The sequence below is a fragment of the Nonomuraea sp. NPDC050783 genome (assembly GCF_040802095.1).
GTDB lineage: Bacteria > Actinomycetota > Actinomycetes > Streptosporangiales > Streptosporangiaceae > Nonomuraea.
On sequence record NZ_JBFAHK010000014.1, the window covers coordinates 1 to 109,655 of the forward strand.

Consider the following 109,655-nt stretch of genomic DNA (forward strand, 5'->3'; position numbering starts at 1 on the left):
TGCACTCGGGAGGGTGTGGGAGAGTAGGTCACCGCCGGACAATCTTTGTGGAGGGCCTCGACGTTTAGCGTCGGGGCCCTTCTGCATTTCCGGGCATGAAAGAGGGCTGCTCCGGATCCGGAGCAGCCCTCTTCACGTTCCGGGGACCATGAGGTCGCCGTCGTCAGACGCGCTGCCACAGAGCAGGGACGTTGGGTGGCTCCCAGCCTGCTCGTGCCTGATGCCCCTGCAGGCACCGGTACGTCACGCCGTCATACGTGACCTGGTCACCCGCCTGGTAGGTCACCCCAGCCTTCCAGGTCGTGCCGCCCGGGGGCGGGCTTGTCGGGGGGTTCGTGGGCGGGGCGCCCGGGACGTTGAGGACGAAGTCGAAGGTCGCCTCCTTGCCGGTGCCCACCGTCCGTACGGTCATGAGCAGAGCGGGGTCGAAGATGGTGTCGGTGTTGTTGCGCGGCTCGCCGGGGAAGTAGAGCTGCGTCGTCAGGACGGGCCGGCCGGGGGCCTGGGCCTTGACGTGGATGTGGCGGGTGCGGCCGGGGTACAGGCCCGGGACGATGGTGGTGAGCTTGAAGGCGCCCTGGGCGTCGGTGTACTGGTGGCCGCGGAAGTTGTAGGTGACGTTGTCGTAGGCGCCGTTGTTGTCGGCCTGCCAGAAGTCGAGCAGGACGTTGGCCAGGGGCTGGCAGGCCAAGCCGAACACATAACCGCTCACGACCAGCTTTGTGCCCGCGCCGGGCAGGACCGTGCGTTGCGGTGAGTTGGGCTTGAAGTACGGGCCCTCGGTCTGCGGCGGGGTGGGGTCGTCGCCGTCGTCGCAGTAGGGAGTGGGGGTGAGCGGCCCGCCGCTCGCGGCGCTGTCACGGGCCAGGGCCGGCACCTGCCCGGCCAGTAAGGGGACCGGAGCCGCTATGAGAGCCGCTTTGAAGAGCGTCTTCCTGCTGATGCCGTCGCGCCCGGTCTGTTCGCCGGTACGGATGTTCTCGCCTTCCACGATTGCCTCCCGAGAAACGGCCTGCCGAGGGTGCGGCAGGCTGATCCCCAAGGTCGCAGCCACAGGGGCGGGCGGGTACCCTCCAATTTTCCATCCATCTGACGACATGGATCTGGATGGCGATCGGCCCCCGGCTGAAGCGCTACCGGCAGTCAGTAGGGTTGAGGGGTGGATTACCGTGCGGTTGAACGTGCGATCATGGAGCGCGGCGTCGAGTGGGACTTCGAGCCGACGCTCGACAGGATCGCGGCCCTGCTGGATGTGCTCGGCTCCCCGCAGCGGGCGTACCCGGTCATACACATCGCCGGCACCAACGGCAAGACGAGTACGGCGCGGCTGACCGAGGCGCTGCTCAAGGAGCGCAACCTGCGGGTGGGGCGGTTCACCAGCCCCCACCTCGTGTCCATGCGCGAGCGCATCACGGTGGACGGCGAGCCGCTGAGCGAGGAGCGGTTCGCCCAGGTCTACGAGGAGATCATCCCGTACGTCGAGCTGACCGACGCCCAGGGGCGGCGCATCCAGTTCTTCGAGCTGCTGACCGCGATGGCGTTCGCGGCGTTCGCCGACACGCCCGTGGACGTCGCGGTCATCGAGACCGGGATGGGCGGGTCGTGGGACGCCACCAACGTCGCCGACGGCACGGTGTGCGTGATCACGCCGATCTCCCTCGACCACACCGACCGGCTCGGTCCCGACATCCCCAGCATCGCCGGGGAGAAGGCGGGCATCATCAAGCCCGGCGCCACCGCGATCCTGGCCCAGCAGGAGCTGGCCGCGGCCGAGGTGCTGATGCGGCGCTCGGCCGAGGTGGGTGCGGTCGTGGCGCGCGAGGGGCTGGAGTTCGGGGTGATGAGCCGCGAGGTGGCCATCGGCGGGCAGCTGCTCACCCTGCGGGGGCTCAAGGGCGTGTACGACGAGGTCTACCTGCCGCTGTACGGCGCGCACCAGGCGAGCAACGCGGTGTGCGCGCTGGCCGCGGTCGAGGCGCTGACGGGCGGCGACGATCCACTCGACGCCGATCTGGTGCGCCAGGCGTTCGCGCAGGCGTCCTCGCCGGGCCGCATGGAGGTCGTGCGCCGCACGCCGACGGTCGTCATCGACGCCGCGCACAACCCCGGCGGCATGCAGGCGACGCTGGAGGGGCTGCACGAGGCGTTCGACTTCGCCAAGGTCGTCGGCGTGGTCGCGGTCATGCGGGACAAGGACGTCGAGGCCCTGCTGGAGCTGCTGGAGCCGATCCTGGACGAGATCGTCGTCACCCGCAACTCCTCGCCCCGGTCGTTGTCGCCCGACGAGCTGGCGGCGCTGGCCGAGCCGATCTTCGGCGAGGAGCGGGTGCACGTGGAGGACCGGCTCGACGACGCCATCGACCGGGGGATCGGGATCGCCGACGCCGCAGGGGAGTTCAGCGGCACCGGCGTGCTGATCACGGGGTCGGTCGTCACGGCGGGTGACGCGCGGCAGATGCTCAAGGCGGACGGCACGTGACGGGCAGCGACGTCCGGCCGATGCGGATGGCGGACGGGGACGGCGGGTGGTTCGGGTGAGCTTTGAGGTCACGCCGGGGATGCGCAGGCTGGGCGCCTCCGTGCTCGGCATGGAGGCGATCGTGGCCGGCCTGGTCACGCCGGTGGCGATCACCATCGGCGGGGTCGCGCCCGCGCTGGCGGTGACCGTCGGGATCGGGCTGGCCGTGTTGTGCGTCGTCGCCGCCGGCCTGCTGAAGAAGCCGTTCGGCTACGTGCTGGGCAGCGTGGCGCAGGTGCTGGCGATCGCCACCGGGTTCCTCGTGACGGCCATGTTCTTCCTCGGGGCGATCTTCGCGGCACTGTGGATCACGGCGATTATCGTCGCTCGTCGTGTCGAGGGCGCTACTTCCCGCTAAAGTCGGCCTACATGGCCGTCCCCCCGAACCAGCGGTCGCCTCGTCCGGCTGCGTCCCGACATCCCTGGCTGCTCGACACTCTGCTCGGGCTGCTGGTGGTGTGCGCGCTGCCGCTGGCGATCACCTCGATCCCCAACACGCTCTCCGTCGTCGCCAAGCTGCTGCCCGGCGGCTTCGACCAGGTCGCGCTGATGCGCACGCACGGGCTCGCCCTGCCCGCGCTCATGCTGACCGTGCCGTTCGCGGGGGTGGCGCTGCGGCGGGTGCCGGCCGCCCATCTCGTGCTCGCCGGGCTGGCGCTGGTGGCGGTGTCCGAGGCGGCGGGCGGGTACGCGGCCTCCGAGCTGCTCGTCGGTGTCGTGCGCGTGCTGCGCGGCGTCGGGGCCGGGCTGCTCGTGCCCGCCACGCTCGCCGCCGTCTGGGAGCGTGCGCCGGCGTTGCGGGCGCTGTGGGCCGGGACGTTCAGCCTGAGCCTGCTCGCGGCGCAGGCGCTGGCGCTGTGGCCGCTCGACGAGGCCGGCAGCTGGAAGGTGACGTTGCAGCCGTACCCGCTGGTGACGGGGGTGGCGCTGGGGCTCGCGGCGTTCTTCCTGCTCGCCTGGACGCTGCTCGGCCGGCCCGCGACCCCCGTTCCCCAGCCGCGGGAGCGCGGCCGGCTGCTACTGGTCGCCGGGCTCGCGGCGGGGATCGCGGTGGTGGCGATCAGCACCGCGAGCGCGGGGTGGCGGGCGCTGCCGGTGATGATGCTGGCGGTCACGGCCGTCGCCGGGCTGCTGGCGCTGGCGTCGGTCGGCGCGCCGGAGAGCCGCAGGGCCGCGTACACCCTGGTCGCGGTCGGGGTGGTGCTGCTGCCCAGCGCGGCGCAGGTGACGCTGGTGGAGATGGGCGGGCTCGGCGGGCCGGGGTTGCGCGGGTTGTGGGTGCCGTACGGGGCCGCGGGGCTGCTCGCGATCGCCGCGGCGGTGGTGGTGCGGCTGTCCGCGGTCGCCGCCGGGCGGTGGCTGGCGCCGCTGGGGTTGCTGGCGATGGTGGTGGGGTTGTGCTCGGTGCGGCTGGTCGTGCCGTCGGCCGACGGGCTGGTGCTCGCGGTGCCGTTCACGCTGCTCACGGTGGGGGCGGCGGTGGCGGTGACGGCGACGTTGCAGGAGGTCGGGATCGGGACGGCGGCGTTCGGGCTGTCGTTGTGCGCGGCCGGGACGCTGGCCGGGTTCCTGCTCGGCACCGGGGTGCAGATGTCCATGCTGGACGGGGTCCGGTCGGCGCAGGAACTGGTCGACAAGTTCGTGGGGGCGTTGCACTGGTGGGCGCTCATCGGGGGGTTCCTGATGGTGACGGTCATCGTGCTGGCCGCGGTGCTGGCCCGGCGGTCCGAGGGCGGGGCGCCGGCCTCCGGTGACGTGCCGCTCGCGGCGGCGCCGCCGGACGGCGCGGATGCCGTCAGGGGTAGCGAGGTGAGGGACTGCAGCGGCCGGCCGATCGGCGCGGACGGGCGGAAGTGGGGCGACGGGCCCGGGGCCGGCCTGCCCGTGCCGGCCGGGCGCGCCTCCGGCGAGCCGGGCGCCGGGGAGGAAGGGGAGGCGCCGGCGGTTCCGCCGCAGGCGCAGTCGCCCGAGGACGGCGGCACCCCGTAAGGCCGCCGGACGGCCGGTGGCGCGGGCGGCGTCTCGCGATGGCGTCTCGCGGTGGCGTCTCGCGGTGGCATCTCGGGAGCGGCGCTCCGTGGGCGGGCCGCTGGGGATCGCCGCCGGAAGCGAGGGTGCGGCCCTCGGGACGGTAAGCTGAGGGCCCGGCTACGGCGACGCGCGGGCCCATGCCCGGTGCGCGGCGTCCTCGCGGTGAGGCCGGGCGCCGGTAGCCGCGACCCCATTCTGTTCGAAGGAGAACTCCAAGTGTCCGAGCGCACTCTTGTCCTGATCAAGCCCGACGGGGTGAAGCGTGGCCTCATCGGTGACGTGATCTCCCGTGTGGAGCGCAAGGGCCTCAAGGTCGTGGCGATGGACCTGCGCACCCTCGACGCCGACACCGCCAAGGCGCACTACGCCGAGCACTCCGAGCGGCCGTTCTTCGGCGAGCTCGTCGAGTTCATCACGTCGGGGCCGCTCGTCGCCATGGTGCTCGAGGGCCCGCGCGCCGTCGAGGCGTTCCGCGCGCTGGCCGGCGCCACCGACCCGGTCAAGTCCGCCCCCGGCACGATCCGCGGCGACCACGCGCTGGAGATCGGCGAGAACGTCGTCCACGGCTCCGACTCGCCCGAGTCCGCCGCCCGGGAGATCAAGATCTTCTTCCCTGACCGGTTCTGACCGCCACTTCCAGGTGACGCGCTCCGCGCCGCTTTCCGGCCTCCCCCGGGAGGTCTGAGGGCGGAGCCGAGGAGCCTTCCGCGCCCGTACGGCCTCGTGCCGTGCGGGCGCTTTCCGTTTTTGTCGGCGCGGTCGCGTAGCGTGTGTGTCACGTGATCGGGAGTAGTTGCATCGAGGCTTTTACCGCATTCCAGTAGGCGTTCGGGTGTTGTAGCCCAATCTGGGCAAAATCGCGGTCGGGCTTGGGGCTGGAGATTTTTGAGAGGCGCGATGGCTCATTGCGTTCATCGGTGGGTACGTCACGTTACGATTCGAATTCATTCCGTAGTCATTCGTGAACGACGTTACGGAGGGCTCCGTTCCCCATGAGCAGCAAGCTCGCGTTCCTCGGCCGTGACATGGCGGTCGACCTGGGCACCGCCAACACGTTGGTCTACGTGCGCGGCCGGGGCATCGTGCTCAACGAGCCGTCAGTCGTGGCGATCAACACCACTACGGGAAAGATCGTGGCGGTCGGCATCGAGGCCAAGCGCATGATCGGCCGCACGCCCGGCAACATCGTCGCCGTCCGGCCGTTGAAGGACGGCGTGATCGCCGACTTCGACGTGACCGAACGCATGCTGCGATATTTCATCCAGAGGGTTCACCGGCGCCGCCACTTCGCCAAGCCGCGCATCATCATCGCCGTGCCGAGCGGCATCACCAGCGTCGAGCAGCGGGCGGTCAAGGAGGCCGGCTACCAGGCCGGCGCGCGCAAGGTCTACATCGTCGAGGAGCCGATGGCCGCGGCGATCGGCGCCGGGCTGCCGGTGCACGAGCCCACGGGCAACATGGTCGTCGACATCGGCGGCGGCACCACCGAGGTGGCGATCATCTCGATGGGCGGCATGGTCACCAGCCAGTCCATCAGGATCGGCGGCGACGAGCTCGACCAGGCGGTCATGACGTTCGCGAAGAAGGAGTTCTCGCTGATGCTCGGCGAGCGCACCGCCGAGGAGATCAAGATGGCGATCGGCTCGGCCTGCCCCGACGGGGAGGAGACGCACGCGGAGATCCGCGGGCGCGACCTCGTCAGCGGGCTGCCGAAGACGATCATCGTCTCCGGCGAGGAGATCAGGAAGGCGATCGAGGAGCCGGTCAACGCGATCGTCGACGCGGTCAAGACCACGCTCGACAAGTGCCCGCCCGAGCTGTCCGGCGACATCATGGACCGCGGCATCGCGCTCACCGGCGGCGGCGCCCTGCTCAAGGGGCTCGACGAGCGGGTCAAGGCGGAGACGGGCATGCCGGTGCACCTCGTCGAGAACGCCCTCGACTCGGTCGCGATCGGCTCCGGCAAGTGCGCCGAGGACTTCGAGGCGCTGCAGGGGGTTCTGGTTCCGGAGTCCCGGCACTGATGAGAGACTCGCGCCGGGCCCGGCTGATCCTCGGAGTGCTGCTGACGGCGGCCCTGCTCACCCTGACCGTCGACCACCGCACCGGTGGCGCCTCACCGCTGCGCCCGCTCCGCGCCGCGGGGGCCTGGATCTTCGGCTCGGCCGAGCAGTTCGGCGGCGGGGTGGCGCGGCCGGTGACGGCGTTCGTGCAGGCGGTGATCGCGGCGCCGGCCGCGCAGAAGCGCATCCAGGCGCTGATGGAGGAGAACGCGAAGCTGCGGGCCGGGCTGGTGACGGGCAGGCTCGACGCCGGCCGGGCGGGCGAGCTGAAGGAGCTGCTGGGGCTGGCCGGCGCCGGCGGATACAAGATCGTTCCGGCCAACGTCGTCGCGCGGCGGGGGCAGCCGGGGTTCGAGGACACCGTGCAGATCGACGCCGGCACGATGGACGGGGTTCGCCCGGAGATGACCGTGCTCAACGGCGACGGGCTGGTGGGGCGGGTCATCCAGGCCTCCACCGGCACCTCGACCGTGCTGCTGATCAGCGATCCGGCCTCGGCGGCCGGCGCGCGGCTGGAGGGCGGCAAGGAGATCGGGGTCGTGCACGGGGTGGGCGAGCACGGACGGCTCGTGCAGTTCCGGCTGCTCGACTCGACCGCTCCGCTCAACCGGGGCGGGCGCATCGTCAGCTTCGGGTCGCAGAACGGGCGGCCGTACGTGCCGGGGGTGCCGATCGGGGTGATCGAGCGGGTGGAGTCGACGCCCGGCGAGCTGACGCGCATCGCCTACGCCCGGCCGTACTCCGACCTGACCACGCTGGACGTGGTGGGCGTCGTGATCGAGCCGCCCAAGCGGGACCCGCGCGACGCGGTGCTGCCCGCGAAGGAGAGGGCGCGGTGATCAGAGGGGTCGCCTGTCGTGGGCGCGTGGTGATCAGAAGGGCTGTCCGTCGGGAGGAGGCGCGGTGATCGGGGGGTTGTGCGTCCTGCTGGCGCTGCTGGTGCAGGTCATGCTGGTCAACCGGATGTCGTTGCCGGCCGGGGGTGTGCCCGACCTGGTGCTGCTGGCGGTGGCCGGAGCGGCGCTGGGGCGCGGGGAGGTGCCGGGGGCGGTGCTCGGCTTCTTCGCCGGGCTGCTGGTGGACATCGCGCCGCCGGGCGCGCACCTGATAGGCCAGTACGCGTTCGTGCTGGCGCTCGTCGGCTACGTGGCCGGGCGGGGCGCGGGCGGGCCGGCGACCACCGTCGTGCTGTGCGTGCTGGTGGCGCCGCTGCTGGCGGCGGGCGTGAGCCTGCTGGTCGGCGACTCCCGGGTGACGTGGTCCACGCTGACGGAGGAGGTGCCCGTCACCGTCGTCTACACGCTGCTGATGTCCCCGGTCGTCATCTGGCTGACCACCCGCGGCACCCAGCCGAGGTACTCGACATGATCAGGATGCGGACCCGGCTGCTGGTGCTGCACGTCCTGGTGCTGGCGCTGCTCGTGGTGCTGGTCGGGCGGCTTTACCAGGTGCAGGTGGTGCACGGGCAGGAGTTCGTGACACGGGCGACGGAGACCCGCACGCGGACGGTGATCGTGCCGGCGGTGCGCGGGCAGATCCTCGACTCCTCCGGCCGGCCGCTGGTGCGTAACCGGACCGCGCTGGTGGTGTCCGTGGACCGGGCCCGGCTGTCCCGGACGCCCGACGGCGGGGCGATGGTGCTGACGAAGCTGTCGCAGGTGCTCGGCAGGCCGACGCAGGAGCTGCAGCGGAAGATCACGCCGTGCGGGCCGCGGGTCCCGAAGCCGTGCTGGACGGGGTCGCCCTACCAGCCCGTCCCGCTGGACGAGAAGGTCGACACCCGGGAGGCGCTGCAGATCCTGGAGCGGCAGGAGGAGTTCCCCGGCGTGACGGCGGAGATCCACTCGGTGCGGCAGTACCCTGGCGGCCGGGCGGGGGCGCAGATGCTCGGCTACCTGCAGCCGGTCACCGAGGAGGAGCTGGAGAAGCGCGAAGGGCTCAAGGCCGCCTTCTCGGGCGTCGACCTGGCCGGGCGCGACGGGCTGGAGTACGTCTACGACGACGCGCTGCGCGGCAAGGCGGGGCTGCGCCGGGTGCAGGTCGACCGGATGGGCAAGGCGCTCGGCGTGGAGGAGCAGGTGACGCCCGTACCCGGCGATCACCTGGTGACGAGCATCGACTCGCGCATCCAGGCGGTCACCGAGAAGGCGCTGGACAAGGCCATGAAGTCGGCGCCGAGCGCGGACGGCGGGGCCGCGGTGGTGCTCGACGCGCGGTCGGGCCGGGTGGCGGCGCTGGCCAGCCAGCCCAACTACGACCCGGAGATCTGGGGCGGCGGCATCTCGGCGCGCGGCTACCAGTGGCTGATGTCGGAGAAGTCGGGCAAGCCGCTGGTGTCGCGGGCGATCAACGGGCAGTTCGCGCCAGGCTCGACGTTCAAGGTCTCGTCGGTGACGGCGATGTTGCGGGCCGGCTATCCCCTGAGCGGCAGCTACAACTGCTCGGGATCGGTCAACGTGGGCGGACGGGCCTTCAACAACTTCCGCGGCCAGTCGCTGGGGATGATGAACCTGCACACGGCGCTGGTGAAGTCGTGCGACTCCATCTTCTACCGGGCGGCGTACGAGCAGTACCTCAAGGACGGCGGGCGCTACCCCAAGAAGAACCCGAAGGAGGTCTTCGCCAACACCGCCAGGGCCTTCGGATTCGGCCGGCCGACCGGCGTCGACCTGCCCGGCGAGTCCGCCGGCCGCATCCCCGACCGGGCGTGGAAGAAGAGCCTGTGGAACCAGACCAGCGCGGTCAACTGCGAGCGGTCGCGCAAGGGGTACCCGGAGGTGAAGGACCGGGCGCGGGCGGAGTTCCTCAAGCGGCTGGCGCTGGAGAACTGCACCGAGGGGTTCCTGCTGCGGCCCGGTGACTCGGCCAACTTCTCCATCGGCCAGGGTGACGTGCTGGTGACGCCGATGCAGCTCGCCCGGGCCTACATGGCGCTGGTGGGCGACGGCAAGCTGCGCAGCCCGCGCATCGGCTGGGCGCAGGTGCGGCCCGACGGCAAGGTGGTCAGGACGATCCCCGTGCCGGTGGTCGGCAAACTGCCGCTGAGCGAGAAGGAGCGGCTCTACATCAGGAGCGCCCTCAGCCAGGTCACCAAGGACGGCACCGCGGCCGGGGCCTTCGCCGGCTTCCCGATGGACAAGGTGCGCATCGGCGGCAAGACCGGCACCGCGGAGGTGTGGGGCAAGCAGGACACCTCGTGGTTCGCCTCGTTCGCGCCGGCCGGCAACCCGCAGTACGTGGTGGTCGTCATGGTCTCCCAGGGCGGCTTCGGCGCGCAGACCGCGGCGCCCGCCGCACGGGAGATCTACGAGGGCATCTACGGCATCAAACGACCGGAGGCGGTGCCCGGCGGGAGGATCACCACCAGGCTGCCGGCCTTCCGGCCCGACGGGACGGTGGTGCCCCGATGACCGCCCGCACCGTGGCCGTCCAGCGGCCCTCACTGCTGCGCCGGCTGGTGCAGGAGAACTCACCGATCCGCAGGCTCGACGGGCTCATGCTGGTGGCGGTGGCCGGGCTGTGCGTGATCGGCACCCTGCTGGTGTGGTCGTGCACCAGGACCTGGGCGCCGGGGTCCACGGGGCTGGTGAAGAAGCACCTGCTCAACGAGGCCATCGGGGTGGTGCTGTGCGCCATGGTGGCCACCGTGGACCACCGGGCGATGCGGGCGTACGCGCCGCTGGTGTTCGTGGTGTCGCTGGTCGGGCTGGCGCTGGTGATCACGCCGCTGGGCGCCACCATCAACGGGTCGCACTCGTGGATCCTGCTCGGCGGCGGCTTCGCGGTGCAGCCGTCGGAGTTCGCCAAGGTGGGGCTGCTGCTGGTCATCGCCATGTTGCTGGCGCAGCCGGCCGAGGGCGCCGACCGGCCGCGCGGGCTCGACGTGATCCTGGCGATCCTGGCGGCGGTGCTCACGATGGGGCTGGTGATGCTCCAGCCCGACCTCGGCACGGCCATGGTGCTGGCGGTGATCACCGCGGCCGGGCTGGTCCTCGGGGGCGTGCGCAAGCGGGTGATCGTGGGGCTGGTGGTCGCGGCGGCGCTCGGGATCTTCTCGGTGTTCTACTTCCAGCTGCTGGAGCCCTACCAGGTGGCGCGGTTCACGGCGTTCGTCGATCCGAGCGTCGATCCGCGCGGGGTGGGCTACAACGCCACGCAGTCGCTGATCGCCATCGGGTCCGGGCAACTGCTGGGCAAGGGGCTGCTCGGGGGAGGGCAGACGACCGGGAGGTTCGTGCCCGAGCAGCACACCGACTTCATCTTCACCGTGGCGGGGGAGGAGTTCGGCTTCCTCGGGTCGGCGGCGGTCGTGGTGCTGCTCGGGGTGGTGCTGGTACGCGGGCTGAGGATCGCCCGCAGGTGCGAGGACCGGTTCGGGACGCTGGTGGCCGGGACGATCGTGTGCTGGTTCGCGTTCCAGACGTTCGTCAACGTGGGCATGACGATCGGGATCATGCCGATCACGGGGTTGCCGTTGCCGTTCGTGTCCTATGGCGGCACGGCCACTTTCGCGAACCTCATGGCGGTGGGGCTGTTGCAGGCGATCAAGGTGCGCGGGCAGTCGTTCCTGTGACGGGGGTGGCGGGAGTGACGCTCGGCGGAGTCGGTACGGCGTTGCCGGATCTGGTCACGCCCGGACGCCGCTACCCTTGACGGTATGCCTGTCGAGTCGATTTTCCACCGCCTGGAAGCGCTGCTGCCCAAGGTGCAGAAGCCCATCCAGTACGTCGGGGGTGAGCTCAACTCGACCGTCAAGGACTGGGACTCCGCCGACGTGCGGTGGGCGCTGATGTACCCGGACGCCTACGAGGTCGGGCTGCCCAACCAGGGCGTGGCCATCCTCTACGAGATCCTCAACGAGCTGCCCGGCACGCTGGCCGAGCGCACCTACGCCGTCTGGCCCGACCTGGAGGCCCTCATGCGGGCCGAGGGCGTGCCGCAGTTCACCGTTGACGCGCACCGGCCGGTGCGCGCCTTCGACGTGCTCGGCGTGTCGTTCTCCACCGAGCTCGGCTACACCAACCTGCTGACCGCGCTCGACCTGGCCGGCATCCCGCTGGAGGCGGCCGACCGGGGCGAGGACGACCCGATCGTGATCGCGGGCGGCCACGCCGCCTTCAATCCCGAGCCGATCGCCGCCTTCATCGACGCGGCCGTGCTCGGCGACGGCGAGCAGATCTCCATCGCCATCAGCGAGGTCGTGCGCGAGTGGAAGGGCGAGGGCAAGCCGGGCGGCCGGGAGGAGCTGCTGCTGCGGCTGGCCGAGTCCGGCGGCGTCTACGTACCCAGGTTCTACGACGTCGACTACCACCCGGACGGGCGCATCAAGCGGGTCGCGCCCAACCGTCCCGACGTGCCCTGGCGCGTCCACAAGCACACCGTGATGGACCTCGACGAGTGGCCCTATCCGAAGAAACCGCTGGTGCCGCTGGCCGAGACCGTGCACGAGCGGTTCAGCGTGGAGATCTTCCGGGGCTGCACGCGCGGGTGCCGGTTCTGCCAGGCGGGCATGATCACCCGCCCGGTGCGCGAGCGCTCCATCACCACCATCGGCGCGATGGTCGACAACGGCATCAAGGAGTCCGGCTTCAACGAGGTCGGCCTGCTGTCGCTGTCGTCGGCCGACCACTCCGAGATCGGCGACATCGCCAAGGGCCTGGCCGACCGCTACGACGGCACCAACACCTCGCTGTCGCTGCCCTCGACCCGGGTCGACGCGTTCAACATCGACCTGGCCAACGAGTTCTCCAGGAACGGCCGGCGCTCGGGCCTGACGTTCGCCCCCGAGGGCGGCTCCGAGCGGATGCGCAAGGTGATCAACAAGATGGTCACCGAGGAAGACCTCATCCGCACCGTCACCACGGCCTACTCGCAGGGGTGGCGGCAGGTGAAGCTCTACTTCATGTGCGGCCTGCCCACCGAGCAGGACGAGGACGTCCTCGGCATCGCCGACCTGGCCAAGAAGGTCATCAAGGCCGGGCGCGAGGCCACCGGCAGCCGCGACATCCGCTGCACGGTCTCCATCGGCGGGTTCGTGCCCAAGCCGCACACGCCGTTCCAGTGGGCCGGGCAGGCCGACCACGAGACCGTGGACCGGCGGCTCAAGGCGCTGCGTGACGCGTTGCGCAGCGACAAGGAGTACGGCCGGGCCATCGGCTACCGCTACCACGACGGCAAGCCGTCGATCGTGGAGGGCCTGCTCTCGCGCGGCGACCGCCGGGTCGGAGCCGTCATCCGCGCCGTCTGGGAGGACGGCGGCAGGTTCGACGGCTGGAGCGAGCACTTCTCCTACGAGCGCTGGATGGCCGCGGCCGAGAGGGCCGGGGTCGACGTCGACTGGTACACCACCCGCGAGCGGGAGGAGAACGAGATCCTGCCATGGGACCACCTCGACGCCGGGCTCGACCGCGAATGGCTGTGGCAGGACTGGCAGGAGGCCGTCTCCGGCGGTGAGGTCGAGGACTGCCGCTGGACCCCGTGCTACGACTGCGGGGTCTGCCCGACCATGGGCACCGAGATCCAGATCGGCCCGACCGGACGGAAACTCCTTCCTCTTACGGTGGTCTAGCGCTCTCAGTGGGCGAGCCGTGCCTCGGCGTACACGTACATACGCCGGGGCGGCTTATCCTGAGACGAAGGAACTCTTACAAGGGAAGGACGACAAGCTCTGAAACCTGTTCCCGAAGGGCCTCCGCCCGCGCCCACGGTGCAGCGCCTGCGTGTGCGTTACGCCAAGCGCGGCCGCCTGCGCTTCACCAGCCACCGCGACATCTCGCGGGCCGTCGAGAGGGCGGTCCGCCGTGCCGGCATTCCGGTGGCCTACAGCGCGGGCTTCTCGCCCCACCCGAAGATCTCCTACGCCGGCGCGGCGCCTACCGGCGTTGCCAGCGAAGCCGAATACCTCGAGATCGCCGTCACCACGCCGTGCGACCCCGAGCAGGTCAGATCCGGTCTGGACGAATCGCTGCCGCCGGGGCTCGACGTGCTCGACGTCGTGGAGGCGGGTCAGGGTGGGCTGGCCGACCGTCTGGAGGTCTCCGACTGGGAGGTGCGCCTGTCCGGTGCCGATCGCGAGCTCGCCGAGGTGGCGGTGGAGAAGTTTCTCGCGGCGGGCACCGTGGAGGTCGAGCGCCTCACCAAGAAGGGGCTGCGGCGCTTCGACGCGCGCGGTGCCGTCCTGGGGCTGACGGTGTCCGAGGGAACAGAAAGAACCGCAGCTCAGGTGCGAGGAGAGCCGTGTGTCATACTGCGCATGGTTGTTCGGCACATGACGCCTGCAGTTCGACCCGACGATGTGCTCACAGGGCTGCGCCTTGTGGCCGACTTCGCGCCGCCGGTTCCCCCCGAGGTGACCAGGCTGGCGCAGGGGCCGCTCGACGCCAGCACCGGTGCGCTTGCCGACCCGCTCGACCTGGACCGCGACACGACGCGCGGCGGCGAGGCGGGACCGGCGGGTGAGCACGTCGGCGGTTGAGGACGCGCCCAGCATGAGCCGGGCACGACCGCTGACAGGACTTGGCGTCGGCGCCTCCGACATGGGGGCGCCGGCGGACAACTGAGACACGATGGCTCCCGTGCGGCGCGGCGACGCGCCCGGGAGCTGACGGGAGAGCGCCCGCATGCTCGACAACGAGCCCAACGCCGGGGCCACTGGCCCCGACGGGGAGACAACTGAACAGCCTACGGAGACCCGGCGCCGCCGCGCCGCCAGCCGGCCCGCGGGGCCGCCGCCCGAGCTGCCCGAAGAGCCGGCATCGAGACCGGTCACCGTTGTGGCCGCGAAGGCCGCGCCGTCAGTCACGGTGGCGGAAGGCGCGCCGGTGCGGGGCACCGTGGCACGCAGGGCCGCGGGGTCGCCGGATCCCGACGTCCTGGCGGCCGCGGGAACCGGGGCCGGAGCGGCAGGGACCGACAGCGGTACGGCTGCCGCCGGAGGGCCGGTCGCCGGTGCCGGAGCGGGGGCTGGAGCCCCGGCGGAGGGTACGGCGGCCCGCGGGGCCGGGAGCCCGGCGGAGGCCGGGGTGACCGACGCGGCGGCCGGTGCGATCGCCGAGGGCGGTGCCGAGGAGAAGCCGAAGAGGACGTCACGGACGCGGTCCACCGCCACGACGACGCGGCGGCGTACGACGAAGAAGGCCGCCGAAGCCGCAGAGGCGGCGGAGGCGGCGGGGAACGCCGCCGAGCAGGCCGGTGTGCCCGTGGGGGCCGCCGGGAGCGTCGCGGCCGGTCCGGCCGCGAGCGGTGCGGGCGGTGCGGCTGAGGCGGCCGCTCAGGCGTCTGCTGGGGTGCCTGGTGAGGCGCCTGCTGAAGAGGCCGCGCCCAAGCGGCGCACCAGGACGCGTAAGAAGGCGAGCGACGCGGATGTGACTGCGGAGGCCGCTGCCTCCGGCCAGGCTGCTGTCGGCTCTGGCCAGGGCGCTGCTGGCGCTGGCCAGGGCGCCGCCGGTGCGGGTCAGGGTGCTTCCGGCGCCGGAGGCGAGGGCGCTGCCGGCGCGGGTCAGGGCGCCGCCGGCATGGTGAGTCCAGACGAGGCCGCCACGGCGCAGGCCGTTGGCGCGGCCGGGACGCGGGCCACGGGCGACGCCACGGCGGGAGCCGCCGGTGGTGGCACGGCAGGTGGCGACGTTGCGGCGGGGACCGCCGGTGGTGGCGCGGCCGTGGCCGGTGGCGAGGTCGCCGGTGGCGAGGTCGCGGTGCCGGCCGGTGAGACGGCTGGGGACGAGGCCGGTGGCGCGGGGGCCGTGAGCGGTCGCGGCACGAAGGCCAGGACGACGCGGGCCCGCAGCACGACACGCAGCACGACACGCAGCCGCCGCGGAGCCGCAGCGCAGGCGGCGTCCGGCGAGACGGCGTCCGGCGAGACGGCCCAGGACGAGAGCACGCGGAGCACCGTGCCCGGCACCGAGCAGGACACGGCGGCCGGCGGCGCGAGCACCACGGCGGGCTCCACGGCCGGCGGTGCTGCTGCTGGCACGGCGGCCGGTGGTGCCGGTGCGGATGACGTGCGGGGTACGGCGGCCGGTGACGTGCTGGGCGTTCAGGACGAAGAGGACATCATCGAGATCCTGCCCGAGGACGAGCCGCTCGACGACGAGCCCGCCGGTGAGGACCTCGACGAGGAGCCCACCCCCTCCAGCCTGCTGGCCGACCCGTTCGGGTTCTCGGTGCGCCGCCAGGACGAGCCGGGTGCCGCGTTCCAGCGGCCCGCCGCGATCTTCGCTCCGCTGTTCCAGGCCCCCGACCCGAGCCAGGCCAAGCCGGCCGTGACCCGGCGGCCCGAGCCGCCGCAGCCGGTCGAGCCGGAGGAGGAAGAGGTCGAGGACCTCATCGAGGAGGGCGCCGGCGAGGACGAGATCGACGCCGACGTCTCCGAGGAGCAGGAGGAGGAAGAGGGCGGCAGCCGTCGCCGTCGCCGCCGCCGTGGCGGCCGCGGGCGCGGCAAGACCCGCGAGCGCGACGAGAACGAGGACGGCGAGGAGCAGGACGAGGAGGCCGAGGAGGAGCCGGCCGAGGAGTCGTCCGCGCAGGAGGAGGAGTCCTCCACCTCGCGCCGCCGCCGTCGCCGTCGCCGCCGGGGCAGTGACGACGGTGCCGAGCCGGCCACCGACGACCCGCCGAACACGGTGGTGCGCATCCGCGCGCCGCGCTCCGGGCGTACCGGGGCGCTGGAGACCGCCACGGACGGCGTGCAGAGCGTGCGCGGCTCGACCCGCCTGGAGGCCAAGAAGCAGCGCCGCCGCGAGGGCCGCGAGCTGGGCCGCAGGCGTCCGCCGATCATCACCGAGTCGGAGTTCCTGGCCCGCCGCGAGTCGGTGGACCGCATGATGGTGGTGCGCCGCCAGGGCGACCGCACGCAGATCGCGGTGCTGGAGGACGGCGTGCTCGTCGAGCACTACGTCAACCGCGAGGCGAGCCAGTCGTACGTGGGCAACGTCTACCTCGGCAAGGTCCAGAACGTGCTGCCCTCGATGGAGGCGGCGTTCGTGGACGTCGGCAAGGGCCGCAACGCGGTCCTGTACGCCGGCGAGGTGAACTTCGACACCGCCGGGATGGAGGGCCAGCCGAAGCGCATCGAGTCGGCGCTGAAGTCCGGGCAGTCGGTGCTGGTGCAGGTCACCAAGGACCCGATCGGGCACAAGGGCGCGCGGCTCACGTCGCAGATCAGCCTGCCGGGGCGCTACCTCGTGTACGTGCCGGACGGCTCGATGACCGGCATCAGCCGCAAGCTGCCCGACAAGGAGCGCACGCGGCTCAAGAGCATCCTGAAGAAGGTCATGCCGGAGAACGCGGGCGTCATCGTCCGCACCGCCGCCGAGGGCGCCTCCGAGGACGAGCTGGCCCGCGACGTGGCCCGGCTGTCGGCCCAGTGGGAGAACATCCAGAAGAAGGCCAAGTCGGCCAGCCCGCCGGAGCTGCTGTCCGCCGAGCCCGACCTGACGATCAGGGTCGTGCGTGACGTCTTCAACGAGGACTTCACGAACCTGGTCGTGCAGGGCGACGACGCCTGGGACACGGTGGACGAGTACGTCAAGTACGTCGCGCCGCACCTGGCCGACCGGCTGTCGAAGTGGGACGACGACCAGGACGACGTGTTCGCGGCGTACCGGATCGACGAGCAGCTCGCCAAGGCGATGGAGCGCAAGGTGTGGCTGCCGAGCGGCGGCTCGCTGGTCATCGACCGCACCGAGGCGATGACGGTCGTGGACGTCAACACCGGCAAGTTCACCGGCCACGGCGGCAACCTGGAGGAGACGGTCACCAGGAACAACCTGGAGGCGGCCGAGGAGATCGTGCGCCAGCTCCGGCTGCGCGACATCGGCGGCATCATCGTGATCGACTTCATCGACATGGTGCTGGAGTCCAACCGGGACCTGGTGCTGCGGCGGCTGCTGGAGTGCCTGGCCCGCGACCGCACCAAGCACCAGGTGGCCGAGGTCACCTCGCTGGGCCTGGTCCAGATGACGCGCAAGCGGGTGGGCCAGGGGCTGCTGGAGGCGTTCTCGACGCCGTGCGAGTGCTGCAACGGGCGCGGGCTGCTGGTCTCGACCGAGCCGGTCGAGAGCAAGCCGGAGCCGCGGGGCACGCAGGGCAAGATGGCCGTCGAGAAGGCGGTCTCCGACAAGGTTTCCGCGGCCAAGGACACCTCCGGCCGTGATACCGTGACCGGTGCGCTTGATGGCGTCCCGGCTGAGGACGACCAAGCGGGCCAGACTTCCGGCAGGGGGCGGCGACGCTCCCGCCGAGCCAAGTCCGCCGAGTAGCACTCGGCGGGCATCCGACGATCCGTCCGGTTCGCCTGGGGGGCCGTTAATCCGGTACCCTGGTGAACCGGTGCGTCAGGTGACGCGCCCTGTTGGCGCGCCTACTCGGTTCGTCGGTTCAGACAGGACCGGATGGCAGGCGCAGCATTCGGCGGCCGTCCTCACGCAGGACGGCTGTGGCAACAGCGAGTCAGTAGAAGGGTTCCGCGGTGTACGCGATCGTTCGTTGCGGCGGCAGGCAGCAGAAGGTCTCCGTCGGTGACGTCCTCGAGGTGGACAAGGTCGCCGGCGAGGTCGGCTCTTCGGTTTCGCTGCCGACGGTGCTCGTCGTCGACGATGGCGACGTGACCACCGAGGCGGGCAAGTTCACGGTCAGCGCCGAGATCCTCGGCGAGACCAAGGGCCCGAAGATCCGGATTCTCAAGTACAAGAACAAGACCGGATACAAGAAGCGCCAGGGTCACCGCCAGCGGTACACCCAGGTGAAGATCACCGGTATCGACCAGGCCTGATCGGGAGTTTGAGAGATGGCACACAAGAAGGGCGCGTCGTCCACCCGGAACGGCCGTGACTCCAACGCTCAGCGCCTGGGCGTCAAGCGCTTCGGCGGCCAGCTGGTCAACGCGGGCGAGATCATCGTCCGCCAGCGTGGCACCCACTTCCACCCCGGCGACAACGTCGGTCGTGGTGGCGATGACACGCTGTTCGCGCTGGCCGCGGGTCACGTGCAGTTCGGCGTCAAGCGCGGCCGTCGGGCCGTGAGCATCGTCCCCGTCGCGGAGTAGGTGCGGAGCAGTCTCCGCTCCCGTTCCCGGGGTCGTTGCACCATCGCGTCAAAAGGGGTGGATCGCGCGGGCGATCCACCCCTTTTCGCGTTCTCGTGGCTCGGGTAGGGCCCCGTTCAGTGAGTTGAGGAAGAGCCCCTGGTGGGGCGATGGAGGAGTGCTACATGCCGGACTTCGTGGATCAGGTGGTCCTGCACGTCAAGGCCGGTGACGGGGGGAACGGGTGTGCCTCCATCCACCGGGAGAAGTTCAAGCCGCTCGGCGGCCCCGACGGGGGCAACGGCGGGCGCGGCGGCGACGTGATCCTGGAGGTGGACCCCAACACCGCGACGCTGCTCGACTACCACCGCCGCCCGCACCGCAAGGCCGAGAACGGCAAGCAGGGGCAGGGCTCCAACCGCGACGGCGCCAACGGCGAGGACGTGGTCCTGCCGGTGCCCAACGGCACCGTGGTCAAGAACGCCACGACCGGCGAGGTGCTGGTCGACCTGGTCGGCGCCGGCACCCGGTACGTGATCGCGCAGGGCGGCCACGGCGGGCTCGGCAACGCGGCGCTGGCCACCACCAAGCGCAAGGCGCCGGGGTTCGCGCTGCTCGGCGAGCCGGGCGACGGGCTCGACGTGGTGCTGGAGCTGAAGAGCGTCGCGGACGTGGCGCTGGTCGGCTTCCCGAGCGCGGGCAAGTCGTCGCTGATCGCGGCGCTCAGCGCGGCCAAGCCGAAGATCGCCGACTATCCGTTCACGACGCTCGTCCCGAACCTGGGCGTGGTGACCGCGGGCGACACCGTGTTCACCGTGGCCGACGTGCCGGGGCTGATCCCGGGGGCCTCGCAGGGCAAGGGGCTCGGGCACGAGTTCCTGCGGCACGTCGAGCGGTGCGACATGCTCGCGCACGTCATCGACTGCGCCACCATGGAGCCCGGACGGGACCCGGTCAGCGACTACGAGGTGATCGAGGCGGAGCTGACGGCGTACGGGAAGCTGGAGGACCGGCCGCGCATCGTGGTGCTCAACAAGGCGGACGTGCCGGACGCGCGGGAGCTGGCCGAGCTGGTGGCGCCGGAGTTCGAGGCGCGCGGGCTGCGGGTGTTCACGGTGTCGGCGGCCACGCACGAGGGGCTGCGCGAGCTGACGTACGCGATGGGCGAGTGGGTCGCGGCGGCCCGGGCGAACAAGCCGGTCGAGGAGCCCACCCGGCTGGTCATCCGGCCCAAGCAGCTCGGGGACGCCGGTTTCGAGGTGCGGCGGGTCAACGAGAACCTGTTCCAGGTCACCGGCGAGAAGCCGGAGCGCTGGATCCGGCAGACCGACTTCAGCAACGACGAGGCCGTCGGCTACCTCGCCGACCGGCTGGAGCGGCTGGGGGTCGAGGAGGCGCTGGCCAAGGCCGGGGCGACGCCGGGGGCCGAGGTGGTCATCGGGCCGATGGAGGGCGGCTACGTCTTCGACTGGCAGCCCACGCTGAACGCCGAGTCCACCCGCCAGGGCCCCCGGGGCAGCGACAACCGCCTGGGCTGACCGGGCGGCCCCGTCACGGCCGCGGCGGGCGAAACCCTGTCAAGGCTGTGGCGGGCGACGCCCCGTCACGGCCGCGGCGGGCGAAACCCGGTCGTGGCCGCGGCGGCGGCTTGGATAGGCTGCCAGACGTGCGGGAACAGATCAGCTCAGCGTCGAGAGTCGTTGTCAAGATCGGCTCCTCCTCGCTCACCACCTCCCAGGGCACGATCGACGTCGATCGGGTGGACGCCCTGGTGGACGTGCTGGCGGCGCGGCGCCGGGCCGGGACACAGATCGTCCTGGTCTCCTCGGGGGCGATCGCGGCGGGCCTCGGCCCGCTCGGGCTGGGCGCGCGACCACGCGACCTGGCCACCCAGCAGGCCGCCGCCTCCGTCGGCCAGGGTGTGCTGGTGGCCCGCTACACCTCCTCCTTCGCCCGCTACGGCCTGCGCGTCGGCCAGGTGCTGCTGACCGCCGACGACATGATGCGCCGCGCCCACCACGTCAACGCCCAGCGCACCCTCACCCGGCTGCTGGAGCTGGGCATCGTGCCCATCGTCAACGAGAACGACACGGTCGCCACCGACGAGATCCGCTTCGGCGACAACGACCGGCTGGCGGCCCTGGTGTCCCACCTGATCCGCGCCGACGCGCTGGTGCTGCTGTCGGACGTGGACGCCCTCTACGACGGCCCGCCGAGCCGTGGCGGCGCCCGCCGGCTGGCCGAGATCCGCGGCCCCGAGGACCTCGCGGGCGTCGAGCTCGGCAGGAACGGCGCGGCCGTCGGCACCGGCGGCATGGTGACCAAGGTGCAGGCCGCCAGGATCGCGACCGGGGCGGGTGTCCCCGTGGTGCTCACCGCGGCCGCCCACGCCGCCCAGGCGCTGGGCGGGGCCGACGTCGGCACCTTCTTCCACCCCGGCGGCCGCCATCCCGGCACGCGCCTGCTGTGGCTCGCGCACGCCACCACCGGGCGCGGCCGGCTGCACCTCGACCAGGGCGCCGTGGAGGCCATCGTGGGGCGGCGCAAGTCGCTGCTGCCGGCCGGGGTGACGTCGGTGGAGGGCGAGTTCGCGGCGGGCGACCCGGTGGACCTGTGCGGGCCGCGGGGCGACCTGGTGGCCCGGGGGCTGGTCAACTTCGACGCCGCCGAGATCCCCGGGCTGCTCGGTCGTTCCACCCGGGAGCTGGCCACCGCGCTCGGTCCGGAATATGAACGCGAGCTGATCCACCGCGACGACATCGTCATACTGGAAGCCCACGCCTAGCACCGCTGGCGCCCGAACACGCTCAGCAGCCCGAAGAGGAGCACGCGATGTCCGAAGAGTTCCTGAAGGTCGCCCGCGCGGCACGAGAGGCCGCCGCCGAGCTGGCCCCGCTGCCGCGGGCGCCGAAGGACCGGGCGTTGCGCGCGATCGCCGACGCCCTGACCGCCCGCGCCGCCGAGATCGTCGCGGCCAACGCCGAGGACGTCGAGCGGGCCAGGCAGCAGGGCACCTCCGAGGCGATGATCGACCGGCTGCGGCTGGACGAGGCCCGCATCGCCAAGATCGCCGACGCGGTGCGCGAGGTCGCCGACCTGCCCGACCCGGTCGGCGAGGTCGTCCGGGGCGGCACGCTGCCCAACGGCCTGGAGCTGCGCCAGCTCCGGGTGCCGCTGGGCGTCATCGGCATCATCTACGAGGGCCGCCCCAACGTCACCGTGGACGCCGCCGCGCTCTGCCTCAAGAGCGGCAACGCGGTGCTGCTGCGCGGCTCCTCCAGCGCCTACTCCTCCAACACGGTGCTGGTACGGGTCATGCAGGACGCGCTGGAGGGCACCGAGGTGCCCGCCGGGGCGGTCCAGCTCGTGCCGGGGCAGACCCGCGACTCGGTCAAGGAGCTCATGCGCGCCCGCGGCCTGGTCGACGTGCTGATCCCGCGCGGCGGCGCGTCGCTCATCAACTCCGTGGTCGAGGAGTCCACCGTGCCGGTCATCGAGACCGGCGTCGGCAACTGCCACGTCTACGTGGACGCCGAGGCCGACCTCGACCTGGCCGTGCAGATCCTGGTCAACGCCAAGGCGCAGCGGCCGTCGGTGTGCAACGCGGCCGAGACGTTCCTCGTCCACCAGGACGTCGCCGGCGCGTTCGTGCCGAAGGCGCTGCGGGCGCTGGCCGAGGCGGGCGTGACCGTGCACGGCGACGAGCGCATCGCCGCTCACGGCGCGGACGTGGTGCCCGCCACCGACGACGACTTCACCGCCGAATACCTGTCCCTGGACATCGCCGCGGCGGTCGTCGACTCGCTGGAGGAGGCGGTGGCGCACATCCGGCGCTACGGCTCGGGCCACACCGACGCCATCGTCACCCGCTCGCAGCGGGCCGCCCGGCGGTTCGTGGCGCTGGTCGACTCGGCGGCGGTGGCGGTCAACGCCTCGACGCGGTTCACCGACGGGGGCGAGTTCGGGTTCGGGGCGGAGATCGGCATCTCCACCCAGAAGCTGCACGCGCGTGGCCCCATGGGGCTGCCCGAGCTGACCTCCACGAAGTGGGTTTACACCGGCGAAGGGCATTTGCGCACGTCAGAGGGTACGGTGGTGGCCGGTTGACCGGCGTGTCGGCCTGACCGTGGCCGGGTGCCACGGCTTGACTGGGGGGCATGGAGATCATCGTCGCCCTCGCCTTCGTCGCCGCGGTGCTGTTCGGCGCCGACCGCCTGCTGCTCTGGCTGGAGAGCCTCGGTCACGTCCACTGGCGCAGGAAGGGCCGCAGGCGGCTGTCGGAGGAGCCCACCGCCGGGCTCGACGCCATGCTCTCCGACCACTCACGCCGATAAACCCGCATGACCTCCGGCGCGCCGCGAGCGTTGATCGCCGTCCCGACGCTAGGGTTGTGTCCCTTATGGGCGCGCCGGGCGGGGAGGGACGGTGAGCAAGCTCGGCAAGGTCGGGCCGTACACCTTGGTCGAGCGGCTCGGCCGGGGCGGCATGGGCGAGGTCTACCTCGCGACCACCCGCCGGGGCGAGCGCATCGCGCTCAAGGTCCTGCACGACCTGGCCGAGGACCGGACCTCGCGCGTCCGGCTGGAGCGCGAGGTCCGCGCGCTGCGCAGGGTCGAGAGCCCGTACGTGGCCAAGGTGCTGGACGCCGATCTCGACTGCGCGCGGCCGTACCTGGTGATGGAGCACATCGAAGGCGTCACGCTGCTGGAGAAGGTGCGCCAGGACGGGCCGCTCGACGTCGCCGAGCTGGTGGAGATGGCGCAGGGCATCGCGGCGGCGCTGGCGATCATCCACGCGGCCGGGGTCGTGCACCGCGACCTCAAGCCCGGCAACATCATCATGTCCGCCCGGGGGCCGGTGCTCATCGACTTCGGGATCGCCCAGGTGCTGGACGCGACCCGGCTGACCATGACCGGCACCTTCCTCGGCACGCCCGGCTACACCGCGCCGGAGATCTTCGCCGACGAGCACGTCGACTCGCCCGCCGACGTGCACGCCTGGGCGGCGACGGTGGCGTTCGCGGCGACCGGGCGGCCGACGTTCGGGCGGGGGACGGCCGAGGCGCAGATGTACGCCGTGCTGAACGGGCAGGCCGACCTCAAGGGCGTGCCGGTCGAGCTGCTACCGCTGGTGCGCGCGGCGCTCAACAGGGAGCCCGGCAAGCGGCCCACGGCGGCGCTGCTGGCCGACCGGCTGTCGCGGCTGGCCCGGGCCACCAGCGCGCCGGAGACCGAGCCGGGCGGCGAGGCCCCCGAGGAGGGGCCGGCGCGGGGCAGGGGCGCGGAGGAAGGCGCCAGAGGGGAGGCCAAGCCCGCGCGCGGGCGGCCGAACCCGGCGGGCGCCGACGGCAAGGTGCCGCCGCCCCGCCGCACCGGGAACGACCGGACGCGCGCCGCCACCGCTGACGGCAAGGCCACCCCGTCCCGCGGCCGGCCTCCCGCCGACGGCACCGCCGCCCGCGGCCGGCCTCCCGCCGACGGGGCCGCCGCCCGCGGCCGGCCTCCCGCCGACGGGGCCGCCGCCCGCGGCCGTACCCCTGCTGACGGGGGCGCTGCCCGTGGGCGGACTCCGGCTGATGGGGCCGCTGCGCGCGGGCGTACTCCTGGTGACGGGGCTGCCGCGCGTGGCCGGACCCCTGCCGACGGTGGTGCCGCGCGGGGGCGGACTCCCGCTGATGGCGCGGCCGGGCGGGGGCGTGGTGGGAGCGGGGCGGACGGCGGTGTCGCGCGGAGCAGGATGGACGGGGCCGTGGCGCGGATCCGGACCGGCACCGACGGCAAGGCGCCCGTGCCGCGCGGCCGGGGGAGCGCCGACGGCAAGCCCGCCGGGCCGCGTGCCAGGATGGCCACCCCCCGCGCCCGGGCGGCCGCGGCGGTGCGGACCCGCGCGGCGGCGGCCCGCCCGCAGGTCAGGCGCGGGAGCGACGCGCCCACCACGCTGCCCGCGGGCAACGGCGCGCTGCTGCTGCTCGCGGTGCTGGCTGTGCCGTGCGTGGTGACCTCGGTGATCTGGCCGATCGCCTCCATCGCGATCACGGCCGCCTTCGTGGTGCTGACCAGGACGTTGTGGATGAACCACTGGATGGTCAGGAACCGCACCTCGCGGCGGGCCCGGGTGGCGCTGCGCGTGCTGCTGTTCCCGCTGGCGCTGGCCGGCGCGGTGGCCACCGCCGTGGTCTGGCCCGGCGTGCCCGTCGCGGTGGCGTCGGGCGGAGCGCTGTGGGTGACCGGCGGCGGTCAGATCGACACCGACTGGTGGCAACAGCCCGCGCCCGTGACGGTGGCGGGCGTGGTGTTCGGGATGTTGTGCGGCGGCATCACCGGGCGCGAGATCGAGCGGATCGGCGGGCGGCTGCCGGAGCTGCGCCGGGAGGGGCTGCGGGCGCTGGCGGTGCTGGGCGGGTTCGTCGCCCTGTGCGCGGCCGCCGTACGCGCCATCGCCCTCCTGCTCTAGCGCGCCTGCTCCAGCGCTTCAGAGCCTACTTCAGCGTCGGCTTCAGCGCGGCGCCCCGGGGGGCGTGATCTCCGGCCCGCCGGCGTCGGCGGGCCGGGGGCGCGGCCGATCACGCCGGCCGGCCGCGCAGGTGCCGATCGGCAGGTCAGCCCTGGCCGCCGTCGCGGCGCGAGAAACGGTTGAAGATGCGCTCGCCCGCGTTGACCGCGCCCTCGGCCACGTCACGCAGCACCCCGATGAACGGGTCCTGCGACTGCTGCCAGGACGCGCGGTAGGACTCGGCCGCGGCCTTGATCTCGTCGGTCACTCGTGCGTTGGAGTCGTCCTCCCGGCGCGGGTAGTTGCCGCCGAGGATGCTCTCGTACTCGCCGCTGCGCTGCCACTTGTCCAGCTCGGCCACGCGCACCACGGCGAACGGGTGCGTGGTGCCGAGCAGGTTGAGCACCTTGAGGAAGCCGTCGCGAAGGTCGCCCGCGGTGTCGTATTCCTGGTACTGCTCCAGGAACGCCTCGATGTTCATCTCGTGGGTGTAGTCGCCGCCGGCGAGCTTCATCAGCGCCCTCTTGCCCGCCTCCGGGTCCTGGCCGACGAGCAGGCCGCCGCGGTCAGAGGACAGCTCCGACTTGCGGTACCACTCCTCCAGGCCCGCGACGATGGCCCGCAGGCCGATGTAGCCGAGCGGGATCCAGGCGACGCGGGTGGCGAGGCGGGTGAGGATGTCGAGCATCGTCCGGTAGACCGCGTGCCCCGAGAGGATGTGGGCGGTCTCGTGGCCGATGACGAAGCGCTGCTCCTCCTCGTTCATGAGGTTGAGCAGGCCGGTGGTCACGACGATGAACGGGTCGTCGAAGCCGATGGCCTTGGCCTGGACCTGCGGGTCCTGCTGGATGTAGATCTCCGGGATCCGGTGCAGGTCGAGCGTGTAGGCGGCGTCTCGCCCCATGTCGTAGACGCTGCGGAACTGCGTCTCGCTGACGCGGACGGCCGACGCGAGGTACATCAGGCGCAGGCGGCGCTCGCTGATGAGACCGGACATCTGCTTGAGAACCGTGTCGAACCCACTCAACTTACGCAGAGCGACCAGCGCGGACCGGTCTGCGGGGTGTTCGTAGGCTCGGGACGAGATGCCGGGCAGTTGGACGCGATTGCGGTCCGGGGTGGTCGTCATGCCCGGCATGCTACGTCCGCAACCGAAGTGGCGCGCGGACATCGCGAAGGGGGGTCCCGTCGAGTTGTGGCACAGCGCCCGCGTAAGGTCCGTTTCATGATGAATGCGCCTGGGACGCAGGGGATGCGGCGCGTGGGGGTGATGGGAGGGACGTTCGATCCCATCCATCATGGTCACCTCGTCGCCGCCAGCGAGGTCGCCCACCATTTCGAGTTGGACGAGGTCGTCTTCGTGCCGACCGGACGGCCGTACCAGAAGTCCGGGCGCGAGGTCTCGGCGGCCGAGGACCGCTACCTCATGACGGTCATCGCCACCGCCTCCAACCCCCGCTTCTCCGTCAGCCGCGTGGACGTGGACCGTCCCGGGCCGACGTTCACCATCGACACGTTGCGCGACATAGCAAATATTTACGGACCGGACACCGAGCTGTTCTTCATCACCGGCGCCGACGCGCTCGGCGCGATCCTCGGCTGGCAGCAGGCCGGCGAGCTGTTCGAGCTGGCGCACTTCGTCGGCTGCACCAGGCCCGGCCACACGCTGCACGACCCGGGCCTGCCCGAGGGCCGGGTGACGCTGCTGGAGATCCCCGCGCTGGCCATCTCGTCGTCGGAGTGCCGCCAGCGGGTGGCCAAGGGGGAGCCGATCTGGTATCTCGTTCCCGACGGGATCGTCCAGTACATCAACAAGCGCGGGTTGTACCACGCCCACGGGTGAGGCTATCCGTGCCGTACGTGAGGGGTTTCGGCCTGGACGGGTACCCTCAACATATGGGCATGCTGCCGACACAGGAGGACAGACCCGTATCGTGACCGCATCTGACAGAGCCGTCCAGCTCGTGCGTATCGCCGCGGAAGCCGCGGCCGACAAGCTGGCCGATGACATCCTCGCCTACGACGTGAGCGAGCAGCTCGTCATCACCGACGCCTTCCTGCTCTGCTCCGCCACCAACGACCGTCAGGTCCGCGCCATCGTCGACGAGATCGAGGAACGGCTGCGCACCGAGGCGGACGCCAAGCCCGTGCGCCGCGAGGGCGAGCGTGAGGGCCGCTGGGTGCTGCTCGACTACATCGACATCGTCGTGCACGTCCAGCACGAAGAGGACCGCACGTTCTACGCCCTCGAACGCCTGTGGAAGGACTGCCCGGCCATCTCGCTGCCGGAGAGCGTCATGCAGGCCAACCTGCAGCGGGCGCGCACTTGAGCAAGCGCATCGTGTGTCTGCGCCACGGGCAGACTCTGTGGAACGTCGAGCAACGTTTCCAGGGGCACTCCGACATCCCGCTCGATGAGACCGGCGTCGCGCAGGCGGCGCGGGCCGCCTCGCTGCTGGCCTCGCTCCGGCCCACCCTCATCGTCTCCTCCGATCTGCGGCGGGCCAACGACACCGCGCTCGCGCTCGGCCGGTTGGTCCGGCTCGACGTGCACGTCGACGAGGACTTCCGCGAGCGCGGCGGCGGCCAGTGGGAAGGGCTGACGCGGGAGGAGATCGCCGCGCGCTGGCCCAAGGAGTACGCCGACTGGGAGGCGCCCGACGGAGAGGCCGTCCAGGACGTCGCCGTGCGCGTGGCGACGGCGATGCGCCGGTGGGCGGCCAAGCTGGAGGACGACGGGCTGCTGGTCGTGGCCTCGCACGGCGCGGCGCTGCGGCTCGGCATCTGCGAGCTGCTCGGATTGCCCGAGGAGCTGTGGCCGGCGATCGGCGGGCTGGGCAACTGCTCGTGGTCGGTGCTGCAGGAGGGGCGCAAGGGCTGGCGGTTGCTGGAGCACAACGCCGGCACCCTGCCCGAGCCCATCAGCAGCGACGACAAGCCGGACGCCGAGGTCTAGCAGGATCCGGCCGGGTCCTCGGGGCCCAGCCGTACGGTGCGAGGGCCGTGCGGCGCCGGGTCCTGGCCGGAGCGTGCCCGGGCCGGGGCGGGGCCGCCCTCCGGCGCGGGATGGTCCTTCAGCGTGATGGCGCTCGCGGCCCTGGTCGCCATCTTCCTGACCAGGTTCCGGTAGGGCAGGTAGGGGAGCATGCGCATCGCCTGGTCGCGCCACCAGATCTGCCGGCGCTTCTGGGGGACGAGGAACTTGTCCGCGCCCCTGGCCTGCTTCTGGCAGGTCTCGACGTAGGGGCGCAGCTCCTGCTCGTAGCGGGCGAAGGCGGTGCGGTGGTCGCCGGCGGCCGCGGCCAGCTCGCCGGCCAGCACGTACGCGCCGATCAGCGCCAGCCCCGTGCCCATGCCGCCCGGGCCCGGCGCGTAACCGGCGTCGCCCAGCAGCACCACCCGTCCGGCCGAGTACGCGGGCAGGACGACCTGGGCGGCGGGGGCGAAGTAGAAGTCCTCGGCGGTCCACATGGCCTCCAGCAGGGACGGGATCTCCCAGCCGAGACCGTCGAAGGCGGCGGCGACCAGCTCGCGCTGGCGGTCGCGGTCGCGGTGGTCGTAGGCGAGGGGCGGCGCGGCGAAGTCCAGGGAGGCCCGGGTCTCGCCGTTGGTCCGCATGATGGTGGCGCACCTGCCGGGGGCGCTGTGCATCACGCCCGCGCGGTCGAGCCCGTACGTGCCGGGCACCCGGAAGGCGGCCTGGTAGAGGCCCAGGTGGCGCAGCTCGGCCCCGTCGCCGCCGAAGGCCAGCTCGCGTACCTTGGAATGGATGCCGTCCGCGCCCACGACCAGGTCGAAGCGGCGGGGCGGCGCCTTCTCGAAGGTCACCTCGACGCCGCCGGGGGTCTCGGCCAGGGAGGTGATCGAGTCGTCGAAGACGTACTCGGCGCCGCCGGAGGCGTCGTGCAGGATGCGGCTCAGCGCGCCGCGCAGGATCTCGACGTCGCCGCTGAAGATCGCCGAGGGCAGGCGCGACCGGCGCCGCCCGCGCTCGTCCACGATCGTGATGTCGCCCATGTGGGTCTGGTGCTCCTCCACCGCCCGGCGGATGCCCATGCGCTCCAGGACCTCCAGCTGCGGGCCGCCGCGGAAGTCCACCGCCTGGCCGCCGGGGCGCAGGGACGGGGCCCGCTCGACGAGCGTGACGCGGTCGCCCCGGCGGACGAGCCAGTGGGCGAGCGCGGGGCCGGCGATGCCGCCGCCCGAGATGAGCACGTTCAGGGCGCGCATGGTGTCTCCTCCTGGTGGACGGGGGTAGTGCGGTGGTTTACCGTGTATGCAGACCGTAGGCAGGGGCCTGTTCAGCGGGCAAGATGAGGGTCTGGCGTACTAGTGCGCCGGAGATCCGTGAGATGGCGGGACGGCTCGCGGGCGTCCTGGCGTACTAGGGCGCTTCCGCGGAAGGGCGGGCACGTGACCAGGGCGGCGCACATCGTGGACGAGCTGCGGCGGCGGATCACCTCCGGCGAGCTGGCGCCGGGCGACCGGCTGCCCTCCACCCGGCGGATCGTCCGCGAGTGGGGCGTCGCCATGGCGACCGCCGGCAAGGTCCTCGGCCGCTTGCAGGAGGAGGGGCTGGCGCGGGCCGTCCCGGGGGTGGGGACCGTGGTGGCCGGGCGGGACGAGCGCCCTCCGGCCGCCGAGCTCACCAGGCGGCGCATCGTCCGGGTCGCGGTCGGGATCGCCGACGGGGAGGGGCTGGCGGCCGTCACGATGCGCCGCGTCGCCACCGAGCTGAACGCCTCCGCCATGTCCCTGTACCGGCACGTGGAGGGCAAGGAGGACCTCGTCCGCCTGATGGCCGACGCCGTCTACGCCGAGGACCCGCCGGCCGCCCGCGTGCCGCGCGGCTGGCGGCCCCGGCTGGAGCTGGCGCTGCGCCAGTTGTGGCGCATCCACCGCCGCCACCCCTGGCTCGCCCAAGCCGTCTCCCTGACCCGTCCCGAGTTCGTCCCCAGCGGCATGGCCCACACCGAGCGCCTGCTGCACGCCCTGGACGGCCTCGGCCTCGACGCCCGCACCATGCTGCACGCCGCCACGTCCCTGCTGAGCCTCGTCCGCGGCGCCGCCGTCAGCCTGGAGACCGAGTTGCAGGCCCGCACGGAGACCGGCATCACCGAGGACGAGTGGATCGAGGCCCGGTGGGCCGAGCTCGGCGCCCTCCTGGCGGACGGCGCGTTCCCGACGCTCGCCAAGGTGGTGGGGCAGCCGGACCTCGACATGGACCTGGACTCCATCTTCGAGTTCGGGCTGCGCGGCCATCTCGACGGCATAGCCGTCCTGGTGGCGCGGGCCCGGACCGGCCGTCGCGATTAGGCGAATCGGGGCGGATGGCTATATGCTCTCGGAGCGCCGCAACGGGTGGGCTCGGAGCGGTGACCAGGGGCTATAGCGCAGTTGGTAGCGCGCCTCCATGGCATGGAGGAGGTCTGGGGTTCGAATCCCCATAGCTCCACCTCATCGAGGGGAAACCGGGCGGAAGCTAGGTGGGAGCCGCCTCGGCGGCGGGAGACCGCGGATGGCGGTCCCGCCAGATCAGGAAGACGGCGCACGACACCAGCGCCCACGCCCCCAGCACCAGGAACGGCATCAGCCGCTGGTGCCCGCCGAAGTAGACGGCGGTGTGCTGGGCGTTGATCGAGGCCCCGGGCGGCAGCCAGCGCCCGATGGTGCCCAGCGGCGACGGCAGCAGCGGCCACGACACCGCCCCGCCCGAGGACGGGTTGCCGAGCAGCACCATCAACCCCCAGGTGGGCAGCATCGCCCAGCGCCCGAGGAGGGTGTTGAACATGGTGAACACCATCCCCGAGGCGAACATGGTCAGCGCCAGGATGAACCAGGACTCCAGCAGCGGCAGGTCGAGCGCGCCCAGCAGCCAGTCCACGACGGCCGCGATGGACAGCGCGCCCAGCGCCGAGTACGCCGCCGTGAACAGGATGCGCTGCCACGCGGCCAGCACCCCGGCGTTGACGCTGAGCTGCACCGCCCCGACGAACCCGATGATCACCGCGGCGAGGGTGATGTAGAACAGCGCCAGCCCGCGCGGGTCGCCCTTCTGCAGCGGCTTCATGTCCCGCACCGTCAGCCGCACGCCGACGCGCCGGGCCACCTGCGGCGCCGCCTCGCTGAGCAGCTGCGCCACCGACGCGCCGGAGGCGCCCGACACGTTCAGCGTGACGTCGTCCCCGCGCACCTCGATGACGCCGAAGACCCGCTGCTCCTCGACCTCCTGCCTGGCCTGCTCGAAGGAGCTCTCGAAGGACAGGGCGAGCGAGGCGTTCAGCAGCTCCCCCAGGCCGGTGGCGAACGCCTTGCCGCGTACGGTCTCGTGGCTGACCCCGACCACCGCGATCGGGACGCGGTGCGGGGTCGGGTCGGCCATGGCGTAGGTGTAGGAGCCGGCGAACAACCCCGCCGCGGCGGCGAGGATCAGCACGATCACGGTCGCGGGGAAGAACGGTGACTCCCTGAAGGCCGCCCAGCCGTGGCCTGTCCGTTCGTCCATGCCCCCACACGCTAGGCACGCGAGGGGCGCCGCCCGCCCGCTGACACGCGCCCCTGAGGGAAGTTTGGCCCCGCCGGCCCCTTCCTTGGCCACCGCCGGCCACCGCCGGCCACCGCCGGCCACCGCCGGCCACCGCCGGCTACAGCCGGCTCAGCACCCGCATGGCGTCCTCTTCGAGGCGCGCGAGGTCGCGGAGGATCGCGCCGGCCCGTTCGAGGTGCCCGGCGTCGCCGCTCTCCCCGGCCTTGGCGATCAGGGCGGAGACGTCCGTCCACAGGGTGGCCGCCTCGGCGTACAGCCGGTGGCCGGTACGCAGGCCGTCGCCGCCGACCAGCCGGGCGGCCTCGTCGAGGAAGTCGCGGTAGAGGGCGCGGAACAGGGCGCCGCCGGTGCCGCCGTGCTCCATGAGGAGAGCGGCCTGGGGGAGGTCGCGCCGCGGCTCGGCGGCGCGCGACAGCCACGTGGGCACCTGCCCGGCGGCCTTCCCGATGCCGCGGTGGCCGAGGTTCGCGATGGGGGCGGCGAGGAAGGCGGTGGCGCAGTCCCTGACGGCGGGGACGATCCGGTCCTGCCAGGGGACGGGGCCGGCCGGCAGGGCGAGGGTGAAGGAGCGGTTCCTGGCGGTCATCGGGCCGCGCTCGGCCCGCGCCCTGGCCAGGCTCTCCCGGCTGGTACGCACCGCGCCGCCCTGCTGGGCGGTGTCCACCAGGTGGGCGTCGTGCTCGTCGTAGCCGTACATGGCGACGACGTGGCCGCCGAAGTGCACCTTGGAGCGGAAGTAGTCCAGGTGGTAGCAGTCGAGCTGGAGGCCGACCGGCCGGCCGGCGTCGATGGGGGCGGCCACGTTGTCCCACGCCCTGCGCGCGGAGGCGGTCTCCTGGACCGTCAGCGTCAGCCCCAGCCTGGCGGCCAGGCTCCTGGTGAGCTCGAAGGGCTTGACGCGGCCGCCGAGGAAGGGGAACGGCATGCCCTTGCCGTCCCAGTAGATGAAGGACAGGCCCGCGCCCAGCCCGAACAGCATGGCCTCGGACAGGTCGAGCCCCTCGTGCCGCAGCAGCACCCCCAGCGCCGTCGTCTCGCAGTGGTGGGTGCCGCGTGCCTCGATGTCCTTCACGATGGTCATGCGTCGGTATCATGCCCTCTCCCACAGGAGGAGAGTCCAATGAACCCCGACCAGGCACCTCCGGCAGGGCTGCGCGCCCGCATCGCCGCACACGCCGGGACGGCCGGCTACGGCGCCGACGACCCGCTCGTGGTCGGCGTGCGGCACGGCGGCGCGCCGCCCGTCTTCCTGGCCCAGGGGCGGGCCGCGACCGGGGAGCCGCTGGCCGCCGGCACCGTGGTCTACGCCGCGTCGCTGTCCAAGCAGATCACGGCCGCCTGCGCGGCGCTCCTCGTCCGGCGGGGCCTGCTGGACCTCGACTCGGCGCTGACGCGGTGGTTGCCCGAGCTGCCCGCGTGGACGGGCTCCGTGCGGGTGCGGCACCTGGTCTCGCACACCAGCGGCCTGCCCGAGGGCGTCGAGTTCGACGAGCTCCACCGCGCGGGGCTCGACCTCACCACCGCCGCGGTCCTCGACGGGCTCGCCCGGTTCGACGGTCTCGCCTGCCCGCCGGGGACCGAGCACCGCTACAGCAACACCGGTTACGTCTGCCTGGCCGTCGTCGTCGAGCGCGCGGCGGGCCGGCCGCTGGCCGACTTCGCCCGCGAGCACGTGTTCGGCCCGCTCGGGATGACCGCCACCCGGTACTGGTCCGGCCCGGCCCCGCATCCGCCCGGAGCCGCCCCCCTCGACGCGCGGTACCCGGCGCCGCTGTCCCTCGGCGACGGCGGGGTCTGGTCCACGGCCGTGGACCTCGTCCGCTGGAACCAGGCCCTGGAGGGCGACGAGCTGGGCGTCTCCGCGTTCCTGCAGACGCCCGGCCGCCTGGACGACGGCACGCCGCTCGACTACGCCTGGGGCCTCGGCGTCCGCGAGTACGCGGGCCGGCCCGTCTACCAGCACGGCGGCAGATGGGCCGGGCTGTGCGCGCAACTCGTCCGCCTGGCCGGGCGGCGCTCCGGTTTCGTCATCCTCGCCCTGGACGACGACGAGGACCGGATGACCGCCCTGACCACGGCCGTGATCAAGGAACTCGCGGCCTAGCGGGGGCGGGGTCAGGTGGTGCAGGCGGCGCCGTTCAGGGTGAACGACGACGGCGCGGCGGTGTTGCCGCCGTGCGTGGCCTGGAAGCCGAACTGGGTGGACGCCCCGGGCGCCAGGGCGCCGTTGTAGGTGACGTTCCTGGCCGTCACCGCTCCCGAGGCCGGGGAGACGGTGGCGTTCCACGCCGAGGTGACCGCCTGCCCGGCGGGCAGCGTGAAGGCCAGCGACCAGGACGATAGCGGGGACGTCCCGGTGTTGGTGATCGTCACGCTGGCGGTGAAGCCGGTGTTCCAGGTGTTCATGGCGTACGCGACCTTGCACGCCCCGGGCGGCGGCGGGGTCCCGGTCGGCGTCTGGGACGGGCCGCCTCCGCCGGTGTCCAGGCCGAGGAAGGCGATCGCCATCGCGGCCATCCCGCCCTGCGGCAGGCTGTGCCCGACGCCCTGGAGGCTGATGCCCTCGACCGCGACGGTGGTGCCGGTGCCGCCGTAGCGGGTCCGGGTCCAGCCGGAGCGGGGCTGGTCGGTCATGGACGGGGTCTGGCTCAGGCCGTGGACGTTCGTCCACTGCTTGATCTCCTCGCCGAAGTTCGGGTAGCGCAGCGTCGCGTCCTCCGTGCCGTGCCAGAGCTGCATGCGCGGGCGCGGGCCGCTGTAGCCGGGGTAGGCGGCGCGTACCAGGTCGCCCCACTCCTGGGGGGTCTTGACGATCTGGCCGTTGGCGCAGGCGCTGTTCCAGCTCGACCCGTCGGTGGTGGCGAAGCAGCCGAACGGCACGCCCATGAACGCCGCTCCCGCCCTGAACACGTCGGGGTAGGCGCCGAGCAGCACGTTCGTCATCATCGCGCCGGAGGAGGCGCCGGTGACGTACGTCCGCTCGGGGTCGGCGTTGTAGCGCTGCTGCACGTACCTGACCATGGACACGATGCCGACCGGGTCGCTGCCGCCGTCGTGCCGCAGCGCCTGCGGCGAGGAGACGTCGAAGCAGGATCCGCTCCTGGTCGCCGACGGGTAGACGACGATGAACTTGTACTGGTCGGCCAGCGAGGCGAACTCCGTGCCGGAGTAGAAGGCGGGGCCGGAGCCCGTGCAGTAATGGACGGCGACGAGCAGCGGCGGGCGGGCGCCGATGCCGTCCGGCACGTAGAGGTGCATGCGCAGGTTGGTGGGGTTCGTGCCGAAACCGGTTACCTCGGTCAGCTGGGCCGAGGCGGCCGGAGGCGCCGAGATCAGCATCGCGGCGACGAGCGCCACCGCCGCGACCACGGCGCCGGCCAGGCGCGCTGACAGTTTCATCCGGGCTCCTCTCGATCGCCTGAAACATTGCGAGTGTGTGAAGAAACTTTCGGCATCGCAATGGGGCAGGCTGACGGGGTGCGGTGGCGGGTCTGTGAGCTGCGGGGGAGCGCGGATCAGCGGTTCTCGCCCGTGAAAGTTTCGGGGGCGCGGTAGCGCTCGGCGAGCACGGCGGCGGTGGCGGCGAGCCGCTCCCGCAGCTCGGCGGGGGCCAGCACCTCGACGTCCACGCCGAGCCGCAGGAACTCGCCCAGCGCGTGCTCGACCGACTCGATCGGCACCGTGACCCGTGTCCAGCCCGCCGCGTCCGGCGGCCCGGCCGTGCGCCGCGCCGCCTCCGCCATCCCCGGCGTCATGAGGTCGGGCAGCCGTTCCAGCCCGCGCGGCGACAGCAGCACCACCGCCTCGCCCCGCCGCAGCCGCGCCTCGAACGCGGTCAGGTAGTCCTCCCAGTAGGCCGCCAGGTCGAACCCCTCGGGCCGGGAGAACCCCTCCTCCAGCGCGTGCAGCTCAAGGATCTGCGAGACGCGGTAGGTCCGCACGCCGCCGTCCGCCCCGGCCACCAGGTACCACCGGCCCGCCTTGACCACCAGCCCGTACGGATCCAGCCGCCGCTCCACCTCCTGCGGCGCCTTCCACCGCCGGTACCTGACCTGCACCCGCCGCTCGTTCCACACGGCGTCGGCCACGGCCGGCAGGTACGCCACCGGCTCCCGCTCCCGGTACCAGGTGGGCGCGTCGAGCAGGAAGCGCTCCCGGACCCGCCCGGCCCGGTCACGCAGCTCGACCGGCAGCGCGGCCATCAGCTTGAGCTGCGCCGCCGTCACCACCGCCCCGAGGCCCAGCTCCGCCGCCGGGCCCGGCAGCCCGGCCAGGAACAACGACTCGGCCTCGTCGGCGGTCAGCCCGGTCAGGCGGGTGCGGTAGCCGTCGAGGAGCTGGTAGCCGCCGCGCGGGCCGGCGTCGCCGTACAGGGGGATGCCGGCGGCGTGCAGCGACTCGACGTCGCGGTAGATCGTGCGGACCGACACCTCCAGCCGGTCGGCCAGCTCGCGCGCGGTCATCCGGCCACGGGTCTGCAGGAGCAGCAGGATCGACACCAGGCGGGAAGCACGCATCATCACTGACACTACCTGTCAGCGACCCGGCCGTACGTTCCTCCGCATGAACGACTTCGACTTCCTCGCCGGCCACTGGAACGTCGCCAACCGCCGCCTCCTCAAGCCCCTGTCCGGCAGCGCCGAATGGGAGGAGTTCCCCGGCCGGTCGGTCGCCACCCGGCACTTCGACGGCGCGGCCAGCTTCGACGAGATCACCTTCCCGACCAGGGGCTGGAGCGGCCTGACCGTGCGCGTCCGCCACCCGGGCACCCGCCGGTGGTCCATCTACTGGGCCAGCAGCGCGCGCGGCGAGCTCGACACCCGGCCCATGGTGGGCGTGTTCGAGGGCGGCCGCGGGCTCTTCTACGGCGAGGAGACCTACGAGGGCAGGCCGGTCCGCTGCCGGTTCGTCTGGACCGTCCTCGGCCCGGACGCCGCCCGCTGGGAGCAGGCGTTCGCCGAGATGGGCGCCGAGACGGGTACCGAGATGGGCACCGAGGAGTGGGAGACGAACTGGGTCATGGAGCTGACGCGGGCATGACCGCCCCATGGGACGGCGCGCCGCTGACGGCCGCGGTGGCGGCCTGGGCACTGCGCACCCACAGGACGGCCGCCACCGCCAGCGCCGCGAGCAGCAGCACCAGCCCGCCCACCACGATCACCCACCGCCATCCGGAGCGCGGCGGCCTGGTCTCGTAGAGCTGGACGTCGGGCAACATGTCCGGCGTGTACTCCAGCCGCCTGGTCGCCGGGGGCTCGGCCGGCCGGGGCGGCTCCGGGTGGGGTGAGCGGCGCCGGATGGTCTGTTCGGGGTCCGGCTCCTGCCGGCCGGGCTGCTGCGAAGTCATGTGTCCCTCGAACGCGCTGCGGGTTGCCGGATTCTCGCCGACATTGTCACACTTTCGTCTGCTGCCCCGTCCAGACCGCATGACACGTGTGATCGTGACGGGAGGCAGCGGCACCCGCAGGGCGCGCGGGGCTCAGCCCTGGTTGAAGGGTGGCTGCGGCGGGTTCTGCCAGCCGGGCTGCTGCGGGTAGGGCGGCTGCTGCTGCTGGTACGGGGGCTGCGGCGGGTACGGGGGCTGCGGCTGGTTCCAGCCCTGCGGCCCTTGCGGGCCCTGGGGGCCCTGGGGGTGGGCGGGCTGCGGCGGGTCGCGCCTGGCCGCCACGCCGGCGATCAGCAGGCCGACGCCGAACAGGTGGAACATCGTGCTGACCAGGGCCGACACGACGATCATGCCTTCCGTGCCCAGCATGCCGGCCAGCGGCCGCGCCAGCAGGCTCTGCAGCAGGCCGTATCCCACGCCCAGCAGGAGCACGACGCAACCGGCGATGCCGAGGGTGGCGCCGCGCCCGTGCGCGCGCCGGCGCACCGCGATGAGGATCAGGCCGCCGAGCAGCAGGACGGCGTTGAGGAACAGGGTGATGAGGCTGATGACGGTCATCGAGCTGGCGAGTGTCAAGGAGGGGCTCCGGCGGGGGTGAGGTTCCTGGGTCAGGAAGGCTACGGGGATCGGCGCAGATCCGCTATCGCCCGCTCGATCGAGTCCCGGTCGAGCGGGCCCTGATAGCGGACGCCGTTCAGGAAGAGGGTGGGGGTGCCGCGCACGCCGCTGTCGCGGCCGGACGCCTCGTCGAGGGCGATCCTGGCGGCGTGCCGCGGCACGTCCTCCCACGGCTCGACGCCGAGCTGGGCGGCGTAGTGCTCCAGGTCGGCGTCGGTGAGGAAACGCTGGTTGTCGTAGAGGACGTCGTGCATCTCCCAGAAGCGGCCCCGCTCGCCCGCGGCCTCGGCCACGATCGCGGCCGGGGCGGCGCGCGGATGCAGGGTCCGCAGCGGGAAGTGCCGGAAGACCAGCCGCACGTCGGGGTGGCGCCCGCGCAGCTCCTCCAGCACGGGGTGCAGGCGGCCGCAGTAGGGGCACTCGAAGTCGCCGTACTCGACGATCGTGATCGGGGCGTCCGCCGGGCCGCGCACGTGGTCGTCCGGGCCCACGGGCACGGACAGGATCTCGGGCAGCTCCTCGCCTGGCTCGGCCTCCGGCGGGGCGCAGACCCCGCCCCGGTCCCACGCCAGCCGGAAGATCACCCAGCCCAGCACCGCCGCCAGCAGCGACCCCGCCAGGATGCCGATCTTCGCCTCGGCGCGGACCGCCGGGTCGGGGAAGGCCAGGTCCACGATGAACAGCGCCACCGTGAACCCGATCCCGGACACCGCGGCCCCGCCCAGGAGCTGCCCCCACACCAGGTTGCCCGGCAGGATGCCCCACCTGAGCCGCAGCGGCAGCCACGTGCCGAGCGAGATGCCGACGAACTTGCCGAGCAGCAGCCCCGCCGCCACCCCGATGGACACCGGCGAGGTGAGCGCGGCCCGCAGGGTCTCGCCGTCCAGCCGCACGCCCGCGTTGGCCAGCGCGAACACCGGCACGATCACGTAGCTGCTCCACGGGTGCAGGCGCAGTTGCAGCCGCTCGTTGACGGACACGGCGTGCTGGACCCGGCGGGTGGCCTCCCTGGCGGCGCGGGCGCTCGGCTCGTTCGTGAACTCCTGGACGGCCTCGCCGGCCAGCAGCAGCTTCTGGTCGCTGGGGGCGTAGACGAAGACGAGCACGCCGAGCGCGATGCCGATCAGCGTCGGGTGCAGGCCGCTCTCCAGCGTGGCCACCCACAGCGCGAACCCCAGCACGATGTAGGCCGGCGCCCGCCAGATCCGCAGCCACCGCAGCGTCATGATGGCGGCCAGCAGCAGGGCGGCCGTGACGAGGGCGGGGACCGACAGCTCGGCCGTGTAGAACAGCGCGATGATGAGGATGGCCAGGACGTCGTCCACGATGGCCAGCGTCAGCAGGAACGCCCGCAGCGGGTCGGGGCAGCGCGCCCCCACCACGGCCAGCACGCCCAGCACGAACGCCGTGTCGGTGGCGATCGGCACGCCCCACCCGGCCGCGCCCGGCCCGCCCGCGTTGAGCAGCAGGTACAGGCCCGCGGGCACCAGCATGCCGCCGAAGGCCGCCACCGCGGGCACCGCGATCAGCCGCCGGTCACGCAGCTGCCCGAGCCGGACCTCGTAGGAGACCTCCAGGCCGATGACGAAGAAGAACAGCGTCATCAGCCCGTCGTTGACCCAGTGCCGCAGGTCCAGCGAGAAGTCGGCCGCGCCGAACGAGATGCCCATCGGCGTGTGCCAGAACGCCTCGTAGGTGTCGCCCCACGGGGAGTTGGCCCACAGCAGGGCCAGGACGGTGGCCACGAGCAACGCGCTGGTGCTGCCGGCCTCCGTCCTGAAGAAGGTGCGCAACATGGATCAGATCTCCTCCCCCCGGAGATCTGATCCTAGAGGCGCGCCCCGGGCCGATCAGTTCGGGGTGAAGAACAGCTGGAAGGCCGCGTCCCGGGCGAGCAGGAAACCGATGATGGCCAGCGCCCAGCTCACCATCGACGCGGAGTGCCTGGTCAGCCAGGCCCGCAGCCGCTCCAGCCGGGGCTCCAGCCGGGCGCCCGCGACGGCACGCAGGCCCATCAGCGCGAGCGGCGGCAGGATCATGACGAGCACGTACCCGGCCAGCAGCGGCAGCCATCGCGTGGCGGGCAGGCCGGAGGTCGTCAGGATGCCGACGGCCGCCAGGTAGGGCACCATCGTGGCCACCTCGATCGCCCCGGCGCCCAGCGCCAGCAGCACCATCGCCCGCGGCCCGCCCGCCACCGGCTCGAACCGGCGCTCCGGCCGGCCCCGCTTCGCCCGCCGCTTCGGGTCGAACCTGAAGCTCAGCGCGAACAGCCCCACGCCGAGCACGAGCTGCACCCAGTACGCGGCCCGGCTGTGCAGGGCCTCGCCGAAGCTCTCCAGGGCCGCCGTGAGCCCCAGCATGAGCGCCACGCCGACCAGGAAGTAGAAGACCGCGATCGTGGCCAGGTAGACGAGCAGCCCGGACGTCCTGGACCGGTCACGGGACAGCAGCAGGTAGACGGGGATCACCAGGGTCCCGAAGCTGGTGCTGTCGATCACCGCGAGGGCGGCGAGGGTGAGCATCAGACCGATCGTCATGAGACGATCCTGCTGGCCGGCGCCCGCCCCCGCCTCCTCCGCCGGGGCGAACCCGGCGTACATCCTTCGATGCAGCCGGGCTCGCGACGCGGCGGGTCACAGGATCACAGGTTGCGCAGGTACGCGAGCGAGGGCGCGAAGAAGTACTCCCCGCCCTTCATCGTCACCGTCTGCGCCACCTGGGCCTGCGGCGGCGAGAGCTCGGGCTTGCCCCAGACCTTGGGGAAGGTCACCTTGATCGCCCGCTCGCCCTGGCCGATCACCGGGTCGTGGCCGGTCGCGGGGTTCTGGAAGTCGGGGTTGTTCGCCCAGGAGTGCTGGGTGAACTCGAACTGGTCGACCAGGCTGCCGTTGAACGCCATGAACAGCAGCCCGACCTCCCCGCTCGGCCGCGTCTCGGGGGGCGCGTCGTCCCACGGCTGGTCCTCGCGCTCCCCGTACGTCTGCCCGCGCCTGGCCATGAGCACCTCGCGCCCGAACGAGCGCGGGTTGGTCTTCCTGACGTGACCGCTGAAGGGGCACTTGCTGCCGTCGTCGCCGTCGAAGGTGAAGTCGTTGGACACCGGCCCGCCGCCCGCCTTGCCCTTGGCGGTCAGCGGCGTGCCGTCCTTGAAACGGCCGATGAGCATCGCGCCCGCCCGGTCGCGGTCGCCGCTCTCCAGCCCCAGCGCGTCGGCCAGGTCCCGCTCGATCTCCTTGAACGCCCGCACGTTCTGCTCCAGCTTCCTGAAGACCAGGTAGCTGCCGTGGTGGCGGCGCGGGTCGGGCGAGAAGGGGTCCGGCACCAGCACGTTGGACAGCGGGAACGCCGGGTCCCAGCGCTTCTTCGGCTCCCGGTCCACCTCGTCCTTGAGGAACAGCGGCTGGCTGCGGCCGTCCACGTACCCGAAGTGCTCGATGCCGTCGCCGGCCGGGTTGCGCATGCCCTGGCCGCGCTCCTCGCCGAGCAGCCGGGCGCTGTCCGGCAGCGCGGCGAGGATCTTCTCGCGCAGCGCCGCCACCGGCTCCGGCCGGTCGTCGCCGATGAGGATGACGGCGTGGATCTCCCGCTGGTAGGCGCGGTCCCACTGATCCACCGGCGGGTCGTTCACCTCGGCGACGCGCCGCTTCATGCCGTCGCGGAACGCCTGGTCGCCGAACTTGCGCACGTCCTCGACCGAGTGCCCGAGGTCGCGGTAACCGGCCTTGCTGATGCCGATCCCGACGTACGGCGTGCCGCGACGGCCGCCGGTGGCGAAGTCGCGCACCTCCTTCAGGTGTTCGCGCGCCGACTTCATCATGGTGGTGGCGACGTGCCGCAGGAACGCCTTGCCCTCGGCCACGTCGTTGAACCGGACGAACAGGACGGACAGCTCCTCGCGCACGTGCGCGCGCAGGATGTTCGGCTGAAGGTTGTCGAGCATCGCCTTGGTGTCCGCGTCGAGCGTGGCCGAGTCCCAGGCCAGGGGTTGTGCGTTGTTCAGGTCGACTGGCATTGCCGAGTCCCTTTCCCCGTTTCGGAATGACATTTCCGAGCCCCCACCTCTAGAGACTCCCGGGGTGCGGGAAAAGTTTCCTGATTTATCGGGACAGACGGCCATAATGCCGATGTGAGGGGTGCTGGATGAAAAGCCACCGGTGGGGCAGGTCGAGCGGCACCAGGGACGCGCTGCTGCGCGCCGCCCGCGAGGTGTTCCTGGCCAGAGGGTACGCCGAGGCCACGGTCGCCGACATCGTGGAGACCTCCGGCATCAGCGTCGGCAGCCTGTACCACCACTTCGGCGGCAAGCCGGGATTGTTCCTGGCGCTGTGGGAGCAGTTCATGCGCGGCCAGGAGGAGCGCACCTCCCGGGCCGCCAAGGCGGCCGCCGCGAGCGCGACCGAGCGGTTCCTGGCCGGGGCGCGCGCCTACCTGGAGGGCTCGTGGGAGCAGCGCGAGGTGGCCAGGCTGTTCCTGGAGAACGACGGCCCGGCCGCGTTCACGACGCTGCGCAGGCAGCGCGGCTGGGACTGGATCGGCGGCAACAAGAAGCTGCTGGGCCTGGCGGACACGCGCGAGAGCCACGTGCTGGTGGTCCTGCTCACCACCATGATGGGCGAGGCGGGCCGCGAGGTGGCCGCGTGCGAGTCGGAGCAGGACGCCCGGGTGACGATCGACGAGGTGATCCGGCTGGTGCGCCGCACGCTGACGCCGGCTACCGCACAGGACGTAGGCTGACGGCCTCCTCCGGGACGATGGCGCGCGACCGCCGCGGTGCGAGCGTGGTCATCATGGACGCACTGCGCAAATCCCTGGGCCGGCTCTCCCTGCTGTACGCGCTGGTCTTCCTCGTGGCCGTGCTGCTGCACTCCGGGCTGACGCTCGGCCCGCTGCGCCAGCCCGTCATCGTCCCGGCCGCGATCGCCGAGTCGCTGTGCTGCGCGGCGATGCTGACCGGCGCGTACGGCGCGCTCTCGGCCCGCTGGTGGGCCTGGGACGGGCTGATCTACACCCACGCGGGCGCGCTGAGCGGCGTGCTGCTGGGGCTGCTGGCCGGCGCGCTCGTGCCGGGGGCCGCTCCGGACGCGCTGCTGGTCTGGTATCACGGCGTCATCGCGACGCTGCTGGCCGCCGGGCTGGCCGCCGCCTTCTACGTCTCCAGGGTGCGCAGGTAGCCGGCCGCCTCGGCGAGCTGGTCCTCGCTGAAGACACGGATGCCGTGCCGCTCCAGCAGCGCCGTGGTGACCCCCTGGCCGGGCACCCGGCGACCCTGGAAGGCGCCGTCGTAGACGGCGAGCGCGCCGCACGAGGGGCTGCCCTCCTTGAGCACCGCGAGCCGGGCCCCGGCCGCCCTGGCCGCCTCCAGCGCCAGCCGCGCTCCCGCCAGGAACTCCCGCGTCACGTCGGTGCCGTCGGCGGCCAGCACCCGGGCCGTGCCCTCCAGCACGGCGGCCCCGCCCGCGCCGCGCTCGATCTCGGCGGCCGGACGGGGGATCGGCAGCCCGCCCTCCACCTCGGGGCAGAACGGGACCAGCCGCCCCTCCTCCCGCCACCCGGCGAGGACGGCGGCCGAGCTGGTCTTGGCGCCGCCGTCGTAACGGACCCGGCGGCCCATCAGGCAGGCGCTGACGAGGATCTTTTCCACGCCCTCGATCCTAGGAGGGCGATCGGGACGAGCGAGACGGCGGCCAGCGCGACGGCGCAGCCGAAGGCGTAGGTGTAGGGCCGCGCCGCGCCCGCCGCGCCGGCGAGCTGGAGCAGCACCGCGAGCACCGCGACGCCGAACGACGAGGCGAGCCGCAGCGAGATCGTGCTCAGCGTGGTCGCCGCCGGGATGGCCGCGTGCTCCAGCGTCGCGTACGCCGCCGCCAGCACCGACGTGGACACCAGCCCGTGCCCCAGCCCGACCACCAGGATCGGCCCCGGGCCGGGGAACGCCGCGAACGCCGCGATGCCCGCCGCCACCAGGGCCACTCCGCCCGCGGCGACCCCCCGCGCGCCCCGGCTGTCGGTGAGCCTGCCCGCGACCGGCAGCGTGACGGCCGCCCCGATCCCCAGCGGGGCCAGCAGCAGCCCCGCCTCCAGAGGGGTGCCGCCGCGGGCGAGCTGGCTGTAGAGCGGCACGAGCACGGTGAAGCCGAGCATCGCCGCCGAGTAGCAGACCATCGCCCCCACCGCCGCGGCGAAGGTGCGGTCGCCGAACAGCCGCAGGTCCACCAGCGCCCCCGGCGCCCACAGCGCCCGCACCGCGAAGGCGGCGACGAGCGCGAGCCCGGCCCACAGCGCCGGATGCAGCGGCGAGGCCCCGTTGCCCACCTCCGACAGGCCGTAGACCAGCGCGGCCAGCCCCGGGGACAGCAGCGCCAGCCCGAGCACGTCGAGCGGCTGCTGGGCCGCGCCGCCACCGCCGCCGTCCGCCGGCAGCAGCAGGAGTGCCGCGAGCAGCGCCACCGCGCAGACGGGCACGTTGACCAGGAACAGCCAGCGCCATCCCAGCGACTCGACGATCACCCCGCCGAGCGGCGGCCCGAGCACCGGCACCAGCATGCCGGGCACCGTGATCAGCGCCATGGCCCGCCCCATGCGCTCCTTGCCCGCCGCCTGCGCCAGCATCGCCTGCCCCACCGGCATGAGCAGGCCGCCGCCCAGCCCCTGCGCGGCGCGGAAGGCCACCAGGCTCGCCACCGACCAGGCCGCCGCGCTGAGCGCCGAGCCGGCGGCGAACAGCAGCAGCGAGGTCAGCCAGACGTTCCTGGCGCCGAAGCGGCCCACGGCCCAGCCGGTCATCGGGACGGTCATCGACAGGGCCAGCAGGTAGCCGGTGACGGCCTGCTGCGCGGTGGCGGGGGTGGCGTGGAAGTCGCGGGCGAGCGTGGTGAGCGCGACGTTGACGATCGTCGAGTCGAGCATCGTCATGACGCCGCCCAGGAGCACGACCAGGCCCGTCGTGGCGATCGGCTTTCGTACGCTGTATCGCATGTCGTACACCGTATCAGTTTCGTACGCCGTAGCGTCTGCTGTGGGGCCTGCCCTAGGATCGGGAAGCGTGAGTTCTGTCTGGTCGCGGCCGTCGCCGCCCCGCCGCCCGGCCCTGACCAGGGAGGCGATCGTGGCCGCCGCCATCGCGATCGCCGACGCCGAGGGGCTGGCCGCCGTCTCCATCAGGCGCGTGGCCACCGAGCTGGGCGCCCGGGCGATGACGCTCTACTCCTACATCGAGCGCAAGGAGGACCTGCTGGCCCTCATGCTCGACGAGATCGCCGCCGAGCTGCGCGGTGACGAGCTGCACGGTGACGAGTTGCGCGGTGACGAGCTGCGCGGCGACGAGCCCGTGCCCGGCGACTGGCGCGAGGCGCTGCTGGACATCGCCCGCCGCGAGCGCGACCTCGTCCGCCGCCACCCTTGGCGGATGGACCTCGTCGCGACGCGGGGCGTCGCCGTCGGGCCCCACGCGCTGCGGCACGTCGAGCGCAAGCTGGCCGTCCTCGCCCGGCTCGGCGCCGGGCCGGCGGCCACCTGGCGCTTCCTGGCCGCCTACACCGACTACATGACCGGCTTCCTGGTGCGCGAGGCGCAGGAGCGGGCCGCGCCCCGGCGCGAGGGCATCAGCGACGCCGAGCGGGCCGCCCTGGCCGAGCCGTACGTCAGGGAGCTGGTCGAGCGGGGCGAGCTGCCGCACCTGGCGCCGCTGATCGAGGGGGGCGCGGCAGGGGCGGGCGACACCTTCGAGCGGGGCCTGCGCTGGCTGTTCGACGGCATCGAGCGCGAGCTGTCACCGGAGCGAGGGGGCGCCGGCCCCGGGCGATAGCCTTGGCCCCGATGAACACCACCGTCTCCGCGATCGTCATCGCCGGCGCGCTGCTGCTCATGCTGGCGAGCCTGGTCACCGCCTTCCGCGGCCGGCCCATGGGCATGGTGCTGCTGATCGGCTTCGCCGCCCTCGAACTCGCCGTGCTGGTGCAGGTCGGCTTCGTGATCGCGGCGTTGTCCGGGGGAGCGGGGCCCCGGGAGAAGGTCACGCTGTGGGGCTACCTCATCGGCGAGGTCGTCATCCCGCCCGCCGGGGTGTTCCTGGCGCTGGCCGAGCGGTCGCGGTGGGGGACGGCGATCCTGGCCCTCGCCGGGTTCGCGATCGCGGTCATGAACGCCCGGCTGCTGCAGATCTGGCAGGGCGCCGCGTGAGCTCCATCGGCAGCGGGCCCGGGCGGGCGCTGATCGCCGTCTACGGGCTCTTCTCGCTGGCCGCGGGGGCGCGGGCCGGGGTGCAGATCGCCACCAGGTTCGGCGAGGCACCGCTGGCCTACAGCCTGTCGGCGTTCGCGGCGGCCGTCTACGTCCTGCTCACGGTCGCGCTCTGGCGCGGCGCGCGGCGCACGGCGCTGGCCGCGCTCGGCGTCGAGCTGGCCGGAGTGCTGATCATCGGCACCGCCAGCGTGGTGGACCCGGCCGCCTTCCCCGACGAGACCGTGTGGTCCGTCTACGGCAAGGGATATCTGTTCATCCCCCTCGTGCTCCCGTTCGTCGGCCTGTACTGGCTGCTCAAACGGAGGCGTTAGCCTCCGGCCCGGGCGGGCAGTGGCTGAACCCATGAGCACGATCGAGCATTCCGTAGACGTAGAGGTCCCCATCAGGGTGGCCTACAACCAGTGGACGCAGTTCGAGAGCTTCCCCGAGTTCATGGAAGGCGTGGAGTCGGTCAAGCAGCTCACCGACACCCGTACCCATTGGGTGACGGAGATCGCCGGCGTCAAGCGCGAGTTCGACGCCGAGATCACCGAGCAGCACCCGGACGAGCGGGTCGCCTGGCGCAGCCTGGACAAGCCCAACCAGGCCGGCGTCGTCACCTTCCACCGCATCGACGACAACCACACCCGGGTCACGCTCCAGATGGAGTACGACCCCGAGGGCTTCGTCGAGACCGCGGGCGACTGGCTGCAGCTCGTCCGCCTGCGGGTCAACGGCGACGTCAAGCGCTTCAAGGAGTTCATCGAGTCGCGCGGCTCGGAGACCGGCGGCTGGCGCGGCGACGTGCCGGGCCCGCACCAGCGCGACGACCTCGGCACGGGCGGTGCCGGCACGGGCGTGCACGAGCCCGGCTCCACCTACGGCGGCGCCCAGCAGGTCCCGCCGGGCACGGTCGGCGGCGCCGACCCGACGCTGCTGCCGCCGGACACCCTGCCGGCGCCCGGTTCCGTCCCTCCGCGCAACGAGCCCCCGGAGGGCCCGCGGCCGGTCCTGTGACCGCCCGCCGCCCGCTTCCGACCAGAGCGGCCGCCCACGTGGCGGTCGCTCTCGCGTTTCCGGCCCGAGCGCGGCCGGCCCGGGCGCGGCCGGAGATGGTGCCAGGAATAAAGCCATATTTCGGTCCTGTTAAGGTGGTGATTCGTCCCATGATTTGATGAGTGGAGGCCCGACCCCGCATGAGCGTGCTGGCTTCAGAGTCCAGAGAGTCCAGAGGCAGGACGAGCCCTCTCGCCTGGCTCCTCGTGCTGGGGATCGTCCTCGCGGCACTCAACCTCCGTACCGCCGTCACCAGCGTCGGCCCCCTGCTCGACCAGCTCGCCGCCGCGCTCGGCATGTCGAGCGTCGGCACCGGCCTGCTCACCACCCTCCCGGTGCTGGCCTTCGCCGGCGTGGGCGCGATCACCCCGACGCTCGCCCGCCGGATCGGCGAGCACCGGCTGCTCCTGCTGGCCCTGGTCACGCTGGGCGCCGGGCTGCTGGTGCGCTCGCTGGTCGGCTCGGCCCCGGTGTTCCTGCTGAGCAGCGCGGTCGCGCTGTCCGGCGGCGCCGTGGGCAACGTGCTGATCCCGACGCTGATCAAGCGGCACTTCCCGGCCCGTACCGGGATCATGACCACCGTCTACACCACGGCCCTGGCGGCGGGCACGATGCTGGCCGCCGCCGCGACCGTGCCGATCGAGCGCGCCTCGGGGAACTGGCACGTCGCGCTCGGCGTGTGGGCGGCCCTGGCCGCCGTGGCCGCCATTCCGTGGCTTGCGCTGCTGCGCAGTGAGCCGGAGCGGGACACGGGTGGCCGGGACGCCGGGATCCGGCGGATGCTGGGCAGCCGGCTGGCCTGGATGATCGCGATCTACTTCGGCACGCAGTCGATGATCGCGTACATCATGTTCGGCTGGCTCGCCACCATCCTCACCGACGGCGGTTACACCACCTCGGAGGCCGGGCTGGTCCTCGGCGTGTTCACCGCGCTGAACATCCCGGTCTCCGTCGCCGTGCCCGTCGTGGCCACGCGCTTCCGCGACCAGCGCCCGATCGTGGTCGGCCTCGTCGCCTTCTACGTGGCGGGCTTCGCCGGGCTCTGGGCGGGGCCGGCGTCGTGGGCGCTGGTCTGGGTGACGCTCATCGCCGTCGGGATGGGCTCGTTCCCGCTGGCGCTGATGATGCTGGGGCTGCGTACCCGCGCGCCGGAGACGACCGCCGCGCTGTCGGCCTTCGGGCAGAGCGCCGGCTACCTCATCGCCGGCGGCGGGCCGCTGCTGGTGGGCGTGTTGCGGGACGTGTCCGGCGGCTGGTCGCTGCCGTACGCGCTGATCTTCGTCGTGCTCGCCGCCCAGCTCGCCACCGGCCTGTACGCCGGCCGCGAGCGCTACCTGGAGGACGAGCGCCCGCGGGGCTGACGACCGCTCCCCGCCCGGCGCGGGCCGGGCGGGGGGCGATCGCGGGTGACGCGGGTACTCCGGAAGTCCGATACACTTGGTGATCGCAAGGGGCTATAGCGCAGTTGGTAGCGCGCCTCCATGGCATGGAGGAGGTCTGGGGTTCGAATCCCCATAGCTCCACCCTCTCCGCGAGCGGCCACCGGCGTGGCTGCCGCCGTCCCGCCCTTCCTCCGCCTAGCGTGGCGGGCATGCGTGCCGCCATTCGGGCGGGAGCGATGGCCGCTCTCGTGATCGGGCAGGTCACCGTGGCCCTGCCGGCTCGCGGTGACCGCGTCCCCGCTGCCTGGAAGCACCGCACGTCGCTGCGCGTGGTGCCCGACCGGCCCCGGCAGAACGACTTCGTCCGGGTCTTCGTGCACTGCCCGCCGGCGGCGAACCACGCGACCGTCGGCTCCACCGCCTTCACCCTCAAGGGCTCCCGGCGGCTCTACCGGGAGGTCGGGGTGTCGCTCTCGGACCGGGGGCTGGGCCGGGCCGCGGTGTCCATCTCCTCCTACGCGCTGCCCGGCGACCACGAGGCCCTGCTGCGCTGCGTCGAGGTCACGATCGATCCCCGGACGCGGGTCAGGAAGGTGCGGGTGGTCGGCCGGTGCGCCGTGCCGCTGCGGGTGCGCCGGTTCACCGTGGCTCGCTTCTTCGACTGAGCCTCCCGTACGCGCACACGTCGAGCAGCACGCACTCCTCGCAGCGCGGCCGCCGCGCCCGGCAGGTCGTACGGCCGTGCCAGATGAGCCGGACGTGCAGCTCGTGCCGGACCGGCGGCGGCACCAGCGGCGCGAGGAGCCGGTGGGCCCGCTCGGCGGAGGTGCCCGGCGGGACCCAGCCGAGCCGGGTGGTGACGCGGTGCACGTGGGTGTCCACGGGGAAGGCGGCCCGGCCCATCGAGAAGACCAGCACGCAGGCGGCGGTCTTCGGGCCGACGCCGGGCAGCGAGGTCAGGTACGCCTCGGCCGCCTCGTCGTCGAGCCCGTCGAGGCGGCCGAGGTCGATCGCGCCCTCGCGCTCCTCGACGGCGGTCAGGATCTCCTGGATGCGGCGGGCCTTGCGCTGGGCGATGCCGCCGCAGCGGATGGCGTCGGCCACCTCCTCCACAGGCGCGTCCGCCACCTGCTCCCAGACCGGGAACCGCTCCTTGAGCCGGGCGAAGGCGCGGCCCGAGTTGACGTCGGACGTGGCCTGGGACAGGACCGTGGCGACGAGCTGGTCCACGACCGGCAGGGCCGGGCCCGGCACGAACTCCTTCTGCCCGGCCCGCAGCCGCCGCAGCACCTCCAGCACCCGTTCGCGTGACATGACCGGCCCCTTCCCGATTACTCGCCGGCCAGTACCTCCAGGTAGTGCGGGTTGTTCATGACGCCCAGGAGGTTGCCGAACGGGTCCACCACGGACGCGGTGACGAAGCCCTTGCCCTCGCCGCGCTCGGTGATCGGCTCGTGCTCGCGCGCGCCCAGGGCGAGCAGCCGGTCCACCGCGGCGCGCAGGTCGTCCACGTGCCAGTACATGATCGCGCCCCCGGGCCCGCCCGCCGCGCCCCCGGGGGCGTAGCGGGCGTTGATGAGGCCCAGCTCGTGCTGGTAGTCGCCGATCCTGAACTCGGCGTAGGCGCCGGGGACCTCGTAGTACGGCTCGACGCCGAGCAGTTCGGCGTACCAGCGCTTGGCGCCCTCGAAGTCGGCGGCGTAGAAGTTGAGCGTGGCGAATCCGCGCAGCATGTCCCGGTCCCTTCGTCGTCTTCCGGACACCACTGATTCTTCCGGCCAAAGTGCTCACCTCATGAGCACTTTGGAGCGCGGCAGGAAAAGGGGACGGGCCGGAGGCGCGCGCCTCCGGCCCGTCCCTGGCGAATCCGCCTATGGCGAAGCGGTCAGCGACCGCTGAGGGTCTTGCGCCAGTGGAAGCCGCCGGGCAGGTTGACCGACAACGTGCGGCGGCCGTCGGCCGTCCGCGTCACCCGGAACAGCCGATTGCCCCAGCTGTGCCCGACTCCGCCGCGGGACAGGTTCAGCCGTAAGGGGCCCACCTTGATCGACTTACGGTAGCTCCAGCCCATCAGACTCCTCCAATGAGATCGCGAGGAGCATCAACTACCCAGCGGGAGCGACTTTTAGCACGATCAGTAATGCCCGTGGTATCTCCGGCCGCCGAACGTCTTGCCGACGTGGAAGCCGCCGGGCAGGCGCACCGACACGTGCCGGCGGCCGTCGGGGGTCGTGGTGACGTGGAAGCGCCGGTTGCCGAAGCTGTGGCCGACGCCGTGCCGCGAGAGGTTGATCCGGAACGGTCCTACCTTGATCGACTTGCTGTAGTGCCAGCCCATGTCCCTCCTCCGGTGTTCACCCTGGTCAACGACGGGCGGGCCGGCGGAGTTCCCCCGTCCCCCGCTCCTCGGCGTACGGTGAAGTCCTCCGCGGACAGGAAGGACCCCCGGCATGATCGTGATCGCGCACCTGAGTGACGTGCACATCGGAGCCACGCCCGAGAGCGCGGGCCGCACCCGCGCCGTCATGCGTCACCTCGACGCGCTGCCCGCCGACCTCGACGCCGTGCTGGTGACCGGCGACATCGCCGACCACGGCACGCCCGACGAGTACGAGCAGGCCCGCAAACTGCTCACCTCCCGCCACCCCGTGCTGATCGGTCCCGGCAACCACGACGTGCGCGAGGAGTTCCGCCGCGTCCTGCTCGGCGAGCCCGACCCGGGCGCCGGCCCGGTCAACCAGGTCCTGCGCACCCCGTCCGCGATCTACGCGATGTGCGACTCCTCGATCCCGCGCCAGAACCCCGGCCACCTCGACGACGAGACCCTCGACTGGCTGGAGGGCGTGCTGGCGGGCAGCGACCGCCCGGTCTTCGTGGCCTTCCACCATCCGCCGGTCACCCTGCACGCGCCGCTGGTGGACGGCATCCGGCTGCGCGCGAACGAGCGCCTGGAGGAGCTGGCCGGCCATCCGAACGTGGCGGCCGTCCTGGTCGGCCACGCCCACACGGCCGCGGCCACCACGTTCGCCGGCCGCCCGCTCCTGGTGGCGCCCGGCGTGGTCTCCACCATCAGGCTGCCCTGGGAGGGCGGCACCACGTGGGACACCTGCCTCGACTTCGGCCTGCCCCCGTCGCTCGCCTTCCACGTGCTCGACGACGAGGGCCGGCTGACCACCCACTACCGGGTGGTCACCGCTCCGTGAGCTCGATGAACGTCACCGAGTGGGCCGGGAAGTCGTAGCCGAAGGAGGCGGAGAACCCGTCCTGCCGCCACTCCTCGGGTGCGACGCGCTCGGGCTCGGCGAGCGTGTTCACGTCCGAGGGCGAGCCGGTCAGCGAGGTGACCACGGCCGCCGGCCGGAACCGCGCGCCGCCGAGCTCCACGGCGGTGCGCACCGCGGTGTCCTGGGCGTTGACGACCTTGAGCGTCACTCGGTCGCCGTCCCTGGACACCACCTGGTAGAGCGGTTCGACCCGGGCGCTGTCCACGACGTCGTCGATCTTCCTGCCGTCCAGCCAGGTCGTGATCCGCCGCCCGCTCACCTGCACCTTCAGCCGGTAGTCGCGGCCGGTCTCGACGGTCTGCGCGGAGGTGGTGAGCGAGGACTTGCCGCCGTTGACGGCCTTCTCGATCGCCGACTGGGTGTTGTTCCAGCCGCCCACGTTCCACCAGGAGAAGTTCCCGGTGTCGCGCACCCCGAACATCAGCAGGAAGCCCTCGTCGCCGCCGGTCCTGCGGGCGGTGACCTCGATCGTGTAGTTCGACCAGCCGGCCGAGCCGGCCGTGGCGCGGGCGTCCTCGACCAGGGCGGTCTGGGCGTAGGCGCCGTCCTGCGCCACCCAGGTCCCGGCGCCCGGCGTCCACCGGGACGCGCCCGCCGAGAAGTCGTCGGACAGCAGCACGGTCCCGTCGGCGGCGGTCACCTTGACGTCGTCGTAGCGGACCTGGGTGCGCCAGGCGCCGAGGCCGACCGCGCCCGCGATGTCCTCGACCGGCCTGGCCTGCCCGGTGAAGGAGCTGGGCAGGACGCGGTCGCCGGCGTGGGTGGAGAACAACTTCTGCACGTAGTAGCTGGGGGAGCCGTACGCCTGGTCGTTGTCGAACCAGATGAGGTCGGGCGTCCAGTTCACATAGTCCACGTTGGCCAGCAGCGGCGCGTACGAGGCCAGCTCGACCACGTCGGCGTTGCGCTCGATGCCGGTCAGGTACGACGCCTCGGCCAGGGCATTGGAGAAGGCGTTGCCGCGCGAGGCGTACTCGCCCACGAACACCTTCGGCCCGGTGCGGTCGTAGGTGTCGTAGCGGTGGTTGTTGGCCAGGAACCAGTCGGGGTTGTTGTAGTAGTGCTCGTCCACCAGGTCGGCCTTCTGGTCGCGGGCGAACTGCCACATCCGGTCGAACCAGGCGCCCTGCGAGGTCTGCCCCGCGTTACTGATGATCTTGATCTCCGGGTACCTGGCCCGGACGGCGCCGGCGAACTTCGGATAGTTGGTGAAGAACTCGGGATAGATCTCCTCGTTGCCGAGCCCGAGGTACTCCAGTCCGAACGGCCGCGGATGCCCCATCTCGGCGCGCTTCCTCCCCCACGTCGAGGTGGCCGGGCCGTTGGCGAACTCGATGAGGTCCAGCGTGTCCTGTACCCAGCGGGCCAGCTTGGCCTCGTCGGTCAGCGGCCGGTTCTCGCCGCAGCCGTTGACGCCCACCGACAGCACCGGCAGGGCCTCGGCCCCGATGTCCTCGGCGAACTGGAAGTACTCGTAGGAGCCGATGCCGTACGACTGGTTGTAGCCCCAGAAGTTGAAGTTCGTCGGCCGCTCCTCGACCGGGCCGATGGTCTCCTTCCACTGGTAGATGCGCCGCCGGTCCTGGTTGTCGGCGTACGGGTCGTAGGTGCCGACGTTGGTCACGCAGCCGCCGGGGAAGCGCAGGAAGCGCGGCTCCAGCTCGGCGATCATCCTGGCCAGGTCCGCCCGCATGCCGTGGCCCTTGAACGTCTCGCGCGGGAACAGCGAGACCATGTCGAGGTCGGTGCGCCCGGCGGGCGCCTGCACGACCAGGCGGCCGGCGTCGGTGGTGGCCGAGGCGGTGAAGGAGGCCCGGTACTTCGCCCAGCCGCCGGCCCTGACCCGCAGCGTGGCGCGGCCGAGCACCGTGGTCCCGTCCTCGACGGTCACCGTCAGCGGGGCCGCCGACTCCCGCCGCGCCCACAGCGACAGGTCGTAGCGCGCGCCCGCCCTGAGCGGCAGGCCGCGGTTGAAGCCCGCGTTGCGCACCCCGGCCGTGCCGTCGCCGGTGACCTCCAGTCGCAGGTAGTTGCGGTTGTTCGGGTTGAGCGGCCGGTCGCCGGTGACCTCCAGCGCGGCGGTGGCGCCGCGCTCGACCGCGCTCCAGGCGGTCAGCCCGGTGTAGGTCCGCTCGTCGGTGGCGTTGAACTCGAACGAGCGGTTCTGCACCAGCTCGGCGTACAGGCCGCCGTCGGCGGCGTGGTTGATGTCCTCGTAGAAGACGCCGTAGAGGTCGGGAGAGACCTTCGTGCCGGCGGCCGCGGCGTCGGCGGCCAGCCGGCCCGTCGTGTAGCCCTCGACGCGGAACCTGCCGGCCTCGGCGCCCATGACGAGCCGGTCGCCGGACACCGAGGCGTCGCGGCCGCCGGAGGAGAGCGTGACCTTGCCGCCGCCGGCGTCCCTGAGCTGGAAGACCGAGCCGGTGCGGGCCAGCCGCACCCGGTCGTCGGCCCGCAGGTAGCGGCCGGTGGCGACGTCCTTGAGCAGGACGCCGTCACCGCCCGCCACTGCTGTGTCCGACGGGCCGCTCGCCACGGCGGTGACGGCCAGGCCGGTCGCCGGCGGGCGGGCGGTCGCCCTGATCGCGCCGGAGCGGTCCGCCGACAGGTACGGCAGCGCCGCCGCCCGCAGCGTGAACGGCCCCTCCGGCACCACCGCCCCGCCCTCGGCCGCCTTGACCGCGAAGTAGTCGAAGTCGGCCCGCATCGGGGTGCCGTTCTGCGCCGACAGCCCGAACAGGCCGACCTGCCGCACCCGCAGCCCGGCGGTCATCCTGGACGCCTGCACCCAGGCCGAGCCGTCCCAGTAGGAGGAGGTGAACTCGTCCCCGCTGCGCGCCAGCTTCAGCACCTCGCCGGCCGATCCTGGCCGGGCCGCGAAGGCCGAGGTGAAGGCGGCCCCCACCTCGGTCGCGGTCTCGATCACCGGCCCGCCCGCGAACCCGACGTGGGCCAGCCCCGCCCGCACGTAGTTGTCCCAGTCCTGCCAGACCAGCAGGCCGGCGCTCTGGTAGTCGAGCGCGACCGGCGCGCTCAGCCTGGTCACCACCTCGAAGTCGCCGTCGGGGACGTCCACGAGGAAGAGGTTCCTGGCGTTGTTGGTGCCCTGGTGCGTGTCGCCGGCCAGGGTGTCCAGGTGCAGCGCGCCGCCGGAGACCGACCAGCGGGAGTCGTCGGGCGACAGGACCGTCCAGTCCTGGCCGAGCGTCGTGCCGTCGAACTGGTCGACGACCGCGCCCTCGGGGACGGGGCCGGCCAGGGCCGCCGCCGGGCTCGCCGCCACCGGGGCCGGCGCGGCGAGCAGGGCGGCCACGAGCAGGGCCGATGAGGCGATGCGGATCATGAGCGGGGAGCTCCTCATGTTTTGTTAGCGCTAACAAATTTGGTGAGCGCTAACAACTGCGATCTGCGCCACGTTATGGAGCCTTCCGCCGCACGTCAAGAGGTGTCGTGCGTAACCCGACCGTAATCCGGCGACCCCTTGACGAGACCGGTTGTTAACGTTCACAGTCGTCCCCAAGCCAGGGAAGGAGTAGGGCAGTGGGATCCCGCCTGGAGCGACGTCCGCCGGTCATGGCCGATGTGGCCAAGGAAGCCGGCGTGTCGCATCAGACGGTCTCGCGCGTGCTCAACGATCACCCGAACGTGCGCAGCGAGACCCGCGCCCGGGTGCTCCAGGCGATCGACAAGCTCGGCTACCGCCGCAACCTCGTCGCCCGTGCCCTGGTCACCAAGCGGTCGCGCACGCTCGGCGTGGTGAGCTTCGACACCACGCTGTACGGCCCGGCCAGCACGGTGTACGGCATCGAGCAGGCGGCCAGGTCGGCCGGCTACTTCGTCAGCATCGTCAGCCTCAAGTCCATCGATCCCGGCGGCGTCCGCGACGCCCTCGACTACCTGGCCGACCAGGGAGTGGACGGGGTGGTGGTGGTCGCGCCGCAGCGCTCGGCCGCCCGCGCCCTGGCCGACCTCCCGCACGGCATCCCCACCGTCGCCGTGGAGGGCGGCGAGGCGGGGAAGGTGTCGGTGGTCAGCGTGGACCAGGTCGCGGGGGGCAGGCTCGCCACCGAGCACCTGCTCTCCCTGGGCCACGAGACGGTCTGGCACGTCAGCGGCCCCTCCGACTGGCTGGAGGCCGAAGGGCGCGTGGCCGGGTGGCGGGCCGCGCTGGAGCAGGCGGGGCGCCAGGCCCCGCAACCGCTCGCCGGGGACTGGAGCCCGCGCTCGGGATACGAGGCGGGCCGCAGCCTGGCGCGCATGACGGACGTGACCGCGGTCTTCGTCGCCAACGACCAGATGGCGCTCGGAGTGCTGCGGGCGTTCACCGAGCAGGGGGTGAGGGTGCCCGGCCAGGTGAGCGTCGTCGGCTTCGACGACATTCCCGAGTCGGCGTACTTCTCGCCGCCGCTCACGACCATCAGACAGGACTTCGACGCGGTCGGCAGGCACAGCATCGAGGTGCTCGTGAGGCAGCTCGAGAACGGTCCCGAGGATCGGGAGCGGCTCGTGGTGCCGCCGGCGTTCGTGCTGCGGGCCAGCACGGCCCGGCCCCCCGGCGGCCGTTAGCGGCTCGACGGGAAGGCGGTCCCTGGGCTCACCCCGGGGATGTTAGCGTTCACATCAGAAGGGAACCCCCCAAGTGTTCAAGAGGATCTCGGCCTTGGTCCTCGCCGGGCTCACCGCGATGTCGGTGACGGCCTGCGGCGGCAGCGGCGGCACCACCAGCGCCGGCACCGGCGGTGGCGGCGGCGGTGGCGGCGACACGATCACCATGGGCTTCGCCCAGGTCGGCGCGGAGAGCGGCTGGCGTACCGCGAACACCAAGTCCATCCAGGACTCGGCGAAGAGCGCGGGCATCACGCTGAAGTTCTCCGACGCCCAGCAGAAGCAGGAGAACCAGATCAAGGCCATCCGCTCCTACATCCAGCAGAAGGTGGACGTCATCGCCTTCTCGCCGGTGGTGGAGTCCGGCTGGGACCCCGTCCTCAACGAGGCCAAGAACGCCAAGATCCCGGTCATCCTGACCGACCGCGCGGTGGACTCCAAGGACACCTCTCTCTACAAGACCTTCCTCGGCTCCGACTTCGTCGAGGAGGGCAAGAAGGCCGGCCAGTGGCTGGTGGAGCAGTACAAGGACAGCAAGGACACGGTGAACATCGTCGAGCTGCAGGGCACCACCGGCTCGGCCCCGGCCAACGACCGCAAGGCCGGCTTCGCCGAGGTCATCGGCGCGGACCCGAAGTTCAAGGTCATCGCCTCGCAGACCGGTGACTTCACCCGGGCCAAGGGCAAGGAGGTCATGGAGGCCTTCCTGAAGTCCAACCCGGACATCGACGTGCTCTACGCGCACAACGACGACATGGGTCTCGGCGCCATCGAGGCCATCGAGGGCGCGGGCAAGGTGCCCGGCAAGGACATCAAGATCATCACGGTGGACGCGGTCAAGGACGGCATGCAGGCGCTCGCCGACGGGAAGATCAACTACATCGTCGAGTGCTCCCCGCTGCTCGGCCCGCAGCTGATGGACCTGGCCAAGAAGGTCGTCAAGGGTGAGCAGGTGCCCCCGCGCGTGGTCACCGAGGAGACCACGTTCACCCAGGAGCAGGCCAAGCAGGTCCTGTCCTCCCGCCAGTACTGATCTGAAAGGCGCCGGGCCGGCCGCGTGCCGGCCCGGTCTTCCCTTGGAGGCTTCATGACAGCACCCGCGCCGGTCCTGACGATGAGCGGGATCGGCAAAAGGTTCCCCGGGGTGACCGCCCTGGACGGCGTGGACCTGCGGCTGCTCCCCGGCGAGGTGCACGCGCTCATGGGAGAGAACGGCGCGGGCAAGTCCACCCTGATCAAGGTGCTCACCGGCGTGCACCCCGCCGACGCCGGCACCATCGTGCTGGACGGCAGGAACGTCGTGTTCGGCAGCCCGCTGGAGGCGCAGCAGGCCGGCATCAGCACGGTCTACCAGGAGGTCAACCTCTGCGCCAACCTCTCGGTGGCGGAGAACATCCTGCTCGGCCGCGAGCCGCGCCGGCAGGGCCGCATCTCCTGGCGGCGCATGCGGGCCCGGGCGAGCGAGCTGCTGGCCCGGCTCGACATCAAGCTCGACGTGTCGGCGCCGCTGTCGACGTACTCGCTGGCCATCCAGCAGATGGTGGCCATCGCGCGGGCCGTGGACATCGACGCCCGCGTGCTCATCCTCGACGAGCCCACCTCCAGCCTGGACGCCGACGAGGTCGGCCAGCTCTTCCGGGTGATGCGGCGGCTCAAGGAGGAGGGCATCGCCATCCTGTTCGTCTCCCACTTCCTCGACCAGATCTACGAGATCTCCGACCGGATGACGATCCTGCGCAACGGGCGGCTCGTGGGCGAGTACCTGACGAGGGAGCTGCCGCAGGTCGAGCTGGTCGCCAAGATGATCGGCCAGGAGCTGGCCGCGCTGGAGCGCCTGCACGGCGAGCACAAGACCTTCGACCGCCCCCTGGTGGAGGCGCGCGAGCTGAGCCGGGCCGGGGCCATCGAGCCGTTCAACCTGACCATCCACGAGGGCGAGGTCGTGGGCCTGGCCGGGCTGCTCGGCTCGGGCCGCACCGAGATCGCCCGGCTGCTGTTCGGGGCCGACCACCCCGGCGGCGGCGAGCTGGCGGTCGGCGGCACGCCGGTCTCGCTGCGCACCCCGAGGGCCGCGATGGCCCGCAGGATCGCGTTCTGCTCGGAGAACCGCAAGCAGGACGGGCTCATCCCGGACCTCACCGTCCGCGAGAACATCGTCCTGGCCCTGCAGGCCACCCGCGGCTGGACCCGCCCGGTGCCCCGCGAGCAGCAGGACGACCTGGTCGGCCGGTACGTCAAGGCGCTGCGGATCAGCCCGCCCGACCCCGAGATCCCGGTGCGCAACCTCAGCGGCGGCAACCAGCAGAAGGTCCTGCTGGCCCGCTGGCTCATCCTCGAACCCCGGCTGCTCATCCTCGACGAGCCCACCCGCGGCATCGACGTCGGGGCCAAGACCGAGATCCAGCGGCTGGTGGCCGAGCTGTCCGACGGCGGCATGGCGGTGCTGTTCATCTCCGCCGAGCTGGAGGAGGTGCTGCGGCTCAGCCACAAGGTCGAGGTGCTGCGCGACCGCCGCCTGGTGGCCGAGCTGCCCAACGACGAGACCCTGACCACCGACGTGCTGATGGAGACGATCGCCAGCGGAGGGCGAGTGTCATGAGACGCCTGCTGTGGCCGGTGGTGGTCCTCGTGCTGCTACTGGCCCTCAACATCTTCTTCACCCCGAGTTTCTTCTCGATCCAGGTCAGGGACGGCCACCTGTACGGCAGCCTGATCGACATCCTGCGCTTCGGCGCGCCGCTGATCCTGGTCTCGCTCGGCATGACCCTGGTCATCGCCACCGGCGGCATCGACCTGTCGGTCGGCTCGGTGGTGGCCATCTCCGGCGCGCTGGCCTGCCTGCAGATCAGCCAGGACGCCGGGCTGTTCACGGCGGTGGCCACGGCGCTCGGGCTGTGCCTGGTGCTGGGGGCCTGGAACGGGCTCCTGGTGGCCACCGTCGGCATCCAGCCGATCATCGCCACGCTCATCCTCATGGTGGCCGGGCGCGGCCTGGCCCAGCTCATCACCGACGGGCAGATCATCACGGTCAACAACCCGGCGTACAAGGTGATCGGCGGCGGCTACTGGCTGACCGTGCCGTTCGGCATCCTCATCGTGATCGCGGTGCTGGCGATCACCGCGTTCCTGACCCGGCGGCTGGCGCTGGGCATGCTCATCGAGTCGGTGGGCGGCAACGCCGAGGCCAGCCGGCTGGCCGGCATCCGGGCGCGCGGGATCATCATCATGGTCTACGCCTTCGCCGCCCTGTGCGCGGGCGTGGCCGGGCTGATGATCAGCTCGAACGTCTCCAGCGCCGACGGCAACAACGCCGGCCTGTGGATCGAGCTGGACGCGATCCTGGCCGTCGTGATCGGCGGCACCTCGTTGTCGGGCGGCCGGTTCTCGTTGTCGGGCACCGTGCTGGGCGCGCTGATCATCCAGACGCTGACCACGACCATCTACTCGATCGGCGTGCCGCCGGAGACCACGCTGCTGTTCAAGGCGCTGGTCGTGACGGCCGTCTGCCTCATCCAGTCCCCGACCTTCCGCGCCAAGGCGTTCCGCCGCCGCGGCCGGCCGGCATCACAGAGCCCTGCCCCTGAGGAGAAAGTGCGGGTGACAGCTTGACGGCGCTGACCGTCGGCCGGACCACCCTTCCGGCCAAGTACCTGCCGGTCCTGGTGACCGGGTGCCTGTTCGTGGCGATGTTCGTGGCGGGCGGGATCCGCTACGAGGGCTTCGCCAGCGGGCAGGTCATACTCAACGTCTTCATCGACAACGCCTTCCTGCTGGTGGTGGCGGTGGGGATGACGTTCGTGATCCTGACCGGCGGCATCGACCTGTCGGTGGGGTCGGTGGTGGCGCTGTCCACGATGATCGCGGCGAGCCTCATGGAAGGGCCGGGGTGGCCGCCGTACGTGGTGGTGCCGCTGGTGCTGGCCATCGGGTCGGGGCTCGGGCTGGCGATGGGCTGGATCATCCAGGCCTTCGACATCCAGCCGTTCATCGTGACGCTGGCGGGCATGTTCCTGGCACGCGGGCTGTGCTACACGATCGGGACGGACTCCATCCCGATCGACGACCCGACGTTCACGGCGTTCGCGCAGACCAGGATCGACCTGTTCGCGGACCTGTGGATCTCGCCGAGCGTGGTCATCGCGCTGGTGGTCGTGGCGGTGGCGGCGTACGTGCTGCACTACACGCGCTTCGGCCGGTCGGTCTACGCCACCGGCGGCAGCGAGCAGTCGGCGCTGCTGATGGGGCTGCCCGTGGCCCGTACGAAGATCATCGTCTACACCCTCAGCGGGTTCTGCTCGGCGCTCGGCGGGGTGCTGGTGTCGTTCTACATGCTCTCCGGCTACGGCCTGCACGCGGTCGGCATGGAGCTGGACGCGATCGCGGCCGTGGTGATCGGCGGCGCGCTGCTGACCGGTGGCAGCGGCTTCCTGCTCGGCACCGTCCTCGGGGTGCTGGTGCTCGGCCTGATCCAGACGATCCTCACCTTCGAGGGGACGCTCAGCTCCTGGTGGACGAAGATTTTTATCGGACTGTTGCTCTTCGTCTTCATCCTCTTCCAGCGCCTGTTCTCCGCGCGATCAAGGCGGTGAGCTGGGCGGACTCCTGCGTGAAAGTTACCTGAAAGTTTCCGGCAGGTTATCCCCATCCGTTGACATACACTTTGTTAGCGATAACAATCGGCGGGAACGAACGCGAACTTTGTTCTGATTCGTCACGTTCAGTGATCGAATTTGTCGCTACCACCGGCAGCCGCCGCGTCCAGCGCTGCCGTGACCCCCATCGCAAGGAGATGACATGAGGTTGGGACGAATCGGGGGCGTGGTCTCGGCCATCGCGCTCGCCGCGACCATGACGGCCTGCGGTTCCAGCACGAAGACCGTTGACGCCGAGGCCTCCGCGTCGGCCGGCGCGGGCAACGCCGGCGCGCTGATCGGCGTCACCATGCCCACCAAGTCGTCGGAGCGCTGGATCCACGACGGCGACAACGTCAAGTCGGCGCTGGAGAAGCTCGGCTACAAGGTCGACCTCCAGTACGCCGAGAACGACATCCCCACCCAGGCCAACCAGATCGAGAACCAGATCACCAAGGGCGCCAAGCTCCTGATCATCGCCTCGATCGACGGCACCGCGATCACCTCGCAGCTCCAGCAGGCCGCCGACGCCAAGATCCCGGTCATCGCCTACGACCGGCTGATCCGCAACAGCCCGAACGTGGACTACTACGCCACCTTCGACAACTTCAAGGTCGGCGTGCAGCAGGCCACCTCCCTGCTCAAGGGTCTCGGCGTCGAGGACGGCAAGAAGGGCCCGTTCAACGTCGAGCTGTTCGGCGGCTCGCCCGACGACAACAACGCCACGTTCTTCTGGAACGGCGCCATGTCGGTCCTCAAGCCGAAGATCGACGACGGCACGCTGGTGGTCAAGAGCGGCCAGACCGACTTCAAGCAGGCCGCCATCCTGCGCTGGGACCCCGCCACGGCCCAGAAGCGCATGGAGGACATCATCACCAAGACCTACACGGGTAGCACCAAGGTCGACGGCGTGCTGTCCCCGTACGACGGCCTGTCCATCGGCATCCTGTCGGCGCTGAAGAGCTCCGGCTACAGCAAGCCGTACCCGATCGTGACCGGGCAGGACGCCGAGCTCCAGTCGGTCAAGTCGATCATCGCCGACGAGCAGTACTCCACCATCTTCAAGGACACGCGCAAGCTCGCCGAGCAGACCGTGAAGATGGCCGACGCCGTGCTCAAGGGCCAGCAGCCCGAGGTCAACAACACCAAGGACTACGACAACGGCAACAAGGTCGTCCCGTCGTACCTGCTCGACCCGGTGATCGTCGACAAGTCCAACTACAAGGAGATCATCGTCGGCGGCAACTACTACACCGAGGACCAGCTCAAGTAAGGGACCGCCCCGGGGACGCACGCCGCGTCCCCGGGGCTCTCCATGAGCGAGGGGCACATGACCGAGCACATTTTGCGGATGAGCGGGATCACGAAGACGTTCCCGGGCGTCAAGGCGCTGCAGGACGTCAACCTCTCGGTGAAGCGGGGCGAGATCCACGCCATCTGCGGCGAGAACGGCGCCGGCAAGTCGACGCTGATGAAGGTGCTGTCCGGGGTCTACCCGCACGGCGACTACGAGGGCGAGATCTTCTTCGAGGGCAAGCGCTGCGAGTTCGGCGGCATCCGCGACAGCGAGCACGCCGGCATCGTCATCATCCACCAGGAGCTGGCGCTGAGCCCTCAGCTGTCGATCGCGGAGAACATCTTCCTCGGCAACGAGCGCGCCAAGCGCGGTTTCATCGACTGGAACCGCACCAACTACGAGGCCGCCGAGCTGATGAAGCGCGTCGGCCTGCGCGAGAACCCCACGACGACCATCTCCGACATCGGGGTGGGCAAGCAGCAGCTCGTGGAGATCGCCAAGGCCCTGGCCAAGAGGGTGAAGCTGCTCATCCTCGACGAGCCGACCGCGGCGCTCAACGACGACGACTCGGCCCACCTGCTGGACCTGCTGCGTGGGCTGCGTGACGAGGGCATCACCTGCGTGATCATCTCGCACAAGCTCAACGAGGTGACCGCGATCGCCGACTCCGTCACGATCATCCGCGACGGCCGCACGATCGAGACGCTGGACATGGCCACCGACCACGTCACGGAGGACCGCATCATCTCCGGCATGGTCGGCCGCGCCCTCGACAACCGCTACCCGCCGCACGAGCCGAAGATCGGCGAGGAGGCGCTGCGGATCGAGGACTGGACGGTCTACAGCCCCAGCCAGCCGGACCGCAAGGTCGTGGACGGGGCCTCGCTGTCGCTGCGGCGCGGGGAGATCGTCGGCCTGGCGGGCCTGATGGGCGCCGGGCGTACCGAGCTGGCGATGAGCCTGTTCGGGCGCACCTACGGCGTGCACATCTCCGGCAAGGTCTTCAAGGACGGCAAGCCGATCGAGATCCGCAACGTGCAGGACGCGATCAACCACGGCATCGCCTACGCCTCCGAGGACCGCAAGCGGTACGGGCTCAACCTCATCGAGGACATCAAGCGCAACATCAGCGCGGCCGGGCTCAAGAGCCTGGCCAAGCGCGGCTGGGTGAACGAGAACGAGGAGGTCCGGGTCGCCGAGGGCTTCCACAAGAGCATGAACATCAAGGCGCCCAGCGTCAACAGCGTCGTGGGGCAACTGAGCGGCGGTAACCAGCAGAAGGTCGTGCTGTCCAAGTGGATCATGACCGAGCCGGACGTGCTCATCCTCGACGAGCCCACCCGGGGCATCGACGTCGGCGCCAAGTACGAGATCTACACGATCATCAACCGCCTCGCCGACCAGGGCAAGGCCGTGCTGGTGATCTCCAGTGAGTTGCCTGAGCTGCTGGGCCTGTGCGACCGCATCTACACGCTCTCCGAAGGTCGCATCACCGGCGAGGTTCCCCGCCGGGAGGCCACCCAGGAAAGCCTCATGCATCTCATGACCAAGGGACAGGAGTAGCTCTGATGAGCAGCATCACGCCCGCCGACGTGAAGGTCGGCGCCACGGGCGACGGGGGAGCGCCACGGCAGCCGGGCCGGGTGTCGCTCGGTGGAATCTCGCTCAACCTGCGATCCAGCGGCATCTACATCGCCTTCGCGGCGATCATCGTGCTGTTCTCGATCCTGACCGACGGCGCCCTGCTCCAGCCGCAGAACATCTCGAACATCATCGTCCAGAACTCCTACGTCCTGATCCTCGCGATCGGGATGATCCTGATCATCATCGCCGGGCACATCGACCTGTCGGTCGGCTCGGTGGTGGCGGTCACGGGAGCGCTGGCGGCGGTGCTCATGGTGAACATGGGCTGGCCGTGGCCGCTGGCCCTGCTCGTCACGCTGCTCGCCGGCGCGCTGATCGGCGCCTGGCAGGGGTACTGGATCGCCTACTTCGGCATCCCGGCCTTCATCGTGACCCTGGCCGGCATGCTGCTGTTCCGGGCGCTGACCATGACCGTCCTGGGCAACCAGGGCATCGGCCCGTTCCCCGACCAGGTCCGCACGCTGGCCAACGGCTTCACCGACGGCTACCTCGGCAACGTCGGCCTCGGCCCGCTCGGCGGCGCCGACCTGTTCAGCCTGCTGATCGGCATCGTCGCGATCGCCGGCATGTTCACCGCCCAGTGGCGCACCAGGAACGCCCGCAAGGGCTACGGCCAGGCGGTCGAGCCGATGGCGATGTTCGTGCTGAAGCTGGTCGCGGGGGCCGCGATCATCCTGTTCCTGGTCGTGCAGCTCGCCCGGTTCAAGAACCTGCCGTGGGTGCTGGTCCTGCTGGCGATCCTCGTCCTCGGGTACTCGCTGATGGCCAACCGCACGGTCTTCGGCCGGCAGATCTACGCCATCGGCGGCAACCTCCAGGCGGCGGTCATGTCCGGCGTGAAGGTCAAGTCGGTGGTCTTCTGGATCTTCGTGAACATGGGCGTGCTGTCGGCCATCGCCGGCATCATCTTCGCCGGCCGGCTCAACCAGGCCGGCCCGACCGCCGGTAACAGCTTCGAGCTGGACGCCATCGCCGCGGCCTTCATCGGCGGCGCGGCGGTGCAGGGCGGCGTCGGCCGGGTCGTGGGCGCCATCACCGGCGGCCTGATCATGGCCGTGATCAACAACGGCATGTCCCTGATCGGCTCGCCCAGCGAGCGGGTCATGCTGGTCAAGGGCATCGTGCTGCTCGCCGCGGTCGCGTTCGACGTCTGGACGAAGCGCCGGGCGGGCGCGAGCCGCTGACTATGATCATCGAAGTCCCCTGAGCCGCGCCCAGCGAGAGGAGAGGCCGTGACGACCCCGAAGCGCCGGCTGCCGGTCATGGCCGACGTGGCCAAGGAGGCCGGCGTGTCGCACCAGACGGTCTCCCGGGTGCTCAACGACCACCCGAACGTCCGGGCCGACACCCGGGCGCGGGTGGAGGCGGCGATCACCCGGCTGGGCTACCGGCGCAACCTGGTCGCCCGCGCCCTGGTCACCAAGCGGTCGCGCACGCTCGGCGTGGTGAGCTTCGACACCACGCTGTACGGCCCGGCCAGCACGGTGTACGGCATCGAGCAGGCGGCCAGGGACGCGGGCTACTTCGTCAGCATCGTCAGCCTCAAGTCCATCGACGCCGGCAGCGTGCGCGACGCCATCGACTACCTGGCCGAGCAGGGCGTGGACGGGGTCGTGGTGGTCGCGCCGCAGCGCTCGGCCGCCCGCGCCCTGGAGAGCCTGCCCTCGGGCATGCCGGCCGTCGCGGTCGAGGGCACCTACCACCGGGCCGGCGTCTCGGTGGTCTGCATCGACCAGGCCGAGGGCGCCAGGCTCGCCACGCGCCACCTGCTGGAGCTGGGCCACGAGACGGTCTGGCACGTCAGCGGCCCCGTCGACTGGCTGGAGACCGAGGGCCGGCTGGAGGGCTGGCGCGCCGCGCTGGAGGAGGCGGGCCGGCCGGTGCCCGAGCCGCTGGCCGGCGACTGGAGCCCGCGGGCCGGCTACGAGGCGGGCCGCAGCCTGGCCGCGATGGAGGGTGTCACCGCCGTCTTCGCGGCCAACGACCAGATGGCGCTCGGGGTGCTGCGCGCGCTCAGCGAGGCGGGCGTGCGCGTTCCCGAGCAGATCAGCGTGGTGGGCTTCGACGACATCCCGGAGTCGGAGTTCTTCTCGCCGCCGCTCACGACGGTCCGGCAGGACTTCGACGTGGTGGGCCGGCACTGCATCGAGGTGCTGCTGCGCCAGATCGAGCCGGGCGCGGTGCCCGGCCCGAGGCCGGCCGGCACCGGACCGGGCAGCACTGGACCTGGCAGCGCTGGATCGGTCCGGGCCGGGCACGAGCGGCTGATCGTGCCGCCGGGCTTCATGGTGCGGTCCAGCACGGCCCCCTTCCCTGGACGCCACGCCGGTAGATGATGGGCATGCCCCGGAATTTCCCCCTGGAGAGCAATGTGAACGCTAACAACTATGTGGTCGGAGTCGACTTCGGCACGTTGTCCGGCCGCGCGGTCGTCGTCCGGGTGAGCGACGGCGCCGAACTGGGCAGCGCCGTCCACGAGTACGCCCACCGCGTCATCGAGCACGAGCTGCCCGGCTCGGGCGTGCGGCTGGGCCCCGACTGGGCGCTGCAGTCGCCGCAGGACTGGCTGGAGGTGCTGAAGAGGGCCGTGCCCGCCGCGCTCGCCGCCGCCGGCGTCCCGGCCGAGCAGGTCATCGGCATCGGCACCGACTTCACCGCCTGCACCGTCCTGCCCACCACGGCCGACGGCACGCCGCTGTGCGAGCAGACGCCGGAGCTGCCGCACGCCTGGCCCAAGCTGTGGAAGCACCACGCCGCGCAGCCGCACGCCGACCGCATCAACGAGCTGGCCGCCCGCCGCGGCGAGAGCTGGCTGCCGCGCTACGGCGGCAAGATCTCCTCCGAGTGGGAGTTCGCCAAGGCTCTCCAGGTGCTGGAGGAGGCCCCCGACGTCTACGCCAGGGCAGAGCGCTGGATCGAGGCCGCCGACTGGATCATCTGGCGGCTCACCGGCGTCGAGAGCCGCAACATCTGCACGGTCGGCTACAAGGGGGTCTTCCAGGACGGCGCCTACCCGTCCAAGGAGTTCCTGGCCGAGCTGAACCCCGGCTTCGCCGGCTTCGTGGACAAGCTCGCCACCGGCAAGGTCGGCGACGACGTGGCGGGCGTCACGCTGGCCCCGCTCGGCGGCCTGGCCGGCCGGCTGAGCGCCGAGGCCGCGGCCTGGACCGGCCTGCCCGAGGGCGTCGCCGTGGCCGTCGGCAACGTGGACGCGCACGTCACCGCCGCCGCCGCGGACGCCGTCCGGCCCGGCCAGATGGTGGCCATCATGGGCACCTCCACCTGCCACATCATGCCCAGCGACCGGCTCGCCGAGGTGCCCGGCATGTGCGGCGTGGTCCGCGACGGCATCGTGCCCGGCCTGTGGGGCTACGAGGCGGGGCAGTCGGCGGTCGGCGACATCTTCGCCTGGTACGTCGAGTCCTGCGGCCGTACCCACGAGGAGCTGACCGCCCTGGCCGAGAAGCAGGCCGTCGGCCAGCACGGCCTGGTGGCGCTGGACTGGTTCGGCGGCAACCGCTCGGTCCTGGTGGACCACAACCTCTCCGGGGTGATCGTCGGCCAGACCCTGGCCACCAGGCCCGAGGACGTCTACCGCGCGCTCATCGAGTCCACCGCCTACGGCGCCCGCATGATCGTTGAGACGTTCGAGCAGGCCGGCGTGCCGGTCGAGGAGTTCGTCGTGGCCGGCGGCCTGCTGAAGAACCCCTTCCTCATGCAGATCTACGCCGACGTGCTGCGCCGCCCGCTGTCGGTCATCGGCTCCGACCAGGGGCCCGCGCTCGGCTCGGCCATCCACGCGGCCGTCGCCGCCGGCGCCTACCCGGGCATCGAGGAGGCCGCGGCGGCCATGGGCAAGCGCACCGAGGCCGCGTACACGCCGGACCCGGAGCGCGCCGACGCCTACGACCGGCTCTACGCCGAGTACCGCCGCCTGCACGACTTCTTCGGAGACGGCCGCATGCTGCACACGCTGCGCGCCATCAGGAACGAGGCCCACGCATGAACATGAGGAAGACCGTCGCCGACCTGCACGCCGAGCTGGTCCGCTACAACCTGGTGGTGTGGACCGCCGGCAACGTCTCCGGCCGCGTCCCCGGCGAGGACCTGTTCGTCATCAAGCCCTCCGGGGTCTCCTACGACGAGCTGACGCCGGAGAACATGGTGGTGTGCGACCTGGACGGCAACCTGGTGGAGGGCGAGCACGCCCCCTCCAGCGACACCGCCGCGCACGCCTACGTCTACCGCAACATGCCCGACGTCGGCGGCGTCGTGCACACCCACTCGACCTACGCCTCGGCCTGGGCCGCCCGCGGTGAGGCGATCCCCTGCGTGCTGACCGCGATGGCCGACGAGTTCGGCGGCGAGATCCCGGTCGGGCCGTTCGCGCTGATCGGCGACGACTCGATCGGGCAGGGCATCGTCGAGACGCTGAAGGGGCACCGCTCCAAGGCGGTGCTCATGCGGAACCACGGCGTGTTCACCATCGGCAAGGACGCCAAGGCCGCGGTGAAGGCGGCCGTCATGTGCGAGGACGTGGCCCGTACCGTGCACGTGGCCCGCCAGCTCGGCGAGCCGCTGCCCATCGCGCAGGACGACATCGACCGCCTGTACGACCGTTACCAGAACGTCTACGGACAGAGGAGCCCGCGTTGAAGATCTGGTTTCTGACCGGCAGCCAGGGGCTGTACGGCGAGGACACGCTCCGCCAGGTGGCCGAGCAGTCCCAGCGCATCGCCGAGCAGTTGCCCGTCCCGGTCGAGTGGAAGCCCGTGCTCACCGACGCCGCCGCCATCCGGCGGGTGATGCTGGAGGCCAACGCGGACGACTCGTGCGCCGGGGTGATCGCCTGGATGCACACCTTCTCCCCGGCCAAGATGTGGATCGCCGGCCTCGACGCGCTGCGCAAGCCGCTGCTGCACCTGCACACCCAGGCCAATGTCGAGCTGCCGTGGGCCACCATCGACATGGACTTCATGAACCTCAACCAGGCCGCGCACGGCGACCGCGAGTTCGGGTTCGTGCAGACCCGCCTCGGCGTGCCGCGCAAGACCGTGGCTGGGCACGTCAGCGACCCGGCCGTGGGCGCGCGGATCACCGCGTGGGCACGCGCCGCCCAGGGCCTGGCCGAGGTCCGCCAGCTCAAGCTGGTGCGCTTCGGCGACAACATGCGCGACGTGGCCGTCACCGAGGGCGACAAGGTCGAGGCGCAGCTCCGCTTCGGCGTCTCGGTCAACACCTACGGCGTCAACGACCTGGTGGCGGCCGTGGACGCGGCCTCCGACGCGGACGTCACCGCGCTGGTCAAGGAGTACGAGGAGCAGTACCGGGTGGCCCCCGAGCTGCTCGGCGACCGCAACGAGTCGCTGCGCTACGCCGCCCGCATCGAGCTGGGCCTGCGCGGCTTCCTGGAGGCCGGCGGCTACCGGGCGTTCACCACGAACTTCGAGGACCTCGGCGGCCTGCGCCAGCTCCCCGGCCTGGCCGTGCAGCGCCTCATGGCCGACGGCTACGGCTTCGGCGGCGAGGGCGACTGGAAGACCTCGGTGCTGCTGCGCACCCTGAAGTCGATGTCCGGCGAGGGCACCGGCGGGACCTCCTTCATGGAGGACTACACCTACGACCTGACGCCCGGCAACGAGCTGATCCTCGGCGCGCACATGCTGGAGGTCTGCCCGTCCATCGCCGCCGGCACGCCGTCCTGCGAGATCCACCCGCTCGGCATCGGCAACCGCGAGGACCCGGTGCGCCTGGTGTTCGACGCCGCCCCCGGCCCCGGCATCGTGGTCGGCCTGTCGGACATGGGCGACCGGTTCCGCCTGGTGGCCAACGAGATCGACCTCGTGGCGCCGCCCGAGCCGCTGCCCAAGCTGCCCGTGGCCCGCGCGGTCTGGAGCCCCCGCCCCAACCTGCGCACGTCCACCGAGTCGTGGCTCACCGCGGGCGCGCCGCACCACACCGTCCTCACCACGGCCGTGAGCCGCGAGGAGCTGACCGACCTGGCCGAGATGCTGGGCGTCGAGCTGGTGATCATCGACGCCGACACCACGACCGAGCGCTTCGCCAAGGAGCTGCGCTGGAACCAGGCGTACTACCGCCTGGCCCAGGGCTTCTAGTCCTCCTCGGCGGGTCGCTTCGGGGCGTTCCTGCGCTGCTCCTCGGCACGTTCGCGGCAGCGGCGCAGGAACTCCTCGTCGTCGGCGGGGTCGGTGGCGGCGAAGCGGCCGGGACGGTCGTACTCGGGGAAGGCGCTGGGCCGCGTCGCCGACGGCCGCCGCTCCGGCCGGCCGGCCAGCAGCCACACCAGCGAGCCGACCAGCGGCGCCAGGAACACGATCACCAGCCACATGATCTTGGGCAGGTTGCGGCACAGCGGCTCGGGCGTGGTGATCACGTCGAAGAGGCAGTAGAGCCAGAGCACGAGCGTGACCAGGCTCATGACCTCGTACAGGTACAACACGGCGCACCTCCGTCAACGGCCAGACGAAACTAGCGGCACCCGGCCGGGCTGACAAGCGGCGCCTGTGGGAAGGTAAGGCCGTGACGCTGACCAATTGGGCAGGAAACACCGCATTCCGCGCGAGCAACGTCCATCACCCCTCCTCGATCGACGAGCTGCGGCGGCTCGTCGCCGGCAGCGCGCAGGTGCGGGCGCTGGGGAGCGGCCACTCGTTCAACGACGTCGCCGACACCACCGGCGACCTCGTGATCCTCGACCGGATGCCGGACGCCGTCGAGATCGACACCGCCGCCGCCCAGGTGCGGGTGCCGGCGCGCACGACGTACGCGCGGCTCGCGGCGCTGCTGGACGAGCGCGGCCTCGCGCTGGCCAACCTGGCCTCGCTGCCGCACATCTCCGTGGCCGGCTCGGTCGCCACCGGCACCCACGGCTCCGGCGACACGATCCAGGGCCTGGCCGCCGCCGTCGCCTCGCTCGACCTCGTCACCGCCGACGGCTCGCTGCTCACCCTCTCGCGCGGCGACGCCGACTTCCCCGGCGCCGTGGTGGCGCTGGGCGCGCTCGGCGTCGTCACCTCGCTCACCCTCGACCTGGTGCCCGCCTTCGAGGTACGCCAGTACGTCCGCGAGGGCCTGCCGATCGAGGCCCTCGCCCACTTCGACGACATCATGGCCGCCGGTTACAGCGTCAGCCTGTTCACCGACTGGCGCGAGACCCGGGTCTGGCTCAAGCGCACCGAGGAGCTGACCGACCCCGACTGGTACGGCACCCGCCCCGCCGACCGCCCCCGCCACCCGCTGCCCACCATGCCCGCCGACCCCTGCACGCGCCAGCTCGGCGTGCCCGGCCCCTGGCACGAGCGGCTGCCGCACTTCCGCGCCGACTTCGAGCCCAGCGGCGCCGGCGACGAGCTGCAGTCGGAGCTGATCCTGCCGCGCGAGCACGCGGTCAAGGCGCTGCGCGAGCTGTACACGATCGGCGAGCGCATCCGGCCGGTGCTGCAGATCTCCGAGGTCCGCACCATCGCCGCCGACGAGCTGTGGCTGAGCCCCTTCCGCGGGCGCGACAGCGTCGGCATCCACTTCACCTGGGTCAAGGACCCTGAGGCCGTGCGGCCGGTGCTGGAGCTGGTGGAGGAGACGCTGGCGCCGTTCGAGCCGCGGCCGCACTGGGGCAAGCTGTTCACCCGGTGGCCGGAGTGCCCCGACCGGTTCCGCTCGCTGGCGCGGCGGCTGGACCCCGGGGGCACCTTCGCCAACGGCTTCGTCCGCCGGTTGCTGGCGGAGTAGCGCCTACCTCCGGGGGAGTAGCGCGGCGGGCGCCCGGCTGCGTCCCCGGGCGTAGCCGGTCACCGGTCCCGGGGACGATGTGCCGGGGCCGCCGATCGGCGAGGGTTGGGGCATGACCGATCATCCGTTCAGGTTCGGCGCGGTCGCCGGACGAGCCCCCGACTGGTGCGGCCTGGCCCGGCGGGCCGAGGACCTCGGCTACACGACCCTGCTGGTGCCGGACACGCTCGGCACGCTCTCGCCGTTCAGCGCGGCCGCCGCGGCCGCCGCGGTCACCACCCGGCTGCGGATCGGCACGTACGTGCTGAGCGTCGCCAACCGCACGCCGCGCGCCGTCGCCTGGGAGGCGGCCACGCTGCACGAGCTGTCCGGCGGCCGCTTCGAGCTGGGCCTGGGCGCCGGCCGGCCGGACGCCGAGCGCGACGCCGCCGAGCTGGGCCTCCCCTACGGCACGCCGGGCGAGCGCGTGCGGCGCCTGGCCGACACCATCGACGCCGTCGCCGGCGCGGCCCCGGAGGTGCCGGTGCTCGTCGCGGCCTCCGGCACCTGGCTGCTGCGGCTGGCCGCCGCCCAGGCCCGCACGCTCGCGCTCGGCGTCCCGCCCCAGTACACGGAGGAGCAGGTGGCGGCCAGGCTCGACGAGCTGTACGAGCTGGCCGGCGACCGTTTCCACGACCTGGAGCTGGCCATGAACCTGGTGTCCGCCGGCGCCGAGCCGCCCGCCTGGCTCGGCCCCCTCGGGCCAGGGGCCACCGGCGCGCTGCGCGGCACGCCCGCCGAGATGGCCGAGGTGCTGCGCCGCCGCAGGGACCGGCTCGGGGTGTCGTACGTGTCGGTCAACGCCCAGTACCTGGAGGAGTTCGCCCCGGTCGTGGAGCTGCTGGCCGGAACCTGACCGGTTCTGACAGGTTCACCGGGCACGATGGACGCCATGACCGCAAAGGGAACCTTCGACACCGCGAACTGGAACGCCGAGCAGCCCTACGAGGACCGCGACGGCGTGACGCTCGGCCTCGTCACCATGACCAAGACCTTCCACGGCGACCTGACCGGCACCAGCCTCGTCACCCTGATGGTGGCCTCGACGCCGGTGGAGGACTCCCGCTCGTACGTGGCGCTGGAGCGCGTCGAGGGCACCCTGGACGGCCGTCCGGGCAGCTTCGTGGTGCAGCACAACGCCGTCAGCGACCGGGGCGCGCAGTCGCTGCGCGTGTCGGTGGTGCCGGACTCGGCGACGGGGGAGCTGACCGGCCTGCGTGGCGAGATGGACATCGTGATCGACGCCGACGGCGGGCACTCCTACACCTTCGACTACACGCTCTGATGGCGTTCGCGGGTCCCGCCGGGTAACGTACCGACCGGCCGGTACGCCCGATCCTCCGGAGGAGCCTCGCCGTGTGGGACCCCGAACTCGCCGAACTGCACCGCCGCAGGAAGCTGGCCGAAGGCATGGGCGGCGAGGAGCGGGTGGCCCGCCAGCACGCCACCGGACGCCTCACCGTCCGCGAGCGGCTGGCCGCGCTGACCGACTCCTGGCAGGAGATCGGCGCGCTGGCCGGCCGGGCCGACGGGGAGGCGTTCACCCCGTCCAACGTCATCATCGGCCGGGCCCGCCTCGACGGCCGCAGGATCGTGGTGTCCGGCGACGACTTCACCGTGCGGGGCGGGGCCGCCGACGCCGCCATCCACGACAAGCAGATCCTGGCCGAGCGCATGGCCGGCGAGCTGCGCGTCCCCATCGTCCGGCTCATCGACGGGACGGGCGGCGGCGGCAGCGTCAGGCAGCTGGAGGAGTTCGGCCGCACGTACGTCCCTCACAACCCCGGCTGGGACCAGGTGGTGGCCAACCTCGGCCGCGTCCCGGTGATCGCGCTGGCGCTCGGCCCGGTGGCCGGGCTGGGCGCGGCCCGCCTGGTCACCTCCCACCTGTCGATCATGGTGAAGGAGCTCTCCCAGGTCTTCATCGCCGGCCCCGCCGTCGTGGAGGCGGGCATGGGGGAGAGCGTGGGCAAGGAGGAGCTGGGCGGCTGGCGGGTGGCCGCCGCGGCCGGCACGGTGGACCTGGTCGCGGAGTCGGAGCAGGAGGCGTTCGCCCTCGCCCGGCGCGCGCTCTCCTACCTGCCCCAGAACGCCTGGCAGCCGCCCCCGGTCACGCCCTGCGCCGACGACCCCGGCCGGGAGGCCCCCGAGCTGCGCGAGCTCGTCCCCAGGGAGCGCCGCCGCCCCTACGACATGCGCCGCGCCCTGGACCTCATCCTCGACGCCGGCAGCGTCCTGGAGCTGGGCCGCCGCTTCGCCCCCTCCGTGATCACCGCCCTGGCCCGGCTGGACGGCCACCCCGTGGCGGTCCTGGCCGCCGACCCCCGCGTCTACGGCGGCGGCATGACCGCGGCGGGCGCGGACAAGACGGCCCGTTTCATCGACCTGGCGGAGACCTTCCACCTGCCGGTCGTGCACCTGGTGGACCAGCCGGGCTTCGTCATCGGCACGGCCGCCGAGCGGGCGGGCACGATCCGCCGGGGCGCCCGCGCCCTGGCCGCCGTCTACCAGTCCACGGTGCCCTGGGCGTCGGTCCTGGTCCGGCGCGTCTTCGGCGTCGCCGGCGCCGCCCACCGGCCGCACGACCGCTACACCTTCCGGGTGGCCTGGCCCTCCGGCGACTGGGGCTCGCTGCCGATCGAGGGCGGGCTGGAGGTCGCCTTCAAACGCCTGCTCGCCGAGGCCGGCGAGGACGCGGCGGCGCTGAAGGCGGAGATCGCCGAGCGCCTGGAGGCGGTACGGTCGCCGTTCAGGACGGCCGAGGCGTTCCTGGTGGAGGACATCATCGACCCCGCCACGACCCGCCCGCTCCTGACCGGCTGGGTGCGGGACGCCTACGCGGCCCTGACGCCAGGGCCTCGGCCCACGACCCGGCCCTGACCACTCCAAAGAGGTGGAGCTATGGGGATTCGAACCCCAGACCTCCTCCATGCCATGGAGGCGCGCTACCAACTGCGCTATAGCCCCTTGCGGCCTGCGCCGCGGATATGAGTGTATCGGACTTCGCGAGCACGCAGGACACGCTAGGACAGCAGCAGACGCAGGATCGGCTCGGCGTGCGTCCACAGCAGGGAGCCGCCCGCGCCGGGCACGAGGTGGTGGCGGGCGCCGCGGATGCGCCGGGACAGAGTGCGGCCCTGGTCGGGGGAGTGGTGCAGGTCCTGGTCGCCGTACCAGAGATCGACCGGGACCGGGGTCTCGGACAGGGGGAGCGGCCAGGGGCTCATCGCCAGCACGCTGTCGCGGGCGTAGCCGGCGGGGCCCTGGGCGAACGCCTCGGTCATGGCGCGGCGGTAGGCGCGGGCGAAGCCGGGCTGCTCGTACACCGCCCGGTCCACGGCGGGGCTGTTGGGGACGATCATGCCCCAGAGCGCGTCGGGGGTGAGGGAGGCGAAGAACGTCTCGGCGGCCGACGGGTCGGCGGCCACCGTCTTGACCAGGTCGCGGAAGTGGTCGGGCAGGACGTCGGGCATGGTGGCGACCTCGTCGGCGCCCGAGACGATCGCCACCCGGCGCACGGCCGGCGCGAAGGCGCAGGCCAGGGCGAACGGCGCGCCCTGGGAGAAGCCGACCACCCGCAGGTCGCCCAGGCCGAGGGCCGCGACGTCGTCGGCCCAGGAGGTCAGGGTGCGGCCGGGGGAAGGGTCGGAGGCGCCGAGGCCGGGACGGTCGAGCGAGATGAGCCGGACGCCGAGCTCGTCCACGACGCCCGCCCCGAAGCCGAGCCACCGGCTCGTGCCCGCCCCCGGGCAGAGCACGACCGGTGTCCCGGTGGCGGGCCCCCACTCGGCCCAGCCCAGGCGGCGGCCGTCGGGCAGGTGGCTCTCGCCGAGCCGGGCCGGCGCGGTGATCAGGGCGTCCTTCGTCATGCCGGTCACTTTGCTGGAGCCGGCCCGCCGCCCGCAAATCGTTTAGCCGAGCGTGTGCGCCTTGCCGATCAGGCCGGCCAGCTCGGTCACCATCGGGTCCTCCGAGAGCGAGGCGAGCCGCGAGGCGTGCTCGGCCAGCTCCGGCAGGCCCAGCCCGAACGCCTCCCGGTCCCGCAGGTACACCGCGAACGCCGCCACCACCACGTCCACCTGCAACCGGACCGGCGTGCCCGTGTCCCACACGCCCCCGGCCAGGTCCCCGGAGCCCAGCGACCGGCTCGCCTCGGACGCCGCGCGGGTGTCGGGGTCCTGCCAGCGGACCACGGCCTGGGCGAGCTGGCCGGAGGCGCCGGGCTTGAGCTTGAGCGCGTAGAGGGCGGTCACCGCGTGGCCGGGTCCGATCTCGCCGCCGTCGCGGCTGTCGTCGCGGAACTCCTCGGCGGTCAGGGCGCGGTTCTCGTAGCCGATGAGGCGGTAGGTGTCCACGACGGACGGGTTGAAGACGACCTGGGCCTTGGCGTCGCGGGCCCGCAGCTCGATGGTGGCGGTGAGCTGGGTCGCGAAGAGCTTGTCGGCCTCCTCCTGGGAGCTGACGTACACGGCCATGCCGTCGCCGTTGTCGGCGAGCTGCTCCATCAGCGCGTCGCCGTACTCGCGGCCGACGCCGACCGTGAGAAGCGCGACCTGCCGGCCCGCGTACTCCTTGACCCGGTCGAGGATGCCCTGCCAGGCGGTGTCGCCCTGGTTGGCCAGGCCGTCGGAGAGCAGGATGACCCGGTTGGTGGCGGCCGGGCGGAACGCCTTGGCGGCCTCCTGGTAACCGGCGACCAGCCCGGCCTCCAGGTTCGTGCCGCCCTCGGTCTCCAGCCGGTCCACGGCGGCCTCCAGCTCGGCGCGGGCCGTGAGCGGCGTCATCGAGGCCAGCACCTGGGCCTCGTCGCTGAAGGACACGATCGACACCTGGTCGCCGGGCGCCAGCCGGCCGAGCAGCGTGTGCAGCGCGGACCTGACCAGGTCCAGGCGGCCGGCCTCGGCCATCGAGCCGGAGACGTCCACCACGAAGGTGAGGTTGGCGGGGCGGCGCGCGGCGGCGTCGGCGGCGCGGGTCTGCAGGCCCACCCGCAGGACGGCCTCGTCCCGGCCGCCGGGCAGCCGGGCGCCGTCCACGTGCACGGCGAAGCCGTCGTCCGGCGGCTGCCCGTAGTCCTGGCGGAAGGCGTTGACCCACTCCTCGGGACGGATCTCGGCCGGCTCGGGCCAGCGGCCCTCGCCGAGGACGCGGCGGGCGTAGCCGTACGACGCGGTGTCCACGTCCAGCGCGAACGTGGAGATCTGGGCCGTGGTCGTGTCCTGCTCGTCCTTGTCCCGCCCGTCCTGCCCCTGTTCCTGCGCGTCCGGCTGCGACTGCGGCTGCCGCTGCGCCGGGGCCTGCGACGCGGCGGACTTGGGCGCGTTCTCCGCGCTGCCGGCCGAGCCGCCGGAGCCCCCGCACCCGGCGAGCACGAGCACGGCGACGAGGCCGGTGCCGATGGCTAACGGAAGAGTTCTCATCTCAACCACCTCCGACCCCTTTCGACGGCGCCGGACCCGCCGGCCGCCGGGCCGGTGACGCAAGCGAGCACAAACCGCGATCGTTACGTGATCAGTTGTGAGGAGAGGTGCCCGTGGGACGGAGGCGGACCGGGGGCCTGGAGCGGATCACGGTTTCCAGGCCGGATCCCGGCCGATGACCCCGAGGAAACGCTCCAGCGTGGGGGCGTCCTCGGGCACCGCGACCTCCTCGCCGAACGCGCCCTGGCGGCGGCCCATCGGCGCCATGTCCCTGGCGAAGGCCAGCAGCCTGGCCGCGGTCTCCTCCGGCACCTCGTAGGGGCGGCCGGTGGCCCTCGACAGGTCCCAGCCGTGGGCGACCAGGTCGGTGAGTGCCATGTGGGCGAGGACGGTCCGCGGCAGCCCGCCCATCGCCTCGCTGACGCCCTCCCACGACTCCGGCCGCTCCCAGACGGCCAGCATGCGCTCGACCCGCTCGGGGAAGTCGCCGGTGTACTCCTTGGGCGGCAGGAAACCGCCGCCGCCCGCGACCGACTCGAAGAGCGAGGCCCCCCACTCCATGTGGTTGACGAGATCCTTGACGTCGTACTCCTGGCACGGAGTGGGCCGGCCGAGCTCCTCCTCGGGAATGCTCCTGACGAGGGCGACGGTGCGGTCGGCGGCGGCACGCAGCATGGGTAGCAACTCGTCTCTCATGTGCTACAGGATGCCAGCGCCCGGTCCTCCACCGTGATCCGAATCGTCAGAAGAACCGCGTTGGCGGCGGTGAAGAGCAGCGCCGTGAGCCAGGCGGTGTGCACGAGCGGGAGCGCCAGGCCCTCCGCGACGACGGCCACGTAGTTGGGGTGCCGTACCCACCGGTACGGCCCGCCGCTCACCAGCGGCAGCCCCGGCACCACGACCACCCGCGTGTTCCACTGCCGCCCCAGCGTCGCGATGCACCACCAGCGCAGCCCCTGGGCGAGGAGCACCACGGCCAGCATCGGCCAGCCGAGCGCCGGGACGAAGGGCCGGCCGAGCAGCCACACCTCGGCCGGCGCGGCGGCCAGCAGCACCACGTGGGCGGCGACGATCCAGGGATAGTGCCCCCGGCCGTGCTCGACGCCGCCCCGCGCGCGGGCCCACGCCAGGTTGCGCCGGGCCACGACCAGCTCGGCCAGCCGTTCCGCGACGACCAGCCCGATCAGCACCAGGTACGCGCTCACCGGCGCCTACCAGTGCAGCAGGAGCAGCTCGGCGGAGAAGCCCGGCCCCAGGGCCATCAGCACGGCGGGCGCGCCCGGCCGGCCGCGGGTCTGCTGCAACACGTTCAGCACCGACACCGACGACAGGTTGCCGCGCTCGCGCAGCGACCGCCAGGTCACCTCGACCGCCTTGGGCGGCAGGTCGAGCGTCTCCGTGATCTTCTCGATGACCTTGGGGCCGCCGGGGTGGCAGATCCAGGTGCCCACCTGGTCGGGGGTCAGGCCGTAGTCGGCGAGGAAGGCCCGGATGTCGCCGGCCAGCCGCTCCTCCACGAAGCCGGTCAGGTCGGGGTCCAGGACGATGCGGAAGCCGTGGTCGCCGATCTCCCAGCCCATGAGGTGCTCGGTGTCGGGGTACAGGTGGCTGCGGGTGGCCACGACCTCCGGCCCCTGGCCGCGTCCGGTCGCGACGACGGCCGCCGCGCCGTCCCCGAACAGGCCGCTGGCCACCAGGTTCGCGATCGAGGTGTCGTCGCGCTGGATCGTCAGCGAGCACAGCTCCACGCACACCAGCACCGCGACGTGGTCGGGCCAGCCGCGCAGGTAGTCGTACAGGCGGGACAGGCCGGAGGCGCCCGCGGCGCAGCCGAGCCCGAACACCGGCACCCGCTTGACGTCCGGCCGCAACCCCACCCGCTTGGCCAGCCGCGCGTCCAGGGAAGGCGTGGCCAGGCCGGTGGTCGAGCACAACAGCAGGTGGTCCACCTTCTCCGGCTCCACGCCGGCCTGGTCGAGCGCGGCCCGCAGGGCCTGCTCGGACAGGTCGAGGGCGACCTCCACGTACGCGTCGTTGGCACGGCGGAAGGAGTCGAGCTTGGTGTACTCCTCCAGGGGGAGCGCCAGGTTGCGGCCGGTCACGCCGGTGGCGGTGTGGAACCGCCGCAGCAGGCCCTCGTCGCAGTCGGTCAGGCGGGCGAACGCCTCGGTGATCTCCGCCTGCTCGTAGCGGTGGTCGGGCAAAACCGTCTGTACCGCCGAAATATGCATATAGTTCCTCTGCCGCGGGAGGGGCCCGGCTAACATGCGCTCATGCTCCTCCCCGCACCGGCCCGGCCCCATCAGGTCGCTGTGCTGGTCTTCGACGGCATGGCGCCGTTCGAGCTGGGCTGCGTTGTGGAGCTGTTCGGGCTGCCCCGGCCGGAGCTCGACGTGCCCTGGTACGACCTCAAGGTGTGCGCGGAGACGCCGGAGCCGCTGCGGGTGGTGGGCGGCTTCACCCTGCGCGCCGAGCACGGGCTCGACGTGCTCGCCGCGGCCGAGACGGTGATCGTCCCCGGGGTGGCGGACGTGCGCGGGCCGGTGCCGGCCGGGCTCGTCGCCGCGCTGCGCCGGGCCGGCGAACGCGGGGCGCGCCTGGTGTCCATCTGCTCGGGCGCCTTCGCGCTGGCCGCCGCCGGGCTGCTCGACGGCCGCCCGGCCACCACCCACTGGAGGTACGCCGCCCTGCTCCAGGAGCGCTTCCCCGCCGTCCGGGTCAACCCCTCGGTCCTGTACGTGGACGACGGCGACGTGCTCACCAGCGCGGGCAGCGCCGCCGGGCTGGACCTGCTGATCCACCTCGTCCGCACCGACCACGGCCCTGGCGTCGCCAACGCCGTCGCCCGCCGCCTCGTCGTGCCGCCGCACCGGGAGGGCGGGCAGGCCCAGTTCATCGAGGCGGCGGTCACGCCGGTCGGGGACGACGACGCGGTGGCCCGGGCCATGACCTGGGCCCTGGAGCACCTCGCCGAGCCGATCACCGTGGCGGACCTGGCCCGGGCGGCCACCATGTCGCAGCGCTCGTTCATCCGGCACTTCCGGCGGCAGACCGGGACCAGCCCGCTGCGGTGGGTGATCGCGCAGCGGGTGGCGGCGAGCCTGCCGATGCTGGAGTCCACGGGGGCGCCGGTGGAGGAGATCGGGGCGGCGGTGGGGTTCGAGAGCGCGGTGACGTTCCGCCACCACTTCGCCAAGGCCATGCGGACCTCGCCGTCGGCCTACCGCAGGACGTTCGCCACCGGCTCACCCTGACGCGGGAGCCGGCACGTCCTGGCGCGCGGCGTTCGCCGGCCGGATCACCCTGCCGCGAGGCGTTCGCCGGCCGGCTCACCCTGGCGCGAGGCGTTCGTCACCGGCTCACCCTGCCGCGAGGCGCAGGCGCCACAGGGTCGTGACCTCGGCGGCGCGGGCCGCGTGCAGCGGGTCGCGCGGGTCCGACGGGCGGCGGTGGCGCGGCACGGTCTCCCGCCGCCCGGCCACCCGCAGCCCCGCCCGCCCGAACGCCGCCGCCAGCTCGCCCCGCCCGCGTAACCCCAGGTGCTCGGCCAGGTCCGACAGGATCAGCCACGCCTCGCCGCCCGGCTCCAGATGCCCGGCCAGCCCGTCCAGGAAGCCGCGCAACATCCGCCCGCCCGGGTCATAGACCGTCCGGTCGAGCGGTGAGGCCGGCTCGGCGGGCAGCCACGGCGGGTTGCACACCACCAGCGGGGCCCGGCCCGGCGGGAACAGGTCGGCCAGGACCACCTCCACCCGGCCGCGCAGCCCCAGCCGCGCCACGTTGTCCTCGGCGCACGCCACCGCCACCGGATCCAGGTCGGTGGCCACGACGTGCCGCACGCCGCGCCGGGCCAGCACCGCCGCCAGCACGCCGGTGCCGGTGCCGACGTCGAAGGCCAGCCGGTCGGCGGGCAGCGGCGTCCCGGCGACGAGGTCCACGTACTCGCCCCTGACCGGCGAGAACACGCCGTGGTGCGGGTGGACGCGGGCGCCGAGCGCCGGGACGTACACGCCCTTCCTGCGCCACTCGTGCGCGCCGATCAGTCCGAGCAGCTCGCGCAGCGGCCCGGCGGCCGGGGGCGCGGAGGGGCCGCCGAAGACCTCCGCGCAGGCCGCGCGCACGTCCGGGGCCCGGCGCAGCGGGATCACGTGGTCGGCGGCGTACGGGACGAGCAGCATGCCGAGCGTCCTGGCCCGCCGCGACCGGGCCCGCCGGTACTCCTCGAAGCCGGACCCGGGGGCGGCGGGCGGGCAGCGGCGGCCCATCGCGGCCAGCAGCGTGCGGGCGTTGTGGAAGTCGCCGCGCCACAGCAGCGCGGTGCCCTCGCGGGCCAGGCGGCAGGCGGTGGCGGCCTTCAGGTCGTCACCGGCGACCACGACGTGCTCGGGCGGCGGCACGCCCAGCGCCGAACGCCAGAGCGCCGTCCGCTCCCGGCCCGCCTCCGTCCATCGGATCATCTCCCTTCGACCGTGTCACGGAGCGGGCGCCGTGGCGAGGGGCTTTCCCCGACGGGAGCGTCAGGGCAGCAGCCCCGCGACGAGGGCGCGCAGCCCGCGCTCGTAGGTGTCCTTCGCGGTCAGCTCCTCCCACCGCCGCCCCACCTCGGCCAGCCGGGGGAACTCCCGCGCGTCCAGCTCGGCGAAGACCCGCTCCCGGTAGGTGGCGCCGCCCTCGGCGCGCCGCCTGCGCGCCGCCGCCCGGCCGCCGATCTCGCCCGCCGTGTAGTGCCAGATGATCCGGTACGCGGCCACGGCCTCCTCCGTCGCCAGCCCGGCCGTCAGGGCCGCGTCGATGATCTTCTCCGGGTACCAGAGCCCGCCGACGGACAGCAGGTCGTCGGCCCGCAGCACGTCCACGATCCACGGGCAGCCCGACAGCGCCTCCCGCATCGCGGTGGCCACCGCGACCACGCGCTCGCGCGGCTCCGCCGGCAGCTCCTCCTCGGCGGGCCTGGGCCGGCCGGCCGCGTAGTCGTCGAGGAGCAGCAGGAGCAGCTCCTCCTTGTCGCGTACGTGGTGGTAGAGGGCCATGGCGGTGCTGCCGACCTCCCGCGCCAGGCGGCGCATGGTCAGGCCCTCGACGCCGTCCTGGTCGATGACCCGGTGGGCGGCGGCCACGATGTCGGCCCTGGAGATCCTCGGCGGTCGGCCGGTGCGCGCTGGCATCCTGCCATGTTACTTTCTATACATGTATAAAAAATCGCCGGGAAGCTGGACGGCCGTCGGCGCGCTGGCGTTCGGCGTCGCCGTCGGCTCCCTGCAGATGACCGTGGTCGTGCCGCTGCTGCCGCGGCTGGCCCGCGACCTGGACGCCTCGCCCGCCACCGTCTCCTGGATCCTCACCGCCGGGCTGCTGTCCGGTGCCGTCGCCATCCCGCTGCTGTCGCGCCTCGGCGACCTGTACGGGCGGCGGCCGGTCTCCCTGGCCGCCCTCGTGCTGCTCGTGGCCGGATCGGTGCTGAGCGCCGCGTCCGACGCGCTCGCCCCCCTGATCGCGGGACGCGTCCTGCAAGGGGTGGCCGCGCCGCTGCTCCCGCTGGCCATCGGCCTGGTGCGCCAGGCCCTGCCCGGACACCGGCTGCCGACCGCGATCGGGGTGCTGAGCGCCACCATCGGCGTCGGCAGCGGCGGAGGCATGATCGTCGCTGGGCTGGTGGACGGGGACAAGAAGGCCGTGTTCTGGATGCTCGCCGGGCTGGGCGCGCTGGCGCTCGCGCTGGTGGCGGGCCTGGTCCGGGAGGAACGCGGCCCCGGCCGGCGCGACGGCCGGCTGGACCTGACCGGCGCGGCGCTCGTCTCGACGTGGCTCGTCTGCCTGCTGCTCGCGCTCAGCAAGGGCGCCGAATGGGGCTGGACGTCACCGGTGACCCTGGGGCTGCTGGTCTGCGCCGCGGTGGCGGCCGGCTGCTGGGTCGTGGCCGCCCGGCGGGCCGCGTCCCCGCTGATCGAGATCCCCATGCTGCTGCACCCCGGGACCGTCGGGGCCACTGTGGCCTCGTTCCTCATCGGGTTCGCGCTGTTCGCCGCGATCACCACGATCTCGGCGTACGCGCAGGAGGCGCTCGGCGCGTCCGTGCTGCAGGTGGGGCTGTACCTGCTGCCCACGACGCTCCTGATGTTCGCGGTGTCGGTGCTGGCCGGGCCGCTGATGCGGCGCTTCAGCCCCGCCACGCTGGTCGCCTGCGGCGCGGCGCTGGTGGCGCTCGCCGCCCTGTGGCTCGCCGCGCTGCGGGGCGGCGGGCCGGACCTGTACGGCGCCACGGCCGTGCTCGGCCTGGGCGTCGGGCTCGGCTACGCGGCGCTCGGCACGATGGCCGTCGAGCACGTCGAACCCGCCAGGACCGCGGCGGCCGGCGGCGTGAACGCGCTGGTCAGAGTGCTGGGCAGCAGCGTCGCCGGCGTGCTCGGCGCGGTCGTCCTGTCCGCCGGAGGGCCCGGCTGGGCCTTCGTCCTCGCCGCGGGAGCCGCCCTCCTCGCGTCCCTGTTCGCCGCCGTCCACGGAAAGGCCCGCCTCGCATGAACGCCCAGCACCCCGACCAGCGCCCCGACCAGCGCCCCGACCCGCGCCCTGACCAGCACCCCGACCAGCGCCCCGACCCGCGCCCTGGCCAGCACCCCGGCCAGCGCCCTGACCGGCATCCTGATGAGCAGCGGCTCGTCGCCTGGGGTGACGAGCTGATCAAGCTCCACGACGCCTTCCGCCGGGACCTGGCCGCCCTGCGCGCGGCCGAGCCGGGACGGCTGCCCGGCGGCGACCTGCGCACGCACTGCCTGGCGTTCTGCGACGCCCTGCACGCCCACCACGAGGGCGAGGACAACGCGCTGTTCCCGCACCTGGCCACCGAGCACCCCGCTCTGGCCGACGTGCTGGAGCGCCTGCGCGCCGAGCACCGGGTGGTGTCCCGTCTCATGGACCGCATCCGCCGCCTGCTGGACGGCGACGGGACGAAGGACGCGAGTGGGGACGTGGCGGACGAGTTGGCACGGCTCGCGGACGAGCTGGAGGCACACCTGGACTACGAGGAGGAGCAACTGGTCCCCGTACTCAACCGGATGACCACCCTGCCGGAGAACGTGTGACCGCACCCCGCCCTCTCCGGGGAACGCGGCTGCCCGTGCCCCCGAGCCGACGGCGCTCCTCCTCGGCCGCGGGGCGGACGGGCGGGCGGAGGGGGTCACGTCGGCGGGGTGGCGCGCAGGGCGTCCAGCATCAACGTGAAATGCCGCCGCCACCGCCGGGGCTCGGCCTCGGCCACCCGCGAGTTGGCCATGAGGAACAACGCCACGTCGAGCGGCCCGACGTCACGGCGCAACCGCCCCGCCTCCTGCGCCCGCTCGACCAGGCGGTAGACCAGCCGGTCGATCCCGTCCTGGCCGCCCTCGCGCCGGTCATCGCCGTGCGACAGGCAGACCAGCTCGGTGAACGCCCGGTCCGTGGCCTGCATCTCGCACGTACGCTCCAGGAACCGCGCCAGCCCCTCCCAGGCGTCGTCCGCGGCCAGCGCCTCCTCGGCGAGCTCCGTCCAGGTCGCGACCTTCTCCTCCAGCAGGGCGTCCATGAGGTCGCCGCGCTCGGGGAAGTGCCGGTAGAGGGTGCCGATCGCCACCCCGGCGCGTTTGGCCACGGCCTCCAGCGGCGCGTCGAGCCCGCGCTCGGCCAGCACCTGCCTGGCCGCCGCGACGAGGGCATCCCGGTTGCGCTGAGCATCCCGGCGGAGCGGACGGTCCATGCCCCCAGTGTAGTGAAGTCGAGCCACCCCCTCACTTTCGTGCTAAGGTGAGGCTCGCCCTCGACTTCGAGGGCACCTCTCATCTCTCTTGGGGAGCGTCACGATGAAGATCGCCATTCTGGCCGCGGGTCCTGGCATCGGCCTGGCCGCCGCCCGCCGCTTCGGCGGCCAGGGCTTCACGGTGTCCCTGGTGGCCCGTGACCCCGCCAAGCTGGCCGCCATGACCGCCCAGCTCCACGCGGAGGGCATCGAGGCGACGGGCCACCCGGCCGACGTGACGGACGAGGCGTCGCTCTCCCGCGCCCTCGCCGAGATCGGCGGCCCGCTCGACGCCCTGCTCTACAACGGCGCCGGCACGGCGAAGGCCCTGACCCCGGTGCTGGAGGTCACCAGGCGGAGCGCTCAGGACGCCTTCGACTCGGCCGTCCTGGGAGCGGTGACGGCGGTCCGCTCGGTGCTCCCCGCCATGCTGGAGCGCGGCACCGGCTCGCTCCTGTTCACCTCGGGCATCTCGGCCGTCCATCCGCTGCCCTTCCTGGGCAACATCGGCATGGCGGCCTCGGCCCTGCGCAACTACGTCCTGTCCCTGGCCGAGGCGCTCGCCGGCAAGGGCGTCCACGTGGGTCACGTCCCCATCGCCGCCGCCGTGGCCCCCGGCTCACCAGCCTCCCCGGAAGCCGTGGCCGGTACCCACTGGCACCTCCACACCACCCGCGACCGCACGGAGGTGATCCTCGGCGACCTCGCCACCGTCCAGGCGGCCTTAGCTCGCCTGGCGAAGTGACCACCGCCGGCAGCGGCGAGATCTTGCCTGCTGCCCGAAAGCCCGCTCGCTCTGCTCTCGTCCCCGTTCCTTGACGTCTTTAGCGGTGCTAAGTTACAGTGCCGAAGAGGAATTTAGCAACGCTAAGGCGGTCCGGCATGGAGGTCGTCCACACCTCGCGCACCATCACCTCGTCCGATGGCACGACCATCGGCTACCACCAGCTCGGCGACGGGCCGGGCCTGATCCTCCTCAGCGGTGGTTACCTGGCCGCCCAGCACTACATGGAGCTGGCGCGAGCGCTCTCGCACGCCTTCACCGTGTACGTCCCCGATCGGCGTGGCCGTGGCCTCAGCGGTCCGCCCGGGCCGAGGTACTGCATGGCCAGGGAGTGCGAGGACGTCACGGCGCTGGTGGCCGAGACCGGTGCGCGCCTGCTGTTCGGCCACAGCTCCGGTGGCCTCATCGCGCTCCAGGCGTCCCTGGCGCTTCCCGCCGTCGAAAAGATCGCCGTCTACGAGCCGGCTCTCAGCATGTACGGCACCTTCTCCATGTCGTGGATCCCTCGCTTCGAGCGTGAGCTGCGCCAGGGCCGGCTGGGCGCGGCCATGGTCACTTTCAGCAAGGGCGTCCAGGCGGACCGGAAGGTGGATCTCCTCCCGCGCTGGCTCCTCGTGCCGATGATCGACCTGTTCCTGCGCCGCCGGCCGAAGGCGAGCCGATCCGGCGAGCAGCCCTTGTCCGAGCTCATCCCCTTGCAGCGACTCGATGTGCAGATCTTCCAGGAGATGTCCACCAGTGAGGGTTTCGCCGCTCTCACCGCCCAGGTCCTGCTCATGGAGGGCGCCGGCACCCCTCCGCCGTTGCGCCGCGCGCTCGACGCCCTGCAGGCGACGTTGCCGCACGCCCGGCGGATCACCTTTCCCGGTGTGGGCCACGAGGCGCCCGTCGGCCGGCGGGGCGCTCCCGGCCGCGTCGCCGACACGCTGCGCATGTTCTTCACCGAATCGAACTAGCGTTCGTATAATGGAAGAATGGATCTCAAGCCCAAGGAACTACCCGAGCTCTGGCGGCCGCCGATCGTACTCCGCGCTGGTGCGGCGCGGTATCTGCTCGCGTGGGGCGATGACGCCGAAGGCGAGCGGTGGGGCTTCTTGCTGTGGCCGCCGCAGGCGACAGCCGCCGTTGACGGGATGCGGCACGAGGGGCAGGCGCGCTGGGTGCCCTGGGAGGACATCCGGCCGGTGACCGGAGAGGACTACAGCACCGTACCCGTGGCGCACTCGCTCCTGTAGGAGGATGGTGTTCGATCGCATTCTCTGACTAAGGTCAGAGAATGGATGCGACGGTGATCGGGCAAGTGCGCCGGTTCCAGCGGACCGTGACGCAACGCATCGGGGCGCTCGACGACCGGTTCCTCGCCAGGGACCGGCCGCTCGGGCAGGCGCGGCTGCTCTGGGAGATCGGCCCGGACGGCAGCGAGGTACGCGCCCTGCGCGCCCGGCTCGAACTGGACTCGGGCTACCTGAGCCGGTTGCTGCGGTCCCTGGAAGCGGACGGCCTGGTCGTCGTGAACGACGGGGCCGGCCAGGGAGGGCATGATTCGGACGGACGCGGCTCACATGAGCGGGGCTCGGATGAGTGCGGTCCGGGCGGGCGCGGCTCGGATGAGCGTCCTGTGGGTGAGCGAGGTTCGGGCGAGCAGGGCTCGGGCGAGCGTCCTTTGGGCGGGGGTGGTCCAGGTGGGCGGGGCTTGGACGGGCGGGTCCGGGTGGCTCGGCTCACCGCCGCCGGGCTCGCCGAGTGGCAGGAGCTGGACCGCTTGTCGGACGAGGCGGCCGCGTCCATCCTCCAGCCGCTCTCCGGCCGGCAGCGCGAGCGCCTGGTCTCCGCCATGGCGGAGGTCGAGCGCCTGCTGCTCGCCTCGATGGTCACGGTCGACGTACGCGACCCGCGCCACCCCCACGCCCGCCACTGCGTCCAGGCGTACGTCGCTGAGCTGGCCCGCCGCTTCGACGGCGGCTTCGACCCCGCCCGCAGCATCTCCGCCGACGACCACGAGCTCCGCCCGCCGGCCGGAATGCTGCTGGTCGCCGCGCTGCGCGCCGAGCCGGTGGGCTGCGTGGCACTCAAGCTGCACCCCGGCACCGGTACCGCCGAGCTGAAGCGCATGTGGGTGGACCCGGACACGCGCGGCCTCGGCCTGGGCCGCCGCCTGCTGGAGGAGGCGGAACGCCGGGCGGCCGGGAGCGGCCTGCACACCGTCCGGCTGGAGACCAACCGGGCGCTCGCGGAGGCGATCGCGCTCTACCGCTCGGCGGGTTACCAGGAGGTGCCGCCGTTCAACGAGGAGCGGTACGCGGACCACTGGTTCGAGAAGCGACTCGGCGTGGCGGGCTGAGTGCCGGCGGGTGATGTCGGAGGGCCGGTCCGGCGCCGGGAACGGGCGTTGCGGGAGGGCGACGGTTCGTACCGGCGCGGGGTCGCGGGGATGTGGAGGCGTGGTGAGCAGGGCGTAGATGCGGGGACTTGGTGAGCAGGACGTATCGGACCGGGCGGTGGGGCCGCCCGGTCCGGTTGGGCGGGTCAGGTCGGCGGGTTGAAGCGGTGGTAGCCGGGAGGCGTCCAGCCCGGGGCGGAGGTGCCGGTCGCGTGCGTGTACTCGTCCAGGGTGAAGTGCACGAGTCGCTGGGCGCCGGGCACGTCCCCCGGATCCCAGGACACCTCGGCGCGGCCGGTCAGGTGGAGGGTGTCGCCGCGTTCCCAGTCCACGAACAGCAGGCCGGCGGCGGGGTTCAGCTCCAGGTTGCCGAGGGTCATGAACATCAGGTTGCCCGCGTAGTCCGGGAACGTCAGCGACCTCGGGCCCGTCACCCTGACGAAGCCGGGGTTGCCGCCGCGGTGGGAGACGTCCGCGCCGAGCCCTTCGACGCCGGTGGCGATGAAGAACGTGTCGGCCGTGGTGATCCACGCGTGGAGGCGGTCCGTGAGGGTGGTCCCGTGGCCCGCGATGGCCGGGGAGGCGCTGGGGGAGGAGGTCGGCTCGCGGGTCTGGATGTACTTGGGGCAGTTCGAGTACACCTGTTCCGTCCGTACCACCAGGGTGGTGCCTGTCCGTACCGCCGTGCCGTTGACGCGCATCCTGCGGCGCGTCGCGGGCTCGATGGCCAGCAGGCCGAGGTCGCGTTCCCTCTCGAAGAGGCCGTGCAAGGGGTCGGGAGCGGCCGGGAAGGCGCCGATCACGATCGTGCGGTCGTCCTTCGCGGTGGCGAAGCCGGCGGGGCCGGTCAGCAGGCCGGCCCACATGCGGCCGGCGTCGTCGGCCGCGCCGGCGACCAGCAGGTGCTGGTCGCGCAGGAAGTCGGCCGCCGGCTCCGGGATCTGCGGGCGGGTGCGCGAGCTGCCGTGGTTCTCGGCCCGCACCCCCGCCCGCCGCTGCACGGCCACCTCGCCCGGATGCCGCATCCCCGCCTGCCGGTACATCCCCGCCTGCCGGTGTGTCTCCGCTTGCCGGTGTGTCTCCGCCTGCTGGTGTGTCTCCGCCTGCCGCTGCGTCTCCGTCCGCCGGTGCCTGGCTGGTGCTCCTCCCGTGTCCCGCTCCGCCGGGCGGTGGGTGGCGGTGCTTGTCTCGCGCGCGGTCATTAGAAGAATCCGCAGGTAGGGGCGCCGGAAGTGGGGGCGGGGCGGTCGCCGGCGGCGTCCGGGGCGAAGATCTCCAGGCGGATGCCGTCGGGGTCCTCGAAGAAGACGCCGCCCGAGGAGGAGCCCTCGCCGTGCGGTACGACCCCGTCGTGGTGCAGCGTCGCGCCGATCTCCCTGATGACCGACTCCGCCGTGCGTACGGCGGCCAGGTCCGCGACCTGGAACGACAGGTGGTGCAGCCCCGGCATCCCGGCGGGGAAACGGCCCTCGCTCTGCTGCCACAGGGTCAGCACCAGCGTGCCGTCCTGGGCCAGGAACGCGTACCGGCGGCCCTCGTGCTGCGACTCGCCCGCCACGGTGAAGCCGAAGACACGCTGGTAGAACTCCTTGGACTTGTCGAGATCGGTGACGTTGAGCCCGATGTGGCCGGTCTTGAAGGACATTCCGTACGCACCCTTCATCTAACGGTTGCACGACCGATTGGCCGTTAGAAGCAATATAACGGCAAACCGGCGTCTTTGGCGTTAGATGGGGCTATTTCTTGTGCTCCCGGTAGTGCCTGGCGGCTCGGGCACGGTTGCCGCAGGACGTCGAGCACCACTCCTGACGTGGGTGTTCCTTGAGGTAGTACAGGACGCAGCGCGGAGCCTGGCAGGTACGCAGAGCCGCGCGCTCCGGCCCGGCCAGGAACTCCACCGCCGCGGTGGCCAGCGCGCCGAGCAGCCGCGCGGACGGCTCCACCGGTACGGCGGGTACCGTGACCAGGGCCGGCTCCCCGTTCCAGGACAGTTGCGGGACGCGGGGCGCCGCCAGGGCGCGGGCGTTGACCAGGGCCAGCGACTCCTCGAAGTCGGGCAGCTCCGCGGCGTCCGCCCGGCTCGGCGGGGCCGGGGCGACCGCCCTGGCGAACAGCGCGCGGACGGCCTGGCGCAGCCGGACGGTCTCGGCCCGCAGCTCCTCCGTGGCGGTGAAGCCGGGGTCGATGTCCAGGTCTGCGGCGTGCCGGTGGATCCAGGCGGTCAGGCCGTCGGGGTCGGACAGGTGGTCGACCAGCCCGGAACGCTCGGCCCTGATCGTGCTGACGAATGCGAGGGTCAGGGGCATCTTCCCAATCTAACGCTTGGGAGCGACTGGGCCCGTGAGATGCCTCAGGCTGCCGTCTGGCTGCGGGTTGCCTACCCCGGCGGAAATGCGGGGCATAAAATTTGCGCGATACGCAATGAAGGCGTGATCTCGGGGGCGTGAGCGGGCTCCGGGAGCGGGGTCCGGGAGCGGGGCCCAGGAGCGGGGTCCGGGAGCGGAAGAAGCAGGAGACGCGAGAGGCGCTGATGACGGCCGTGCTGCGGCTGGCGCTGGGGCACGGGCTGGAAGGGCTGGAAGGGCTGGAAGGACGCGCGGGTCGAGGACATCGTGGCCGCAGTCGACGTCTCGCCCCGCACGTACCGCGTCCGGGGCACGGTGGTGGCGCTGCGCGAGCTGTTCGGGGAGTTGCTGGGGAACTGCTGGGGGAGGAGGGCAACCGCCGCCGCCTCGCCGGGCTGCTGACGGGCGCGGGCCTGCCCTACCCGATGCCCGCGCCGCCGCATCCGCTGGTCGGCCGGTTCCTGGCGGAGCTGCCACCCGGCCTGACGGCTCGTGCCTGACGGTCCGTGCCTGACGGTCCGTGCCTGACGGTCCGTGCCTGACGGTCCGTGCCTGACGGTCCGTGCCTGACGGTCCGTGCCCGGCGGTCCGTGCCTGACGGTCCGTGCCTGACGGTCCGTGCCTGACGGTCCGTGCCCGGCGGTCCGTGCCCGGCGGTCCGTGCCCGGCGGTCCGTGCCCGGCGGTCCGTGCCCGGCGGCCCGTGCCCGGCGGCCCGTGCCCGGCGGCCCGTGCCCGGCGGCCCGTGCCCGGCGGCCCGTGCCGGACCGGCCGTGCCCGACCGGCCGTGCCCGACCGATGGTGCTCTTCCCGGACGGCGGCCTGCGCGTGCGGCACGACCGGGTCGAGGTGGTGCCGTCCAAGGGGCCCGACGCGGTGCTGGTGCGGCCCGGCGGGTACGTGGCCTGGGCGGTCCGGCCGGACGACGGGACGCTCGACGCGGCGCCGGCCGCCTGGTTCGGCGAACGCCTGGAGACGGCGGCATAGCCCGGCCCGGGCGGTACGGCGTGGCCGAGGGGGCGTGTTTCGGCTCGGATGGTGCGGCGCGGCCGGGGAGGTGTGTCCGGCTTCAGGCGGTATGGCTGGGCTTATTCGGGTACGCGCCCCACGCCCGCCAGTATCCCGGACTTCACGTAGTCGTACGATCCGTCGGGCTTCCCGTCCGGCGTCCAGTCGGCGACCGGCACCACCCCCGGCCCGACCAGCTCCAGCCCGTCGAAGAAGGCGGCGATCTGCTCGTGGTCGCGGCGCGCCAGCCCGCCGGAGGGCGTGTTCGCGTAGACCTGGCGGCCGGCGCGGACGTCGTCCTCGGTGGCGTTGCCCGCGTACAGGTGGGACAGCACGAGATGCCCGCCGGGCACCAGCCGCTCGCGCAGCCGCGCGACGATGCGCCCGGCCTCGGCGTCGTCGGGGACGAAGTGCAGGACGGCGACCAGCAGGACGGCGTACGGCCGCGACAGGTCCAGGTGCCCGGCCACGCGGGGGTCGTCCAGGATGGCGTCCGGGTCCTTGAGGTCGCCCTCCAGGGCGAGCACGTCGGGCTCCCTGGCCAGCAGCGCGCGGGCGTGGGTGAGGACGATCGGGTCGTTGTCCACGTACACCACGCGCGAGCCGGGCCCGTGCCGCCGGGCGACCTGGTGGACGTTGTCCTGCGTGGGCAGCCCGGCGCCGATGTCGACGAACTGGCGCACGCCCGCCTCGGCCAGCATGCGTACCGCCCGGCCGAGGAAGGCGCGGTTGGCCAGGGCGATCGCGCGGGCGTCGTTGCCGAGCCGGCGGCCGAGTTCGATCATCTTCTCGGCCGCCTCGCGGTCCGCCGCGAAGTTGTCCCGGCCGCCGAGGTAGTAGTCGTACATGCGGGCGACGCTCGGGACGTTGGGGTTGATCCCCGCCGGTACGTGCTCAGCCTCGCCCATGTCACGCCTCTCCGCTCGATCGCCTCCGGCCGGGTGATTGTAAGCGGATCACCGACATGCCGGACAGGCCCAGGAGCGCCGCGGCGGGGATCAGATCCGCCGGAAGGTGTGCCGGTACGCCAGCGGCGCCACCCCCACCGCGGCGTGCAGGTGCTGGCGCAGCGAGACCGCCGTGCCGAAGCCGGCCCGCCTGGCGACCTCCTCCACCCCGAGGTCCGTGGCCTCCAGCAGGTGCCGCGCGTGCCGTACCCGCTGCCCGGCCAGCCACTTGGCCGGGCTCATCCCGGTCTCCTCGCGGAAGCGCCGGGTGAACGTGCGCACGCTCATCCTGGCGTGCGCGGCCAGCGCGTTGAGGTCGAGCGGGTCGGCGAGGTGGGCGAGCATCCACTCCCGGGTGGCGGCGGTGCCGCCCGCGGTCTCGTCCGGCAGCGGGCGCTCGACGTACTGGGCCTGGCCGCCCTCCCGCCACGGCGGCATGACGCAGCGGCGGGCGGTCCGGTTGGCGACCTCGCTGCCGTGGTCGCGCCTGATGACGTGCAGGCACAGGTCCAGCCCGGCGGCCACGCCGGCCGAGGTCAGCACGTCGCCGTCGTCCACGAACAGCACGTCGGGGTCCAGCTTCACCTGCGGGAACAGCTCGGCGAACCGGGGCGCCTCCCGCCAGTGCGTGGTCGCCGGGCGGCCGTCCAGCAGCCCGGCGGCGGCCAGCACGAACGCCCCCGTGCAGATCGACATCACCCGCGGCCGCCCGTGCAGGGCCGCGCGCAGCCCGTCGGAGATCGTACCGTCCTTCAGCGGCCGGCCCGCGTGGATGCCGGGCACCAGGACCGTGTCGGCGGTGTCGAGGACGTCGAGGTCGTGGTCGGGCCGCACGGTGTAGCCGGCCGAGCAGCGGACCGGCTTGCGGCCCTCGGAGCAGGTCACCACCTCGTACAGCTTCTCGCCGTCCGGGGTCTCGGCGGCCCAGAACACCTGGCCGGGGATCCCGAAGTCGAGCGGGGCGAGATGGTCGAGCGCGAGGACGGCCACACGATGACGACGCATGGCCGGATTCTTGCACATATTGGCTTTCCGGCCACTCGCGACCCCCGGGCGGTTCCTCCAGGATTGCCGCATGACGTCCAGCACCACGCCTGTCATCTCCCCTCCCGGCGCTGCCCGGCGCGGCCCCCATCGCGCCTGGTACGTGGCGGCCGTCGCCTTCGTCGCGATCCTGGGCGCCGCCGGATTCCGTGCCACCCCCGGCGTGCTGATCACGCCGCTGCGCGCGGAGTTCGGCTGGTCCACCGGGACGATCTCGCTGGCGGTCTCCGTCAACCTGGTCCTCTACGGCCTGACCGCTCCCTTCGCCGCCGCGCTGATGGACCGCTTCGGCATGCGCCGCGTGGTCGCGCTGGCCCTGCTGCTCATCGCGGCGGGCAGCGGGCTGACCGTCCTCATGACCGCGAGCTGGCATCTCCTGCTGTTCTGGGGCGTGTTCGTGGGGCTCGGGACGGGGTCGATGGCGCTGGTGTTCGCCGCGACCGTGGTGGACCGGTGGTTCGTACGGCACCGGGGGCTGGTCACCGGCATCCTCACGGCGGGCGGCGCGACCGGGCAGCTGATCTTCCTGCCCGTCCTCGCCCGGCTCGCCGAGGGGCCGGGGTGGCGGTGGGCCTCGCTGGCGGTCGCCGGCTCGGCGCTGGTGGTTTCGCCGTTCGTGTGGTGGCTGCTGCGCGACCGTCCCGAGGACGTCGGCACGACCGCACTGGGCGCCGAGCCGGTCGCGGCCCGCACGGCCCCGGGCACAGGCACGGGCACAGCCCTGGGCGCGGGCGCGGGCGCAGGCACGGGCGCGGGTACAGGCACGGGCGCGGGCGCGGGCGCGGGCAACGTGGCGCTCCGGGCGGTCGGCGTGCTCGCGCGGGCGGCCCGTACGCGCCCGTTCTGGTTGCTCGCGGGCGGCTTCGCGATCTGCGGCGCGAGCACCAACGGCCTGGTCGGCACCCACTTCATCCCCGCCGCGCACGACCACGGCATGGCCGAGCCGGTCGCCGCCGGGCTGCTGGCGATCATCGGCATCTTCGACATCGCCGGCACCGTCGCCTCCGGCTGGCTCAGCGACCGGATCGACCCGAAGGTGCTGCTCGGCGTCTACTACGGGCTGCGCGGGCTGTCGCTGATGGTGCTGCCCAGCCTGTTCGCGGCCACGACCGAGCCCAGCATGCTGATCTTCATCATCTTCTACGGCCTGGACTGGGTGGCCACCGTGCCGCCCACCGTGGCGCTGTGCCGCCGGGCCTACGGCGCGGACGGGGCCGTGGTGTTCGGCTGGGTGTTCGCCTCCCACCAGATCGGGGCCGCCGTCGCCGCCGCCGTCGCCGGCCTCACCCGCGACCACCTGGGTGCCTACGACCTGGCCTGGTACGGCGCGGGCGCGCTCTGCCTCCTCGCCGCCGGCATGTCCCTGGCGATCGGGCATGCTAGGAACCGATGAACGACGAGTCTGATGAGTTGTACGTATTGCCGCTGGTCGTCCGGATCGAGCGGGCCACGCCTCCGGAGCGCACCGACGCGCTGGAGGCCGCCGCCATGGCGGTGCTGAGCCTGCTGGCCGATCCGGGGGAGTGGGCGGCCGAGCTGCACGCCTGGCAGTCCACCGGCAAGATCCGCAAGGTCGTGCGCCGGGCGCGTGGCGCGGAGTGGCGGCGGGCCGTCGCGCTGCCCGGCCGCACGGTCGGGCACCGTACGGCGGAGGTGCGCGTCCACCCGCCCGTGCCGCTGGACGACTGGCCGAGGGACCTCGCGCGGCTGCAGGTCAAGGGCACCGAACTGAGCGACACCCAGGCGCCGCCGCCCGCCGCGCCGCCCGTCCTGTGGGCCAACCCCTCCCTGGAGATGACCGCGGGCAAGGCCATGGCGCAGGCCGGGCACGCCGCCCAGCTCGCCTGGTGGGCCAGCGACGCGGCCGAGCGGGCGGCCTGGCGCGAGGCCGGGCTGGCCGTCTCGGTGCGTACGGCCCCCGACCGGGACGATTTCGACGCGAAGGTCGCGGCCGGGCTGCCGGTCGTGCGGGACGCCGGGTTCACCGAGATCGAGCCGGGCTCGTGCACGTTCGTCGCCGAGGCGCCGTGGCTGCGCGGCCGGGTCGCGAGACCGTGAGCCGGACGGCCGGACCGTGGGCCGGACGGCCGGACCGCGCATCGGGCGACCGGGCTGTGAGCCGGGCCGCGAACCGGGCGGCTAGCTAGATCGTGAAGATGTCGGCCAGCACGCCGCCGGCCGGGGTGATCCTGGCCGGCGACGGGCTGTCGTAGACCACCATGAGCCGCCCGTCGGCCAGCCGCACCAGCCCCTCCGGATGGTCGCAGCCCACCCCGTACGGCAGGTCCATGACGACCTCCAGCTCGCCGGCCGGCACCACGCCCGCCCGCCGCCCCGGCCACCAGCGCCTGACCTGCACCGGGCCGTCGAGCGCCATGGTCGGGCCGGTGAGCAGCAGCAGGCTGTCGCCGTCGGGGCACAGGTCCCGCACGCCGAGCCCGCCGAGGTCCAGGAAGTGCTTGCGGTACGGCTCGCGCAGCCGTAGCCGCCGCCGGTCCGTCTCCTCCGGCCGCAGCTCCAGCACCACCGCCCAGCCGCGCAGCACCGGACCGCGCAGCCCGAGATAGACCCGCTCGCCCACCACCGCGATGCCCTCGACGTCGAGCCCGTTGTCCTTGCCCGGCAGCGCCAGGAACGGCCCGAGGTGCACGTCCTGGCTCAGGTACGCCGTGAGGTTGCGCTCGCCGGACATGACCGCGCCGGGCCCCGGCTCCTCGCCGTGCAGCGGCAGGCGGGCCAGGATGAAGCGGTTCTCCTCCCGGACGACGGTGGCCAGGCGGTGGGCGGCCTTGGCCGGGTCCTTCGACTTGACCCGCTTGCGCTTGAGGCTGTGCGAGCCGACCACCCACAGGTGGCCGTCCGCCCGGGCCATGCCCTCGATGTCGGCCTCGTCGTCGGGGCCCGCGGGCAGGTCGATGTACTCGGCCAGGCGGAACGTGCGCTGGTCGCCGTAGTGGTCGCCGGTCCACGCCAGGTGTTCGAAGGAGGCGGTCTCGTCGCCGGCGATCCAGAGGCCGTGGGGGCTCTGCCGGATGGCCGAGAGGTTCGTGTGCGTCTGCGACGCTCGCGAGGCATGGTCGAAACGCAGCTCCACCTGTTCCACCACGCCATGATTGCACTTCGGTCGCATCACACACGTAATGGCGGGTTTTGTCGTACGCTCCCGTCGTGCTCGATGGGGAAGATGAGATCAAGGGTTCCCGTGGGAGAACCACAACCCGGCCCGGAATCCTTGCTCCTCCGCCCAAACGCTCCCGCATCGGTGATCTCCGCATGCGGGTGGTGTACCGGGGCCTCGCCGTGGCCGCCGCCGTCGTGGCGGCCGCCGTGACCGTGGCCGTGGTGCTCCCGTCGGAGCCGGACGAGGTCGTCGCGGGGCCGGTAACCGCGCCGCCGGCCGCGCCGCCCTCGTCCGGCCCCGCAGCACCCCCGCCGGTCGCCTCGCCGGTCGCCTCGCCGGTCGCCTCGCCGGTCGCCTCGTCGGTCGCCTCGTCGCCCGCGTCCCCGTCGCCCGCGTCCTCGTCATCCGCGTCCCCGTCGCCGACTGAGGTGATCACTCCGGCCGCGCCCGCCGCGCGGGGCACCCCGACGCCCGGCGTCTCCCTCGCCCCGGGCTACACCGCGATGGAGGCCCTGTACGCCGACCCCCGCGTCCCCCGGCTGACCGGCGCGGTCAAGCGCATGTCGCTGCCGTCCCGGTCCCGGCGGGTGGCCAAGGACCGGCGCAGCGGCCTGGCCGTGCCCCGGCTGGCGAGGCCCTGGAAGGCGTACGGGGCGGCGCCGTTCACCACCAGGCAGGTGCTGCCCCGTCCGCGCGGCGGCGGGCCGCGCGGCACGTTCGTCACCTGCCCGCTACCGATCATGGAGCAGGACTCCCCGCGCGACACGGCGCTGCTGGCCGCCCGCTGGACGCTCAACCACCACCCCAAGGGCGCGAGGATCAGCTGGCTGGCCTCGCAGCCGGTCAAGCACGGCTGGCTGCTCGCCTACCGCGTCACCTACGGCCGTCACTCCTCGCGGGCGGCGGTGGTGGTGCTGGACGGGGGAATGCGCAAGCCCGGATTGGCGTTCGTCACAGTGCCTGATGCGCAGCGCAAGCACTGGCGGGACATCGCCCGCGTGGCCGCAGGGGTGCGTGTTCTAGGCTAGAAAGATCATGGTGGCGGCGACGTGGGGAGTGGACGCCGTGGAACGCTCTGGACCGCCGCAGGCGCCGGGCAAGGGCAAGGGCAAGCCGCCCTGGCGCTCGGAGGGCCTGCCGGGCACGCCCGGAGGCAGGCCCAAGATCAACTGGTGGCGCTTCGTCGTCACCCTGCTCGTGGTGTACGCGGGCTTCTTCGTGGTGTCGTCCTTCGTGGACGGCGGGTCGGTCGAGACGATCTCGTACACCGAGTTCACCAAGCAGATCAACGCGAAGAACGTCAAGGACATCTACGCCCAGGGCCTGTCGGTCGAGGGCGACCTGCGTACTGCCGCGAAGAACCCTGACGGCGGCGCCTCCTACACGAAGTTCGCCACCGAGATCCCGGCCTTCGCCAACACCGACCAGCTCGACCAGCAGCTCGCCACCGGCCAGGTCGAGATCACCTCCAAGCCGCTCACCCGCGGCTTCTTCTCCAACCTGCTGCTGTCGCTGCTGCCCGTGCTGCTGCTGGCCGGTCTGTGGATCTGGATCATGCGCCGCGGCGCCAGCATGATGGGCGGCGGCCTGGGCGGGCTCGGCAAGTCCAAGGCGGCCAAGCCGGTCGAGGCCGGGCAGGTGCGGGTCACGTTCGACGACGTGGCCGGCATCGACGAGGTCGAGAACGAGCTCGTCGAGGTCGTCGACTACCTCAAGGACCCCGGCAAGTACCGGCGGCTCGGCGCCAAGCTGCCCAAGGGCGTGCTGCTCGCCGGCCCGCCCGGCACCGGCAAGACGCTGCTGGCCAGGGCCGTCGCGGGCGAGGCCAAGGTGCCGTACTTCTCCGCCTCCGCCTCCGAGTTCATCGAGATGATCGTCGGCGTGGGCGCCTCGCGCGTGCGCGACCTGTTCGAGGAGGCGCGCAAGGTGGCGCCGTCGATCGTCTTCATCGACGAGATCGACGCCATCGGGCGGGCCCGGGGCGGCGCGGGCGGCCTCGGCGGCCACGACGAGCGCGAGCAGACGCTCAACCAGATCCTCACCGAGATGGACGGCTTCTCCGGGGCCGAGGGCGTCATCGTCATCGGTGCCACCAACCGCCCCGAGATCCTCGACCCGGCGCTGCTGCGCCCCGGCCGCTTCGACCGCACCGTGCAGGTGGGGCTGCCGGACGCCGCCGGGCGCACCGCGATCCTCGCCGTGCACACGCGCGGCGTGCCGCTCGACCCTGAGGTCAGCCTCGACCGGCTGGCCAAGACCACGCCCGGCATGACCGGCGCCGACCTGGCCAACCTGGTCAACGAGGCCGCCCTTCTCGCCGCCAAGCGCGGCAAGGACAAGGTCACCGGCTCCGACTTCACCGACGCGCTGGAGAAGCTGCAGCTCGGCGCGGCCCGCAGCATCGTGATGCCGCAGGAGGAGCGCACCCGCACCGCCTACCACGAGGCCGGTCACGCGCTGCTCGGCATGCTCCAGCCCGGCGCCGACCCGGTCAGGAAGATCTCGATCATCCCGCGCGGCCGGGCGCTCGGCGTGACGCTGTCCACCCCCGACACCGACCGGTACGCCTACGACGAGCAGTACCTGCGCGGCCGCATCACCGGCGCGCTCGGCGGCATGGCGGCCGAGCAGGTCATCTTCGGCGTCATCACCACCGGCGCCGAGAACGACCTGGAGCAGGTCACCATGATCGCCCGGGGCATGGTGGGCCGCTGGGGCATGTCGCCGGAGGTCGGGCCGCTGACCATCCTGCCCAACGACGGCACGCCGCCCCAGGCCAGCGCCGCCACGCTCGCCAAGGTCGACGAGGAGGCGCGGCGCATCGTGGAGGAGTGCTACGAGCGCGCCGTCCAGGTGCTCACCGACAACCGCGACAAGCTGGACGCCATCGTGGCCGCCCTGCTGGAGCACGAGACGCTCGACGAGGCCGACGCGTACGCCGCCGCCGGGCTGACCAGCCAGTCCAAGGCCGCCGTGACCTCCTGACTTTCCAGAGAATTGCACAAAACGGACGTTGATCCGCCGGCGCCACGGGAACCTGTAGCCTGAGGGAGCCCTCTGAGCGCCGAGGATCGGGGGAGAGCCGTGACGCTGCACGACGAGCTTGTCGACCAGCAGCTTCTCGACCAGCTCGGAGAGCCGGGCGTGGAGCAGATGGCCGCCCTGCTCGGCACGGACGAGGCCAGGGCCCGCGACGTCGTGCAGGCGGTGACGGGCGTCATCGTGGGCGGCCTGGCCCGCAACGTCCAATACCCCGACGGGGCCGACGCCCTGCGCGGCGCGCTGGAGGACCACGCCGACGCCGACCCGTTCGACGGCGACGTGGCCTCGCTCACCCGCGACGGGCACAGCATCCTCGGGCACGTCTTCGGCGGGCAGGGCACGGAGGCGGCGGCCACCGGGCTGGCCCACCTGTTCGGCCTCGACACCGGCGCCATGATGAAGCTGCTGCCGCTGGTCGCGCCCATGGTCATGTACCTCCTCGCCACCCGGGCCGCCGGCCGCGACCTCGACGCCGACGGCCTGGCCGACGAGCTGGAGCGGGAGCGGGCGGCCATGCCCGCCGAACGGCGCGACCTGCTCGACGACCTGCTCGACCGCGTCCTCGGCCCCGGCCCCGACGGCTACGGCAGGTTGCCGGGCACGGCCCTCCCCGACTGGTGACGAACGATAGGCTTGTCCGGTGATCGTTCTGGCCTCTGCCTCTCCCGCCCGCCTCGCCCTGCTGCGCAGCGCCGGCCTCGACCCCAAGGTGATCGTCAGCGGGGTCGACGAGGACGCCTACACCGCGCACTCCCCTTCGGCGCTCAGCCTCGTGCTGGCCAAGGCCAAGGCGGAGGCCGTCGCGAGCGGGCTCGACGAGGGCGTGGTCATCGGCTGCGACTCCATCCTGGAGCTCGACGGCCGTCCCTACGGCAAGCCGGCCTCCGAGGAGGAGGTCGTGGAGCGCTGGCGGCTCATGCGCGGCCGCACCGGCCGGCTCGTCACCGGCCACTGCGTCATCGACGTGGCGTCCGGGCGGCGGGTGGCCGAGGTCGCGAGCACCGTGGTGCGCTTCGGCCAGCCGTCCGAAGAGGAGATCGCCGCCTACGCCGCCACCGGCGAGCCGCTCGGGCTGGCCGGGGCGTTCAGCATCGAGGGGCGCGGCGGCTGGTTCGTCGAGGGCATCGAGGGCGACCACGGCAACGTGCTGGGCCTGTCGCTGCCGCTGCTGCGCGAGCTGCTGGGCGAGCTCGGCTACGCGGTGACGTCGTTCTGGCGCTAGCCTGCCGGGCATGCGATCATTGCAGAATTTCGCAGCCGGAGTCGGCTTTTTCTTCCAGGGGTTCGGCTGGGTGGCCAGGAACGGCCGGTGGTGGGCGTTCGGGCTGATCCCGGCGGTGATCGCGTTCGCCGTGTACGTGGTGGCACTGGTCTTCCTGGGCATGTACGCCCTTGAGCTGGCGGAGTTCCTGACCCCGTTCGCCGACACCTGGAGCTGGCGGGAGCTGTTCCGTACGCTGGTCGGCATCGCGCTGTTCCTCGGCGGGCTGGCGCTGGCGGTGCTGACCTTCGCCGCGATCACGCTGGTCATCGGGGAGCCGTTCTACGAGCGGCTGTCCTCGGCGGCCGACGTGCTGGAGCGCGAGGAGGAGCAGCCGTGGTGGCGTACGCTGCCGCGCTCGATCAGGGACAGCCTGATCACGCTGCTCTACGTGCTGCTGTTCACCGTGCCGCTGTTCGTGCTGGGGTTCGTGCCGGTCCTCGGGCAGACGGTGGTGCCGGTGCTGGGCGCGGCCGTGTCCGGGTTCTTCCTGACCGTCGAGCTCACGACGCTGGCGCTGGAGCGGCGCGGGATGGCGCGCAAGGAACGTTTCCGGGTGCTGCGCGCGAACCTGAGCACCGCGCTGGGGTTCGGCGTGGCGGTGTTCGTGTTGTTCCTGGTGCCGTTCGTGGCGGTGATCGCGATGCCGGCGGCCGTGGCGGGCGCCGCCCTCCTGGTACGCGAGCGCATCGCCCCCGTCCCGTAGGGCGTTGTCCACAGGCGGTCCGGCCGGTCGCGCGCTCGTCCACAGAATCGCGCTCGGCCGCTCGCGGCGGTCGCCCGCCGGGCACTCTTACGGTCCATGACGACCAACACCTCCCCTTCCTCCTCGCCCTCCTCCTCCGCCTGCGCGTCCCCCTTCCTCACCCTGCGCAGCCCGGCCGACGTCCTGGCCGCCGTCCCCTATCTCGTCGGCTTCCACCCCACCAGCAGCCTCGTCGTGGTGGGGCTCGACCGCGGCCGGGCCGCGATGGTGATCCGCTGGGGCCTTCCCCTGCCGCCGCGGACCCTCGACCCTCTGGAGACCCTGTTCGGGCGGGAGGGCGTCACCGAGATGGTCGCCATAGGCTACGGTCCCGGCGAGGCCGTCACCCCGGCCGTGGACGAGGCCAGGCGGGTGGCGGCGCGGGCCGGCGTGCGGGTGGGCGAGGCGCTGCGTGCGCACGAGGGCCGCTACTGGTCCTACGTCTGCGACCTGCCGGGCTGCTGCCCCGCCGAGGGCACGCCGTACGATCCGGTCGGCAGCCGGGTCGCCGCCGAGGCCACGGCGCGCGGCCTGGTGGCCCTGCCCGACCGGGAGGCCCTCCGAAACACCCTGGCGCCCGTCACCGGCCCGGTCCGCCTGGCGATGCGCCGCGCCACGTCCGAGGCGGTCACCGAGGTCAAGGCCGGGCTCGCGGCGGCCGCCGACCCCGACGCCTTCGCCCGCCGGTTCGTGGCCGAGGGCCTGGCCCGCGTCCGCGCGGCCCTGGCGGCGCACGCGGAGGGCGGGCGCCTCGGCGACGCGGAGGCCGCCCGGCTGGGGCTCGACCTCGCCGTCGTCAGGGTGCGCGACGAGGCGTGGACCCTCATGCACGAGTCCCACGCGCCGCTCTGGAAAGACCTGACCCGCCGCCTGGAGCCGCGCTTCGCGCCGCCTGCCGCGTCCCTGCTGGCGATGGCGGCCTGGCGGGCGGGCGACAACGTGCTGGCCACCATCGCCCTCGAACGCGTCCTGACGATCGACCCGGGCTACTCGATGGCCAACCTGCTCATGCACGCGGTGCAGAGCATGCTCTCGCCCGCCGCCCTGGGTGCACGCATGCCGACGCCCGCCGAGCTCGACTCCGCGATGGGCACGGCCCACGCGGGCTGGCTGCTTCCGCTGGCGGGCCTGCTCTCCGACGAGGACGACGGCGACGCCGCCGCCGTGCCCGAGGGTGGCTGACGACACTTCCGGAAGGCGGCCGACACGTCGAGACGGGGCGACACGTCAAGACGGGGACGAGTGGAGAGGGACAGCCGGGAGCACACCGCCTCAAGGAAGCCACAAGAGGCCCCGGAAAACCGGAAGAGGCCCGGGAAGCCACAAGAGGCCGGGGAAGCCACAAGAGGCCCGGAAACCGGGAGATCCGGAAGCCGGAACAGGCCCGGCAAGCCGGAACAGGCCCGGGGAAGTCGCAGGAGGCCCGAGGAAACCCGGGGAAGCCGGAGGAACCCGAGGAAGCCGGAGGAACCCGAGGAAGCCGGAGGAACCCGAGGAAGCCGGAGGAACCCGAGGAACCCGAGGAAGGCGGAGGAAATCGGGGAGGGAGTTGGAGCTGAAGAAGGGGGTTAGAGGGAGCCCTCTTCCCGGCGGCGGCGTTCGTTGTAGGCCCGCATGCGGGGCGGGTATCCGGTGAGCTGGACGTCGTACACCGGTAAGGCCAGATTGCGGGCGACCTTGTGGATCACCGCGGGCGAGCCGACCCGCCGCCTGGTCCACTCGCCGTCGTCGGCGACGGCCACGGCGGTCGTGTCGGTGGCGAAGGTCTCCGGCTCCACGTAGAACTCGACGCCGCGCCGCGAGCGGGCGAAGGCGATCAGCGCCTCGATGTCGGCGTCTGTCGCCTCACGGTCGAACTTCGCGACTTTCGAGCCGCGCCATCGACGAAGGCCGTACCGGTCTCGCCATCTCATGAGTCCTTTTTATATCGTCTGGCGCTTTCGCGCGTACGGGAAATGATCTTTTCGGGGACGATCTCCGGGACACCTCGGGGTTTCTCCCGATGGCTCAGGGACGATCGACAGAGCAGTATGGGGGGAGCAACGATTACCGAAGGAGAGGCATGGGGACTATGGCTGGGGTACCGACAACCCCTGGGCCGGGCCAGGTGCCGCCAGCTCACCTGCGCGTCACCAACCAGGACCGGGAGCACGTGGTCGAGCACGTCAAGACGGCGTACGCGGAGGGCCGCTTCGACAAGCTGGAGTTCGACGACCGGCTCGAACGGGCGATGACGGCGCGCACCCACGGCGACCTGATGCCGATCATGGCCGAGCTGTACGGCCCGGAGGCGGTGCCGCAGCTCGCCTCGCGCCCGGTGGCTCCGGCGTACCCCGATCGGGCTCCGGAGAGCAACGAACGCCTCGGCGCCGCGGTCGCCCACCTGCTCCTGGCCGTCGGCTTCCCGATCATCGGCCCGCTGGTCATGCTGCTGGCGGCCGGCAGGACCTCGCCCTACGTGCGCCGGCACGCCGTGGAAGCGCTCAACTTCCAGCTGACCGTGGTCGGCGCGACGATCCTGCTCCCGTTCACGATCATCGGTGTCGTGCTGGTGCCGGTCATCTGGGTGGCCGCCTTCGTCCTGACGATCGTCGGCGGCGTCAACGCCCTGACCGAGGGACACTTCCGGTACCCCATGACGGTCCGCCTGGTGAAGTGACCGGAGCCGGTTGCGTCAGCGGGCCAGCACCTGGTACTTGACGCGCATCACGCCGGCGTTCGTGTTGCCGATGGCGGAGAAGGCGGCGGCGGACAGGTCCAGGCAGCGGCCACCGACGTACGGGCCGCGGTCGTTGATGCGGACGGTGACCGCCTTGCCGTTGCGCGGGTTGATCACGCGGACCCTGCTGCCCAGGGGGAGGGTCTTGTGCGCGGCCGTCAGGGCGGAGGGGTTGAAGCGCTCGCCGCTGGCGGTCATCTGGGGCTCGTCGTAGAACGAGGCTCCGCAGGAGCCGGAGGAGAGCACCCGCGCCTTCGGCTTCCCGGCGACCGTTTTCTTGGTGACCGGCTTCTCGGTGACCCGCTTCTCAGTGACCGGTTTCTCGGCGACCGGTTTCTCGGTGGCGGTCTTGGCCGTTCTGGTCGTCCCGGGCTCGGCAGGGCGCGCGGTCCGGGTCGCGGGGTTCGGGGTCGCGGCGGCCGGGGGCTCGGAGGCCGGGGACAGAGGCTCCGGGGACGAGGGCTTCGGGTTCGGGCGGCGAGCCGCCCCGTTGAGCGCCTTCGGCTCCGGGGTCGCGCTGTCGGCGGGCTTCGCGGCGGTCGGGGTGCGCTTGGGAGCGTCGTCGTTGGCGATCGCCGCGTACGCGGAGGTCGAGGCGGTGGCGATGACGGCGGCACCCGCCGCGATCGCGGTCCAGCGGCGCTTGCCGGTCGGGAACGGCTTGGTGGAGTGCTGACCCAAGGTAAACCACGGTCCTGGATAGGGGATAGGACAGGGAAAGGCCAGGCCGGATGGGGGTGGAGGCGCACGGCGGCCGTTTCGTCGGCGCGGCGGGGAATGCCACGCGGTGAGGACGAACATACGGGACAAATAGCCGGTAAAGACAACTTAATGGGAGTCTAAGTGATATATATCACTTAGATCACAAGATCGCCCTTATCGCCAACAGTACGCTATTGATCTTTGCAATTCCGAGAAATGGCGGAATTCACGACTTGATCGCGAAAATGGCCCATGATCAGGGCAGACACGGCCAGCGGTCGCGCGCCCGGATCAGAACATGAGGGAGCGGACGGTCTCCACCGTGTCGGCGTCCTCCACCCGCTTGTCGGGGCGGTAACGCAGCACGCGGGCGAAACGCAGCGCCATGCCGCCGGGGTAGCGGGGCGAGCGTTGCACGCCGTCGAAGGCGATCTCCACCACCAGCTCGGGGCGCAGCCGCACCGTCCAGTCGTCGGTGGGCCCCTCGGCCAGCTCCAGGAAACGCTCGGTCTGCCAGGCCAGCAGCTCGTCGGTCAGGCCCTTGAACGTCTTGCCGAGCATCACGAACCCGCCCTCCGGGTCGCGGGCCCCCAGATGCAGATTGGACAGCTTGCCCTCGCGCCGGCCGTGGCCCCACTCGGCGGCCAGGACCACCAGATCGAGCGTGTGGCGCGGCTTGACCTTGATCCAGCCCGCGCCGCGCCGCCCGGCCGCGTACGGCGACGACAGCGCCTTCACCACCAGGCCCTCGTGCCCGGACTTCACCACGTCGGCGAAGAAGTGCTCCGCCTCCGTCACGTCGCCGGTCACCAGGCGCGGGGTCAGCAGGGACTGCGGGACGGTGCGGGCCAGCGCCTCCTGGCGCTCGGCGTAGGGGAGGTCGAGCAGGTCGGCGCCGTCCAGGCGGAGCGCGTCGAAGAAGAACGCGCTCAGCGGCGTCTGCTCGCGCAACCGCTCGACGTTGAGCTTGCTGCTGACGCGGGAGGCGGTGACCTGGAACGGGTGCGGGCGGCCGTCGGGACGCAGTGCGATCACCTCGCCGTCCAGCACCAGGTCTTCCGAGGGCATCTTCAGCACGGCCTCGACCAGCTCGGGCACCTGCGCGGTGATGTCGTCGAGCGTGCGGGTGAAGACGCCGACCTCGGTGCCCGAGCGGTGGGCCTGCACGCGGATGCCGTCCAGCTTCCACTCCAGCGCCGCGGGCGTGCCCGCCTTCTCCAGCGCGGCGGCGACATTGGGGGCGCTTCCGGCCAGCATCGGGGAGACCGGCCGCCCGACCTCCAGGCGGAAGGCGTGCAGCGCCGCCACGCCGCCGCTCAGCGCGGCCGCCCCGACGGCGGGCAGCCAGCCGCGCAACGTGAGCGCCCGCCGCACGTCGGCCGAGGGCGCGCCGGACGCCTTGGCCACGGCCTCGATCATGACGCCGTCGAGCGCGCCCTGCCGCAGCTCGCCGTGGAGCAGGCGGCGCATGAACTGCTGCTCCTGGCTGGTCAGCCCGGCGAACAGCTCGGCCACCAGCGCCTTGCGGGCGGCCTGCGAGCCGGGGCCGGCCACGGCCTTGATCGTGGTCAGCAGCTCGTCGACCGCGGTCAGGGTGGCGGTGGCGGCCAGCTTGGGCGGCGGGGCGTCCTCAAGGGTGCGCCAGCCGACGCCTACCTGGCGCTGGGGCAGCTCGCCGGACAGGTAGGAGATCGCGATCTCCGCCTCGTCGGGGCCGACCCTGCCCAGCAGCTCCGCCAGATGGGCGATCTTGCCCAGCCTGGCGGACGTGCGCGTCACCGCCTCGCTCACTCGGACCACGTCGATCAGAAGCACACGCCTATCGTGCCTCACGCGGCCGACAATCCCTACTGGATACCGGGCGGATGATGGGTCCCTCCGGCCCGGATCCGCCCCGGATCCGGCCCGCGGGCCCGGCGCGCGCCGGCGCGGGGGCCGTCGCGCGAGGCCGGGCCCGTGCCCGTGCCGGGGTGACGGCTCGGCACGGGCCGGGCGGGGGCTCAGCTGACGCCGAGGAGATCCACCACGAAGATGAGGGTCTCGCCGGGCTTGATGGCGCTGCCCGCGCCACGGTTGCCGTAGCCGAGGTGCGGCGGGATGACGAGCTTGCGCCGGCCGCCGACCTTCATGCCGGCGACACCCTGGTCCCAGCCGGCGATGACCCGCCCCTTGCCGAGCGGGAACTCGAACGCGCTCCCGCGGTTCCACGACGCGTCGAACTCCTCCCCGGTGGAGAAGGCCACACCGACGTAGTGGACGCGGACCGTGTGACCGGGCTTGGCCTCGGGGCCGTCGCCCTCGACCAGGTCCTCGATCTCGAGGTCCTTGGGCGGCGTGCCGCCGGGGAAATCGATCTCGGGCTTCTCAAGTGCCACGAAGTGCTCCTGTTGGCGATTCTGACGTTGTCATCGGACCCGAAGACTCTATGCGGTCGGGATATCGTCTTCGTTCATGGCCGCCCTGAGTCCCGACGCGATCCTGCTCACCGGCCGCGTGGCCGTCGTCACCGGTGGAGCGCGGGGCATCGGGCTGGCCATCGCCGAGACCCTCGCCGCGTTCGGCGCGCACGTCGCCGTCTGCGACCGCGACAAGCCGCCGCTCGGGGAGCCGGGCATGACGCTCGACGTGCGCGACCCGGTGGCGGCTGAGGTGTTCGCCCAGGCGGTGCGCGAGCGCTGGGGCCGGGTGGACGTGCTGGTCAACAACGCGGGCGGCACGTTCCACGCGCCGTTCGCCGAGGTCTCGCCGCGCGGCGAGCGTACGCTGATCGAGGAGAACTTCACCCAGGTCACCGGCATGATCCGCAGGCTGCTGCCGCTCATGCCGCCGGGCTCGTCGATCATCAACGTGACGTCGAGCGAGGCGCACCAGGCGGCGCCGGGGTTCGCGGTGTACGCGGCCATGAAGGCGGCCGTGGAGAGCCTGACCCGGTCCCTGGCGCTGGAGCTGGCGCCCCGGGGTGTCCGGGTGAACGCGATCGCCCCCGACGCCCTGCCCACCGAGGGCGAGCGGGGCGTGCGCGAGCGCATGCTGGCCGCCGCTTCCCTGCCCTACGAGCCGGCACGCCTGCCGCCCCTCGGCCGGCTCGGCGAGCCGGTGGAGGCGGCGGGGGCGGCGGTGTTCCTGGCCGGTGACCTGGCCAGGTTCGTGACGGGCACGACGGTGCACGTGGACGGCGGGATCAACGCCGCCGGCGGCTGGCGGCGCGTCCCGTGAGCGCCCATGAGGGCCCGTGAGCGCCTGTGAGCCCATGAGCGCCGGTAAGCGCCCGTGAGCCCATGAGCGCCCGTGAGCACGGGTGAGCAGGGCCCTGGCGGCCGGTCGTCACCAGCTCGTGTGCAGCGGCATCCCCTCGGCGTAACCGGACGAGCTCTGGATCCCGACGACGGCCTTGGCGTGGAACTCCTCCAGGTTCGAGGCCCCCGCGTACGTGCACGACGAGCGCAGCCCGGCCACGATCGCGTCGATCTGGTCCTCCACGCTGGGCCGCTTGGGGTCCAGGTACATCCTGGACGTCGAGATGCCCTCCTCGAACAGCGCCTTCCTGGCCCGCTCGAAGGCGGAGTCCTCGGCCGTCCGCAGCCGCACGGCCCGCGCCGAGGCCATGCCGTAGTTCTCCTTGTACTTGCGCCCGTCGGCGTCGGTGCGGGTGTCGCCGGGCGACTCGTACGTGCCCGCGAACCACGACCCGATCATCACGTTGGAGGCGCCGGCGGCCAGGGCGAGGGCCACGTCGCGCGGGTGGCGCACGCCGCCGTCCGCCCACACGTGGCGCCCGAGGCGGCGGGCCTCGGCGGCGCACTCCAGCACCGCGGAGAACTGGGGCCGCCCCACGCCGGTCATCATCCGGGTGGTGCACATCGCGCCCGGCCCCACGCCGACCTTGAGGATGTCGGCGCCGGCCTCGACCAGGTCGCGGACTCCGGCGGCGGTCACCACGTTCCCGGCCGCCACGGGCACCCCGGGGTCGAGGGCCCGCACCGCGCGCAACGCCGAGATCATCTTCTCCTGGTGGCCGTGCGCGGTGTCCACGACCAGGCAGTCGACCCCGGCCTCCAGCAGCTCCTTGGCCTTGGCGGCCACGTCGCCGTTGACGCCGACGGCGGCCGCGACGCGCAGCCGGCCCCGGGCGTCCACGGCCGGCTGGTAGAGGGTGGCGCGCAGCGCGCCGGTGCGGGTGAGGATGCCGACCAGCCGCCCGTCGTCGTCGACGATGGGCGCCAGGCGGTGCCGGCCGTCGTGCAGCCGGTCGAAGGCGGCCCGCGGGTCGAGCCCGGCGGGCAGCGTCAGCAGCTCGCTCGACATGACCTGGGAGAGCTGCGTGAACATGTCCACGCCCTGGCAGTCGGCCTCGGTCACGACGCCGACCGGCCGGTTGTCCCAGTCGACGATGATGACCGCGCCGTGCGCGCGCTTGGGCAGCAGTTGCAGCGCCTCGCCGACGGTCTCGTGCGGGGTGAGGGTGAGGGGCGTGTCGTGGACGAGGTCGCGCCCCTTGACCCATTCGACGACGTCGGCCACGACGTCCAGCGGGATGTCCTGGGGGATCACGGCGATGCCGCCGCGCCGGGCGATGGTCTCGGCCATGCGCCGGCCGGCGACGGCGGTCATGTTGGCCACGACGATGGGGATGGTGGTGCCCGTGCCGTCGCCTGTGGACAGGTCGACCGCGAGCCGCGATCCGACGGCGGAGCGCGACGGCACCATGAACACGTCGCTGTAGGTCAGATCATGCCTCGGCTCGAGGTCGTTAAGAAACTTCACGTTCATCCATCTTATG

Annotated in this window: 108 protein-coding genes and 3 tRNA genes; 71 read left to right on the plus strand and 40 right to left on the minus strand. The window is 72.5% G+C overall.

The genetic code is table 11. From position 1 onward, the window contains the following. Positions 1–163: 163 nt before the first annotated feature. Complete coding sequence (locus AB0H75_RS31690; protein ID WP_367802710.1) at positions 164–991, minus strand: carbohydrate-binding protein; 828 nt, start codon at positions 989–991, stop codon at positions 164–166. Positions 992–1,189: 198 nt separating this feature from the next. Here AB0H75_RS31690 and AB0H75_RS31695 point away from each other — a divergent pair, with 198 nt between their 5' ends. From AB0H75_RS31695 to AB0H75_RS31785, 19 genes are all read left to right on the plus strand, one after another. After that, a complete protein-coding gene (locus AB0H75_RS31695; RefSeq protein ID WP_367802712.1) occupies positions 1,190–2,479 on the plus strand; it encodes a folylpolyglutamate synthase/dihydrofolate synthase family protein in 1,290 nt (429 codons plus the stop codon). Between the two features lie 55 nt (positions 2,480–2,534). Beyond that, positions 2,535–2,876: a DUF4233 domain-containing protein gene (locus AB0H75_RS31700; protein WP_367802714.1), complete on the plus strand. Its 342-nt coding sequence runs from the start codon at positions 2,535–2,537 to the stop codon at positions 2,874–2,876. 11 nt (positions 2,877–2,887) lie between these two features. Beyond that, entirely contained in the window at positions 2,888–4,507 is a 1,620-nt protein-coding gene (locus tag AB0H75_RS31705) for a hypothetical protein (RefSeq protein WP_367802716.1), read from the plus strand. Positions 4,508–4,765: 258 nt separating this feature from the next. After that, complete coding sequence (ndk, locus tag AB0H75_RS31710) at positions 4,766–5,176, plus strand: nucleoside-diphosphate kinase (RefSeq protein ID WP_349451923.1); 411 nt, start codon at positions 4,766–4,768, stop codon at positions 5,174–5,176. 365 nt (positions 5,177–5,541) lie between these two features. Continuing rightward, the gene (locus AB0H75_RS31715) at positions 5,542–6,573 is read left to right on the plus strand and encodes a rod shape-determining protein (RefSeq protein ID WP_367802718.1); all 1,032 of its coding nucleotides are present in this window, start codon (positions 5,542–5,544) and stop codon (positions 6,571–6,573) included. Then, positions 6,573–7,451 (plus strand): rod shape-determining protein MreC, encoded by an 879-nt coding sequence (gene mreC, locus AB0H75_RS31720; protein ID WP_367802720.1) that lies wholly within the window; start codon positions 6,573–6,575, stop codon positions 7,449–7,451. Before AB0H75_RS31715 ends, mreC begins: the two co-directional genes overlap by 1 nt. Positions 7,452–7,515: 64 nt before the next feature. Then, positions 7,516–7,980, plus strand: a complete 465-nt coding sequence (gene mreD / locus AB0H75_RS31725) for a rod shape-determining protein MreD (RefSeq protein WP_367802721.1) — start codon at positions 7,516–7,518, stop codon at positions 7,978–7,980. Continuing rightward, the gene (mrdA, locus tag AB0H75_RS31730; protein ID WP_367802722.1) at positions 7,977–10,022 is read left to right on the plus strand and encodes a penicillin-binding protein 2; all 2,046 of its coding nucleotides are present in this window, start codon (positions 7,977–7,979) and stop codon (positions 10,020–10,022) included. The genes mreD and mrdA overlap by 4 nt, the downstream gene beginning before the upstream one ends. Next, positions 10,019–11,185, plus strand: a complete 1,167-nt coding sequence (rodA, locus tag AB0H75_RS31735) for a rod shape-determining protein RodA (RefSeq protein ID WP_367802724.1) — start codon at positions 10,019–10,021, stop codon at positions 11,183–11,185. The genes mrdA and rodA overlap by 4 nt, the downstream gene beginning before the upstream one ends. Before the next feature lie 84 nt (positions 11,186–11,269). After that, positions 11,270–13,180 carry a TIGR03960 family B12-binding radical SAM protein gene (locus AB0H75_RS31740; protein WP_367802726.1) on the plus strand — a complete coding sequence of 637 codons (1,911 nt, stop codon included), beginning with the start codon at positions 11,270–11,272 and terminating at the stop codon, positions 13,178–13,180. Positions 13,181–13,318: 138 nt separating this feature from the next. Further along, positions 13,319–14,086, plus strand: coding sequence for a TIGR03936 family radical SAM-associated protein (locus AB0H75_RS31745; protein WP_367802728.1), 768 nt, complete (start codon positions 13,319–13,321; stop codon positions 14,084–14,086). Between the two features lie 1,039 nt (positions 14,087–15,125). Next, positions 15,126–17,873 carry a ribonuclease E/G gene (locus AB0H75_RS31750; RefSeq protein ID WP_367802730.1) on the plus strand — a complete coding sequence of 916 codons (2,748 nt, stop codon included), beginning with the start codon at positions 15,126–15,128 and terminating at the stop codon, positions 17,871–17,873. A 209-nt stretch (positions 17,874–18,082) separates the two neighbouring features. After that, entirely contained in the window at positions 18,083–18,385 is a 303-nt protein-coding gene (gene rplU / locus AB0H75_RS31755) for a 50S ribosomal protein L21 (RefSeq protein ID WP_242381439.1), read from the plus strand. A gap of 15 nt (positions 18,386–18,400) precedes the next feature. Beyond that, positions 18,401–18,658 carry a 50S ribosomal protein L27 gene (gene rpmA, locus AB0H75_RS31760; protein WP_012893687.1) on the plus strand — a complete coding sequence of 86 codons (258 nt, stop codon included), beginning with the start codon at positions 18,401–18,403 and terminating at the stop codon, positions 18,656–18,658. A 164-nt stretch (positions 18,659–18,822) separates the two neighbouring features. Continuing rightward, positions 18,823–20,175, plus strand: a complete 1,353-nt coding sequence (obgE, locus tag AB0H75_RS31765) for a GTPase ObgE (RefSeq protein WP_367802733.1) — start codon at positions 18,823–18,825, stop codon at positions 20,173–20,175. A gap of 119 nt (positions 20,176–20,294) precedes the next feature. Further along, on the plus strand, positions 20,295–21,422 hold the full coding sequence (gene proB / locus AB0H75_RS31770; protein WP_367803143.1) for a glutamate 5-kinase: 1,128 nt from the start codon (positions 20,295–20,297) through the stop codon (positions 21,420–21,422). Between the two features lie 47 nt (positions 21,423–21,469). Next, positions 21,470–22,744: a glutamate-5-semialdehyde dehydrogenase gene (locus tag AB0H75_RS31775; protein ID WP_367802735.1), complete on the plus strand. Its 1,275-nt coding sequence runs from the start codon at positions 21,470–21,472 to the stop codon at positions 22,742–22,744. A 50-nt stretch (positions 22,745–22,794) separates the two neighbouring features. Further along, positions 22,795–22,971, plus strand: coding sequence for a hypothetical protein (locus AB0H75_RS31780; RefSeq protein WP_367802737.1), 177 nt, complete (start codon positions 22,795–22,797; stop codon positions 22,969–22,971). 91 nt (positions 22,972–23,062) lie between these two features. Beyond that, on the plus strand, positions 23,063–25,090 hold the full coding sequence (locus AB0H75_RS31785) for a protein kinase (protein WP_367802739.1): 2,028 nt from the start codon (positions 23,063–23,065) through the stop codon (positions 25,088–25,090). A gap of 145 nt (positions 25,091–25,235) precedes the next feature. Here AB0H75_RS31785 and AB0H75_RS31790 read toward each other — a convergent pair whose 3' ends face one another. Next, positions 25,236–26,258: a M48 family metallopeptidase gene (locus AB0H75_RS31790; protein WP_367802741.1), complete on the minus strand. Its 1,023-nt coding sequence runs from the start codon at positions 26,256–26,258 to the stop codon at positions 25,236–25,238. Between the two features lie 96 nt (positions 26,259–26,354). Here AB0H75_RS31790 and nadD point away from each other — a divergent pair, with 96 nt between their 5' ends. The 3 genes from nadD (at position 26,355) to AB0H75_RS31805 (ending at position 28,085) form a co-directional block, all read left to right on the plus strand. Next, on the plus strand, positions 26,355–26,972 hold the full coding sequence (nadD, locus tag AB0H75_RS31795; RefSeq protein ID WP_367802743.1) for a nicotinate-nucleotide adenylyltransferase: 618 nt from the start codon (positions 26,355–26,357) through the stop codon (positions 26,970–26,972). A 91-nt stretch (positions 26,973–27,063) separates the two neighbouring features. After that, positions 27,064–27,459, plus strand: a complete 396-nt coding sequence (gene rsfS, locus AB0H75_RS31800) for a ribosome silencing factor (protein ID WP_367802745.1) — start codon at positions 27,064–27,066, stop codon at positions 27,457–27,459. Continuing rightward, positions 27,456–28,085: a histidine phosphatase family protein gene (locus tag AB0H75_RS31805; RefSeq protein WP_367802747.1), complete on the plus strand. Its 630-nt coding sequence runs from the start codon at positions 27,456–27,458 to the stop codon at positions 28,083–28,085. The genes rsfS and AB0H75_RS31805 overlap by 4 nt, the downstream gene beginning before the upstream one ends. Here AB0H75_RS31805 and AB0H75_RS31810 read toward each other — a convergent pair. Beyond that, positions 28,082–29,359, minus strand: coding sequence for an FAD-dependent monooxygenase (locus AB0H75_RS31810; RefSeq protein WP_367802749.1), 1,278 nt, complete (start codon positions 29,357–29,359; stop codon positions 28,082–28,084). The two genes, AB0H75_RS31805 and AB0H75_RS31810, sit on opposite strands and share 4 nt — an antisense overlap. A 183-nt stretch (positions 29,360–29,542) precedes the next feature. Between AB0H75_RS31810 and AB0H75_RS31815 the strand changes: the two genes are divergently transcribed. Together AB0H75_RS31815 and AB0H75_RS31820 are read left to right on the plus strand one after the other, a co-directional pair. Continuing rightward, the gene (locus AB0H75_RS31815; RefSeq protein ID WP_367802751.1) at positions 29,543–30,445 is read left to right on the plus strand and encodes a TetR/AcrR family transcriptional regulator C-terminal domain-containing protein; all 903 of its coding nucleotides are present in this window, start codon (positions 29,543–29,545) and stop codon (positions 30,443–30,445) included. Positions 30,446–30,511: 66 nt separating this feature from the next. Beyond that, a tRNA-Ala gene (locus AB0H75_RS31820) sits at positions 30,512–30,584 on the plus strand. Positions 30,585–30,611: 27 nt separating this feature from the next. Here the strand turns inward: AB0H75_RS31820 and AB0H75_RS31825 are convergent. Both AB0H75_RS31825 and AB0H75_RS31830 read right to left on the minus strand, forming a co-directional pair. After that, the gene (locus AB0H75_RS31825) at positions 30,612–31,634 is read right to left on the minus strand and encodes an ABC transporter permease (protein WP_367802753.1); all 1,023 of its coding nucleotides are present in this window, start codon (positions 31,632–31,634) and stop codon (positions 30,612–30,614) included. 139 nt (positions 31,635–31,773) lie between these two features. Beyond that, positions 31,774–32,757 carry a BtrH N-terminal domain-containing protein gene (locus AB0H75_RS31830; protein ID WP_367802755.1) on the minus strand — a complete coding sequence of 328 codons (984 nt, stop codon included), beginning with the start codon at positions 32,755–32,757 and terminating at the stop codon, positions 31,774–31,776. Positions 32,758–32,796: 39 nt separating this feature from the next. Between AB0H75_RS31830 and AB0H75_RS31835 the strand changes: the two genes are divergently transcribed. Then, entirely contained in the window at positions 32,797–33,780 is a 984-nt protein-coding gene (locus AB0H75_RS31835) for a serine hydrolase domain-containing protein (protein WP_367802757.1), read from the plus strand. Between the two features lie 11 nt (positions 33,781–33,791). Here AB0H75_RS31835 and AB0H75_RS31840 read toward each other — a convergent pair whose 3' ends face one another. Both AB0H75_RS31840 and AB0H75_RS31845 read right to left on the minus strand, forming a co-directional pair. Beyond that, positions 33,792–35,075 (minus strand): PHB depolymerase family esterase, encoded by a 1,284-nt coding sequence (locus AB0H75_RS31840; RefSeq protein ID WP_367802759.1) that lies wholly within the window; start codon positions 35,073–35,075, stop codon positions 33,792–33,794. 116 nt (positions 35,076–35,191) lie between these two features. Then, positions 35,192–36,193: a helix-turn-helix transcriptional regulator gene (locus AB0H75_RS31845; protein WP_367803145.1), complete on the minus strand. Its 1,002-nt coding sequence runs from the start codon at positions 36,191–36,193 to the stop codon at positions 35,192–35,194. 46 nt (positions 36,194–36,239) lie between these two features. Between AB0H75_RS31845 and AB0H75_RS31850 the strand changes: the two genes are divergently transcribed. Next, entirely contained in the window at positions 36,240–36,716 is a 477-nt protein-coding gene (locus AB0H75_RS31850; protein WP_367802761.1) for a hypothetical protein, read from the plus strand. Here AB0H75_RS31850 and AB0H75_RS31855 read toward each other — a convergent pair. From AB0H75_RS31855 to AB0H75_RS31875, 5 genes are all read right to left on the minus strand, one after another. After that, positions 36,694–37,023, minus strand: coding sequence for a hypothetical protein (locus AB0H75_RS31855; protein WP_367802762.1), 330 nt, complete (start codon positions 37,021–37,023; stop codon positions 36,694–36,696). The two genes, AB0H75_RS31850 and AB0H75_RS31855, sit on opposite strands and share 23 nt — an antisense overlap. 132 nt (positions 37,024–37,155) lie before the next feature. Then, positions 37,156–37,620 (minus strand): hypothetical protein, encoded by a 465-nt coding sequence (locus AB0H75_RS31860; protein WP_367802764.1) that lies wholly within the window; start codon positions 37,618–37,620, stop codon positions 37,156–37,158. Positions 37,621–37,679: 59 nt separating this feature from the next. Further along, positions 37,680–39,476, minus strand: a complete 1,797-nt coding sequence (gene nhaA, locus AB0H75_RS31865; RefSeq protein ID WP_367802766.1) for a Na+/H+ antiporter NhaA — start codon at positions 39,474–39,476, stop codon at positions 37,680–37,682. A gap of 54 nt (positions 39,477–39,530) precedes the next feature. Continuing rightward, the gene (locus AB0H75_RS31870) at positions 39,531–40,220 is read right to left on the minus strand and encodes a GAP family protein (RefSeq protein ID WP_367802768.1); all 690 of its coding nucleotides are present in this window, start codon (positions 40,218–40,220) and stop codon (positions 39,531–39,533) included. Between the two features lie 104 nt (positions 40,221–40,324). Beyond that, on the minus strand, positions 40,325–41,695 hold the full coding sequence (locus AB0H75_RS31875) for a Dyp-type peroxidase (protein ID WP_367802770.1): 1,371 nt from the start codon (positions 41,693–41,695) through the stop codon (positions 40,325–40,327). 128 nt (positions 41,696–41,823) lie between these two features. Here AB0H75_RS31875 and AB0H75_RS31880 point away from each other — a divergent pair, with 128 nt between their 5' ends. Both AB0H75_RS31880 and AB0H75_RS31885 read left to right on the plus strand, forming a co-directional pair. Then, positions 41,824–42,417 carry a TetR/AcrR family transcriptional regulator gene (locus AB0H75_RS31880; RefSeq protein ID WP_367802772.1) on the plus strand — a complete coding sequence of 198 codons (594 nt, stop codon included), beginning with the start codon at positions 41,824–41,826 and terminating at the stop codon, positions 42,415–42,417. 53 nt (positions 42,418–42,470) lie between these two features. Beyond that, on the plus strand, positions 42,471–42,854 hold the full coding sequence (locus tag AB0H75_RS31885) for a hypothetical protein (RefSeq protein WP_367802775.1): 384 nt from the start codon (positions 42,471–42,473) through the stop codon (positions 42,852–42,854). On the opposite strand, the gene AB0H75_RS31890 is transcribed toward AB0H75_RS31885, so the two are convergent. Both AB0H75_RS31890 and AB0H75_RS31895 read right to left on the minus strand, forming a co-directional pair. Next, entirely contained in the window at positions 42,830–43,324 is a 495-nt protein-coding gene (locus AB0H75_RS31890) for a DUF523 domain-containing protein (protein WP_367802776.1), read from the minus strand. The genes AB0H75_RS31885 and AB0H75_RS31890 overlap by 25 nt on opposite strands. Next, positions 43,294–44,658 carry a DHA2 family efflux MFS transporter permease subunit gene (locus AB0H75_RS31895; protein WP_367802778.1) on the minus strand — a complete coding sequence of 455 codons (1,365 nt, stop codon included), beginning with the start codon at positions 44,656–44,658 and terminating at the stop codon, positions 43,294–43,296. The genes AB0H75_RS31890 and AB0H75_RS31895 overlap by 31 nt, the downstream gene beginning before the upstream one ends. A 67-nt stretch (positions 44,659–44,725) precedes the next feature. On the opposite strand from AB0H75_RS31895, the gene AB0H75_RS31900 reads away from it, so the two are divergent. From AB0H75_RS31900 to AB0H75_RS31930, 7 genes are all read left to right on the plus strand, one after another. Beyond that, a complete protein-coding gene (locus tag AB0H75_RS31900) occupies positions 44,726–45,487 on the plus strand; it encodes a TetR/AcrR family transcriptional regulator (protein WP_367802780.1) in 762 nt (253 codons plus the stop codon). Between the two features lie 11 nt (positions 45,488–45,498). After that, positions 45,499–45,861 (plus strand): hypothetical protein, encoded by a 363-nt coding sequence (locus AB0H75_RS31905; RefSeq protein WP_367802782.1) that lies wholly within the window; start codon positions 45,499–45,501, stop codon positions 45,859–45,861. Further along, positions 45,858–46,235: a hypothetical protein gene (locus AB0H75_RS31910; protein ID WP_367802784.1), complete on the plus strand. Its 378-nt coding sequence runs from the start codon at positions 45,858–45,860 to the stop codon at positions 46,233–46,235. Before AB0H75_RS31905 ends, AB0H75_RS31910 begins: the two co-directional genes overlap by 4 nt. Positions 46,236–46,266: 31 nt before the next feature. Further along, positions 46,267–46,920, plus strand: a complete 654-nt coding sequence (locus AB0H75_RS31915; protein ID WP_367802786.1) for an SRPBCC family protein — start codon at positions 46,267–46,269, stop codon at positions 46,918–46,920. Between the two features lie 245 nt (positions 46,921–47,165). Then, positions 47,166–48,320 (plus strand): CynX/NimT family MFS transporter, encoded by a 1,155-nt coding sequence (locus AB0H75_RS31920; protein ID WP_367802788.1) that lies wholly within the window; start codon positions 47,166–47,168, stop codon positions 48,318–48,320. A gap of 89 nt (positions 48,321–48,409) precedes the next feature. Then, positions 48,410–48,482: transfer RNA gene (locus AB0H75_RS31925), tRNA-Ala, on the plus strand. Positions 48,483–48,550: 68 nt separating this feature from the next. Continuing rightward, entirely contained in the window at positions 48,551–49,006 is a 456-nt protein-coding gene (locus AB0H75_RS31930) for a hypothetical protein (protein ID WP_367802790.1), read from the plus strand. Here the strand turns inward: AB0H75_RS31930 and nth are convergent. The 4 genes from nth to AB0H75_RS31950 form a co-directional block, all read right to left on the minus strand. Then, positions 48,981–49,655 (minus strand): endonuclease III, encoded by a 675-nt coding sequence (gene nth, locus AB0H75_RS31935; RefSeq protein WP_367802792.1) that lies wholly within the window; start codon positions 49,653–49,655, stop codon positions 48,981–48,983. The two genes, AB0H75_RS31930 and nth, sit on opposite strands and share 26 nt — an antisense overlap. A gap of 17 nt (positions 49,656–49,672) precedes the next feature. Then, on the minus strand, positions 49,673–50,074 hold the full coding sequence (locus tag AB0H75_RS31940) for a VOC family protein (RefSeq protein WP_367802794.1): 402 nt from the start codon (positions 50,072–50,074) through the stop codon (positions 49,673–49,675). Positions 50,075–50,226: 152 nt separating this feature from the next. After that, positions 50,227–50,412: a DUF4236 domain-containing protein gene (locus tag AB0H75_RS31945; protein WP_367802796.1), complete on the minus strand. Its 186-nt coding sequence runs from the start codon at positions 50,410–50,412 to the stop codon at positions 50,227–50,229. 63 nt (positions 50,413–50,475) lie between these two features. Continuing rightward, positions 50,476–50,679, minus strand: coding sequence for a DUF4236 domain-containing protein (locus AB0H75_RS31950; RefSeq protein WP_367802798.1), 204 nt, complete (start codon positions 50,677–50,679; stop codon positions 50,476–50,478). A gap of 112 nt (positions 50,680–50,791) precedes the next feature. Between AB0H75_RS31950 and AB0H75_RS31955 the strand changes: the two genes are divergently transcribed. Further along, on the plus strand, positions 50,792–51,544 hold the full coding sequence (locus tag AB0H75_RS31955; protein WP_367802800.1) for a metallophosphoesterase: 753 nt from the start codon (positions 50,792–50,794) through the stop codon (positions 51,542–51,544). On the opposite strand, the gene AB0H75_RS31960 is transcribed toward AB0H75_RS31955, so the two are convergent. Beyond that, complete coding sequence (locus AB0H75_RS31960; RefSeq protein ID WP_367802802.1) at positions 51,531–54,968, minus strand: alpha-L-arabinofuranosidase C-terminal domain-containing protein; 3,438 nt, start codon at positions 54,966–54,968, stop codon at positions 51,531–51,533. The two genes, AB0H75_RS31955 and AB0H75_RS31960, sit on opposite strands and share 14 nt — an antisense overlap. Positions 54,969–55,198: 230 nt before the next feature. Here AB0H75_RS31960 and AB0H75_RS31965 point away from each other — a divergent pair, with 230 nt between their 5' ends. From AB0H75_RS31965 to araA, 12 genes are all read left to right on the plus strand, one after another. Further along, positions 55,199–56,191, plus strand: coding sequence for a LacI family DNA-binding transcriptional regulator (locus AB0H75_RS31965; RefSeq protein ID WP_367803147.1), 993 nt, complete (start codon positions 55,199–55,201; stop codon positions 56,189–56,191). Positions 56,192–56,264: 73 nt separating this feature from the next. Then, positions 56,265–57,263 (plus strand): ABC transporter substrate-binding protein, encoded by a 999-nt coding sequence (locus AB0H75_RS31970; RefSeq protein ID WP_367802804.1) that lies wholly within the window; start codon positions 56,265–56,267, stop codon positions 57,261–57,263. Positions 57,264–57,317: 54 nt separating this feature from the next. Continuing rightward, complete coding sequence (locus tag AB0H75_RS31975; RefSeq protein WP_367802806.1) at positions 57,318–58,829, plus strand: sugar ABC transporter ATP-binding protein; 1,512 nt, start codon at positions 57,318–57,320, stop codon at positions 58,827–58,829. Further along, positions 58,826–59,839 (plus strand): ABC transporter permease, encoded by a 1,014-nt coding sequence (locus AB0H75_RS31980; RefSeq protein WP_367802808.1) that lies wholly within the window; start codon positions 58,826–58,828, stop codon positions 59,837–59,839. The genes AB0H75_RS31975 and AB0H75_RS31980 overlap by 4 nt, the downstream gene beginning before the upstream one ends. After that, positions 59,836–60,819 (plus strand): galactofuranose ABC transporter, permease protein YjfF, encoded by a 984-nt coding sequence (yjfF, locus tag AB0H75_RS31985; protein ID WP_367802810.1) that lies wholly within the window; start codon positions 59,836–59,838, stop codon positions 60,817–60,819. The genes AB0H75_RS31980 and yjfF overlap by 4 nt, the downstream gene beginning before the upstream one ends. A gap of 205 nt (positions 60,820–61,024) precedes the next feature. Beyond that, positions 61,025–62,134, plus strand: a complete 1,110-nt coding sequence (chvE, locus tag AB0H75_RS31990; RefSeq protein WP_367802812.1) for a multiple monosaccharide ABC transporter substrate-binding protein — start codon at positions 61,025–61,027, stop codon at positions 62,132–62,134. A gap of 57 nt (positions 62,135–62,191) precedes the next feature. Next, the gene (gene mmsA, locus AB0H75_RS31995) at positions 62,192–63,721 is read left to right on the plus strand and encodes a multiple monosaccharide ABC transporter ATP-binding protein (protein WP_367802814.1); all 1,530 of its coding nucleotides are present in this window, start codon (positions 62,192–62,194) and stop codon (positions 63,719–63,721) included. A gap of 5 nt (positions 63,722–63,726) precedes the next feature. Beyond that, complete coding sequence (gene mmsB, locus AB0H75_RS32000) at positions 63,727–64,986, plus strand: multiple monosaccharide ABC transporter permease (RefSeq protein ID WP_367802816.1); 1,260 nt, start codon at positions 63,727–63,729, stop codon at positions 64,984–64,986. A gap of 78 nt (positions 64,987–65,064) precedes the next feature. Beyond that, on the plus strand, positions 65,065–66,138 hold the full coding sequence (locus AB0H75_RS32005) for a LacI family DNA-binding transcriptional regulator (protein ID WP_367803150.1): 1,074 nt from the start codon (positions 65,065–65,067) through the stop codon (positions 66,136–66,138). A gap of 53 nt (positions 66,139–66,191) precedes the next feature. After that, positions 66,192–67,808, plus strand: coding sequence for a ribulokinase (araB, locus tag AB0H75_RS32010; RefSeq protein ID WP_367803152.1), 1,617 nt, complete (start codon positions 66,192–66,194; stop codon positions 67,806–67,808). Between the two features lie 2 nt (positions 67,809–67,810). Next, positions 67,811–68,458 carry an L-ribulose-5-phosphate 4-epimerase gene (locus AB0H75_RS32015; protein WP_367803155.1) on the plus strand — a complete coding sequence of 216 codons (648 nt, stop codon included), beginning with the start codon at positions 67,811–67,813 and terminating at the stop codon, positions 68,456–68,458. Beyond that, on the plus strand, positions 68,455–69,918 hold the full coding sequence (araA, locus tag AB0H75_RS32020; protein WP_367802818.1) for an L-arabinose isomerase: 1,464 nt from the start codon (positions 68,455–68,457) through the stop codon (positions 69,916–69,918). The genes AB0H75_RS32015 and araA overlap by 4 nt, the downstream gene beginning before the upstream one ends. Here araA and AB0H75_RS32025 read toward each other — a convergent pair. Continuing rightward, on the minus strand, positions 69,915–70,262 hold the full coding sequence (locus tag AB0H75_RS32025) for a PLD nuclease N-terminal domain-containing protein (protein WP_367802820.1): 348 nt from the start codon (positions 70,260–70,262) through the stop codon (positions 69,915–69,917). The two genes, araA and AB0H75_RS32025, sit on opposite strands and share 4 nt — an antisense overlap. A gap of 80 nt (positions 70,263–70,342) precedes the next feature. Between AB0H75_RS32025 and AB0H75_RS32030 the strand changes: the two genes are divergently transcribed. From AB0H75_RS32030 to AB0H75_RS32045, 4 genes are all read left to right on the plus strand, one after another. Further along, a complete protein-coding gene (locus tag AB0H75_RS32030) occupies positions 70,343–71,551 on the plus strand; it encodes an FAD-binding protein (RefSeq protein ID WP_367802822.1) in 1,209 nt (402 codons plus the stop codon). 112 nt (positions 71,552–71,663) lie between these two features. After that, the gene (locus AB0H75_RS32035) at positions 71,664–72,446 is read left to right on the plus strand and encodes an LLM class flavin-dependent oxidoreductase (RefSeq protein WP_367802824.1); all 783 of its coding nucleotides are present in this window, start codon (positions 71,664–71,666) and stop codon (positions 72,444–72,446) included. A gap of 36 nt (positions 72,447–72,482) precedes the next feature. Further along, entirely contained in the window at positions 72,483–72,875 is a 393-nt protein-coding gene (locus AB0H75_RS32040) for a DUF3224 domain-containing protein (protein ID WP_367802826.1), read from the plus strand. 71 nt (positions 72,876–72,946) lie between these two features. Continuing rightward, the gene (locus AB0H75_RS32045; protein ID WP_367802828.1) at positions 72,947–74,470 is read left to right on the plus strand and encodes an acyl-CoA carboxylase subunit beta; all 1,524 of its coding nucleotides are present in this window, start codon (positions 72,947–72,949) and stop codon (positions 74,468–74,470) included. Positions 74,471–74,484: 14 nt separating this feature from the next. Here the strand turns inward: AB0H75_RS32045 and AB0H75_RS32050 are convergent. The 6 genes from AB0H75_RS32050 to AB0H75_RS32075 all read right to left on the minus strand — a co-directional run bounded on the left by AB0H75_RS32050 (position 74,485) and on the right by AB0H75_RS32075 (position 79,241). Further along, positions 74,485–74,557: transfer RNA gene (locus AB0H75_RS32050), tRNA-Ala, on the minus strand. A 56-nt stretch (positions 74,558–74,613) separates the two neighbouring features. After that, positions 74,614–75,459, minus strand: a complete 846-nt coding sequence (locus tag AB0H75_RS32055) for an alpha/beta fold hydrolase (protein ID WP_367802830.1) — start codon at positions 75,457–75,459, stop codon at positions 74,614–74,616. Between the two features lie 42 nt (positions 75,460–75,501). Continuing rightward, entirely contained in the window at positions 75,502–77,010 is a 1,509-nt protein-coding gene (locus AB0H75_RS32060) for a von Willebrand factor type A domain-containing protein (protein ID WP_367802832.1), read from the minus strand. Between the two features lie 147 nt (positions 77,011–77,157). Further along, complete coding sequence (locus AB0H75_RS32065; RefSeq protein ID WP_367802834.1) at positions 77,158–77,706, minus strand: TIGR03086 family metal-binding protein; 549 nt, start codon at positions 77,704–77,706, stop codon at positions 77,158–77,160. Continuing rightward, positions 77,703–78,215 (minus strand): isoprenylcysteine carboxyl methyltransferase family protein, encoded by a 513-nt coding sequence (locus tag AB0H75_RS32070; RefSeq protein WP_367802836.1) that lies wholly within the window; start codon positions 78,213–78,215, stop codon positions 77,703–77,705. The genes AB0H75_RS32065 and AB0H75_RS32070 overlap by 4 nt, the downstream gene beginning before the upstream one ends. 6 nt (positions 78,216–78,221) lie before the next feature. Continuing rightward, positions 78,222–79,241, minus strand: coding sequence for a type III polyketide synthase (locus tag AB0H75_RS32075; RefSeq protein ID WP_367802838.1), 1,020 nt, complete (start codon positions 79,239–79,241; stop codon positions 78,222–78,224). A 42-nt stretch (positions 79,242–79,283) separates the two neighbouring features. Between AB0H75_RS32075 and ftrA the strand changes: the two genes are divergently transcribed. Next, positions 79,284–80,264 (plus strand): transcriptional regulator FtrA, encoded by a 981-nt coding sequence (gene ftrA / locus AB0H75_RS32080; RefSeq protein WP_367802840.1) that lies wholly within the window; start codon positions 79,284–79,286, stop codon positions 80,262–80,264. 105 nt (positions 80,265–80,369) lie between these two features. Here the strand turns inward: ftrA and AB0H75_RS32085 are convergent, their stop codons facing one another. Both AB0H75_RS32085 and AB0H75_RS32090 read right to left on the minus strand, forming a co-directional pair. Then, positions 80,370–81,467 (minus strand): 50S ribosomal protein L11 methyltransferase, encoded by a 1,098-nt coding sequence (locus tag AB0H75_RS32085; RefSeq protein ID WP_367802841.1) that lies wholly within the window; start codon positions 81,465–81,467, stop codon positions 80,370–80,372. Between the two features lie 60 nt (positions 81,468–81,527). Continuing rightward, on the minus strand, positions 81,528–82,175 hold the full coding sequence (locus AB0H75_RS32090; protein ID WP_367802843.1) for a TetR/AcrR family transcriptional regulator: 648 nt from the start codon (positions 82,173–82,175) through the stop codon (positions 81,528–81,530). 22 nt (positions 82,176–82,197) lie between these two features. On the opposite strand from AB0H75_RS32090, the gene AB0H75_RS32095 reads away from it, so the two are divergent. Then, positions 82,198–83,529: an MFS transporter gene (locus tag AB0H75_RS32095; RefSeq protein ID WP_367802845.1), complete on the plus strand. Its 1,332-nt coding sequence runs from the start codon at positions 82,198–82,200 to the stop codon at positions 83,527–83,529. Further along, the gene (locus AB0H75_RS32100) at positions 83,526–84,089 is read left to right on the plus strand and encodes a hemerythrin domain-containing protein (RefSeq protein WP_367802847.1); all 564 of its coding nucleotides are present in this window, start codon (positions 83,526–83,528) and stop codon (positions 84,087–84,089) included. Before AB0H75_RS32095 ends, AB0H75_RS32100 begins: the two co-directional genes overlap by 4 nt. A gap of 95 nt (positions 84,090–84,184) precedes the next feature. Here AB0H75_RS32100 and AB0H75_RS32105 read toward each other — a convergent pair whose 3' ends face one another. Further along, the gene (locus tag AB0H75_RS32105; RefSeq protein ID WP_367802849.1) at positions 84,185–84,739 is read right to left on the minus strand and encodes a TetR/AcrR family transcriptional regulator; all 555 of its coding nucleotides are present in this window, start codon (positions 84,737–84,739) and stop codon (positions 84,185–84,187) included. Positions 84,740–84,842: 103 nt separating this feature from the next. On the opposite strand from AB0H75_RS32105, the gene AB0H75_RS32110 reads away from it, so the two are divergent. The 4 genes from AB0H75_RS32110 (at position 84,843) to AB0H75_RS32125 (ending at position 87,903) form a co-directional block, all read left to right on the plus strand. Continuing rightward, positions 84,843–85,523, plus strand: a complete 681-nt coding sequence (locus AB0H75_RS32110) for an SDR family NAD(P)-dependent oxidoreductase (protein ID WP_367802851.1) — start codon at positions 84,843–84,845, stop codon at positions 85,521–85,523. 137 nt (positions 85,524–85,660) lie between these two features. Beyond that, positions 85,661–86,518: an alpha/beta fold hydrolase gene (locus AB0H75_RS32115; RefSeq protein ID WP_367802853.1), complete on the plus strand. Its 858-nt coding sequence runs from the start codon at positions 85,661–85,663 to the stop codon at positions 86,516–86,518. An 18-nt stretch (positions 86,519–86,536) separates the two neighbouring features. Then, positions 86,537–86,797 (plus strand): hypothetical protein, encoded by a 261-nt coding sequence (locus AB0H75_RS32120; RefSeq protein WP_367802855.1) that lies wholly within the window; start codon positions 86,537–86,539, stop codon positions 86,795–86,797. 41 nt (positions 86,798–86,838) lie between these two features. Continuing rightward, positions 86,839–87,903 carry a GNAT family N-acetyltransferase gene (locus AB0H75_RS32125; RefSeq protein ID WP_367802857.1) on the plus strand — a complete coding sequence of 355 codons (1,065 nt, stop codon included), beginning with the start codon at positions 86,839–86,841 and terminating at the stop codon, positions 87,901–87,903. Positions 87,904–88,088: 185 nt separating this feature from the next. On the opposite strand, the gene AB0H75_RS32130 is transcribed toward AB0H75_RS32125, so the two are convergent. The 3 genes from AB0H75_RS32130 to AB0H75_RS32140 all read right to left on the minus strand — a co-directional run bounded on the left by AB0H75_RS32130 (position 88,089) and on the right by AB0H75_RS32140 (position 90,248). After that, positions 88,089–88,985 (minus strand): pyridoxamine 5'-phosphate oxidase family protein, encoded by an 897-nt coding sequence (locus AB0H75_RS32130; RefSeq protein ID WP_367802859.1) that lies wholly within the window; start codon positions 88,983–88,985, stop codon positions 88,089–88,091. Between the two features lie 158 nt (positions 88,986–89,143). After that, a complete protein-coding gene (locus AB0H75_RS32135) occupies positions 89,144–89,587 on the minus strand; it encodes a VOC family protein (RefSeq protein WP_367802861.1) in 444 nt (147 codons plus the stop codon). A 91-nt stretch (positions 89,588–89,678) separates the two neighbouring features. Continuing rightward, positions 89,679–90,248, minus strand: coding sequence for an ABATE domain-containing protein (locus AB0H75_RS32140; RefSeq protein ID WP_367802863.1), 570 nt, complete (start codon positions 90,246–90,248; stop codon positions 89,679–89,681). Positions 90,249–90,554: 306 nt separating this feature from the next. On the opposite strand from AB0H75_RS32140, the gene AB0H75_RS32145 reads away from it, so the two are divergent. Beyond that, positions 90,555–90,689 (plus strand): hypothetical protein, encoded by a 135-nt coding sequence (locus tag AB0H75_RS32145; RefSeq protein WP_367802865.1) that lies wholly within the window; start codon positions 90,555–90,557, stop codon positions 90,687–90,689. A gap of 395 nt (positions 90,690–91,084) precedes the next feature. Next, positions 91,085–91,273 (plus strand): hypothetical protein, encoded by a 189-nt coding sequence (locus tag AB0H75_RS32150; protein ID WP_367802867.1) that lies wholly within the window; start codon positions 91,085–91,087, stop codon positions 91,271–91,273. 101 nt (positions 91,274–91,374) lie between these two features. On the opposite strand, the gene AB0H75_RS32155 is transcribed toward AB0H75_RS32150, so the two are convergent. Continuing rightward, on the minus strand, positions 91,375–92,202 hold the full coding sequence (locus AB0H75_RS32155; RefSeq protein WP_367802869.1) for an SAM-dependent methyltransferase: 828 nt from the start codon (positions 92,200–92,202) through the stop codon (positions 91,375–91,377). A 90-nt stretch (positions 92,203–92,292) separates the two neighbouring features. Next, complete coding sequence (locus AB0H75_RS32160; RefSeq protein WP_367802871.1) at positions 92,293–93,246, minus strand: GlxA family transcriptional regulator; 954 nt, start codon at positions 93,244–93,246, stop codon at positions 92,293–92,295. Positions 93,247–93,316: 70 nt separating this feature from the next. Here AB0H75_RS32160 and AB0H75_RS32165 point away from each other — a divergent pair, with 70 nt between their 5' ends. Together AB0H75_RS32165 and AB0H75_RS32170 are read left to right on the plus strand one after the other, a co-directional pair. Continuing rightward, positions 93,317–94,678, plus strand: coding sequence for an MFS transporter (locus tag AB0H75_RS32165; RefSeq protein WP_367802873.1), 1,362 nt, complete (start codon positions 93,317–93,319; stop codon positions 94,676–94,678). Next, positions 94,675–95,343, plus strand: a complete 669-nt coding sequence (locus AB0H75_RS32170) for a peptidyl-tRNA hydrolase (protein WP_367802875.1) — start codon at positions 94,675–94,677, stop codon at positions 95,341–95,343. The genes AB0H75_RS32165 and AB0H75_RS32170 overlap by 4 nt, the downstream gene beginning before the upstream one ends. An 85-nt stretch (positions 95,344–95,428) precedes the next feature. On the opposite strand, the gene AB0H75_RS32175 is transcribed toward AB0H75_RS32170, so the two are convergent. Then, entirely contained in the window at positions 95,429–96,391 is a 963-nt protein-coding gene (locus AB0H75_RS32175) for a DUF3616 domain-containing protein (RefSeq protein ID WP_367802876.1), read from the minus strand. 167 nt (positions 96,392–96,558) lie between these two features. On the opposite strand from AB0H75_RS32175, the gene AB0H75_RS32180 reads away from it, so the two are divergent. From AB0H75_RS32180 to AB0H75_RS32205, 6 genes are all read left to right on the plus strand, one after another. Continuing rightward, positions 96,559–97,434 carry a hypothetical protein gene (locus AB0H75_RS32180; protein WP_367802878.1) on the plus strand — a complete coding sequence of 292 codons (876 nt, stop codon included), beginning with the start codon at positions 96,559–96,561 and terminating at the stop codon, positions 97,432–97,434. A gap of 37 nt (positions 97,435–97,471) precedes the next feature. Then, positions 97,472–99,391 (plus strand): ATP-dependent zinc metalloprotease FtsH, encoded by a 1,920-nt coding sequence (gene ftsH / locus AB0H75_RS32185; protein WP_367802879.1) that lies wholly within the window; start codon positions 97,472–97,474, stop codon positions 99,389–99,391. A 99-nt stretch (positions 99,392–99,490) separates the two neighbouring features. Further along, positions 99,491–100,069, plus strand: coding sequence for a DUF937 domain-containing protein (locus tag AB0H75_RS32190; RefSeq protein ID WP_367802881.1), 579 nt, complete (start codon positions 99,491–99,493; stop codon positions 100,067–100,069). Positions 100,070–100,088: 19 nt separating this feature from the next. Beyond that, positions 100,089–100,670 carry a nucleoside triphosphate pyrophosphatase gene (locus AB0H75_RS32195; RefSeq protein ID WP_367802883.1) on the plus strand — a complete coding sequence of 194 codons (582 nt, stop codon included), beginning with the start codon at positions 100,089–100,091 and terminating at the stop codon, positions 100,668–100,670. Positions 100,671–100,680: 10 nt separating this feature from the next. Continuing rightward, on the plus strand, positions 100,681–101,415 hold the full coding sequence (locus AB0H75_RS32200; RefSeq protein ID WP_367802885.1) for an EI24 domain-containing protein: 735 nt from the start codon (positions 100,681–100,683) through the stop codon (positions 101,413–101,415). 96 nt (positions 101,416–101,511) lie between these two features. After that, a complete protein-coding gene (locus AB0H75_RS32205) occupies positions 101,512–102,636 on the plus strand; it encodes a DUF4192 domain-containing protein (RefSeq protein ID WP_367802886.1) in 1,125 nt (374 codons plus the stop codon). Between the two features lie 386 nt (positions 102,637–103,022). Here the strand turns inward: AB0H75_RS32205 and AB0H75_RS32210 are convergent, their stop codons facing one another. Further along, positions 103,023–103,367, minus strand: a complete 345-nt coding sequence (locus AB0H75_RS32210) for a hypothetical protein (RefSeq protein WP_367802888.1) — start codon at positions 103,365–103,367, stop codon at positions 103,023–103,025. A 158-nt stretch (positions 103,368–103,525) separates the two neighbouring features. Between AB0H75_RS32210 and AB0H75_RS32215 the strand changes: the two genes are divergently transcribed. Then, a complete protein-coding gene (locus tag AB0H75_RS32215) occupies positions 103,526–104,113 on the plus strand; it encodes a DUF1707 and DUF4870 domain-containing protein (protein WP_367802890.1) in 588 nt (195 codons plus the stop codon). A 15-nt stretch (positions 104,114–104,128) separates the two neighbouring features. On the opposite strand, the gene AB0H75_RS32220 is transcribed toward AB0H75_RS32215, so the two are convergent. The 3 genes from AB0H75_RS32220 to AB0H75_RS32230 all read right to left on the minus strand — a co-directional run bounded on the left by AB0H75_RS32220 (position 104,129) and on the right by AB0H75_RS32230 (position 107,250). Continuing rightward, the gene (locus AB0H75_RS32220) at positions 104,129–104,854 is read right to left on the minus strand and encodes a septal ring lytic transglycosylase RlpA family protein (RefSeq protein WP_367802892.1); all 726 of its coding nucleotides are present in this window, start codon (positions 104,852–104,854) and stop codon (positions 104,129–104,131) included. Between the two features lie 312 nt (positions 104,855–105,166). Beyond that, positions 105,167–106,690 (minus strand): ATP-dependent DNA ligase, encoded by a 1,524-nt coding sequence (locus tag AB0H75_RS32225; protein WP_367802894.1) that lies wholly within the window; start codon positions 106,688–106,690, stop codon positions 105,167–105,169. A 185-nt stretch (positions 106,691–106,875) separates the two neighbouring features. Then, positions 106,876–107,250, minus strand: coding sequence for an FKBP-type peptidyl-prolyl cis-trans isomerase (locus AB0H75_RS32230; RefSeq protein ID WP_367802896.1), 375 nt, complete (start codon positions 107,248–107,250; stop codon positions 106,876–106,878). A 76-nt stretch (positions 107,251–107,326) separates the two neighbouring features. Here AB0H75_RS32230 and AB0H75_RS32235 point away from each other — a divergent pair, with 76 nt between their 5' ends. Beyond that, positions 107,327–108,091, plus strand: coding sequence for an SDR family NAD(P)-dependent oxidoreductase (locus tag AB0H75_RS32235; RefSeq protein ID WP_367802898.1), 765 nt, complete (start codon positions 107,327–107,329; stop codon positions 108,089–108,091). Between the two features lie 108 nt (positions 108,092–108,199). On the opposite strand, the gene AB0H75_RS32240 is transcribed toward AB0H75_RS32235, so the two are convergent. Beyond that, positions 108,200–109,639, minus strand: coding sequence for a GuaB1 family IMP dehydrogenase-related protein (locus AB0H75_RS32240; RefSeq protein WP_367802900.1), 1,440 nt, complete (start codon positions 109,637–109,639; stop codon positions 108,200–108,202). Between the last annotated feature and the right edge of the window lie 16 nt (positions 109,640–109,655).

What these genes read in the sequence shown, in the direction of transcription:
- AB0H75_RS31695 (WP_367802712.1), top strand. Translation starts at nt 1,190, where the DNA reads ATGGAGCGCGGCGTCGAGTGGGACTTCGAGCCGACGCTCGACAGGATC.
- AB0H75_RS31705 (WP_367802716.1), top strand. Translation starts at nt 2,888, where the DNA reads ATGGCCGTCCCCCCGAACCAGCGGTCGCCTCGTCCGGCTGCGTCCCGA.
- AB0H75_RS31715 (WP_367802718.1), top strand. Translation starts at nt 5,542, where the DNA reads ATGAGCAGCAAGCTCGCGTTCCTCGGCCGTGACATGGCGGTCGACCTG.
- mreC (WP_367802720.1), top strand. Translation starts at nt 6,573, where the DNA reads ATGAGAGACTCGCGCCGGGCCCGGCTGATCCTCGGAGTGCTGCTGACG.
- mrdA (WP_367802722.1), top strand. Translation starts at nt 7,977, where the DNA reads ATGATCAGGATGCGGACCCGGCTGCTGGTGCTGCACGTCCTGGTGCTG.
- rodA (WP_367802724.1), top strand. Translation starts at nt 10,019, where the DNA reads ATGACCGCCCGCACCGTGGCCGTCCAGCGGCCCTCACTGCTGCGCCGG.
- AB0H75_RS31740 (WP_367802726.1), top strand. Translation starts at nt 11,270, where the DNA reads ATGCCTGTCGAGTCGATTTTCCACCGCCTGGAAGCGCTGCTGCCCAAG.
- AB0H75_RS31750 (WP_367802730.1), top strand. Translation starts at nt 15,126, where the DNA reads ATGGTGAGTCCAGACGAGGCCGCCACGGCGCAGGCCGTTGGCGCGGCC.
- rpmA (WP_012893687.1), top strand. Translation starts at nt 18,401, where the DNA reads ATGGCACACAAGAAGGGCGCGTCGTCCACCCGGAACGGCCGTGACTCC.
- obgE (WP_367802733.1), top strand. Translation starts at nt 18,823, where the DNA reads ATGCCGGACTTCGTGGATCAGGTGGTCCTGCACGTCAAGGCCGGTGAC.
- AB0H75_RS31775 (WP_367802735.1), top strand. Translation starts at nt 21,470, where the DNA reads ATGTCCGAAGAGTTCCTGAAGGTCGCCCGCGCGGCACGAGAGGCCGCC.
- AB0H75_RS31780 (WP_367802737.1), top strand. Translation starts at nt 22,795, where the DNA reads ATGGAGATCATCGTCGCCCTCGCCTTCGTCGCCGCGGTGCTGTTCGGC.
- AB0H75_RS31790 (WP_367802741.1), bottom strand. Translation starts at nt 26,258, where the DNA reads ATGACGACCACCCCGGACCGCAATCGCGTCCAACTGCCCGGCATCTCG.
- nadD (WP_367802743.1), top strand. Translation starts at nt 26,355, where the DNA reads ATGATGAATGCGCCTGGGACGCAGGGGATGCGGCGCGTGGGGGTGATG.
- AB0H75_RS31810 (WP_367802749.1), bottom strand. Translation starts at nt 29,359, where the DNA reads ATGCGCGCCCTGAACGTGCTCATCTCGGGCGGCGGCATCGCCGGCCCC.
- AB0H75_RS31825 (WP_367802753.1), bottom strand. Translation starts at nt 31,634, where the DNA reads ATGGACGAACGGACAGGCCACGGCTGGGCGGCCTTCAGGGAGTCACCG.
- AB0H75_RS31830 (WP_367802755.1), bottom strand. Translation starts at nt 32,757, where the DNA reads ATGACCATCGTGAAGGACATCGAGGCACGCGGCACCCACCACTGCGAG.
- AB0H75_RS31835 (WP_367802757.1), top strand. Translation starts at nt 32,797, where the DNA reads ATGAACCCCGACCAGGCACCTCCGGCAGGGCTGCGCGCCCGCATCGCC.
- AB0H75_RS31840 (WP_367802759.1), bottom strand. Translation starts at nt 35,075, where the DNA reads ATGAAACTGTCAGCGCGCCTGGCCGGCGCCGTGGTCGCGGCGGTGGCG.
- AB0H75_RS31845 (WP_367803145.1), bottom strand. Translation starts at nt 36,193, where the DNA reads ATGCGTGCTTCCCGCCTGGTGTCGATCCTGCTGCTCCTGCAGACCCGT.
- AB0H75_RS31850 (WP_367802761.1), top strand. Translation starts at nt 36,240, where the DNA reads ATGAACGACTTCGACTTCCTCGCCGGCCACTGGAACGTCGCCAACCGC.
- AB0H75_RS31855 (WP_367802762.1), bottom strand. Translation starts at nt 37,023, where the DNA reads ATGACTTCGCAGCAGCCCGGCCGGCAGGAGCCGGACCCCGAACAGACC.
- AB0H75_RS31860 (WP_367802764.1), bottom strand. Translation starts at nt 37,620, where the DNA reads ATGACCGTCATCAGCCTCATCACCCTGTTCCTCAACGCCGTCCTGCTG.
- nhaA (WP_367802766.1), bottom strand. Translation starts at nt 39,476, where the DNA reads ATGTTGCGCACCTTCTTCAGGACGGAGGCCGGCAGCACCAGCGCGTTG.
- AB0H75_RS31870 (WP_367802768.1), bottom strand. Translation starts at nt 40,220, where the DNA reads ATGACGATCGGTCTGATGCTCACCCTCGCCGCCCTCGCGGTGATCGAC.
- AB0H75_RS31875 (WP_367802770.1), bottom strand. Translation starts at nt 41,695, where the DNA reads ATGCCAGTCGACCTGAACAACGCACAACCCCTGGCCTGGGACTCGGCC.
- AB0H75_RS31880 (WP_367802772.1), top strand. Translation starts at nt 41,824, where the DNA reads ATGAAAAGCCACCGGTGGGGCAGGTCGAGCGGCACCAGGGACGCGCTG.
- AB0H75_RS31885 (WP_367802775.1), top strand. Translation starts at nt 42,471, where the DNA reads ATGGACGCACTGCGCAAATCCCTGGGCCGGCTCTCCCTGCTGTACGCG.
- AB0H75_RS31895 (WP_367802778.1), bottom strand. Translation starts at nt 44,658, where the DNA reads ATGCGATACAGCGTACGAAAGCCGATCGCCACGACGGGCCTGGTCGTG.
- AB0H75_RS31905 (WP_367802782.1), top strand. Translation starts at nt 45,499, where the DNA reads ATGAACACCACCGTCTCCGCGATCGTCATCGCCGGCGCGCTGCTGCTC.
- AB0H75_RS31915 (WP_367802786.1), top strand. Translation starts at nt 46,267, where the DNA reads ATGAGCACGATCGAGCATTCCGTAGACGTAGAGGTCCCCATCAGGGTG.
- AB0H75_RS31930 (WP_367802790.1), top strand. Translation starts at nt 48,551, where the DNA reads ATGCGTGCCGCCATTCGGGCGGGAGCGATGGCCGCTCTCGTGATCGGG.
- nth (WP_367802792.1), bottom strand. Translation starts at nt 49,655, where the DNA reads ATGTCACGCGAACGGGTGCTGGAGGTGCTGCGGCGGCTGCGGGCCGGG.
- AB0H75_RS31940 (WP_367802794.1), bottom strand. Translation starts at nt 50,074, where the DNA reads ATGCTGCGCGGATTCGCCACGCTCAACTTCTACGCCGCCGACTTCGAG.
- AB0H75_RS31945 (WP_367802796.1), bottom strand. Translation starts at nt 50,412, where the DNA reads ATGGGCTGGAGCTACCGTAAGTCGATCAAGGTGGGCCCCTTACGGCTG.
- AB0H75_RS31950 (WP_367802798.1), bottom strand. Translation starts at nt 50,679, where the DNA reads ATGGGCTGGCACTACAGCAAGTCGATCAAGGTAGGACCGTTCCGGATC.
- AB0H75_RS31955 (WP_367802800.1), top strand. Translation starts at nt 50,792, where the DNA reads ATGATCGTGATCGCGCACCTGAGTGACGTGCACATCGGAGCCACGCCC.
- AB0H75_RS31960 (WP_367802802.1), bottom strand. Translation starts at nt 54,968, where the DNA reads ATGATCCGCATCGCCTCATCGGCCCTGCTCGTGGCCGCCCTGCTCGCC.
- AB0H75_RS31965 (WP_367803147.1), top strand. Translation starts at nt 55,199, where the DNA reads ATGGCCGATGTGGCCAAGGAAGCCGGCGTGTCGCATCAGACGGTCTCG.
- AB0H75_RS31975 (WP_367802806.1), top strand. Translation starts at nt 57,318, where the DNA reads ATGACAGCACCCGCGCCGGTCCTGACGATGAGCGGGATCGGCAAAAGG.
- AB0H75_RS31980 (WP_367802808.1), top strand. Translation starts at nt 58,826, where the DNA reads ATGAGACGCCTGCTGTGGCCGGTGGTGGTCCTCGTGCTGCTACTGGCC.
- chvE (WP_367802812.1), top strand. Translation starts at nt 61,025, where the DNA reads ATGAGGTTGGGACGAATCGGGGGCGTGGTCTCGGCCATCGCGCTCGCC.
- mmsA (WP_367802814.1), top strand. Translation starts at nt 62,192, where the DNA reads ATGACCGAGCACATTTTGCGGATGAGCGGGATCACGAAGACGTTCCCG.
- mmsB (WP_367802816.1), top strand. Translation starts at nt 63,727, where the DNA reads ATGAGCAGCATCACGCCCGCCGACGTGAAGGTCGGCGCCACGGGCGAC.
- AB0H75_RS32005 (WP_367803150.1), top strand. Translation starts at nt 65,065, where the DNA reads ATGGCCGACGTGGCCAAGGAGGCCGGCGTGTCGCACCAGACGGTCTCC.
- AB0H75_RS32015 (WP_367803155.1), top strand. Translation starts at nt 67,811, where the DNA reads ATGAGGAAGACCGTCGCCGACCTGCACGCCGAGCTGGTCCGCTACAAC.
- AB0H75_RS32035 (WP_367802824.1), top strand. Translation starts at nt 71,664, where the DNA reads ATGACCGATCATCCGTTCAGGTTCGGCGCGGTCGCCGGACGAGCCCCC.
- AB0H75_RS32040 (WP_367802826.1), top strand. Translation starts at nt 72,483, where the DNA reads ATGACCGCAAAGGGAACCTTCGACACCGCGAACTGGAACGCCGAGCAG.
- AB0H75_RS32055 (WP_367802830.1), bottom strand. Translation starts at nt 75,459, where the DNA reads ATGACGAAGGACGCCCTGATCACCGCGCCGGCCCGGCTCGGCGAGAGC.
- AB0H75_RS32060 (WP_367802832.1), bottom strand. Translation starts at nt 77,010, where the DNA reads ATGAGAACTCTTCCGTTAGCCATCGGCACCGGCCTCGTCGCCGTGCTC.
- AB0H75_RS32065 (WP_367802834.1), bottom strand. Translation starts at nt 77,706, where the DNA reads ATGAGAGACGAGTTGCTACCCATGCTGCGTGCCGCCGCCGACCGCACC.
- AB0H75_RS32075 (WP_367802838.1), bottom strand. Translation starts at nt 79,241, where the DNA reads ATGCATATTTCGGCGGTACAGACGGTTTTGCCCGACCACCGCTACGAG.
- ftrA (WP_367802840.1), top strand. Translation starts at nt 79,284, where the DNA reads ATGCTCCTCCCCGCACCGGCCCGGCCCCATCAGGTCGCTGTGCTGGTC.
- AB0H75_RS32085 (WP_367802841.1), bottom strand. Translation starts at nt 81,467, where the DNA reads ATGATCCGATGGACGGAGGCGGGCCGGGAGCGGACGGCGCTCTGGCGT.
- AB0H75_RS32090 (WP_367802843.1), bottom strand. Translation starts at nt 82,175, where the DNA reads ATGCCAGCGCGCACCGGCCGACCGCCGAGGATCTCCAGGGCCGACATC.
- AB0H75_RS32095 (WP_367802845.1), top strand. Translation starts at nt 82,198, where the DNA reads ATGTATAAAAAATCGCCGGGAAGCTGGACGGCCGTCGGCGCGCTGGCG.
- AB0H75_RS32100 (WP_367802847.1), top strand. Translation starts at nt 83,526, where the DNA reads ATGAACGCCCAGCACCCCGACCAGCGCCCCGACCAGCGCCCCGACCCG.
- AB0H75_RS32105 (WP_367802849.1), bottom strand. Translation starts at nt 84,739, where the DNA reads ATGGACCGTCCGCTCCGCCGGGATGCTCAGCGCAACCGGGATGCCCTC.
- AB0H75_RS32110 (WP_367802851.1), top strand. Translation starts at nt 84,843, where the DNA reads ATGAAGATCGCCATTCTGGCCGCGGGTCCTGGCATCGGCCTGGCCGCC.
- AB0H75_RS32115 (WP_367802853.1), top strand. Translation starts at nt 85,661, where the DNA reads ATGGAGGTCGTCCACACCTCGCGCACCATCACCTCGTCCGATGGCACG.
- AB0H75_RS32120 (WP_367802855.1), top strand. Translation starts at nt 86,537, where the DNA reads ATGGATCTCAAGCCCAAGGAACTACCCGAGCTCTGGCGGCCGCCGATC.
- AB0H75_RS32125 (WP_367802857.1), top strand. Translation starts at nt 86,839, where the DNA reads ATGGATGCGACGGTGATCGGGCAAGTGCGCCGGTTCCAGCGGACCGTG.
- AB0H75_RS32130 (WP_367802859.1), bottom strand. Translation starts at nt 88,985, where the DNA reads ATGTACCGGCAGGCGGGGATGCGGCATCCGGGCGAGGTGGCCGTGCAG.
- AB0H75_RS32135 (WP_367802861.1), bottom strand. Translation starts at nt 89,587, where the DNA reads ATGTCCTTCAAGACCGGCCACATCGGGCTCAACGTCACCGATCTCGAC.
- AB0H75_RS32140 (WP_367802863.1), bottom strand. Translation starts at nt 90,248, where the DNA reads ATGCCCCTGACCCTCGCATTCGTCAGCACGATCAGGGCCGAGCGTTCC.
- AB0H75_RS32150 (WP_367802867.1), top strand. Translation starts at nt 91,085, where the DNA reads ATGGTGCTCTTCCCGGACGGCGGCCTGCGCGTGCGGCACGACCGGGTC.
- AB0H75_RS32155 (WP_367802869.1), bottom strand. Translation starts at nt 92,202, where the DNA reads ATGGGCGAGGCTGAGCACGTACCGGCGGGGATCAACCCCAACGTCCCG.
- AB0H75_RS32160 (WP_367802871.1), bottom strand. Translation starts at nt 93,246, where the DNA reads ATGCGTCGTCATCGTGTGGCCGTCCTCGCGCTCGACCATCTCGCCCCG.
- AB0H75_RS32165 (WP_367802873.1), top strand. Translation starts at nt 93,317, where the DNA reads ATGACGTCCAGCACCACGCCTGTCATCTCCCCTCCCGGCGCTGCCCGG.
- AB0H75_RS32170 (WP_367802875.1), top strand. Translation starts at nt 94,675, where the DNA reads ATGAACGACGAGTCTGATGAGTTGTACGTATTGCCGCTGGTCGTCCGG.
- AB0H75_RS32180 (WP_367802878.1), top strand. Translation starts at nt 96,559, where the DNA reads ATGCGGGTGGTGTACCGGGGCCTCGCCGTGGCCGCCGCCGTCGTGGCG.
- AB0H75_RS32200 (WP_367802885.1), top strand. Translation starts at nt 100,681, where the DNA reads ATGCGATCATTGCAGAATTTCGCAGCCGGAGTCGGCTTTTTCTTCCAG.
- AB0H75_RS32205 (WP_367802886.1), top strand. Translation starts at nt 101,512, where the DNA reads ATGACGACCAACACCTCCCCTTCCTCCTCGCCCTCCTCCTCCGCCTGC.
- AB0H75_RS32210 (WP_367802888.1), bottom strand. Translation starts at nt 103,367, where the DNA reads ATGAGATGGCGAGACCGGTACGGCCTTCGTCGATGGCGCGGCTCGAAA.
- AB0H75_RS32215 (WP_367802890.1), top strand. Translation starts at nt 103,526, where the DNA reads ATGGCTGGGGTACCGACAACCCCTGGGCCGGGCCAGGTGCCGCCAGCT.
- AB0H75_RS32235 (WP_367802898.1), top strand. Translation starts at nt 107,327, where the DNA reads ATGGCCGCCCTGAGTCCCGACGCGATCCTGCTCACCGGCCGCGTGGCC.